Annotated in this window: 99 protein-coding genes, 6 tRNA genes, 3 pseudogenes and 1 riboswitch (1 of these 109 cut by a window edge); of the genes and pseudogenes, 65 read left to right on the top strand and 43 right to left on the bottom strand. The window is 51.0% G+C overall.

Features of this window, described 5'->3' with window-relative positions; translation table 11 throughout:
- From C0K55_RS07340 to phrB, 4 genes and pseudogenes are all read left to right on the top strand, one after another.
- Positions 1-190, top strand: a pseudogene (locus tag C0K55_RS07340) (ISAs1 family transposase); the annotation flags it as partial.
- 123 nt (positions 191-313) lie between these two features.
- Positions 314-607, top strand: a complete 294-nt coding sequence (locus C0K55_RS07335) for a hypothetical protein (RefSeq protein ID WP_105266785.1) — start codon at positions 314-316, stop codon at positions 605-607.
- A gap of 158 nt (positions 608-765) precedes the next feature.
- A complete protein-coding gene (locus tag C0K55_RS07330; protein ID WP_000350026.1) occupies positions 766-1275 on the top strand; it encodes a YbgA family protein in 510 nt (169 codons plus the stop codon).
- Positions 1272-2690, top strand: a complete 1419-nt coding sequence (phrB, locus tag C0K55_RS07325; protein WP_105266784.1) for a deoxyribodipyrimidine photo-lyase — start codon at positions 1272-1274, stop codon at positions 2688-2690. The genes C0K55_RS07330 and phrB overlap by 4 nt, the downstream gene beginning before the upstream one ends.
- Before the next feature lie 217 nt (positions 2691-2907).
- Here the strand turns inward: phrB and dtpD are convergent, their stop codons facing one another.
- Entirely contained in the window at positions 2908-4389 is a 1482-nt protein-coding gene (gene dtpD / locus C0K55_RS07320) for a dipeptide permease DtpD (RefSeq protein ID WP_001032669.1), read from the bottom strand.
- 270 nt (positions 4390-4659) lie between these two features.
- Between dtpD and ybgI the strand changes: the two genes are divergently transcribed.
- Genes ybgI through nei form a run of 5 tightly spaced genes read left to right on the top strand, consistent with a single transcriptional unit; the run spans position 4660 to position 8559 of the window.
- On the top strand, positions 4660-5403 hold the full coding sequence (gene ybgI, locus C0K55_RS07315; RefSeq protein WP_000798885.1) for a radiation resistance protein YbgI: 744 nt from the start codon (positions 4660-4662) through the stop codon (positions 5401-5403).
- Positions 5404-5425: 22 nt separating this feature from the next.
- Positions 5426-6082 carry a 5-oxoprolinase subunit PxpB gene (gene pxpB, locus C0K55_RS07310; RefSeq protein WP_001188383.1) on the top strand — a complete coding sequence of 219 codons (657 nt, stop codon included), beginning with the start codon at positions 5426-5428 and terminating at the stop codon, positions 6080-6082.
- Positions 6076-7008: a 5-oxoprolinase subunit PxpC gene (gene pxpC, locus C0K55_RS07305; protein WP_001515990.1), complete on the top strand. Its 933-nt coding sequence runs from the start codon at positions 6076-6078 to the stop codon at positions 7006-7008. Before pxpB ends, pxpC begins: the two co-directional genes overlap by 7 nt.
- Positions 6998-7732 (top strand): 5-oxoprolinase subunit PxpA, encoded by a 735-nt coding sequence (gene pxpA / locus C0K55_RS07300; RefSeq protein ID WP_016242609.1) that lies wholly within the window; start codon positions 6998-7000, stop codon positions 7730-7732. The genes pxpC and pxpA overlap by 11 nt, the downstream gene beginning before the upstream one ends.
- A 35-nt stretch (positions 7733-7767) precedes the next feature.
- Positions 7768-8559 (top strand): endonuclease VIII, encoded by a 792-nt coding sequence (gene nei, locus C0K55_RS07295; protein WP_016248477.1) that lies wholly within the window; start codon positions 7768-7770, stop codon positions 8557-8559.
- Here the strand turns inward: nei and C0K55_RS07290 are convergent.
- The 7 genes from C0K55_RS07290 to C0K55_RS25890 form a co-directional block, all read right to left on the bottom strand.
- Positions 8556-9602 (bottom strand): AbrB family transcriptional regulator, encoded by a 1047-nt coding sequence (locus tag C0K55_RS07290; RefSeq protein WP_016248478.1) that lies wholly within the window; start codon positions 9600-9602, stop codon positions 8556-8558. The genes nei and C0K55_RS07290 overlap by 4 nt on opposite strands.
- A 148-nt stretch (positions 9603-9750) precedes the next feature.
- Positions 9751-10812: a fimbrial protein gene (locus C0K55_RS07285; RefSeq protein WP_105266783.1), complete on the bottom strand. Its 1062-nt coding sequence runs from the start codon at positions 10810-10812 to the stop codon at positions 9751-9753.
- On the bottom strand, positions 10809-11540 hold the full coding sequence (locus tag C0K55_RS07280; RefSeq protein WP_105266782.1) for a fimbrial biogenesis chaperone: 732 nt from the start codon (positions 11538-11540) through the stop codon (positions 10809-10811). The genes C0K55_RS07285 and C0K55_RS07280 overlap by 4 nt, the downstream gene beginning before the upstream one ends.
- Before the next feature lie 14 nt (positions 11541-11554).
- Positions 11555-14014 (bottom strand): fimbria/pilus outer membrane usher protein, encoded by a 2460-nt coding sequence (locus C0K55_RS07275; protein ID WP_172955682.1) that lies wholly within the window; start codon positions 14012-14014, stop codon positions 11555-11557.
- Between the two features lie 50 nt (positions 14015-14064).
- The gene (locus C0K55_RS07270) at positions 14065-14631 is read right to left on the bottom strand and encodes a fimbrial protein (RefSeq protein WP_000472404.1); all 567 of its coding nucleotides are present in this window, start codon (positions 14629-14631) and stop codon (positions 14065-14067) included.
- A 389-nt stretch (positions 14632-15020) separates the two neighbouring features.
- Positions 15021-16304 (bottom strand): citrate synthase, encoded by a 1284-nt coding sequence (gene gltA / locus C0K55_RS07265; protein ID WP_000785838.1) that lies wholly within the window; start codon positions 16302-16304, stop codon positions 15021-15023.
- Between the two features lie 205 nt (positions 16305-16509).
- On the bottom strand, positions 16510-16617 hold the full coding sequence (locus C0K55_RS25890) for a hypothetical protein (RefSeq protein WP_122983127.1): 108 nt from the start codon (positions 16615-16617) through the stop codon (positions 16510-16512).
- A gap of 380 nt (positions 16618-16997) precedes the next feature.
- Here C0K55_RS25890 and sdhC point away from each other — a divergent pair, with 380 nt between their 5' ends.
- From sdhC to C0K55_RS07195, 11 genes and pseudogenes are all read left to right on the top strand, one after another.
- Complete coding sequence (sdhC, locus tag C0K55_RS07250) at positions 16998-17402, top strand: succinate dehydrogenase cytochrome b556 subunit (protein ID WP_000263344.1); 405 nt, start codon at positions 16998-17000, stop codon at positions 17400-17402.
- Positions 17396-17743: a succinate dehydrogenase membrane anchor subunit gene (gene sdhD, locus C0K55_RS07245; protein ID WP_016248480.1), complete on the top strand. Its 348-nt coding sequence runs from the start codon at positions 17396-17398 to the stop codon at positions 17741-17743. Before sdhC ends, sdhD begins: the two co-directional genes overlap by 7 nt.
- Positions 17743-19509 carry a succinate dehydrogenase flavoprotein subunit gene (gene sdhA / locus C0K55_RS07240; protein ID WP_105266780.1) on the top strand — a complete coding sequence of 589 codons (1767 nt, stop codon included), beginning with the start codon at positions 17743-17745 and terminating at the stop codon, positions 19507-19509. The genes sdhD and sdhA overlap by 1 nt, the downstream gene beginning before the upstream one ends.
- A 15-nt stretch (positions 19510-19524) precedes the next feature.
- Complete coding sequence (sdhB, locus tag C0K55_RS07235; RefSeq protein WP_001235258.1) at positions 19525-20241, top strand: succinate dehydrogenase iron-sulfur subunit SdhB; 717 nt, start codon at positions 19525-19527, stop codon at positions 20239-20241.
- A 388-nt stretch (positions 20242-20629) separates the two neighbouring features.
- Complete coding sequence (sucA, locus tag C0K55_RS07230) at positions 20630-23431, top strand: 2-oxoglutarate dehydrogenase E1 component (RefSeq protein ID WP_001181470.1); 2802 nt, start codon at positions 20630-20632, stop codon at positions 23429-23431.
- A 14-nt stretch (positions 23432-23445) separates the two neighbouring features.
- The gene (odhB, locus tag C0K55_RS07225) at positions 23446-24663 is read left to right on the top strand and encodes a 2-oxoglutarate dehydrogenase complex dihydrolipoyllysine-residue succinyltransferase (RefSeq protein ID WP_000099819.1); all 1218 of its coding nucleotides are present in this window, start codon (positions 23446-23448) and stop codon (positions 24661-24663) included.
- Positions 24664-25428: 765 nt separating this feature from the next.
- The gene (gene sucC, locus C0K55_RS07220) at positions 25429-26595 is read left to right on the top strand and encodes an ADP-forming succinate--CoA ligase subunit beta (RefSeq protein ID WP_001048605.1); all 1167 of its coding nucleotides are present in this window, start codon (positions 25429-25431) and stop codon (positions 26593-26595) included.
- The gene (sucD, locus tag C0K55_RS07215; protein WP_001515996.1) at positions 26595-27464 is read left to right on the top strand and encodes a succinate--CoA ligase subunit alpha; all 870 of its coding nucleotides are present in this window, start codon (positions 26595-26597) and stop codon (positions 27462-27464) included. Before sucC ends, sucD begins: the two co-directional genes overlap by 1 nt.
- 683 nt (positions 27465-28147) lie before the next feature.
- Positions 28148-28854 (top strand): annotated as a pseudogene (locus C0K55_RS07205) (urocanate hydratase); the annotation flags it as partial.
- 8 nt (positions 28855-28862) lie between these two features.
- Positions 28863-30335 carry an HAL/PAL/TAL family ammonia-lyase gene (locus tag C0K55_RS07200; RefSeq protein WP_077874275.1) on the top strand — a complete coding sequence of 491 codons (1473 nt, stop codon included), beginning with the start codon at positions 28863-28865 and terminating at the stop codon, positions 30333-30335.
- A gap of 266 nt (positions 30336-30601) precedes the next feature.
- A complete protein-coding gene (locus C0K55_RS07195; protein ID WP_061090943.1) occupies positions 30602-31507 on the top strand; it encodes a LysR family transcriptional regulator in 906 nt (301 codons plus the stop codon).
- 167 nt (positions 31508-31674) lie between these two features.
- On the opposite strand, the gene C0K55_RS07190 is transcribed toward C0K55_RS07195, so the two are convergent.
- The 7 genes from C0K55_RS07190 to glmS form a co-directional block, all read right to left on the bottom strand.
- Positions 31675-33327: a class I fumarate hydratase gene (locus tag C0K55_RS07190; RefSeq protein ID WP_105266899.1), complete on the bottom strand. Its 1653-nt coding sequence runs from the start codon at positions 33325-33327 to the stop codon at positions 31675-31677.
- A gap of 284 nt (positions 33328-33611) precedes the next feature.
- A complete protein-coding gene (locus C0K55_RS07185) occupies positions 33612-33929 on the bottom strand; it encodes a DUF4387 domain-containing protein (protein WP_000813902.1) in 318 nt (105 codons plus the stop codon).
- A complete protein-coding gene (locus tag C0K55_RS07180; protein ID WP_061090942.1) occupies positions 33926-35296 on the bottom strand; it encodes an acyclic terpene utilization AtuA family protein in 1371 nt (456 codons plus the stop codon). The genes C0K55_RS07185 and C0K55_RS07180 overlap by 4 nt, the downstream gene beginning before the upstream one ends.
- 3 nt (positions 35297-35299) lie before the next feature.
- Positions 35300-36541: a methylaspartate ammonia-lyase gene (locus tag C0K55_RS07175; protein ID WP_105266898.1), complete on the bottom strand. Its 1242-nt coding sequence runs from the start codon at positions 36539-36541 to the stop codon at positions 35300-35302.
- A complete protein-coding gene (locus C0K55_RS07170; protein ID WP_001516004.1) occupies positions 36541-37986 on the bottom strand; it encodes a methylaspartate mutase subunit E in 1446 nt (481 codons plus the stop codon). The genes C0K55_RS07175 and C0K55_RS07170 overlap by 1 nt, the downstream gene beginning before the upstream one ends.
- Positions 37987-38004: 18 nt before the next feature.
- Complete coding sequence (gene glmL, locus C0K55_RS07165; protein ID WP_061090941.1) at positions 38005-39393, bottom strand: methylaspartate mutase accessory protein GlmL; 1389 nt, start codon at positions 39391-39393, stop codon at positions 38005-38007.
- Positions 39393-39842, bottom strand: a complete 450-nt coding sequence (gene glmS / locus C0K55_RS07160; RefSeq protein ID WP_000710399.1) for a methylaspartate mutase subunit S — start codon at positions 39840-39842, stop codon at positions 39393-39395. Before glmS ends, glmL begins: the two co-directional genes overlap by 1 nt.
- 1387 nt (positions 39843-41229) lie before the next feature.
- On the opposite strand from glmS, the gene cydA reads away from it, so the two are divergent.
- From cydA to pnuC, 19 genes are all read left to right on the top strand, one after another.
- Positions 41230-42798, top strand: a complete 1569-nt coding sequence (gene cydA / locus C0K55_RS07155; RefSeq protein ID WP_001516006.1) for a cytochrome ubiquinol oxidase subunit I — start codon at positions 41230-41232, stop codon at positions 42796-42798.
- 15 nt (positions 42799-42813) lie between these two features.
- Entirely contained in the window at positions 42814-43953 is a 1140-nt protein-coding gene (cydB, locus tag C0K55_RS07150) for a cytochrome d ubiquinol oxidase subunit II (RefSeq protein WP_000568264.1), read from the top strand.
- Positions 43954-43967: 14 nt separating this feature from the next.
- Complete coding sequence (cydX, locus tag C0K55_RS07145) at positions 43968-44081, top strand: cytochrome bd-I oxidase subunit CydX (RefSeq protein ID WP_000270283.1); 114 nt, start codon at positions 43968-43970, stop codon at positions 44079-44081.
- The gene (gene ybgE / locus C0K55_RS07140) at positions 44081-44374 is read left to right on the top strand and encodes a cyd operon protein YbgE (RefSeq protein ID WP_000034596.1); all 294 of its coding nucleotides are present in this window, start codon (positions 44081-44083) and stop codon (positions 44372-44374) included. The genes cydX and ybgE overlap by 1 nt, the downstream gene beginning before the upstream one ends.
- 149 nt (positions 44375-44523) lie before the next feature.
- A complete protein-coding gene (ybgC, locus tag C0K55_RS07135) occupies positions 44524-44928 on the top strand; it encodes a tol-pal system-associated acyl-CoA thioesterase (protein ID WP_001098372.1) in 405 nt (134 codons plus the stop codon).
- Positions 44925-45617 (top strand): Tol-Pal system protein TolQ, encoded by a 693-nt coding sequence (tolQ, locus tag C0K55_RS07130; RefSeq protein WP_000131311.1) that lies wholly within the window; start codon positions 44925-44927, stop codon positions 45615-45617. Before ybgC ends, tolQ begins: the two co-directional genes overlap by 4 nt.
- 3 nt (positions 45618-45620) lie before the next feature.
- The gene (gene tolR, locus C0K55_RS07125; RefSeq protein WP_000090096.1) at positions 45621-46049 is read left to right on the top strand and encodes a colicin uptake protein TolR; all 429 of its coding nucleotides are present in this window, start codon (positions 45621-45623) and stop codon (positions 46047-46049) included.
- Between the two features lie 64 nt (positions 46050-46113).
- A complete protein-coding gene (tolA, locus tag C0K55_RS07120; RefSeq protein ID WP_105266970.1) occupies positions 46114-47346 on the top strand; it encodes a cell envelope integrity protein TolA in 1233 nt (410 codons plus the stop codon).
- A gap of 132 nt (positions 47347-47478) precedes the next feature.
- Positions 47479-48771, top strand: a complete 1293-nt coding sequence (gene tolB, locus C0K55_RS07115; protein ID WP_010352214.1) for a Tol-Pal system beta propeller repeat protein TolB — start codon at positions 47479-47481, stop codon at positions 48769-48771.
- A 34-nt stretch (positions 48772-48805) separates the two neighbouring features.
- Positions 48806-49327 (top strand): peptidoglycan-associated lipoprotein Pal, encoded by a 522-nt coding sequence (gene pal / locus C0K55_RS07110; RefSeq protein ID WP_001295306.1) that lies wholly within the window; start codon positions 48806-48808, stop codon positions 49325-49327.
- Positions 49328-49336: 9 nt separating this feature from the next.
- The gene (gene cpoB, locus C0K55_RS07105) at positions 49337-50125 is read left to right on the top strand and encodes a cell division protein CpoB (protein ID WP_000097584.1); all 789 of its coding nucleotides are present in this window, start codon (positions 49337-49339) and stop codon (positions 50123-50125) included.
- 164 nt (positions 50126-50289) lie between these two features.
- A tRNA-Lys gene (locus tag C0K55_RS07100) sits at positions 50290-50365 on the top strand.
- 35 nt (positions 50366-50400) lie between these two features.
- Positions 50401-50476 (top strand) — tRNA-Val (locus tag C0K55_RS07095).
- Between the two features lie 2 nt (positions 50477-50478).
- A tRNA-Lys gene (locus tag C0K55_RS07090) sits at positions 50479-50554 on the top strand.
- Between the two features lie 51 nt (positions 50555-50605).
- Positions 50606-50681, top strand: a tRNA-Val gene (locus C0K55_RS07085).
- 3 nt (positions 50682-50684) lie between these two features.
- Positions 50685-50760, top strand: a tRNA-Lys gene (locus tag C0K55_RS07080).
- Between the two features lie 33 nt (positions 50761-50793).
- A tRNA-Lys gene (locus C0K55_RS07075) sits at positions 50794-50869 on the top strand.
- Between the two features lie 265 nt (positions 50870-51134).
- Positions 51135-52178, top strand: coding sequence for a quinolinate synthase NadA (gene nadA, locus C0K55_RS07070; protein ID WP_016248492.1), 1044 nt, complete (start codon positions 51135-51137; stop codon positions 52176-52178).
- Between the two features lie 37 nt (positions 52179-52215).
- The gene (gene pnuC / locus C0K55_RS07065; protein WP_061090939.1) at positions 52216-52935 is read left to right on the top strand and encodes a nicotinamide riboside transporter PnuC; all 720 of its coding nucleotides are present in this window, start codon (positions 52216-52218) and stop codon (positions 52933-52935) included.
- On the opposite strand, the gene zitB is transcribed toward pnuC, so the two are convergent.
- Together zitB and C0K55_RS07055 are read right to left on the bottom strand one after the other, a co-directional pair.
- Positions 52932-53867, bottom strand: coding sequence for a CDF family zinc transporter ZitB (gene zitB / locus C0K55_RS07060; protein WP_000951311.1), 936 nt, complete (start codon positions 53865-53867; stop codon positions 52932-52934). The genes pnuC and zitB overlap by 4 nt on opposite strands.
- Positions 53868-53980: 113 nt before the next feature.
- Positions 53981-54361 carry a YbgS-like family protein gene (locus C0K55_RS07055; protein WP_105266805.1) on the bottom strand — a complete coding sequence of 127 codons (381 nt, stop codon included), beginning with the start codon at positions 54359-54361 and terminating at the stop codon, positions 53981-53983.
- A 315-nt stretch (positions 54362-54676) separates the two neighbouring features.
- Here C0K55_RS07055 and aroG point away from each other — a divergent pair, with 315 nt between their 5' ends.
- Complete coding sequence (gene aroG, locus C0K55_RS07045) at positions 54677-55729, top strand: 3-deoxy-7-phosphoheptulonate synthase AroG (protein WP_001109190.1); 1053 nt, start codon at positions 54677-54679, stop codon at positions 55727-55729.
- A 172-nt stretch (positions 55730-55901) separates the two neighbouring features.
- Here the strand turns inward: aroG and gpmA are convergent, their stop codons facing one another.
- From gpmA to modE, 7 genes are all read right to left on the bottom strand, one after another.
- Positions 55902-56654 carry a 2,3-diphosphoglycerate-dependent phosphoglycerate mutase gene (gpmA, locus tag C0K55_RS07040; protein ID WP_001295305.1) on the bottom strand — a complete coding sequence of 251 codons (753 nt, stop codon included), beginning with the start codon at positions 56652-56654 and terminating at the stop codon, positions 55902-55904.
- 202 nt (positions 56655-56856) lie between these two features.
- Entirely contained in the window at positions 56857-57897 is a 1041-nt protein-coding gene (gene galM, locus C0K55_RS07035) for a galactose-1-epimerase (protein WP_000931379.1), read from the bottom strand.
- A complete protein-coding gene (galK, locus tag C0K55_RS07030) occupies positions 57891-59039 on the bottom strand; it encodes a galactokinase (protein ID WP_061090937.1) in 1149 nt (382 codons plus the stop codon). The genes galM and galK overlap by 7 nt, the downstream gene beginning before the upstream one ends.
- A gap of 3 nt (positions 59040-59042) precedes the next feature.
- A complete protein-coding gene (gene galT, locus C0K55_RS07025) occupies positions 59043-60089 on the bottom strand; it encodes a galactose-1-phosphate uridylyltransferase (RefSeq protein WP_000191515.1) in 1047 nt (348 codons plus the stop codon).
- Between the two features lie 9 nt (positions 60090-60098).
- Positions 60099-61115, bottom strand: coding sequence for a UDP-glucose 4-epimerase GalE (gene galE, locus C0K55_RS07020; RefSeq protein ID WP_001265440.1), 1017 nt, complete (start codon positions 61113-61115; stop codon positions 60099-60101).
- 260 nt (positions 61116-61375) lie between these two features.
- Positions 61376-62848: a molybdate ABC transporter ATP-binding protein ModF gene (gene modF, locus C0K55_RS07015; RefSeq protein ID WP_105266804.1), complete on the bottom strand. Its 1473-nt coding sequence runs from the start codon at positions 62846-62848 to the stop codon at positions 61376-61378.
- A gap of 67 nt (positions 62849-62915) precedes the next feature.
- Positions 62916-63704: a molybdenum-dependent transcriptional regulator gene (modE, locus tag C0K55_RS07010; protein ID WP_001147452.1), complete on the bottom strand. Its 789-nt coding sequence runs from the start codon at positions 63702-63704 to the stop codon at positions 62916-62918.
- Between the two features lie 128 nt (positions 63705-63832).
- On the opposite strand from modE, the gene acrZ reads away from it, so the two are divergent.
- The 4 genes from acrZ (at position 63833) to modC (ending at position 66672) form a co-directional block, all read left to right on the top strand.
- Positions 63833-63982, top strand: a complete 150-nt coding sequence (acrZ, locus tag C0K55_RS07005) for a multidrug efflux pump accessory protein AcrZ (protein WP_000891515.1) — start codon at positions 63833-63835, stop codon at positions 63980-63982.
- 166 nt (positions 63983-64148) lie between these two features.
- Complete coding sequence (gene modA / locus C0K55_RS06995; RefSeq protein ID WP_001516017.1) at positions 64149-64922, top strand: molybdate ABC transporter substrate-binding protein; 774 nt, start codon at positions 64149-64151, stop codon at positions 64920-64922.
- Positions 64922-65611 carry a molybdate ABC transporter permease subunit gene (gene modB, locus C0K55_RS06990; RefSeq protein WP_000604034.1) on the top strand — a complete coding sequence of 230 codons (690 nt, stop codon included), beginning with the start codon at positions 64922-64924 and terminating at the stop codon, positions 65609-65611. Before modA ends, modB begins: the two co-directional genes overlap by 1 nt.
- 2 nt (positions 65612-65613) lie before the next feature.
- The gene (gene modC, locus C0K55_RS06985; RefSeq protein WP_000891658.1) at positions 65614-66672 is read left to right on the top strand and encodes a molybdenum ABC transporter ATP-binding protein ModC; all 1059 of its coding nucleotides are present in this window, start codon (positions 65614-65616) and stop codon (positions 66670-66672) included.
- Here modC and ybhA read toward each other — a convergent pair whose 3' ends face one another.
- The gene (gene ybhA / locus C0K55_RS06980) at positions 66673-67491 is read right to left on the bottom strand and encodes a bifunctional pyridoxal phosphate/fructose-1,6-bisphosphate phosphatase (RefSeq protein WP_000213424.1); all 819 of its coding nucleotides are present in this window, start codon (positions 67489-67491) and stop codon (positions 66673-66675) included.
- Positions 67492-67645: 154 nt separating this feature from the next.
- Between ybhA and pgl the strand changes: the two genes are divergently transcribed.
- A complete protein-coding gene (gene pgl / locus C0K55_RS06975; protein WP_016248496.1) occupies positions 67646-68641 on the top strand; it encodes a 6-phosphogluconolactonase in 996 nt (331 codons plus the stop codon).
- A 41-nt stretch (positions 68642-68682) separates the two neighbouring features.
- On the opposite strand, the gene C0K55_RS06970 is transcribed toward pgl, so the two are convergent.
- Entirely contained in the window at positions 68683-69636 is a 954-nt protein-coding gene (locus tag C0K55_RS06970; RefSeq protein WP_105266803.1) for a LysR family transcriptional regulator, read from the bottom strand.
- 183 nt (positions 69637-69819) lie between these two features.
- Here C0K55_RS06970 and C0K55_RS06965 point away from each other — a divergent pair, with 183 nt between their 5' ends.
- The 3 genes from C0K55_RS06965 (at position 69820) to C0K55_RS06955 (ending at position 74710) form a co-directional block, all read left to right on the top strand.
- Positions 69820-70872, top strand: coding sequence for a 4-oxalomesaconate tautomerase (locus C0K55_RS06965; protein ID WP_001516020.1), 1053 nt, complete (start codon positions 69820-69822; stop codon positions 70870-70872).
- Between the two features lie 75 nt (positions 70873-70947).
- Positions 70948-72381, top strand: a complete 1434-nt coding sequence (locus C0K55_RS06960; protein ID WP_001036492.1) for an anion permease — start codon at positions 70948-70950, stop codon at positions 72379-72381.
- A gap of 67 nt (positions 72382-72448) precedes the next feature.
- Positions 72449-74710 (top strand): hydratase, encoded by a 2262-nt coding sequence (locus C0K55_RS06955; RefSeq protein ID WP_016248497.1) that lies wholly within the window; start codon positions 72449-72451, stop codon positions 74708-74710.
- A 1152-nt stretch (positions 74711-75862) separates the two neighbouring features.
- On the opposite strand, the gene C0K55_RS06950 is transcribed toward C0K55_RS06955, so the two are convergent.
- From C0K55_RS06950 to bioA, 3 genes are all read right to left on the bottom strand, one after another.
- Positions 75863-77146, bottom strand: a complete 1284-nt coding sequence (locus C0K55_RS06950) for a putative acyl-CoA thioester hydrolase (RefSeq protein ID WP_105266168.1) — start codon at positions 77144-77146, stop codon at positions 75863-75865.
- A gap of 151 nt (positions 77147-77297) precedes the next feature.
- Positions 77298-77774: a kinase inhibitor gene (locus tag C0K55_RS06945; protein ID WP_001516024.1), complete on the bottom strand. Its 477-nt coding sequence runs from the start codon at positions 77772-77774 to the stop codon at positions 77298-77300.
- Between the two features lie 58 nt (positions 77775-77832).
- Positions 77833-79122, bottom strand: a complete 1290-nt coding sequence (gene bioA / locus C0K55_RS06940; RefSeq protein ID WP_105266169.1) for an adenosylmethionine--8-amino-7-oxononanoate transaminase — start codon at positions 79120-79122, stop codon at positions 77833-77835.
- Between the two features lie 86 nt (positions 79123-79208).
- On the opposite strand from bioA, the gene bioB reads away from it, so the two are divergent.
- The 5 genes from bioB to uvrB all read left to right on the top strand — a co-directional run bounded on the left by bioB (position 79209) and on the right by uvrB (position 85410).
- Positions 79209-80249, top strand: coding sequence for a biotin synthase BioB (gene bioB, locus C0K55_RS06935; RefSeq protein ID WP_000951218.1), 1041 nt, complete (start codon positions 79209-79211; stop codon positions 80247-80249).
- Entirely contained in the window at positions 80246-81400 is a 1155-nt protein-coding gene (bioF, locus tag C0K55_RS06930; RefSeq protein WP_105266170.1) for an 8-amino-7-oxononanoate synthase, read from the top strand. The genes bioB and bioF overlap by 4 nt, the downstream gene beginning before the upstream one ends.
- Positions 81387-82142 carry a malonyl-ACP O-methyltransferase BioC gene (gene bioC, locus C0K55_RS06925; protein ID WP_001516028.1) on the top strand — a complete coding sequence of 252 codons (756 nt, stop codon included), beginning with the start codon at positions 81387-81389 and terminating at the stop codon, positions 82140-82142. The genes bioF and bioC overlap by 14 nt, the downstream gene beginning before the upstream one ends.
- Positions 82135-82815 carry a dethiobiotin synthase gene (gene bioD, locus C0K55_RS06920; protein ID WP_000043999.1) on the top strand — a complete coding sequence of 227 codons (681 nt, stop codon included), beginning with the start codon at positions 82135-82137 and terminating at the stop codon, positions 82813-82815. The genes bioC and bioD overlap by 8 nt, the downstream gene beginning before the upstream one ends.
- Before the next feature lie 573 nt (positions 82816-83388).
- A complete protein-coding gene (uvrB, locus tag C0K55_RS06915; protein ID WP_105266171.1) occupies positions 83389-85410 on the top strand; it encodes an excinuclease ABC subunit UvrB in 2022 nt (673 codons plus the stop codon).
- A gap of 192 nt (positions 85411-85602) precedes the next feature.
- Here uvrB and yvcK read toward each other — a convergent pair whose 3' ends face one another.
- Positions 85603-86511, bottom strand: a complete 909-nt coding sequence (gene yvcK, locus C0K55_RS06910; RefSeq protein WP_105266172.1) for a uridine diphosphate-N-acetylglucosamine-binding protein YvcK — start codon at positions 86509-86511, stop codon at positions 85603-85605.
- 264 nt (positions 86512-86775) lie between these two features.
- A riboswitch (molybdenum cofactor riboswitch) is annotated at positions 86776-86920 on the top strand.
- Between yvcK and moaA the strand changes: the two genes are divergently transcribed.
- From moaA to C0K55_RS27110, 7 genes and pseudogenes are all read left to right on the top strand, one after another.
- Positions 86908-87897 (top strand): GTP 3',8-cyclase MoaA, encoded by a 990-nt coding sequence (gene moaA, locus C0K55_RS06905; protein ID WP_001516029.1) that lies wholly within the window; start codon positions 86908-86910, stop codon positions 87895-87897. Its footprint overlaps the riboswitch before it by 13 nt.
- A gap of 21 nt (positions 87898-87918) precedes the next feature.
- On the top strand, positions 87919-88431 hold the full coding sequence (gene moaB, locus C0K55_RS06900; protein WP_001516030.1) for a molybdenum cofactor biosynthesis protein B: 513 nt from the start codon (positions 87919-87921) through the stop codon (positions 88429-88431).
- A gap of 2 nt (positions 88432-88433) precedes the next feature.
- A complete protein-coding gene (gene moaC, locus C0K55_RS06895; RefSeq protein ID WP_000080885.1) occupies positions 88434-88919 on the top strand; it encodes a cyclic pyranopterin monophosphate synthase MoaC in 486 nt (161 codons plus the stop codon).
- Entirely contained in the window at positions 88912-89157 is a 246-nt protein-coding gene (gene moaD, locus C0K55_RS06890) for a molybdopterin synthase sulfur carrier subunit (RefSeq protein ID WP_001516032.1), read from the top strand. Before moaC ends, moaD begins: the two co-directional genes overlap by 8 nt.
- A 1-nt stretch (position 89158) precedes the next feature.
- The gene (gene moaE, locus C0K55_RS06885; RefSeq protein ID WP_000852287.1) at positions 89159-89611 is read left to right on the top strand and encodes a molybdopterin synthase catalytic subunit MoaE; all 453 of its coding nucleotides are present in this window, start codon (positions 89159-89161) and stop codon (positions 89609-89611) included.
- A 137-nt stretch (positions 89612-89748) separates the two neighbouring features.
- On the top strand, positions 89749-90453 hold the full coding sequence (locus tag C0K55_RS06880) for a Bax inhibitor-1/YccA family protein (RefSeq protein WP_105266173.1): 705 nt from the start codon (positions 89749-89751) through the stop codon (positions 90451-90453).
- Between the two features lie 214 nt (positions 90454-90667).
- A pseudogene (locus tag C0K55_RS27110) lies at positions 90668-90784 on the top strand (Bax inhibitor-1/YccA family protein); the annotation flags it as partial.
- Between the two features lie 211 nt (positions 90785-90995).
- Here C0K55_RS27110 and C0K55_RS06870 read toward each other — a convergent pair.
- Genes C0K55_RS06870 through C0K55_RS06860 form a run of 3 tightly spaced genes read right to left on the bottom strand, consistent with a single transcriptional unit; the run spans position 90996 to position 93951 of the window.
- The gene (locus C0K55_RS06870; protein WP_016261832.1) at positions 90996-91952 is read right to left on the bottom strand and encodes a lysylphosphatidylglycerol synthase domain-containing protein; all 957 of its coding nucleotides are present in this window, start codon (positions 91950-91952) and stop codon (positions 90996-90998) included.
- Complete coding sequence (gene clsB, locus C0K55_RS06865; protein ID WP_105266174.1) at positions 91952-93193, bottom strand: cardiolipin synthase ClsB; 1242 nt, start codon at positions 93191-93193, stop codon at positions 91952-91954. The genes C0K55_RS06870 and clsB overlap by 1 nt, the downstream gene beginning before the upstream one ends.
- Positions 93190-93951, bottom strand: coding sequence for an endonuclease/exonuclease/phosphatase family protein (locus tag C0K55_RS06860; protein WP_001113330.1), 762 nt, complete (start codon positions 93949-93951; stop codon positions 93190-93192). Before C0K55_RS06860 ends, clsB begins: the two co-directional genes overlap by 4 nt.
- Positions 93952-94083: 132 nt before the next feature.
- On the opposite strand from C0K55_RS06860, the gene C0K55_RS06855 reads away from it, so the two are divergent.
- Positions 94084-94494, top strand: a complete 411-nt coding sequence (locus C0K55_RS06855) for a YbhQ family protein (RefSeq protein ID WP_000871975.1) — start codon at positions 94084-94086, stop codon at positions 94492-94494.
- Here the strand turns inward: C0K55_RS06855 and C0K55_RS06850 are convergent.
- The 5 genes from C0K55_RS06850 to cecR are packed head-to-tail and all read right to left on the bottom strand — an operon-like array spanning position 94456 to position 100097.
- Positions 94456-95562: an ABC transporter permease gene (locus tag C0K55_RS06850; RefSeq protein WP_000469021.1), complete on the bottom strand. Its 1107-nt coding sequence runs from the start codon at positions 95560-95562 to the stop codon at positions 94456-94458. The genes C0K55_RS06855 and C0K55_RS06850 overlap by 39 nt on opposite strands.
- A 10-nt stretch (positions 95563-95572) precedes the next feature.
- On the bottom strand, positions 95573-96706 hold the full coding sequence (locus C0K55_RS06845; protein ID WP_016248501.1) for an ABC transporter permease: 1134 nt from the start codon (positions 96704-96706) through the stop codon (positions 95573-95575).
- Complete coding sequence (locus C0K55_RS06840; RefSeq protein WP_000997115.1) at positions 96699-98435, bottom strand: ATP-binding cassette domain-containing protein; 1737 nt, start codon at positions 98433-98435, stop codon at positions 96699-96701. Before C0K55_RS06840 ends, C0K55_RS06845 begins: the two co-directional genes overlap by 8 nt.
- The gene (gene hlyD, locus C0K55_RS06835; RefSeq protein ID WP_123058138.1) at positions 98428-99423 is read right to left on the bottom strand and encodes a secretion protein HlyD; all 996 of its coding nucleotides are present in this window, start codon (positions 99421-99423) and stop codon (positions 98428-98430) included. Before hlyD ends, C0K55_RS06840 begins: the two co-directional genes overlap by 8 nt.
- A gap of 2 nt (positions 99424-99425) precedes the next feature.
- A complete protein-coding gene (cecR, locus tag C0K55_RS06830; RefSeq protein ID WP_024191852.1) occupies positions 99426-100097 on the bottom strand; it encodes a DNA-binding transcriptional regulator CecR in 672 nt (223 codons plus the stop codon).
- A 228-nt stretch (positions 100098-100325) separates the two neighbouring features.
- Here cecR and rhlE point away from each other — a divergent pair, with 228 nt between their 5' ends.
- On the top strand, positions 100326-101690 hold the full coding sequence (gene rhlE, locus C0K55_RS06825) for an ATP-dependent RNA helicase RhlE (protein WP_000007078.1): 1365 nt from the start codon (positions 100326-100328) through the stop codon (positions 101688-101690).
- Between the two features lie 233 nt (positions 101691-101923).
- Here rhlE and C0K55_RS06820 read toward each other — a convergent pair whose 3' ends face one another.
- Positions 101924-102406 (bottom strand): NADAR family protein, encoded by a 483-nt coding sequence (locus tag C0K55_RS06820; protein WP_072274915.1) that lies wholly within the window; start codon positions 102404-102406, stop codon positions 101924-101926.
- Positions 102407-102525: 119 nt separating this feature from the next.
- Here C0K55_RS06820 and dinG point away from each other — a divergent pair, with 119 nt between their 5' ends.
- From dinG to C0K55_RS06800, 3 genes are all read left to right on the top strand, one after another.
- Positions 102526-104676, top strand: coding sequence for an ATP-dependent DNA helicase DinG (gene dinG / locus C0K55_RS06810; protein ID WP_001218667.1), 2151 nt, complete (start codon positions 102526-102528; stop codon positions 104674-104676).
- A 27-nt stretch (positions 104677-104703) separates the two neighbouring features.
- Positions 104704-105672 (top strand): DNA-binding protein YbiB, encoded by a 969-nt coding sequence (ybiB, locus tag C0K55_RS06805; protein WP_105266176.1) that lies wholly within the window; start codon positions 104704-104706, stop codon positions 105670-105672.
- A gap of 140 nt (positions 105673-105812) precedes the next feature.
- Complete coding sequence (locus tag C0K55_RS06800) at positions 105813-106886, top strand: malate/lactate/ureidoglycolate dehydrogenase (RefSeq protein ID WP_105266177.1); 1074 nt, start codon at positions 105813-105815, stop codon at positions 106884-106886.
- 222 nt (positions 106887-107108) lie between these two features.
- Here C0K55_RS06800 and ybiJ read toward each other — a convergent pair whose 3' ends face one another.
- The 4 genes from ybiJ to C0K55_RS06780 all read right to left on the bottom strand — a co-directional run.
- Positions 107109-107369: a DUF1471 family protein YbiJ gene (gene ybiJ / locus C0K55_RS06795; RefSeq protein WP_000849310.1), complete on the bottom strand. Its 261-nt coding sequence runs from the start codon at positions 107367-107369 to the stop codon at positions 107109-107111.
- Between the two features lie 263 nt (positions 107370-107632).
- Positions 107633-107899, bottom strand: coding sequence for a C4-type zinc finger protein YbiI (gene ybiI / locus C0K55_RS06790; RefSeq protein WP_105266178.1), 267 nt, complete (start codon positions 107897-107899; stop codon positions 107633-107635).
- Between the two features lie 73 nt (positions 107900-107972).
- A complete protein-coding gene (gene ybiX, locus C0K55_RS06785) occupies positions 107973-108650 on the bottom strand; it encodes a PKHD-type hydroxylase YbiX (RefSeq protein ID WP_105266179.1) in 678 nt (225 codons plus the stop codon).
- A 211-nt stretch (positions 108651-108861) separates the two neighbouring features.
- Positions 108862-109893: the final stretch of a catecholate siderophore receptor Fiu gene (locus tag C0K55_RS06780; RefSeq protein WP_105266180.1), read on the bottom strand. Its footprint extends 1251 nt past the window's final position; only the last 1032 of its 2283 coding nucleotides appear in the window; its start codon lies beyond the right edge, outside the window; it ends in the stop codon at positions 108862-108864.

Below are 109893 nucleotides of genomic sequence, written 5' to 3'. Positions count from 1 at the left end.
AATGAATGAAGACGACTGCAAAATAAGAAGAGGAAATGCAGCAGAATTATTTTCAGGGATACGGCACATCGCTATTAATATTTTGACGAATGATAAGGTATTCAAGGCAGGGTTAAGACGTAAGATGCGAAAAGCAGCTATGGACAGAAACTACCTGGCGTCAGTCCTTGCGGGGAGCGGGCTTTCGTAATCTTGCCCTGGTTATTGGGGCCAGTGAGGGTAAAGAATCTCAATGGGTTCGAGTTGAACTTAGCGATGGGAAAATACATGGGCATCCCATATCACTCGATGAATTCCGAAGGCTAACAACACCATGAACATTGATTTCTTAGGAAAAAAAGGGAATGTTGTTTTTAATGACGTTTCCCTGAAGCAAAGTATCCCTCTTAATGAACAGCGAGATGAACTTAAGGAAGATATGCTCCAGGTTGAATATCCAGGTGGGTATCTTTTGGATGTTGGGTGGCGACCATCTTTTGATATAAATGGGAAGTTTTATATTTGTTTAATAAAAGATTTTGATTGGGATATTCCCATTTATAATGGCTCTGCGAAAGATATTGTCTCATTATTATTTGAAATTAACCAAGCTATAAATAAACTTTAAAAAAGCTGGGAGGAAAATTAAATCTTCCCGGCTTTTTATTATTTAATTCTCGTTTAGCACACTAAACGCCCCATCACACATTCCTACAACAGGATTAACTCCACAAATCTCATTTCCCATCGTCTACACTTACTCCTGTAAACCGTTCAGGAGCAGTAATGGATCACCAACTATTAGATGACAGCCCCCTTATCCGCATTTTTGCTTTGCATGCGTTACACAATCTCAAAGAGCGAGGCTTAACGCGCGGGGCGCTTCTCGATTATCACAGCCGCTATAAACTCGTCTTTCTGGCTCATTCCCAGCCTGAGTACCGCAAACTTGGCCCGTTTGTGGCTGATATTCACCGGTGGCAAAATCTGGATGACTATTACAACGAATATCGCCAACGCGTAATTGTTTTGCTTTCTCACCCCGCCAACCCGCGCGATCACACCAACGTTTTGATGCACGTTCAGGGTTATTTTCGCCCGTACCTTGATTCTACAGAACGCCAGCAACTGGCTGCGCTTATCGACAGTTATCGCCGTGGCGAGCAGCCTCTTCTTGCGCCGCTGATGCGTATCAAACACTATATGGCGCTTTATCCTAACGCCTGGCTTTCAGGGCAGCGTTATTTCGAACTTTGGCCGCGTATTTTTAACTTGCGCTATGCAGGAGTTTTATGACCACCCATCTGGTCTGGTTCCGCCAGGATTTACGTCTGCACGATAATCTGGCGCTGGCGGCCGCCTGTCGCAATCCGTCTGCACGCGTGCTGGCGCTGTATATTGCTACACCTCGTCAGTGGGCGACGCATAATATGTCGCCGCGTCAGGCTGAATTTATCAATGCTCAACTTAATACACTGCAAATCATGCTGGCGGAAAAAGGCATTCCCTTGTTGTTTCATGAAGTGGATGATTTTGCCGCCAGCGTTGAAATGGTTAAACAGGTGTGTGAGGAGAACCGCGTAACCCATCTGTTTTATAACTATCAGTACGAGGTGAACGAGCGAGCGCGGGATGCCCTGGTTGAGAAAACGTTGCATAACGTGGTGTGTGAAGGATTTGACGGCAGCGTGATCCTGCCACCGGGCGCGGTGATGACCGGCAATCATGAGATGTACAAAGTTTTTACTCCGTTTAAAAATGCCTGGCTGAAACGGCTGCGGGAAGGGATACCGGAGTGCGTCGCTGCACCAAAAGTTCGTAGTAGCGGATCGATAGCGCCCCCGTCATCCATTACGTTGAATTATCCCCGTCAGTCTTTCGACACAGCGCATTTTCCGGTGGAAGAAAAAACGGCGATTGCACAATTACGCCAGTTTTGCCAGAGCGGTGCCGGAGAGTATGAGCAACAAAGAAATTTTCCGGCAGTGGAAGGCACCAGCCGTTTGTCCGCCAGCCTGGCCACGGGAGGATTATCGCCTCGTCAGTGTTTGCATCGCCTGCTGGCAGAGCAACCGCAGGCACTGGAGGGCGGGGCGGGTAGCATCTGGCTTAATGAGCTGATCTGGCGCGAGTTCTACCGCCATCTGATGACGTATCACCCCTCGCTGTGTAAACATCGCCCGTTTATTGCCTGGACCGATCGCGTCCAGTGGCAGAGTAACCCCGCGCATTTAAAGGCCTGGCAGGAAGGCAAGACCGGCTATCCGATTGTTGATGCTGCCATGCGCCAGCTTAATGGCACTGGCTGGATGCATAACCGTCTGCGGATGATTACTGCCAGTTTTCTGGTGAAAGATTTGTTGATCGACTGGCGCGAAGGCGAGCGATATTTTATGTCGCAACTGATTGATGGTGATTTGGCTGCCAATAACGGCGGCTGGCAATGGGCGGCTTCTACCGGAACTGATGCCGCGCCGTATTTCCGTATCTTTAACCCGACAACTCAGGGCGAGAAATTTGACCGCGAAGGTGAGTTTATCCGCCAGTGGTTACCGGAACTGCGCGATGTGCCGGGGAAATTGGTGCATGAGCCGTGGAAATGGGCGGAGAAAGCAGGCGTGAGGCTGGATTATCCGCAACCGATTGTTGATCACAAAGAAGCGAGAGTACGAACGTTGGCAGCGTATGAGGCTGCGAGGAAGTGGAAATAACTGACGCGTCAGGCAATCGTGCCCGGATGCCGGATGCCGGATGCCGGATGCCGGATGCCGGATGCCGGATGCCGGATGCCGGATGCCGGATGCCGGATGCCGGATGCGGCGTGAACGCCTTATCCGGCCTACTAAATAGTGCAAAATCAATATATTGCAGGGGACTCCAGGCCTGATAAGACGCGTCAGCGTCGCATCAGGCACCGGTGTTGACTTATTAAGACTCCAGCGCCAGCGCACGGTTTCTGAACTTAAGCGCCTGGTACAGCCAAATCATCAGTACCAGCCCCACACAAGCCAGCGCACCCCAGGTGATTTGATCGAACACTTCAATATATGCATTGATGGAGTAGTTGATCGCCCCGGAAGCATCAAACGAAGCTTGCGATGTCTGATCGGCAATGACCCCCGCCAGATAGTTGGCAATCGCACCAGAAAGCAGCATATAAATGCCGGTTAATACACCGGTCACGCCGGGGATTTCAATGCGTGTAATTTGCGACATGGCAACCGGGTCGATAAACAGTTCGGCAAAGCCCATCACCGCCAGCCCCAGCACCATCAGTGGCAGAGAAGAGTGACCATACATTGCAGACCAGCGGGCACTTAAGGCCAGAATGCAGAATCCGGCACTCATCAGGCCGAGGCCAAGTGCAAATTTCCCCCAGATGCGCACGGTACGATTACCCGCGACACTCTCTTTTACGACCCACGCCAGGAACACACCGCACAGCATCACGGCAAAGGCATTAATCGACTGGAACATGGCGGTCGGAACGGTGTAACCAAAAATATCGCGGTTAACGAAACGGTCGATATAAAGGCTGATTGAACTGCCGCCCTGCTGTGCAAAGGCCCAGAACAACATGCTGAAGAAGGTAAGAGTGACAATCAGCCCCAGCTCTTTACGCTGTTTCTGGTTTTCTGCTTTGCGATAAATTTTTGCCAGCACGCCAAGACCAATGATAGTGGCGACAATTAAGGCGTAAACCGACCACTCTTTCCAGAACAATACGGTAATCAGTGCAGGCGTTGCGACCAGCAGAACCAGCAGCCATCCCCAGTTTGGCAGGAGAACGTTTTTCGCACACAGTACCTCTTTGTTAACGCCGCGGGTATGAGCGAAATGACGATTGCCACATAAGAAGATAACCAGCCCGGCGATCATCCCAACCGCAGCCAGGCCAAAGCCCATTGCCCAACTGTACTCTTGCTGGGCATAACCGCAGGCGATAGGTGCGATAATAGAACCCACGTTACCCGCCGCATACATCAGCGAGAAACCGCCATCACGACGTGGATCGGTTGGCTCGTAGAGTTCACCTAGCAGGCAACTGACGTTAGATTTAAACAGACCATAGCCGCAGACGATAATCGCCAGCGAGAGATAAAGGAATGTCGGGTGGATTTCGCTGGCACCCAGCACCAGATGCCCGATCGCCATCAACAACGCCCCCAACATCACTGCCATGCGGTTGCCGAGAACCTTATCCGCGAGGAAACCGCCAAGGATCGGCGTGACATACACCAGCGAACAGTAGGCGCTGAATAACGCGTAAGCGTGAGTATCGTTGTATTTCAGTTGGTTGGTGAGATAGAGAATCAGCAGGGCACGCATGCCGTAGAAGCTAAAATATTCCCAGATTTGTAGCGCGACAACGTAGTAGATAGCGCGCGGCTGTGATGCGTGTTTATTCATAATAATTCCGCGGTTGGATGCGACACCACGTAATAGTTGCGTGGCGTGCGTGTGTTTCTTTAAAGTTAAAACCTTGAAACAGATCTGATTATTTATGCAATATGCTGTCTGTTTGCATAAATATACATGAACTATGGCGTGGCGAGATAAACAATTTGCGTCTTTTGGCGGTGTGTTTGTTTCTTAATATGTCAAAAGATTGGCTATCGACGAACAGGCGAGGTAACGCTATGTTAACGGTGGAGCTATCAGAATACAGAAGGCGCGAAGATGAAAAACACCGAACTGGAACAACTGATTAACGAGAAACTGAACAGCGCGGCGATAAGTGATTACGCGCCGAATGGCTTGCAAGTGGAAGGCCAGGAGACGGTGCAAAAAATTGTTACCGGCGTCACCGCCAGCCAGGCGCTGCTCGATGAAGCTGTGCGTCTTGAGGCTGATGCGGTGATCGTGCATCACGGCTACTTCTGGAAAGGCGAATCGCCGGTGATTCGCGGCATGAAGCGTAACCGTTTGAAAACCTTGCTGGCGAATGACATCAACCTGTATGGCTGGCATCTGCCGTTGGATGCGCATCCGGAACTGGGCAATAACGCGCAGTTAGCGGCATTGTTGGGGATTACGGTAATGGGTGAGATCGAACCACTTGTGCCGTGGGGTGAACTGACGATGCCGGTGCCGGGGCTGGAACTTGCCTCGTGGATTGAAGCGCGTCTGGGACGCAAGCCGTTGTGGTGTGGCGACAACGGCCCGGAGGTGGTACAGCGCGTCGCCTGGTGCACGGGGGGCGGGCAAAGTTTTATCGATAGCGCCGCGCGTTTTGGCGTGGATGCTTTTATTACTGGCGAAGTTTCTGAACAAACCATTCATTCTGCCCGCGAGCAGGGATTGCATTTTTATGCTGCGGGGCACCATGCTACTGAACGCGGTGGTATTCGCGCGTTAAGCGAGTGGTTGAATGAAAATACCGATCTTGATGTGACCTTTATTGATATTCCTAATCCTGCATAACGAATAATCAGAGGGATCGAAAGTGCAACGAGCGCGTTGTTATCTGTTAGGCGAAACGGCGGTAGTGCTGGAGCTGGAGCCGCCAGTGACGTTGGCAAGCCAGAAACGTATCTGGCGACTGGCCCAGCGTCTGGTGGATATGCCGAATGTGGTTGAAGCCATTCCCGGCATGAACAATATCACGGTGATTTTACGTAATCCGGAGTCGCTGGCGCTGGATGCTATAGAGCGTTTGCAACGCTGGTGGGAGGAGAGTGAGGCACTGGAGCCAGAGTCACGCTTTATCGAAATCCCGGTGGTTTATGGTGGCGCAGGCGGGCCGGATTTGTCGGTGGTTGCGGCGCATTGTGGGTTGAGCGAAAAACAGGTTGTTGAATTGCACTCCTCCGTGGAATACGTGGTCTGGTTTTTAGGTTTTCAACCGGGCTTCCCGTATCTCGGGAGTTTACCGGAACAACTAAACACGCCACGACGCGCAGAACCGCGCTTGCTTGTTCCGGCGGGGTCTGTCGGGATCGGTGGATCGCAAACGGGTGTTTATCCGGTGGCAACGCCGGGCGGTTGGCAGTTGATTGGTCATACCTCGCTCAGTTTGTTTGACCCGACCCGTGACGAGCCTATCTTATTACGTCCTGGAGACAGCGTGCGCTTTGTGCCGCAGAAGGAGGGAGTATGCTGAAGATTATTCGCGCGGGGATGTACACCACTGTTCAGGATGGCGGTCGTCACGGCTTTCGCCAGTCGGGTATCAGCCACTGTGGAGCGCTGGATTTGCCTGCGCTGCGCATTGCTAACCTGCTGGTGGGTAATGATGCTAACGCTCCGGCACTGGAAATCACGCTCGGTCAGTTAACGGTTGAATTTGAACGCGACGGCTGGTTTGCCCTGACAGGCGCGGGTTGCGAAGCTCGGTTGGATGATAACGCCGTCTGGACGGGCTGGCGTTTGCCGATGAAAGCAGGTCAGCGTTTAACGCTTAAACGCCCACAACATGGTGTACGCAGCTATCTGGCCGTGGCGGGCGGTATTGATGTTCCGCCAGTGATGGGATCATGCAGTACCGATCTCAAAGTAGGGATTGGCGGGCTGGAAGGGCGCTTACTGAAGGATGGAGACCGACTCCCCATCGGCAAAGCGAAGCGTGATTTTATGGAAGCGCAAGGCGTTAAACAGTTGCTGTGGGGTAACCGGATTCGCGCCTTACCGGGGCCGGAATACCATGAGTTCGATCGCGCCTCGCAGGATGCATTCTGGCGTTCGCCCTGGCAGCTTAGCCCGCAAAGTAACCGGATGGGCTATCGCTTACAGGGGCAAATCTTAAAGCGTAATACATCCCGCGAGTTGTTATCTCACGGCTTGCTGCCGGGCGTGGTGCAGGTGCCGCATAACGGTCAGCCGATTGTGTTGATGAATGATGCACAGACGACCGGCGGTTATCCGCGCATTGCCTGTATCATTGAGGCCGATATGTACCATCTGGCGCAAATTCCACTCGGACAGCCGATTCATTTTGTCCAGTGTTCACTGGAAGAGGCACTAAAAGCGCGGCAGGATCAGCAACGTTATTTCGAACAATTAGCGTGGCGGCTGCACAATGAAAATTGACCTGAACGCCGATCTGGGTGAAGGCTGCGCCAGTGACGCTGAGCTATTAACGCTGGTTTCCTCAGTCAATATTGCCTGTGGATTTCATGCAGGCGACGCGCAAACTATGCAGGCTTGCGTGCGTGAAGCAATAAAAAATAGTGTAGCGATTGGCGCGCACCCGAGTTTCCCCGACAGGGAAAACTTTGGACGCAGCGCCATGCAACTGCCGCCGGAAACGGTTTACGCCCAGACGTTGTATCAGATTGGCGCGCTGGCGGCGATTGCCCGTGGTGAAGGTGGTGTGATGCGTCACGTCAAACCCCATGGCATGCTGTACAACCAGGCGGCGAGAGACGCACAACTGGCAGACGCCATCGCCAGAGCGGTTTACGCTTGCGATCCGGCATTGATTCTCGTTGGACTGGCAGGAAGCGAACTGATTCGTGCAGGCAAGCGATATGGCCTGACAACGCGTGAGGAAGTGTTTGCCGATCGTGGATATCAGGCTGACGGCTCGCTGGTGTCGCGAAGCCAGCCAGGCGCGTTGATTGAAGATGAAGAACAGGCGTTGGGGCAAACGCTGGAGATGGTGCAACACGGCAGAGTGAAGAGTATCACTGGCGAATGGGCGACGGTAACAGTACAGACAGTCTGTTTGCATGGCGACGGTGAGCATGCACTGGCATTCGCCCGCCGACTACGATCTGCATTTGCCGAAAAAGGGATTATGGTTGCAGCATAATCCCGTTGAATAAAGAACGAAAAAAGGAAATCACCATGCCTGAAGGCCCGGAGATCCGCCGTGCAGCGGATAACCTGGAGGCGGCGATCAAAGGCAAACCACTGACCGATGTCTGGTTTGCCTTCCCGCAGTTAAAAACTTATCAATCACAACTTATTGGTCAACACGTCACCCATGTGGAAACGCGCGGAAAAGCGTTGCTGACCCATTTTTCCGGCGGGTTAACGCTTTATAGCCATAACCAACTCTACGGTGTCTGGCGAGTGGTTGATACCGGCGAAGAGCCGCAGACCACGCGGGTGTTGCGGGTAAAACTGCAAACGGCCGACAAAACCATTCTGCTTTATAGCGCCTCGGATATTGAGATGTTGACGCCGGGACAATTGACTACGCATCCGTTCTTACAACGGGTCGGCCCCGATGTGCTCGACCCGAATCTGACGCCGGAAGGGGTGAAAGAACGGTTATTGTCGCTGCGCTTTCGTAACCGTCAGTTTGCCGGATTACTGCTCGATCAGGCGTTTCTGGCGGGGCTGGGCAACTATCTGCGGGTGGAGATCCTTTGGCAGGTTGGGTTGACCGGAAATCATAAAGCGAAAGAACTTAACGCGACACAACTGGATGCGCTGTCGCACGCGCTACTGGATATCCCGCGCCTCTCGTACAAAACGCGTGGTCAGGTTGATGAGAATAAACATCACGGGGCGCTGTTCAGCTTTAAGGTTTTTCATCGTGATGGTGAGAAGTGCGAACGGTGTGGCAGCATCATTGAGAAAACCACGCTATCTTCGCGCCCGTTTTACTGGTGCCCTGGCTGCCAGCACTAGGCAGAACGTTTCGGCGCATAGGTTGAAATAAACCGCGCAATGGCTGGCCCCGTCAGCAAAATACTGAACAGGCGCAGGGTTTGCATCGCCATGATGAGTGCCATATCGGCATTGCTCCCTGCGGCGATGACCGCTACCGTATCAAGCCCGCCAGGGCTGGTGGCGAGGTAGGCGGTCATAAAATCAATATGCATAAACCAGGTCAGCCCCCACGCCATACCGGCACAAATAGCCAGCAGTGCAAAAATCGACAACAGGATTTGCGGCAGTGGGCGTAATGCCCGCAGTAAGATTTGCTTATCGAAACCCAGCCCAATCCGCCAGCCAATCGCCATATATGCTATCGCCAGCAGCCATTCCGGTAACTCAATCGTGATGAACTCGCCAGACTGGAGCACCGCACCCGCCAGCATCGGGATGAGCATCGTGCCGGAAGGAAGACGCAACAGGCATCCCGCCGTGCCAGCAATGACCGCGAGCAAGACGGTAAACAGGAGATTTATGCTGACGGGCGGGAACCAGACTATTTGCTGATTCATCGCTTCAGCGTTATCGCCCAGCATCATTCGCGCTACCAGAACCGCCGCGCCCGCGACAAACAGAACTCGCAGATACTGCATAAACGCCACCAGGCGAATATCTGCGCCGTAATCTTGTGCCATAGCAACCATTGCCGCCGCACCGCCAGGGGAAGAACCCCAGGCACCGGTATTTCCGGGCAGTGAGCTATAGCGCACCAATAACCAGCCCACGATGGCGCTGGAAAGCAACGTTACCAGCAAAATAGTTAACACAATCGGCCAGTTAACGGCCAGAGTGGTGAGAATAGAACCGGTGAGGTTTTGCGCAATCATGCAGCCAAGAATGGCTTGCGCGGCGAGAAAAGCGGAGCGGGGGAGTTGCAGGGTCACTCCGCGCATACTGAAGATGATCCCGGCGAGCATCGGTCCGAGCAATAGCGCCGCCGGGAGATGTACCGCGAGGAAGCCAATAGAAAGGAGAAGTGACAACACACATAACATTCCCCACTGCAAGACTGGCATCCTTCGTATCCTCGTTATTTTATCTTTGGTGTATCGATACAGCATAAAGAAAGCCGGACCTGGAAAAAATAACGGCAATCAAGGAAAAGGGGAAAATCAGCAATTATCTGAATAAGATGCCCTGTACTGGCAAAGGGCATTAGTCTCATCAGTTGTAGTTAATTTTAAAAAGCACCACCGTGTCGAATAGCCCAGCCTCGATGGGAGTGCCTGGCGTGGACGAAAGTTCAGCCGTATAGTTTTTTTCGTAGATCAACATGTCGCTGGTGAAATCGGCATACTCGCTGTATTTGTTGAAGGTGTAGGGCGAGTCGTTTTCATCCAGTAACCGCAGCTTAAGTCCGTTGCCAATGAGTAATGCTTTATCGTCTTCAACTAACGTTTCTTCTGTATAAAACGAGGAGCTAACCTTAAATCCGTCGGTGCATTGATCATTTTGTGATTTGGTCGTTTTAATACCGAACGTTTTTGTCATGTTATGCCGCCGGATATCCAGCACATTAAATTTACCGAAATCAATCACCTGATTGGCTGGGGTAATAGAAAAATTCACGCTGCAATCCAGCACGCGAATGTTTTCCAGACCGATAATATGATATTTCAGGTTTCTGGCGGTGGGATCTTCGTTAACACTGCCCGCGCCATCAAATTGCACCACGATGTAGTCGCTGAGAGTACTTTGATAATCATGAGGCGGCATGGTGCGGACTTTGACGTAAAGTCGCATACGTGCAATAAAAGTCCGTGATTTATGAATATTTGTCGGCTCACCGGAGCAAAGTTTGTTTTGCCAGCCCATCGCAATGATCTGTTCCGGGGTGTAAATATCAATTTTCTTACTATCGATACACTGATTCGTGTCGATGCGGCTTTGCCCCAGACTGGCGTCATAGTCCACACCTTCATAGGTTACGCCTAATTGATAATAGGGATCCTGCACGCCTGGGTACGGGTTTACCCAAGCAAAAACATGCTCACTCTCAAAGTTGCCGTTAGTATTGTTGTCGCAATAGACGGGAATTCTAATATCATCAGACTCCCAGATTTTATCGCCGGGTTTGGCATTACCCGGTACAGCAAACGGCTGAATATTTTCTGATTTTTCTACCTGACCACCCGATGCACCAAAATAACAGTCCAGCGCCAGCGCAGACCTCAGCGGCAGAAATAGCAGACAAATAACAAGTAATAATCCTTTGCCAGCACTCATTTCTTCGCCTCCACTGGCTGTAAACGGCACGGCCCGTTACAGTCCAGGGTGGTCATTCGCAATGCGTCGTAATCATCCATGTAGCCGAGGTAAAATTGACTGCCGTTATAGCTTCCCGTATGAGTGGTTACCGAGCCGAAAGGTGCGACCATAGTGGTTTTGAAACCGGGGAGTACCCCTTTTTCATTTTGCCCCAGGTAGGCGATAGTCAGATAATAGGCGGTAGGATTTTTCAGTGTCAGTTGGTTGCTCTGTTGGCTAACCTGTAACTGCAGCTCTACATGTTCACCTGTTTTCTTGCGTAACGTTGCAGGTCGCCAGAACAATTTGATACGACTTTGGATAGCGATCTGAAGTACCGCATGATCGCTGCTTTTATCCGGGGCTGGAGGAATTTCGCGCATGTTATAGTAGAACAGCGTTTCGCGATCGCCGGGCAATTTTGGAGTTGATGCTTGTTTTACAATCCGCACTTGCGATGTTGCTTTCGGTTCCAGACGTTGAATCGGTGGCAGGGCGACCAGAAGATCGTCGCTTTTCTCCCCTTTTTCATTTTCTATCCAGGAATAAGCAAGATAAGGCAGTTTGTCACTCTGGTTTTCTATTCGCAGGCTGGTGGCTTTATCATTGGCGTTAAACACAATGCGTGTGCGATCAGGTTGCACTGCAGCGTAGCTACCCAGGCTGACGGTTAACAGAATCAGTGGCAGTCCTTTAATAAATGTCATTCGCTTTTCCTTAATTAATGACAAGGTAAAATCAGGCGTTTTGTTGTGTCTTCCAGACGTTCTGGTAGATGAATAATGCAACTTTGTTTGTCACCCCAGATCACGGTAAATTGTTGATTTTCAGCAACACCGCTTAACCAGGCATGACCTTCTTCGCCAACCATACCCACGCTGATACCGCTGTCATCCTGCCGGATATCGGCACCGAGAGGTGGGAAATGGCCGTTGGCGGTGCGAATGATGGTGTTAACGTCTTTACCGGAACGGGATGCCAGCGATTTGTAACCAATCGCGCCTTCAATCCACGTTTCTTTGATGACATTTTCTGCTACCGTCACGCCGTCAGGTAAATCATTCATGTTGACTGCCACGGTGGACGGCTGGTAACTGGAAATTAGCGGTATCACGGCGATACCAAAATGATTGGTATAATCGAGTTGGCCCTGAACCGGGATATCTGCCACACCATCGGTGCTGATCATCAACCGTGGTTCATTGGTGGAGCTGCGGCGATGGAACGCTGCACCATATTGGGTTGCGGTGAAAGAACCGCTCCAGCTAGTGCTGACAGAGCTGTAATCATTGGCGGCATAGGTGCCAGAAAGATCCCATTCGCCCGCCGAACTCAGATGTTGATAGTTGCCGCTCAACTGTGCGCCATCATCCGGGCGATCGGATTGCATTCCTGCAGACATGCCCCAGCTATTACGTTCATCCAGCGTATCATTCAATGACATGCGGTGTGTGGTGCTGCTGCTACTGTTTTGCATGTCATAACCGATTCGACCACCGTTACCAATGGGTAATGAAATCGACAAGTAAATCTGGTTGTCGCGATCTTTGTCTTCGTAGTGGGTCGTATTGAACGACGTTGAGATTGAGATATCTTTCCAGTCACCAATATCAACATTAAAGCCCGCCGTGATGTTGGCAGTCGTGGAGGCATCTGCGTTCCACCAGGTCTGATGTAAGAGGTTGGCGTACAGGTTGAGATTCAGCGGGATAATCGGTTGGCCTACGGATAAGCTGATTGTCTGTTTTTCATCTTGTGCATCGTTGTCGTTGTATTTGTGATCCAGATAGTTGGCGTAGCTGTGAAAATGACGATCTGAGAAGCGATAAGCGGCGAGCGAAATCGTGCTGTTTGTGGCATCTACTTGTTTGCTGTAATTAAAGCGATAGCTTAAGCCCCGCTCGTCCTGCTGGTTATCAAAATGGCTACTGGCCCAGGTGACATCAAACGATAGCGCGCCAAGCCAGAGCATATTTTGCCCGATACCCAATGCGGCAGAATGGTAGTCATCACCAGAAATCAGCAGGCCGCCGTACAGCGAGGTGTTTGAGAGCATACCCCAGGAAACTTCATTGCTAAAAAAGGTTTCATTTTCAGTTTGATGTGACATGGAGGGTCGTGGCTGGCCTGCGGCCAGTTTATAGCGAGCCTGCCCCTGGCGCGTCAGGAAGGGCGTTGATGCTGCCGACACCTGGAAATTATTCACACGACCATCTTCCTCTGTCACTTTAACATCTAACGTACCCTGGACGGACTGATTAAGGTCATCAATGATAAACGGGCCTGGCGGGACTTTTTTCTGGTAAATAACGCGGCCTGATTGACTGATAGTCACCGTGGCATTGGTTTGTGCTATACCGCTAATTTGTGGGGCGTAGCCGCGCAGTTCCCACGGTAACATCCGATCGTCACTCGCCAGTGCCGCGCCGGTATAAGAAAAGCCATCGAAAATATTGGAACTGAAATCCGTTTCACCGAGGGTTAATTTTGAACCTAATTGCGGTAATGGGCGAAAAAGATAAGTGCGTGATATTTCGCCTGACTGTTCATGGTTATCATCGCTATCGGTCTGATTCAACTGGTAATCACTGCGTAAGCGCCATGCCCCTGCGTTAATTCCGACTGTTCCGTAGGCGTTCAGGTTAGTGCTGCTGCTGCCATCCTGTGGGCGGTAGCTGCTGGCAAACAGGTTGTAATCCATCAGGATCCCGGCGACACCTTCTTTCCATGTGGAGGGGGGCATCCAGTTTTCTGAATGCCACGCCAGCCAGGCTTGCGGAATAGTGATATTCAGTTGCTGATTGGTCTGATCAAAATTGAAGAGCATTTCAGGTCGGGAGCTAAAATCGACGCACTGATTTATCAGTGGTAACGACTGACGGACTTCAGGTTTTAAGCCAAATTTATCGACCAGTAATTCATTGATGCACGGAATGGTTTTATCACCATTTTTTTGCCAGTTAATTTTTTGCCCATTACTGATTTGGTTATTATTTGCTACAATGCTAACAAAATATTCACCGGGAACAATGACACCTTTTTCCTTTAATAATGAAATATCAATGCGGTCGCGCATTGATTTATCGAGGACATTCAGGTTGAATTCGACCGCCACTGCGGAAGGCATCGCCATGACCAGACAGGATACAAAAGAGAGTCGATAAATATTCACGGTGTCCATACCTGATAAATATTTGAAGAAAGGCGGCGATGACGCCGCCAAAATAATACTTATTTATAATCCAGCACGTAGGTCGCGTTAGCCGTAACTGCGCCTGGAGTTACTGGTGTAACCTGATCAATTTGTTCCATCCAGGCAAAGAAATTCAGCGTTTGCTCGCTGGACGTCGGTGCCAGGTCGATGTCCGGAGAAGCTGTGCCTAAAATGATATTACTTTGATCCTTATTCATTAAACGCACACCGACACCGGTGGCTTCTCCAGTGCTGGTATTGTTGAGTATCGGGTCTGCACCGGTGGTTTTCGCTGAGCTGTCAAAGGTGACCGCGACTTTAGAAATCTTGCCACCGGAACCGTTATTAGAGTTTTCCAGATCGCAATTGACTAAGCGTAGGTCGACAGCAACGACATCGCTGTGATGTGACTGATTAATGTGGCTGGTGGTCACCTGGCCGAGTTCAACTTCTTTATCGATATCATCCTGATGGATTTCACATGGTGCTTCAATAACTTCACCTTTAAAGTGAATTTCACCGGAACCTTCATCAGCAGCATGAACAGGTGCTGTGAACAACAGAGATACAGCCAGTGCAGCTAATGTTTTTTGTCCTTTAAACATAACTGAGTCCTTTAAATAAAGAGATAGAGTATTGCGTGACAAGAATATCTGAGCTGGCAATTGAATATGTTTTGTTTTATTTAACAATATTAAAAATCTTGTTATGTAATAGGACCATTAATTGATTATGTAAATTTATTGTTTTATGTGATGAAGGTAGGGCGCATTTGGATATGCATAATTTTCATTGGGTTAATGATGCTACCGACGGGGAAGTATAAAGTTAAACTTATCATTCTGCTCAGAATATGAGTTATCACATTTTTTAACCCTATTTATGGATATTTGTACTCGATTTAATTTTTACAGTTTTTTGTGTTTAGGCATATAAAAATTAACCCGCCATATAGAGGACGGGTTAAAAGAATTTACTGCGCAGTAATCAAAGACTAGCGTTTGATATCGCTTTTAAAATCGCGTTTTTCGTAACCAGTATACAGTTGGCGTGGACGGGCGATTTTCATGCCTTCGTTATGCATTTCGCTCCAGTGAGCAATCCAGCCGACAGTACGCGCCATGGCGAAGATCACGGTGAACATAGAAGACGGAATACCCATCGCTTTCAGAATGATACCGGAGTAGAAATCTACGTTCGGGTACAGTTTCTTCTCGATAAAGTACGGGTCATTCAGCGCGATGTTTTCCAGCTCCATAGCCACTTCCAGCAGCTCATCTTTGCTGCCCAGCTCTTTCAGCACTTCGTGGCAGGTTTCACGCATTACTGTGGCGCGTGGGTCGTAGTTTTTATACACGCGGTGACCGAAGCCCATCAGGCGGAAAGAGTCATTTTTATCTTTCGCACGACGCATAAATTCCGGAATGTGTTTCACCGAGCTGATTTCTTCCAGCATTTTCAGCGCAGCTTCGTTAGCACCACCGTGAGCCGGTCCCCACAGAGAGGCGATACCTGCTGCGATACAGGCGAACGGGTTCGCACCCGAAGAGCCAGCGGTACGCACGGTAGAGGTCGACGCGTTCTGTTCATGGTCTGCGTGCAGGATCAGAATACGATCCATCGCGCGTTCCAGAATCGGATTGACTTCATACGGTTCGCACGGTGTGGAGAACATCATGTGCAGGAAGTTACCGGCGTAGGAGAGGTCATTGCGTGGGTAAACAAATGGCTGACCAATGGAATACTTGTAGCACATTGCTGCCATGGTCGGCATTTTCGACAGCAGACGGAACGCCGCGATTTCACGATGACGCGGATTGTTAACATCCAGTGAGTCGTGATAAAACGCCGCCAGTGCGCCGGTAATACCGCACATGACCGCCATCGGATGAGAGTCGCGGCGGAAGGCGTGGAACAGACGAGTAATCTGTTCGTGGATCATGGTATGGCGGGTAACCGTAGTTTTAAATTCGTCATACTGTTTCTGGGTCGGTTTTTCACCATTCAGCAGAATGTAACAGACTTCCAGGTAGTTAGAATCGGTCGCCAGTTGATCGATCGGGAAACCGCGGTGCAACAAAATACCTTCATCACCATCAATAAAAGTAATTTTAGATTCGCAGGATGCGGTTGAAGTGAAGCCTGGGTCAAAGGTGAATACACCTTTTGAGCCGAGAGTACGGATATCAATAACATCTTGACCCAGTGTGCCTTTCAGCACATCCAGTTCAACAGCTGTATCCCCGTTGAGGGTGAGTTTTGCTTTTGTATCAGCCATTTAAGGTCTCCTTAGCGCCTTATTGCGTAAGACTGCCGGAACTTAAATTTGCCTTCGCACATCAACCTGGCTTTACCCGATTGTTATTTGGCTCGCCGCTCTGCGAAAGAGGGGAAAACCTGGGTACAGAGCTCTGGGCGCTTGCAGGTAAAGTATTCATTGATGACGAATAAACGGCGAATCAAGCACTTAGCAATCCGAATTATTAAACCTGTCTATCACTAATAACTGTCCTGGATGGATTGGTCAATACTTCCACACTGTTACATAAGTTAATCTTAGGTGAAATAGTGACCCCATAACTTTTACGCATTATATGCTTTTCCTGATGATGTTTGTAACAACTTTGTTGAATGATTGTCAAACTAGATGATTAAAAATTAAATAAATGTTTTTATCGTGACTCAGATCACTGTTCTGGATAAAACCAGACAAACCATATGTAGGTTAATTGTAATGATTTTGTGAACGACCTATACTGCCGCCAGGTCTCCGGAACACCCTGCAATCCCGAGCCACCCAGCGTTGTAACGTGTCGTTTTCGCATCTGGAAGCAGTGTTTTGCATGACGCGCAGTTATAGAAAGGACGCTGTCTGACCCGCAAGCAGACCGGAGGAAGGAAATCCCGACGTCTCCAGGTAACAGAAAGTTATCCTCTGTACCCGTAGTCCCCAGGGAATAATAAGAACAGCATGTGGGCGTTATTCATGATAAGAAATGTGAAAAAACAAAGACCTGTTAATCTGGACCTACAGACCATCCGGTTCCCCATCACGGCGATAGCGTCCATTCTTCATCGCGTTTCCGGTGTGATCACGTTTGTTGCAGTGGGCATCCTGCTGTGGCTTCTGGGTTCCAGTCTCTCTTCTCCCGAAGGTTTCGAACAAGCTTCCGCCATTATGGGCAGCTTCTTCGTCAAATTTATCATGTGGGGCATCCTTACCGCTCTGGCATATCACGTCGTCGTAGGTATTCGCCACATGATGATGGATTTTGGCTATCTGGAAGAAACATTCGAAGCGGGTAAACGCTCCGCCAAAATCTCCTTTGTTATCACTGTCGTGCTTTCACTTCTCGCAGGAGTCCTCGTATGGTAAGCAACGCCTCCGCATTAGGACGCAATGGCGTACATGATTTCATCCTCGTTCGCGCCACCGCTATCGTCCTGACGCTCTACATCATTTATATGGTTGGTTTTTTCGCTACCAGTAGCGAGCTGACATATGAAGTCTGGAGCGGTTTCTTTGCCTCTGCGTTCACCAAAGTGTTTACCCTGCTGGCGCTGTTTTCCATCTTGATTCATGCCTGGATCGGCATGTGGCAGGTGTTGACCGACTACGTTAAACCGCTGGCCTTGCGTCTGATGCTGCAACTGGTAATTGTTGTTGCGCTGGTGGTTTACGTGATTTATGGATTCGTTGTGGTGTGGGGTGTGTGATGAAATTGCCAGTCAGAGAATTTGATGCAGTTGTGATTGGTGCCGGTGGCGCAGGTATGCGCGCGGCGCTGCAAATTTCCCAGAGCGGCCAGACCTGTGCGCTGCTTTCCAAAGTCTTCCCGACCCGTTCCCATACTGTTTCTGCGCAAGGCGGCATTACCGTTGCGCTGGGTAATACCCATGAAGATAACTGGGAATGGCATATGTACGACACCGTCAAAGGGTCGGACTATATCGGTGACCAGGACGCGATTGAATATATGTGTAAAACCGGGCCGGAAGCGATTCTGGAACTGGAACATATGGGCCTGCCGTTCTCGCGCCTTGATGATGGTCGTATTTATCAGCGTCCATTTGGCGGCCAGTCGAAAAACTTCGGCGGTGAGCAGGCGGCACGTACTGCGGCGGCGGCTGACCGTACCGGTCATGCACTGTTGCACACCCTTTATCAGCAGAACCTGAAAAACCACACCACCATTTTCTCCGAATGGTATGCGCTGGATCTGGTGAAAAATCAGGATGGCGCGGTGGTTGGTTGTACCGCACTGTGCATCGAAACCGGTGAAGTGGTTTACTTCAAAGCCCGCGCAACGGTGCTGGCGACTGGCGGGGCTGGGCGTATTTATCAGTCCACCACTAACGCCCACATTAATACCGGCGACGGCGTTGGCATGGCTATCCGTGCTGGCGTACCAGTGCAGGATATGGAAATGTGGCAGTTCCACCCGACCGGCATTGCGGGTGCGGGTGTGCTGGTGACTGAAGGTTGTCGTGGTGAAGGCGGTTATCTGCTGAACAAACATGGCGAACGCTTTATGGAGCGTTATGCACCGAACGCCAAAGACCTGGCGGGGCGTGATGTGGTGGCGCGTTCCATCATGATCGAAATCCGTGAAGGTCGCGGTTGTGATGGTCCGTGGGGGCCACACGCAAAACTGAAACTTGACCATCTGGGTAAAGAAGTTCTTGACTCCCGTCTGCCGGGTATCCTTGAACTCTCCCGAACCTTTGCTCACGTCGATCCGGTGAAAGAACCGATTCCGGTTATCCCTACTTGCCACTATATGATGGGCGGTATTCCGACCAAAGTGACCGGTCAGGCGCTGACTGTGAATGAGAAAGGCGAAGATGTGGTGATTCCAGGGCTGTTTGCGGTGGGCGAAATTGCCTGTGTATCGGTACACGGCGCTAACCGTCTTGGCGGTAACTCTCTGCTGGATCTGGTGGTATTTGGACGAGCGGCGGGTCTGCATCTGCAAGAATCTATCAGTGAACAGGGTGCACTGCGCGATGCCAGCGAGTCTGATGTTGAAGCCTCTCTGGAACGCATGAATCGCTGGAACAACAACCGTAACGGTGAAGATCCGGTGGCGATTCGCAAAGCACTGCAAGAATGTATGCAGCATAACTTCTCGGTATTCCGGGAAGGTGATGCGATGGCGAAAGGCCTTGAGCAGTTGAAAGTGATCCGCGAGCGGCTGAAAAATGCTCGTCTGGATGACACCTCCAGTGAGTTCAACACTCAGCGCGTTGAGTGCCTGGAACTGGATAACCTGATGGAAACGGCTTATGCAACGGCTGTTTCTGCTAATTTCCGTACCGAAAGCCGTGGCGCGCATAGCCGCTTCGACTTCCCGGATCGTGATGATGAAAACTGGCTGTGCCACTCCCTGTATCTGCCAGAGTCGGAATCCATGACGCGACGTAGCGTCAACATGGAACCGAAACTGCGCCCGGCATTCCCGCCGAAGATTCGTACTTACTAATGCGGAGACAGGAAAATGAGACTCGAGTTTTCAATTTATCGCTATAACCCGGATGTTGATGATGCTCCGCGTATGCAGGATTACACCCTGGAAGCGGAAGAAGGTCGCGACATGATGCTGCTGGATGCGCTTATTCAGCTCAAAGAGAAAGATCCCAGCCTGTCGTTCCGCCGCTCCTGCCGTGAAGGAGTGTGCGGTTCTGACGGTCTGAACATGAACGGCAAAAATGGTCTGGCTTGTATAACCCCAATTTCGGCACTCAACCAGCCGGGCAAGAAGATTGTGATTCGCCCGCTGCCTGGTTTACCGGTGATCCGCGATTTGGTGGTAGACATGGGACAATTCTATGCCCAATATGAGAAAATTAAGCCTTACTTGTTGAATAATGGACAAAATCTACCAGCTCGTGAGCATTTACAAATGCCAGAGCAACGTGAAAAACTCGACGGGCTGTATGAATGTATTCTCTGCGCATGTTGTTCAACCTCTTGTCCGTCTTTCTGGTGGAACCCCGATAAGTTTATCGGTCCGGCAGGCTTGTTAGCGGCGTATCGTTTCCTTATCGATAGCCGTGATACCGAGACTGACAGCCGCCTCGACGGTTTGAGCGATGCATTCAGTGTATTCCGCTGTCACAGCATCATGAACTGCGTCAGTGTCTGTCCAAAAGGGCTGAACCCGACGCGCGCCATCGGCCATATCAAGTCGATGTTGTTGCAACGCAATGCGTAAACCTCAGGCCTGATAAGATGCGCAAGCGTCGCATCAGGCAACCAGAGCCGGATGCGGCGTGAACGCCTTATCCGGCCTACAAAAGAAATGCAGGAAATCTTTAAAAACTGCCCCTGACACTAAGACAGTTTTTAAAGGTTCCTTAGCGGACGCAGAAAATACGACAAGTCCGCAACAAGTGAACCCCGGCACGCACATCATTGTGCGTGGTAGTATCCACGGCGAAAATACTCGTCATATTTCACGTTGCATGTGCGTTGGTTGCGCTTGCTTACCCCGGTCACTTACTGAGTGTAAGCTCCCGGGGATTCACAAGCTGACCAACTTCCTGAAACGTGAACTATTTAGAGTATTAAGTAAGCATAAAAAAGATGCTTAAGGGATCACGATGCAGAACAGCGCTTTGAAAGCCTGGTTGGACTCTTCTTACCTCTCTGGCGCAAACCAGAGCTGGATAGAACAGCTCTATGAAGACTTCTTAACCGATCCTGACTCGGTTGACGCTAACTGGCGTTCGACGTTCCAGCAGTTACCTGGTACGGGAGTCAAACCGGATCAATTCCACTCTCAAACGCGTGAATATTTCCGCCGCCTGGCGAAAGATGCTTCACGTTACTCTTCAACGATCTCCGACCCTGACACCAATGTGAAGCAGGTTAAAGTCCTGCAGCTCATTAACGCATACCGCTTCCGTGGTCACCAGCATGCGAATCTCGATCCGCTGGGACTGTGGCAGCAAGATAAAGTGGCCGATCTGGATCCGTCTTTCCACGATCTGACCGAAGCAGACTTCCAGGAGACCTTCAACGTCGGTTCATTTGCCAGCGGCAAAGAAACCATGAAACTCGGCGAGCTGCTGGAAGCCCTCAAGCAAACCTACTGCGGCCCGATTGGTGCCGAGTATATGCACATTACCAGCACCGAAGAAAAACGCTGGATCCAACAGCGTATCGAGTCTGGTCGCGCGACGTTCAATAGCGAAGAGAAAAAACGCTTCTTAAGCGAACTGACCGCCGCTGAAGGCCTTGAACGTTACCTCGGCGCAAAATTCCCTGGCGCAAAACGCTTCTCGCTGGAAGGTGGTGACGCGTTAATCCCGATGCTTAAAGAGATGATCCGCCACGCTGGCAACAGCGGCACCCGTGAAGTGGTTCTCGGGATGGCGCACCGTGGTCGTCTGAACGTGCTGGTGAACGTGCTGGGTAAAAAACCGCAAGACTTGTTCGACGAGTTTGCCGGTAAGCATAAAGAACACCTCGGCACGGGCGACGTGAAATACCACATGGGCTTCTCGTCTGACTTCCAGACCGATGGCGGCCTGGTACACCTGGCGCTGGCGTTTAACCCGTCTCACCTTGAGATTGTAAGCCCGGTGGTTATCGGTTCTGTTCGTGCCCGTCTGGACAGACTTGATGAGCCGAGCAGCAACAAAGTGCTGCCAATCACCATCCACGGTGATGCCGCAGTGACCGGACAGGGCGTAGTTCAGGAAACCCTGAACATGTCAAAAGCGCGTGGTTATGAAGTTGGCGGTACGGTGCGTATCGTTATCAACAACCAGGTGGGCTTCACTACCTCTAACCCGCTGGATGCCCGTTCTACGCCGTACTGTACTGATATTGGTAAGATGGTACAGGCACCGATTTTCCACGTTAATGCGGATGATCCGGAAGCGGTTGCCTTTGTTACCCGTCTGGCGCTCGATTTCCGTAACACCTTCAAACGTGATGTTTTCATCGACCTGGTATGCTACCGCCGTCACGGCCACAACGAAGCCGACGAGCCGAGTGCAACCCAGCCGCTGATGTATCAGAAAATCAAAAAACATCCGACGCCGCGCAAAATCTACGCGGACAAGCTGGAGCAGGAAAAAGTGGCGACGCTGGAAGATGCCACCGAGATGGTTAACCTGTACCGCGATGCGCTGGATGCGGGCGATTGCGTAGTGGCTGAGTGGCGTCCGATGAACATGCACTCTTTCACCTGGTCGCCGTATCTCAACCACGAATGGGATGAAGAATACCCGAACAAGGTTGAGATGAAGCGTTTGCAGGAACTGGCAAAACGTATCAGCACGGTGCCAGAAGCCATTGAGATGCAGTCTCGCGTTGCCAAGATTTATGGTGATCGCCAGGCGATGGCGGCCGGTGAAAAACTGTTTGACTGGGGCGGCGCGGAAAACCTTGCTTACGCCACGCTGGTTGATGAAGGTATTCCGGTTCGTCTGTCTGGTGAAGACTCCGGTCGCGGAACCTTCTTCCACCGTCACGCAGTGATTCACAACCAGTCCAACGGCTCCACTTATACGCCGCTGCAACATATTCATAACGGTCAGGGCGCGTTCCGCGTCTGGGACTCCGTACTGTCTGAAGAAGCAGTGCTGGCATTTGAATACGGTTATGCCACCGCAGAACCGCGGACGTTGACCATCTGGGAAGCACAGTTCGGTGACTTTGCCAACGGTGCCCAGGTCGTTATTGACCAGTTCATCTCCTCCGGCGAACAGAAATGGGGCCGTATGTGTGGTCTGGTGATGCTGCTGCCGCACGGTTACGAAGGGCAGGGGCCGGAGCACTCCTCCGCGCGTCTGGAGCGTTATCTGCAACTTTGCGCCGAGCAAAACATGCAGGTTTGCGTACCGTCTACTCCGGCACAGGTTTACCACATGCTGCGTCGCCAGGCGCTGCGCGGGATGCGTCGTCCGCTGGTGGTCATGTCACCGAAATCGCTGCTGCGTCATCCGCTGGCGGTTTCCAGCCTCGAAGAACTGGCGAACGGCACCTTCCTGCCAGCCATCGGTGAAATCGACGAGCTTGATCCGAAGGGCGTGAAGCGCGTAGTGATGTGTTCTGGTAAGGTTTATTACGACCTGCTTGAACAACGCCGTAAGAACAATCAACAAGATGTCGCCATCGTGCGTATCGAGCAACTCTACCCGTTCCCGCATAAAGCGATGCAGGAAGTGTTGCAGCAGTTTGCTCACGTCAAGGATTTTGTCTGGTGCCAGGAAGAGCCGCTCAACCAGGGCGCATGGTACTGCAGCCAGCATCATTTCCGTGAAGTGATTCCGTTTGGGGCTTCTCTGCGTTATGCAGGCCGCCCGGCCTCCGCCTCTCCGGCGGTAGGATATATGTCCGTTCACCAGAAACAGCAACAAGATCTGGTTAATGACGCGCTGAACGTCGAATAAATAAAGGATACAAAATGAGTAGCGTAGATATTCTGGTCCCTGACCTGCCTGAATCCGTAGCTGATGCCACCGTCGCAACCTGGCATAAAAAACCCGGCGACGCAGTCGTACGTGATGAAGTGCTGGTGGAAATCGAAACTGACAAAGTGGTACTGGAAGTACCGGCATCAGCAGACGGCATTCTGGATGCGGTTCTGGAAGATGAAGGTACAACCGTAACGTCTCGTCAGATCCTCGGCCGCCTGCGTGAAGGCAATAGCGCGGGTAAAGAAACCAGCGCTAAATCTGAAGAGAAAGCGTCCACGCCTGCGCAACGTCAGCAGGCGTCTCTGGAAGAGCAAAACAACGACGCGTTAAGCCCGGCGATCCGTCGCCTGCTGGCTGAACACAACCTCGATGCCAGCGCTATTAAAGGCACCGGTGTTGGCGGTCGTCTGACCCGTGAAGATGTGGAAAAACATCTGGCGAAAGCCCCAGCGAAAGATGCAACTCCGGCAGCAACTGCTCCGGCGGCTCAACCAGCACTGGCTGCTCGTAGCGAAAAACGTGTACCGATGACTCGTCTGCGTAAGCGCGTGGCAGAGCGTCTGTTAGAAGCGAAAAACTCCACCGCTATGCTGACCACGTTCAACGAAGTCAACATGAAGCCGATTATGGATCTGCGTAAGCAGTACGGTGAAGCGTTTGAAAAACGCCACGGCATCCGTCTGGGCTTTATGTCCTTCTATGTGAAAGCGGTTGTTGAAGCGCTGAAACGTTACCCGGAAGTGAACGCATCTATTGATGGCGATGATGTGGTTTACCACAACTATTTCGACGTTAGCATGGCAGTTTCTACGCCGCGCGGTCTGGTAACGCCGGTTCTGCGTGATGTCGATACCCTCGGCATGGCTGACATTGAGAAGAAAATCAAAGAGCTGGCTGTGAAAGGCCGTGACGGCAAGCTGACGGTTGAAGATCTGACCGGTGGTAACTTTACCATCACCAACGGTGGTGTGTTCGGTTCCCTGATGTCTACGCCTATCATCAACCCGCCGCAGAGCGCAATTCTGGGCATGCACGCTATTAAAGATCGTCCGATGGCGGTGAATGGTCAGGTTGAGATCCTGCCGATGATGTACCTGGCGCTGTCCTACGATCACCGCCTGATCGATGGTCGCGAATCCGTGGGTTTCCTGGTGACAATCAAAGAGTTGCTGGAAGATCCGACGCGTCTGCTGCTGGACGTGTAGTAGTTTAAGCCTCACCTGCACTGTAGACTGGATAAGGCGTTATCGCCGCATCCGATGAATGATGCCTGATGCGACGCTTAACGCGTCTTATCAGGCCTACGGGTGACTCCGATGCAGGTCGGATAAGGCGCTCGCGCCGCATCCGACAAGCGATGCCTGATGCGACGCTTAACGCGTCTTATCAGGCCTACGGGTGACTCCGATGCAGGTCGGATAAGGCGCTCGCGCCGCATCCGACAAGCGATGCCTGATGCGACGCTTAACGCGTTTTATCAGGCCTATGGGTGACTCTGATGTAGGTCGGATAAGGCGCTCGCGCCGCATCCGACAAGCGATGCCTGATGCGACGCTTAACGCGTCTTATCAGGCCTACGGGTGACTCCGATGTAGGTCGGATAAGGCGCTCGCGCCGCATCCGACAAGCGATGCCTGATGCGACGCTTAACGCGTCTTATCAGGCCTACGGGTGACTCTGATGTAGGTCGGATAAGGCGCTCGCGCTGCATCCGACAAGCGATGCCTGATGCGACGCTGACGCGTCTTATCAGGCCTACGGGTGACTCCGATGTAGGTCGGATAAGGCGCTCGCGCCGCATCCGACAAGCGATGCCTGATGTGACGCTGACGCGTTTTATCAGGCCTATGGGTGACTCTGATGTAGGTCGGATAAGGCGTTATCGCCGCATCCGACAATACCCGGAAGCGATACGTCACATTCGGTCTACGGTTTAAAAGATAACGATTACTAAAGGATGGACAGAATACATGAACTTACATGAATATCAGGCAAAACAACTTTTTGCCCGCTATGGCTTACCAGCACCGGTGGGTTATGCCTGTACTACTCCGCGCGAAGCAGAAGAAGCCGCTTCAAAAATCGGTGCCGGTCCGTGGGTAGTGAAATGTCAGGTTCACGCTGGTGGCCGCGGTAAAGCGGGCGGTGTGAAAGTGGTAAACAGCAAAGAAGACATCCGTGCTTTTGCAGAAAACTGGCTGGGCAAGCGTCTGGTAACGTATCAAACAGACGCCAATGGACAACCGGTTAACCAGATTCTGGTTGAAGCGGCGACCGATATCGCGAAAGAGCTGTATCTTGGTGCCGTTGTTGACCGTAGCTCCCGTCGCGTGGTCTTTATGGCCTCCACTGAAGGTGGCGTGGAAATCGAAAAAGTGGCGGAAGAAACCCCGCACCTGATCCACAAAGTTGCGCTTGATCCGCTGACCGGCCCGATGCCGTATCAGGGACGCGAGCTGGCGTTCAAACTGGGTCTGGAAGGTAAACTGGTTCAACAGTTCACCAAAATTTTCATGGGCCTGGCGACCATTTTCCTGGAACGGGATTTGGCGCTGATCGAAATCAACCCGTTGGTTATCACCAAACAGGGCGATCTTATCTGCCTCGACGGCAAACTGGGCGCTGATGGTAACGCACTGTTCCGCCAGCCTGATCTGCGCGAAATGCGCGACCAGTCGCAGGAAGATCCGCGTGAAGCGCAGGCTGCACAGTGGGAACTGAACTACGTAGCGCTGGACGGCAACATCGGTTGTATGGTTAACGGCGCAGGCCTGGCGATGGGCACGATGGACATCGTTAAATTGCACGGCGGTGAACCGGCTAACTTCCTCGATGTTGGCGGTGGTGCAACCAAAGAACGCGTGACCGAAGCATTCAAAATCATCCTCTCTGACGAAAAAGTAAAAGCCGTTCTGGTTAACATCTTTGGCGGTATCGTTCGTTGCGACCTGATTGCTGACGGTATCATCGGCGCGGTAGCAGAAGTGGGTGTTAACGTCCCGGTTGTCGTACGTCTGGAAGGTAACAACGCCGAACTCGGCGCGAAGAAACTGGCTGACAGCGGCCTGAATATTATTGCAGCAAAAGGTCTGACGGATGCAGCTCAGCAGGTTGTTGCCGCAGTGGAGGGGAAATAATGTCCATTTTAATTGATAAAAACACCAAGGTTATCTGCCAGGGCTTTACCGGTAGCCAGGGGACTTTCCACTCTGAACAGGCCATTGCATACGGCACTAAAATGGTGGGCGGCGTAACTCCAGGTAAAGGCGGCACCACCCACCTTGGCCTGCCGGTGTTCAACACCGTGCGTGAAGCAGTAGCTGCCACTGGTGCCACTGCTTCTGTTATCTACGTACCAGCACCGTTCTGCAAAGACTCCATTCTGGAAGCCATCGACGCAGGCATTAAGCTTATCATCACCATCACTGAGGGCATCCCGACGCTGGATATGCTGACCGTGAAAGTGAAACTGGACGAAGCGGGCGTGCGCATGATTGGCCCGAACTGCCCGGGTGTAATCACTCCGGGTGAGTGTAAAATCGGTATCCAGCCGGGCCACATCCATCGCCCTGGTAAAGTGGGTATCGTTTCCCGTTCCGGTACGCTGACTTATGAAGCAGTTAAACAGACCACGGATTACGGTTTCGGTCAGTCTACCTGTGTCGGTATCGGCGGCGATCCGATCCCTGGCTCTAACTTTATCGACATTCTCGAAATGTTCGAAAAAGATCCGCAGACCGAAGCGATCGTGATGATCGGTGAGATCGGCGGTAGCGCCGAAGAAGAAGCGGCTGCGTACATCAAAGAGCACGTCACCAAGCCAGTTGTGGGTTACATTGCCGGTGTGACTGCGCCGAAAGGCAAACGTATGGGTCACGCAGGTGCAATCATTTCCGGTGGTAAAGGGACTGCGGATGAGAAATTTGCTGCCCTGGAAGCCGCAGGCGTGAAAACCGTTCGCAGCCTGGCTGACATCGGTGAAGCACTGAAAACTGTTCTGAAATAAATATCTGTAATAAGAAATAGCCCTCGCCGCGTCCCTCTACAGGAATGGCGAAGGGCTGTCGGTTTCGACATGGTTGGCCATCTTATGATGGCCTTTTTTATGCCTTAAACGTTAACCACGGTCGAAATCTGACTGCTGGTTGAATCAATCCTGTCTCCTGCGGGGCTTCGATAAGTGAATCAATATCGCTTATAAGCGACCACCGCTTCTTCTTGATGCCATTTTGTTGAAAATGAAAAATTATATTCTCCAGGGTTCATATTTTTTAATTTTATATGTTTGCCAGTTTTTTCAGTTAGGGTTTGTTATTTTAAGGATGATAAAAATAGAATATGTATTAATGATAACAAGACATACTCTTATGCTTGAAAATTAATGGTTTTTTAAATGTCGCTATATGTCAATGTATTATGCTCTTGATACAACGCTGGTTTTTCGGCTATTACGTTAATGATTAGCTGTCGTGAATACGTTTTTGCGAATAATTAAATTACAGACATCTTGCAATCTCATCATATTCATATGTTCAAATGAGAAAATATTTTGCCAACAATATCACTTTTTCCAAAAGTTAAATTAAGCATATTGAATTCGCATACAAAACGTTGGCAATTTTTTTGAATTTATATTCACGGTGAATATGCTATAGAAATTAAATTCACTAAATGAATTAATAATACGAAATTATAAACAGGAATTATATAAGCCGTTTCTGTATTCATTCGCTCATCTTTCTGGGCGATTACAGCATTTAATTTTATCCAGTAACAGGAGAAGATTCATGAGTAAGCCTTCAGATCCTCGTATTGATACCAGCCGCGTCATCCATGCGCCACAAGGTACTCAACTGCATTGCAAAAACTGGCAGATCGAAGCTGCCTATCGGATGTTGCAGAACAACCTTGATCCAGACGTGGCTGAAAATCCGCAACATCTGGTGGTGTACGGCGGTATTGGCCGCGCGGCACGTAACTGGGAGTGTTTCGACCAGATTCTGGAATCCCTGAAAAATCTGGAACCCGATGAGTCGCTGCTGGTTCAGTCCGGTAAACCCGTTGGTGTATTTAAAACCCATACTGACGCGCCACGTGTGTTGATCGCCAACTCTAACCTGGTGCCGCAATGGGCCAACTGGGATCACTTCAACGAACTCGATCGCAAAGGTCTGTTCATGTATGGACAGATGACCGCCGGTTCGTGGATCTACATTGGTAGCCAGGGCATTGTGCAGGGAACGTTTGAAACCTTTGTTGAGGCGGGGCGTCAGCACTACAACAATTCGCTAAGCGGAAAGTGGATCCTGACTGCGGGTCTGGGTGGCATGGGGGGAGCACAACCGCTGGCGGCGACTCTGGCAGGGGCATGTTCATTAAATATTGAGTGTCAGCAAATTTGGTGATGACCGCCGCGCATTCTGGAACACCCGTTTACGGTTTAACCGTGGGCGTGGGGCTAAATAAAGATCAGCCCATATTTGATGCCAAAGGAAATTTAACGCCAGAGGTGATTGACGCATCGAAAAAATTTAATGCTGCCGCGCTGCGCGCCCATTCTGCAGGCGTCGGCTCAATGTTACCGGATTATCTTGCTCGTCTCTCAATGGTATTACGTTTAAATACCATGCTGCATGGGCAAACCGGAGCGCAGCCTTATATTGCCGAACTGTATGCTGAATTTATTAATCGCGGCGTTACACCTTTAATTCCGGCGCGTGGAAGCATTGGCGCAGCAGATATTATGCTCGCATCACACGTTGGCCTGGTGATGATGGGGGAATGGAAAGCGCGGGTTAATGGCGTGGAAATGAGTGGTGGCGATGCGCTGGCGAAAGTGGGGCTTAAACCACTGGTGCCGCAGGGTAAAGATATGCTGGCGATTTTGTCGAACAACAGCGTTGGCACGGCGTATGCGATTGAAGCGGTACGGTCGGCACGCCAGTTGCTGAATGTCAGCCCGGTGGTTTTCGCTATGAGTCTGGAAGCGTTGAATGGTAACGTCGCGCCGGTACTGCCGCAGTCGATCGGCGTGCGTCCTTTCCCGCAGTTGGCTGATTCCGCGAAAGAGATCCGCGATGCGTTAATCGGTTCTTATTTATGGCATAAGGATGACAAACGTGCATTGCAGGATCCGTTATCGTTCAGAACAACGGTGTATACCCTTTCTGAGTCGGTACGTGCGCTACATGACGCAGAAGATATCATTACCGTGCAGATCAACAGTTCTGACGATAACCCGGCAACTGTGCTGAATGCTGATAAGGCGTACCAGGATTCCAGCCAGGTCGCGCAATATTTTGTTAAAGATGGCGCAATCAGCGGCGGGATTTTCCCGACGGCAAACTTCGAATCGTTACCTGTTGCGCTTGCCACCCAGCGTCTGACCGTGGCGTTAGTGCATGTTTCGCATAACAGTATGCGTCGCTCGCTGCACCTGGAAGATGATCACTTTACGGGTTTAACGCGCTTCCTGTCGGCACCCGGTAATAAAGGTCACGGCTTCGGTTCGCTGCATATTCCTTTTGTCGCGCTGCATGCAGAAAATGTTGATCTCGCCAATCCTGTTTCTTTCGATATTCAACCGGTTGCCGGAGGCATTGAAGATACCGGTGCCAATAACGACCATGCAGCCAGAAGACTGAAACAGGTGGTTGATAATTTGAACATTATTTATGGCATTGAATTGATGCATTCCGCGCAGGCAATCGATTTGCGGTTGCAAGCCGATCCACAACTGGCATTAGGTAAATCAACAAAAGCGATGTTTACCGCCTACAGAAAAGTCGTGCCATTTGTCGAGCAGGATCGCATCTTTACTCCGGATATTGCAGCATCGCAAAAATTCTTAGAAGGATATGCGATAAATCAAAAATAAAATCGGTGTTGGTTGTTTATCATAATATCCATAGATATGATAATTATCAGTTTAATAGTTTTTCTTAATATTGATTATAATAATCCGAAGGGCGTTTTGCTTTTCGGATTATTATTGCCTCATTAAGGTAATTGCCATACCGAACGTGCTGGGTTATAAATATCAATCATGATACTTATAAATTATTTATTGCTGCTTTGGTTACCATTACTTAGTAATAAGTAATGTATTTTTGATAGTTTAAACTATTTTTAAGGGACGGCATTATGAGAGGAAAAATACCCAAAACGGAATTGCTGGTGACTTTTGAGGTAGTCGCACGTCATGAAAGTTATACCAGAGCAGCAGAGGAGTTGGCGTTAACCCAAAGTGCAGTATTCAGACAAGTTAGCGCACTGGAAGAGTTTTTACATATATCATTATTTGCGCATTCTAAAAAAAGAATATTCCTTAATGATGCCGGTAAATATTATCTGGGAATTGTTAAAGAAACATTGAATAAACTGGAACGTGACACAAATACAATCATGACCTGGCAACCCACGGTTCAGGTTATTGAGCTTGCTGTCAATCCTACCTTCAGCACGCACTGGTTGATCCCCAATTTACGTGAGTTCAATAAATTGTATCCCGATATTATTGTCAATATCCACTCATTAGCCAATAACGGGGATTTTCTTAATCGGGAATACGATGCTGTCATTATGCGCGAAAATTTTTGCGCCCCCTGGTCGAAGGTAGAATATCTCTTTGAGGAAGAGATTCTGCCAGTATGCAGCGGCAGTTTGCTTTCACTGCCCGATCAAAAGCTGTCCGTTGCAGAACTACTTAGTGAGCTACCTCTTCTGCATCAGAGCACCCGTATTACTGGCTGGGAAGAGTGGTTTGCGCTATCGGGCGTTAGCAGTCCGCTGGTCAATAATGGGCCGCGTTTCGATTTGCTTTCGATGCTGATTGCCGCCGTGCGCTCTAATCTCGGCGTGGCATTGCTGCCGCGGTTCGCTATCCAACACGATTTAGATAGTGGTGATATGGTGATCCCGTGCGATGTGCCCATTCTTACCGGTAATCGCTTCATTATGACGTGGCGGGAAGAGAAGGCTGAATATCCGCACTTGCAGCTCTTTCGTGAGTGGTTGCTGGCAAAATCGGTGGTGCCGGAGGATATGTAAACCTACGCCTGGCGAAATGCCAGGCGCAGATATTAACCGTCGAGACCTGGTTGTGCCTGACGGGGCAATTTTGCAGTGAGGCGTTCACCTCTTCAGTATCCAGAAAATGGTAAGCCAGCATAAAGATCAGCTCACCCTGCACGACTAAAGCGTAACATTCACTTTCATTAATGCCCCGCAGGGCAACTGGCACAGCGGTGTTGCTGCTCAAACTGGCTAAAGAAATTATTGCCTTTATCATCCACCAGAATGAATGCGGGCAGATTTTCAACTTCCATCATCCACACGGCTTCCATGCCCAGCTCCGGGTATTCCAGACAGCGAAGGCTTTTGACATATTCTTGCGCCAGTAACGCCGCCGCACCGCCAATACTTCCCAGATTAAAGCCGCCATGTTTGTGACAGGCATCGGTGACCTGCTGGCTGCGGTTGCCTTTCGACAACATGACCAGACTGCCGCCCGCTGCCTGAAAGGTATCGACATAACCGTCCATTCGACCGCCAGTGGTTGGCCCCAATGAACCGCAGGCCATGTTTTCTGGTGTTTTCGCCGGCCCTGCGTAATAGACAACATGATGTTTCAGGTAATCCGGCATCGGTTCACCGTTATCCAGTCGCTCTTTAATTTTTGCGTGGGCGATATCGCGCGCCACCACGATTGGCCCACTTAACGACACGCGGGTGCCGACTGGTAACGTGGCGAGATCTTGCACCACGTCACGCAATGGACGATTCAGATCGAGATGCACATGATGCGTGCGATTTTCTTCCCGCATTGATACAGGAATATATTGCCCCGGATTATGTTCGAGTTTTTCCAGCCAGATACCGTGTTTGTTAATTTTGGCCTTAATATTGCGATCGGCGGAACAGGAGAGCGCCATGGCAATTGGGCAGGAGCCGCCGTGGCGTGGCAGACGAATAACACGAATATCATGAGCGAAATATTTGCCACCAAACTGAGCACCAATACCAAATTGCTGGCTGGCGTCGAGCAATGTTTTTTCCAGTTCAACATCGCGGAATGCTTGTCCCTGCTCGTTTCCGCTGGTGGGCAGATTATCGTAGTATTTCGTTGAAGCCAGTTTGGCGACTTTTAACGCCTGATCGGCAGAAAGTCCTCCGACGACAAAGGCGATATGGTAGGGCGGACAGGCGGCGGTGCCCAGCGATTTCATTTTTTCAATTAAAAATGCGGTCAGTTTTTCCGGTTGCAGGAGAGATTTTGTTTCCTGATAAAGCGCGGCTTTATTGGCGGAGCCTCCCCCTTTATTAACACACAGAAAATGGTATTCGTCGCCGGGTACGGCGCTGATATCAATCTGCGCCGGGAGATTGGTTTGGGTATTCATCTCGGTATACATATCCAGTGGCGCATTTTGCGAAAAACGCAGATTATTTTCCTGGAAAGTGCTGTAAATACCTTTGTTCAGGGCTTCAGCATCATTGCACCCGGTCCAGATATGTTGTCCCTTGCTGGCAACAATCGTTGCTGTGCCTGTGTCCTGACAGTTGGGTAATATTCCCTTTGCCGAGACCTCTGCATTTCGCAGTAACTGCAAGGCCACGTATTTGTCATTACTGCTGGCTTGCGGATCGTTAAGAATGCTGGCGACCTGTTGCAAATGAGCAGAGCGTAAGAAAAAAGAGGCTTCATAAAATGCCTGTCGGGCAAGCAACGTTAACGCGTCAGGGGCGACTTTTATTACGTCTTCACCGTCTAACTTCGTTACCATAATATGTTGATCGCTAATTAATTTATATTCTGTACCGTCTTTATCTTGCAAAAACGGATCCTGCCAGACGAATGGTTTAGACATGATCTCTTCTCACGTTGTGGTTATTTTTACCGAATGCTAAGACAGGCCATTTTTCCAGCAGGAGCTGGATGTTTATATCACGTTGTCATTCGGTATTTACTTAAGCATTTTTTGTTTAATTACGTGTGATTTTTAGAGGGACGTAGTTCACCCGTTATTTAAGATGTGATAATACCAGCATGCTTCGCAATTTATTTTATTGATATATTTAGATAAATGTACCTGTCATGAATAAATCTATGCAGGTACATTTATGAGGTTGATAATCTAAACAATATTAATTATTAAATATCAAAATGAATACTTAATAAAGGTGCGTGTTGCTGTGCACCATAAACATCACTATCACCCACATTTCCGGAGATAATATCTCGTGGCATGACGATTTTTACTGCATTAGAAGGATCAAACCAGACAATACGATGAATAAATTCAGGTTCAACATGATATAAGCCAGCCACCAGTTCTGGGGTTAATTGCCCAGATGATTTAACTCGCTCATAGTTTTCTTTCGTTTTAAATAAAATATCTAAAACCAGTTCATAGGGTCCGGCGTTTTTGGAGCGGATCACCTGCGCCAGTGAACGAATTGACTGTTTCATGCCTGAACTCCTTCCGGCGTCACCTGTTCGATGTGGAAATCAAAACGCAGTGCGTCGTTGGCTTCAATCAGGTGATAGATCGAGAACTCATATACCGGCCCAGCCTGTACATCTGAGGGCGAGAACGGGAAGGCGAGGTTACCTGCGGTAGCGATGCGATTTTCATAGCCATAGTGCAACATGGTTGAACGCACCAGCGAGCAAACGCTATTGGCAATCTCCTGAGTTGGCGCGACGACATCCAGCAGGATCCCCAGTTCGTGCCCGGCAGTTTGCGTGGGTTCATGAACTCCCATGACGCCATTTTTTCCGTACAGGTGGAATGTAATGCGGATGCTGTCATCGTCCAGCGAAAGGTTACTCGCTACGCTTGCTTTCACTTCTTCTATAATTTTGTCGATCCCGGCAATCATAATAGGATCGCGGATCCCGGCAATGGTCAGGCAGCGGAAGCCAACCCGACGGGCGCCTTCCAGTTTCAGGGCATACGGCGTTTCTTCATGTTTTGAACCGCTGACATACACTTCGCCATCATTGACCGCTTTAAATGTACAGCTCTTCAGATTCAGTACGCCGCCAGGTCCAGGCAGGAAGTACGGATCAGATTTCTCATACAACGTATGCGCGGCGGCGGACGTTTCGGTAAATTTACGCTGTGGATTAAATGTCTTCAGCGTAAAGCCGTTGTCGTCAATGATACCCATTGCACAGTCTGAACCGGAGCCAGGCGTTGCGGCAATGGCCGCGCACTCAAGGATTTTCCCGCAGTGCAGCGCCAGCCCTTCGTCAAACCCCTGCATGATAGGCAGTGCGGCAAAGCAGGCCGGGTCGTAAGCGCGCCCACCCAGAACCACCTGAGCGCCTGCTTTCAGCGCCCGCTGGAAAGGCTCGATCCCCATTTGCGCCACAATGTAGGTACTTTCGTCGATTGCTTCATGGGTTAATGCCGGGACAAAATCCAGCGCCGTGATTTTGCCATTATCCAGCGCTTCGTGGACGAGTGCTTTGTCGACGTCAGCAGGAATCAGCGCCATCGAGAACGAGAGTTTTTCTTCTTGCGCAATTTCATGAATAATTTCACGGCACCACTCCAGATGTGGGGCCGCGCCGGAGCCGCCTGCCGTACCGATTACCACCGGAATGTTGTTCTTCACGCCAGCGGTTATCATGTAACGCAGGTCGCGTTTGACGCCCGCCCGGTCGGTAAAGGCTTTACCCGCCCCCAGGTAATGGGGACCTGGGTCAGATGAACCGGCGTCAACGGCGATCAGATCCGGAGATTCTTCCATCGCCTTATTAAAACTTTCTTCCGGGAAACCATAACCAAGAATGGCTGTTGGCGATAACACTTTGAATTTACGAGCCATCTGTTATCCCTTAGCCTGCAACAGTGCGATAGTACGATTCATTTCGTTGAAGACGATGTTGAGGCCTTCGTCGAAACCCATCCCTGGCTTGACCAGCATACGCATTGGGCGTGCGGCCAGCGCAACGTGCACACAGGTGCGGGCGCTGATCTCTGTTTCGTTGCAGGTGCCGCCCTGGTAGGCTTCCATCCCGTGTTTGTTGCAATACAACACTGCGTCAACGAGGTTATGAACACCGCCAAGATCCGGCGTTTTAATTTGCACCATATGACAACTGCCTGCATCGGTGAAATCAACGATATCCTGGTAGGTGTTACACCACTCGTCAGCGACAATTTTCACGCCGGAACCGAGGCGCGTCAGCTCTTTGGTGATGGCGGTTAACAAGCGAATTTGATCAGGTTTATTACCGGCATCGACAGGACCTTCAATGTACAGTGGCAAACCTTGTGCTTCGTCTTCCAGACTGGCGATGTATTGGGCGCAGCGCACCGGATCCATATCGAAGATCAGACCGATAGTGCCGTAAACGTCAATGTGCAGGGTAGGGCGATAGCGTGCGCTGGTGCGTTTGCCCAAAATGCGATCCGCCAGCCAACGGATATATTCGCGTAGTTTTTCACCTTTATAGCCCAGCTTCTCTTCAACGTTATTAATCAATGCATGTGGCAGGACATCGACGCCTTTAAGGATCATTTTATCCACAGCGATGTAACGGTCGTCACCGCTTTGACCAAATAACGGAATGGATTCCGCTACGCAGGGTAATTGCCATTCGGCACAAACGACCTCGGTTTTCAGGCGACCGGTTGCCAGCGCGGTGGCGTCAAGTAATGCCTGCGATAAACCATAACGCACGGCAGTGTGCAGCAGGTTGCCGTCAATACGCAGTTTGTCGAAGAAACGGGCATTCGGCAGGAATGCGTCCACATCGCGGCCTTCCAGCAAAGGTTTGATATGCGTGTTGAGGAACGGAATAAAGTGTTCAGCAAGGAATAGTGGATCGCGGCCACCGGCTCCGGAGTATTGAACAGCAGCACAGTCACCGACGGCGACGGCACCGTTTTCCAGAATCAACTGAACTGAAACGCACTCCCCGGCCTGGCGCACAGCGCTAAAACCGGGCGTTACTGGCTCCCCGGTATAAAAAAAGCCGTCATGACCCGCTCCGTTTTTTATCGCCTGCTGGTCGTCGAAATAGAACGATGAGTAACCAGCGGTGAAAAGGGCCTGTTTTATTTTCATTATGGTCTTCCTATTAATTTGCTGTGGGATACGGCATTGATGTCATCTACAACCATCTGGAATGTCGGTTGGCGTCCTTCAACGCGTGCGCGTTCGGCAACGTAATCGTGGTGGAGGTCAAGAATCTCTTTTGGCAGAGGAACGGCTCCGGCTTCAAGTACGCGGATAGCCCCGGTGTTGTCACGAACCGGAAGAAGTTTGCCCGCGTTGCAGGCGGCTGGCGCAAAGGGTACATCCAGTACACCCGCTTCAAAAGCCAGCACTGTACCGCGCGCGATATCACCATTGCCCAGTTCGAACACTTTATTCAGGACGGCACGAACTTCACTTTTAATCAGCTCAATTTCCAGTTCAACCACAGGGCATGGCGGGAATTTTTGATCGCTGACCATATTGAGCATTTGACGGGAGGCTTTCAGCCCCTGCACGTTGGCGGCGGCGGTAGGTATACCCCATGCTTCATGTGGGCTTTTGGTGATAACTTTAGTTGCGCCCGACATGCCTGCTACCGCCGCGCCCCAGGAGATAATAGCGAACGCTTTCGATTCGTCTTCCGGAAAACCGCCCATCCACTGGTGGAACACCGTACTTAACTCGTAGTCTGTATAACCATTGTTTTGGAAGTATTCGTGCGCGAGTTCACGTAGAGACCGGATCGCCGCAATATCTTGTGTCAGGCAGCCGACCTGGCCATAACCAACAGTGATAGATTTTACGCCTTGTTCCAACGCCAACAGGCCCTCGATAATCGCAACAGAGTGCGAGATAAATGGCGGGATCAGCGTTCCAGTCAGTGGGCCAAATGGTTCGCGGTTGATACGAATGCCATGTTCTTCATACAACCCCATTAAGCGGTCGCAGTACTGCCAGTCGCGGATAGATTTTTCCAGCGTTACACGTTTGGCATACGGAATATTGTAGGAAATGCCGCCGCCTTCATAACTGGTGAAGCCACTGGCCATTGAGATTTCAGCCAGCAGGCGCGCATCTGGCGTGCCGTGGCGGATCTGTAACGGTTTTTGCAGGGTTTCGGTCAGACGGCGGCACGCTGCGACACCGTGGTTAACCACCGGTAAACCGTTCAGTTTAGATGTTCCGGCTTCGATGGACTTCTTAATGCCCACCGCCGCTTCTTCGTAACGATTCAGACGGGTGTAGGCATCAATGGTGCTCGGCAGCAGATCGCACTCTTCTTGTAGTGTTTTCAGTAGTTCAATGTGTTCGTCCATCAGCGCCACGCCAGCGCGCGGCTGGCTAAGTGTTTTACCTTCCAGGTCTGCTTTCAGCAGGGCAAGGGAGAAGCGTTTATGTTCAGGAATGGTTTGTTGGTATTTAACGCCATCTTCGAATTTTTCAACGTCCTTGCCAGTTTCCCAGGTTTTCAGTACCTGTTGCCGCTCGGCCATGAATTCGTCATGGGTTAATTTCTTGTTTCGAAGTTCCATTGGTTGCTGCCTTAATTGTTATAGGGTTAAGCATTGAATACTGGTGAGCGCGGCGGCTTGCGGGTCTACTCTGGCAACGTTTGCCAGCAGTGGAAATAGCCCCTGTGAATCACGGTAATATTCAAATTGAGTCGGTAAGAGAATGCGTTTGCCGTCGTCGTTTAACTCGCGGTACTTCAGCCAGTGATGAATATCAAACTGGCTGGCGCGCGACAGCCATCCACCGGAGCCGATGACTTTGTGCACGGTGGTAAGGTCGCGTCCCATTTGTAAATCAACATTACCGACGCAGGTGCAGACTTCTTTTTTGGTGCCCGCATGACGTTCTGTGGCGTAACCCACGCACAGCCCGGCCAGCACAGCATCGAAATATTTTTCTTCTGTGTTAGCGGGTAAGTATTCGGGATGAGCGGCCAAATGACGAAGGTAATGATAAAAAGCCTCCTGCTGCACGGGTTGCTGAGCAAAGATCATATTGACTAAGTCTTTTGCGTTTTCACCAACCACCGCCGCCGAGACGCGCATCCCCAGATCGCCTTCTACGGTTCGTTTTATGAATGGTTCTGGTACGCCGTGCAAAACGGTATCTGGCGTGAGATGATTAATGCAGGCGGAATAGACGTCGGTGGTTGCGCCGCCCATGTCGAGAAGAATGAACTCTTTCCAGTGACTATTTACATTGCTGATGGCCTTTACCAACTCATAGACCGTCCACGGTGTCGGCATCGGTTCTTCGCCCGTTTCATCAACAATGACATCCAGTCCTTTTCCTTTAACAATACGTTTGAGAAAAATGTCGCAGATGGCCTGACGCGCGGCCAAAGGGGTTGGATGGTCAAGGTCAGGCAGGACGTTATCGACGATAGTCAGCTCTTTATGCCCAAGGATGGCTTGCACTTCATCCTGAATATCCCTGTTTCCGGCATAAATAATGGCGCAGTCGAGTTTTGATTCTGCCAGCACGCGGGCGTTATTCAATCCGTAACTTTCTTCACCGCCGTCGGTGCCGCCGGTGAACAACAGGATGTCTGGCGGTGTCTCTTCCAGCGCCTGAATATCACGGCGGTTCAGCTTATAGGCGTAATATTGCGTGATTTTAGCGCCAGCAGAGTGAGCGGTTACTTTCGCAGTTTCCAGGGTGATAGAAGGCACTAACCCCATTGCAGCGACCGCCAGTCCCCCTTTGGCTGAGGAGGAATACTTCAATGCAACCTCACCGCAGTTTAACAGGGGGAGGGCATTATCTACGTTTAACACCTGGTTCAGGCTGGAGAAAAAACCTTCCGCCAGATGGTGCGTGGTGGTTGGAGTCAGAACGTGGTTAACCAACGTTAACGCGTCCCCCTCCCGAGTGAAGAGGGCTGCTTTGGTCCACGTCGATCCAATATCGACAGAGACAATTTGCATCAGATTGCCTCTTCGAGAATGTGTATTTCTACGCCATGACGTTGGTTGATATCGTTGGTCATCAGTTGGCAGACATCTTCTAAGTCATGGCTGGGTGCGAAGACGCGATCAAAACCCATTTCTTTGAATTTGATTTCCACGTCAGCGAAGTCATGTTTACCCACCACCAGGTTACCGCCCACATAAAGCAGAATGTCACCCAGCCCGCGCTCGATGCAGCGTTCACGCATGCCCAGACAGTCGATATCGCCATGACCATAGATAGAGGAAACCACAATCGCGTTAGCGCCAGTTTCAATGGCAGCATCAATATATTCGTCCTGGCTGACCATAACGCCCAGATTAATGACCCTGAAGTCATGGGTGGTAAAAACACGATCCAGAACTTTATTGCCTACTGCATGGCAGTCAGCGCCAATAACGCCAATCACAAGTGTTGCTTTCTTCATGGGTAATCCTTTGTAAGACAGAGAGTAAAATAAGTTACACACGTTGTATTTATGGCCATACATAACGGCACATGCTTAATATCACTGGAGTTTCTTTGCCCAGTCATTAGGATGCAATTGATCTATTTTCAAAATATCTTTCGTAAAATGCTTGTTTATAATGTGTGTTTAAATAGATGAGAAAATTCAATGCGTTGCGATGCCTTGCGCCATTGATTTTAATTTTTTTTAAATTCTATTGATCTAATATGTTGATATAATTGTGATCAACATCTAATTTGCATTTTGGGCACACTTTTAACCCCTATAAAGGCAATTAAAAAAGTTTGATGTATGTATTCAATACTATTCGCTTCTGGCTTAACGCAGAATTGTAAAAATAATGTTGTAAGTAACAAGTAGTTAATATCCTGCACAGGGTTATGCCATTCGTTGGAGCTAATCAACTTTACGCCATAGGAGTATTTTTTAGAGGCAGGGTAACGTATTGTTCGAAGGAATCTGGAGTTTTATAACACTCACTTACAATCCCACTTCGTTGTTTCGTGTTGCTGTTAAATGAATAACAATATTCTATATATAACAGCCTGCGGTAGACTTACTTGCTGAATTACCTGCTATTTTTCTTAATTGTTAATTGCTGAATTAATCGTAGAGGACAAGAGCGGGAAAATACCTATACCCTATAATTTCGCTTAAAAAATTTTCGTCCCGCCTGACTATACCCAATACATCTATTCCTATAAGTGATTATTACCAGAGAAACAATAAAATAATGGACTCATAGGAATGTGCTCATAAAGACAACAATCGATTAATTTTGATAAAAATATGTTATGTAAAATGGCAACAAATTGGCTACTCTAACTAATTAGTATTATAAAAAGTCGATAAAGCAGCTCTGTTAAATAAAATACTGGTTTTTTATCTATATCTCTCCATTGCGATAATAATTATGCATTTATGATTTACAATATGTTAACAATAAAATTACCAACAATCTCTAATTCACACATAATTAACATATCTGATTGATTTTGATATAAATCAATTTTTAATTCTTGAAAAAAATCTGCAAAACACGATAAATTGTCGTAGATTAAATTGGTGAGATGGTGACAATTTCGCTATAAATTGATCACTGTCGAAAAATGCAAATTTGTTCAATAAAAACCTGTTTATTGTAAGGATTTTGCGGCGTAATATAATTGCGGGATCAATTTGGTTTATTCATTAACATGTTTGTAACTTTTTATCATTGTCTTTTCCTCTTTTGATGAAATGGCAACGATAGGGGCGAGCAAATAATTTTGTATTGGGGCATGCGTGTGACCCTTTCTAACGGGGTTCACTCTCGGAGTCTTCATGCGATGAGCAAGGAGTCATGATGTTAGATATAGTCGAACTGTCGCGCTTACAGTTTGCCTTGACCGCGATGTACCACTTCCTTTTTGTGCCACTGACGCTCGGTATGGCGTTCCTGCTGGCCATCATGGAAACGGTCTACGTCCTTTCCGGCAAACAGATTTATAAAGATATGACAAAGTTCTGGGGCAAGTTGTTTGGTATCAACTTTGCTCTGGGTGTGGCAACCGGTTTAACCATGGAGTTCCAGTTCGGGACTAACTGGTCTTATTATTCTCACTATGTAGGGGATATCTTCGGTGCGCCGCTGGCAATCGAAGGTCTGATGGCCTTCTTCCTCGAATCCACCTTTGTAGGTCTGTTCTTCTTCGGTTGGGATCGTCTGGGTAAAGTTCAGCATATGTGTGTCACCTGGCTGGTGGCGCTCGGTTCAAACCTGTCCGCACTGTGGATTCTGGTTGCGAACGGCTGGATGCAAAACCCAATCGCGTCCGATTTCAATTTCGAAACTATGCGTATGGAGATGGTGAGCTTCTCCGAGCTGGTGCTTAACCCGGTTGCTCAGGTGAAATTCGTTCACACTGTTGCGTCTGGTTATGTGACTGGCGCGATGTTCATCCTCGGTATCAGCGCATGGTATATGCTGAAAGGCCGTGACTTCGCCTTCGCAAAACGCTCCTTTGCTATCGCTGCAAGCTTCGGTATGGCTGCTGTTCTGTCCGTTATTGTTCTGGGTGATGAATCCGGTTACGAAATGGGTGACGTGCAGAAAACCAAACTGGCTGCTATTGAAGCCGAGTGGGAAACTCAACCTGCGCCTGCTGCCTTTACTCTGTTCGGTATTCCTGATCAGGAAGAGCAGACGAACAAATTTGCAATCCAGATCCCTTATGCGCTGGGTATCATCGCTACACGTTCTGTGGATACGCCGGTTATCGGCCTGAAAGAGCTGATGGTGCAGCACGAAGAACGTATCCGTAACGGGATGAAAGCGTACTCTCTGCTTGAGCAACTGCGTTCTGGTTCTACCGACCAGGCTGTACGCGATCAGTTCAATAGCATGAAGAAAGATCTCGGTTATGGTCTGCTGCTGAAACGCTATACGCCGAATGTGGCGGATGCGACTGAAGCGCAGATTCAACAGGCAACCAAAGACTCTATTCCACGTGTAGCACCGCTGTACTTCGCGTTCCGCATCATGGTGGCGTGTGGCTTCCTGCTGTTGGCAATTATCGCGCTCTCCTTCTGGAGCGTAATCCGCAACCGTATCGGTGAGAAAAAATGGCTGCTGCGCGCCGCGCTGTACGGTATTCCGCTGCCGTGGATCGCTGTAGAAGCGGGCTGGTTTGTTGCCGAATATGGTCGTCAACCGTGGGCTATCGGTGAGGTGCTGCCTACCGCAGTGGCGAACTCGTCGCTGACTGCAGGCGATCTCATCTTCTCTATGGTTCTGATTTGCGGCCTGTATACCCTGTTCCTGGTGGCAGAAATGTTCTTAATGTTCAAGTTTGCACGCCTCGGCCCAAGCAGCCTGAAAACCGGTCGCTATCACTTTGAGCAGTCTTCCACGACTACTCAGCCGGCACGCTAAGACAGGAGTCGTCAAATGATCGATTATGAAGTATTGCGTTTTATCTGGTGGCTGCTGGTTGGCATTCTGCTGATTGGTTTTGCAGTCACTGACGGTTTCGACATGGGGGTGGGCATGCTCACCCGTTTCCTCGGTCGTAACGACACCGAGCGTCGAATTATGATTAACTCCATCGCCCCACACTGGGACGGTAACCAGGTTTGGCTGATCACTGCAGGCGGCGCATTATTTGCTGCCTGGCCGATGGTCTATGCCGCTGCGTTTTCCGGCTTCTATGTCGCGATGATCCTCGTGCTGGCATCTTTGTTCTTCCGTCCGGTCGGTTTTGATTACCGTTCCAAGATTGAAGAAACCCGCTGGCGTAACATGTGGGACTGGGGCATCTTCATTGGTAGCTTCGTTCCGCCGCTGGTGATTGGCGTGGCGTTCGGTAACCTGTTGCAGGGTGTACCGTTCAATGTTGATGAATATCTCCGTCTGTACTACACCGGTAACTTCTTCCAACTGCTCAATCCGTTCGGCCTGCTGGCTGGTGTGGTAAGCGTCGGGATGATCATCACTCAGGGTGCAACCTATCTGCAAATGCGCACCGTTGGTGAACTGCACCTGCGTACCCGTGCAACGGCTCAGGTGGCGGCGCTGGTAACGCTGGTGTGCTTCGCACTGGCTGGCGTATGGGTGATGTACGGTATCGACGGTTATGTTGTGAAGTCGACAATGGACCATTACGCAGCATCTAACCCGCTGAATAAAGAAGTGGTTCGTGAAGCTGGTGCATGGCTGGTGAACTTCAACAACACGCCAATTCTGTGGGCTATTCCGGCTCTGGGGGTGGTTCTACCACTGCTGACTATCCTGACTGCGCGTATGGATAAAGCCGCGTGGGCGTTTGTGTTCTCTTCTCTGACACTGGCCTGCATCATTCTGACTGCGGGTATTGCAATGTTCCCGTTTGTAATGCCGTCCAGCACCATGATGAATGCAAGTCTGACAATGTGGGATGCAACTTCCAGCCAACTGACGCTTAACGTCATGACCTGGGTTGCGGTGGTTCTGGTGCCGATCATTCTGCTCTACACCGCCTGGTGTTACTGGAAAATGTTCGGACGTATCACCAAAGAAGATATTGAACGTAACACCCACTCTCTGTACTAAGTAAGGAGCTAAAAATGTGGTATTTCGCATGGATTCTGGGAACGCTTCTTGCCTGTTCATTTGGGGTAATTACCGCGCTGGCGCTTGAGCACGTCGAATCAGGCAAAGCCGGTCAAGAAGACAGTTGATGAGTAAGATTATCGCAACCTTGTATGCGGTAATGGACAAGCGCCCTCTGAGGGCGCTTTCCTTCGTGATGGCGCTTCTGTTAGCAGGATGTATGTTTTGGGACCCATCACGTTTTGCCGCGAAGACCAGTGAGCTGGAAATCTGGCATGGATTATTGCTGATGTGGGCCGTCTGCGCAGGCGTTATTCACGGCGTGGGGTTTCGTCCGCAGAAGGTTCTTTGGAAAGGGATTTTTTGCCCATTGCTTGCTGATCTTGTTCTCATTGTAGGGCTGATTTTCTTCTTCTTTTAAATCAGAATTCTCTTTAAAAATTTATGGGCCGTTGAGGGTCCATAAATTTTTACGCTCCCTTAACTTACCCTCATTCCCAAACCTCAATCGCACGCGTATAGTAGCAGCGTTTAAAAGTTCTAACTTTTGTTGCATTACCGGGATGTAAAGTGAATACAACGCTGTTTCGATGGCCGGTTCGTGTCTATTATGAAGATACTGATGCCGGTGGTGTGGTGTACCATGCCAGTTACATCGCTTTTTATGAAAGAGCACGCACAGAGATGCTGCGCCACCATCACTTTAGCCAACAGGCACTGATGGCTGAACGTGTTGCCTTCGTGGTGCGTAAAATGACGGTGGAATATTACGCACCTGCACGGCTCGACGATATGCTCGAAATACAGACTGAAATAACATCAATGCGTGGCACCTCTTTGGTTTTCACGCAACGTATTGTCAACGCCGAGAATACTCTGCTGAATGAAGCTGAGGTTCTGATTGTTTGCGTTGACCCACTCAAAATGAAGCCTCGTGCGCTTCCTAAGTCTATTGTCGCGGAGTTTAAGCAGTGACTGACATGAATATCCTTGATTTGTTCCTGAAGGCTAGCCTTCTGGTTAAACTTATCATGTTGATTTTGATTGGTTTTTCAATCGCATCCTGGGCCATTATTATCCAGCGGACCCGTATTCTTAACGCTGCAGCGCGTGAAGCCGAAGCGTTTGAAGATAAATTCTGGTCTGGAATCGAACTTTCTCGCCTCTATCAGGAGAGCCAGGGAAAACGGGATAATCTCACTGGGTCGGAACAAATCTTTTACAGCGGGTTCAAAGAATTTGTGCGCCTGCATCGTGCCAACAGCCATGCGCCGGAAGCAGTGGTGGAAGGGGCTGCACGTGCGATGCGTATCTCTATGAATCGTGAGCTGGAAAATCTGGAAACACACATTCCGTTTCTCGGTACGGTGGGTTCTATCAGCCCGTATATCGGTTTGTTTGGTACAGTCTGGGGGATCATGCACGCTTTTATTGCCCTTGGTGCGGTGAAGCAGGCAACACTGCAAATGGTGGCTCCCGGTATCGCAGAAGCGTTGATTGCCACGGCAATCGGTCTGTTCGCCGCTATTCCGGCGGTTATGGCTTACAACCGTCTTAACCAACGCGTAAACAAACTGGAACTGAATTACGATAACTTTATGGAAGAGTTTACTGCGATTCTGCACCGCCAGGCGTTTACCGTTAGCGAGAGCAACAAGGGGTAAGCCATGGCCAGAGCGCGTGGACGAGGTCGTCGCGATCTCAAGTCCGAAATCAACATCGTACCGTTGCTGGATGTACTGCTGGTGCTGTTGCTGATCTTTATGGCGACAGCACCCATCATTACCCAGAGTGTGGAGGTCGATCTGCCAGACGCTACTGAATCGCAGGCAGTGAGTAGTAACGATAATCCGCCAGTGATAGTTGAAGTATCTGGTATTGGTCAGTACACCGTGGTGGTTGAGAAAGATCGCCTGGAGCGTTTACCTCCAGAGCAGGTGGTGGCAGAAATCTCCAGCCGTTTCAAGGCTAATCCGAAAACGGTCTTTCTGATCGGTGGCGCAAAAGATGTGCCTTACGATGAAATAATTAAAGCGCTGAACTTGTTACACAGTGCGGGTGTGAAATCGGTTGGTTTAATGACGCAGCCTATCTAAGCATCTGCGTTTCCCTTGCTTGAAAGAGAGCGGGTAACAGGCGAACAGTTTTTGGGAACCGAGAGTGTCAAAGGCAACCGAACAAAACGACAAGCTCAAACGGGCGATAATTATTTCAGCAGTGCTGCATGTCATCTTATTTGCGGCGCTGATCTGGAGTTCGTTCGATGAGAATATAGAAGCTTCAGCCGGAGGTGGCGGTGGTTCGTCTATCGACGCCGTAATGGTTGATTCAGGTGCGGTAGTTGAGCAGTACAAACGCATGCAAAGCCAGGAGTCAAGCGCGAAGCGTTCCGAAGAGCAGCGCAAGATTAAGGAACAGCAGGCAGCCGAAGAACTCCGTGAAAAGCAAGCGGCTGAACAGGAACGCCTGAAGCAACTTGAGAAAGAGCGGTTAGCTGCTCAGGAACAGAAAAAGCAGGCTGAAGACGCTGCCAAACAGGCTGAGTTAAAGCAGAAGCAAGCGGAAGAAGCGGCAGCGAAAGCTGCGGCAGATGCTAAAGCGAAGGCCGAAGCGGATGCCAAAGCAGCAGCCGAAGCGGCGAAGAAAGCGGCTGCGGATGCGAAGAAAAAAGCGGAAGCAGAAGCTGCCAAAGCCGCAGCCGAAGCGCAGAAGAAAGCTGAGGCTGAAGCCGCCAAAGCGGCTGCGGCACTGAAGAAGAAAGCCGAAGCTGCAGAAGCCGCCGCTGCTGAAGCAAGAAAGAAAGCAGCGGCTGAAGCTGCTGAAAAAGCGAAGGCTGAAGCTGAGAAGAAAGCGGCTACTGAAAAGGCTGCGGCTGATAAGAAAGCAGCGGCAGAGAAAGCTGCGGCTGATAAGAAAGCAGCAGCAGAGAAAGCAGCAGCAGAGAAGAAAGCAGCAGCGGCAAAAGCGGCTGCTGAAAAAGCCGCTGCAGCTAAAGCGGCCGCAGAGGCAGATGATATCTTCGGTGAGCTAAGCTCTGGTAAGAATGCACCGAAAACCGGTGGTGGGGCGAAAGGGAACAATGCTTCGCCTGCCGGGAGTGGTAATACTAAAAACAATGGCGCATCAGGTGCAGATATCAATAACTATGCCGGGCAGATTAAATCTGCTATCGAAAGTAAGTTTTATGACGCATCGTCTTATGCAGGCAAAACCTGTACGCTGCGCATAAAACTGGCACCAGATGGCATGTTACTGGATATCAAACCTGAAGGTGGCGATCCCGCACTTTGTCAGGCTGCATTGGCAGCAGCTAAACTTGCGAAGATCCCGAAACCACCAAGCCAGGCAGTATATGAAGTGTTCAAAAACGCACCATTGGACTTCAAGCCGTAATCGCGATGTTGGCCGTCACGGCGGTTAATATCAGACATCGGTTGTCGCGGGGTTCTGGTAGTTTTGTGTATTTGAGTTTGTTAACATTCTGCTAAATTATCGTGGACTATCTGTCCGGATAAGGGAGATATGATGAAGCAGGCATTACGAGTAGCATTTGGTTTTCTCATACTGTGGGCGTCGGTTCTGCACGCTGAAGTCCGCATTGTGATCGACAGTGGTGTAGATTCCGGTCGTCCTATTGGTGTCGTTCCTTTCCAGTGGGCAGGGCCTGGTGCGGCACCTGAAGATATTGGCGGCATCGTTGCTGCTGACTTGCGTAACAGCGGTAAATTTAACCCGTTAGATCGCGCTCGTCTGCCACAGCAGCCGGGTAGCGCGCAGGAAGTTCAACCCGCAGCATGGTCTGCACTGGGTATTGACGCTGTGGTTGTAGGTCAGGTCACTCCGAACCCGGACGGCTCTTACAATGTTGCTTATCAGCTAGTTGATACCGGTGGTGCTCCGGGTACTGTACTTGCTCAGAACTCATATAAAGTTAACAAGCAATGGCTGCGTTATGCTGGCCATACCGCCAGTGACGAAGTGTTTGAAAAACTGACCGGCATTAAGGGTGCGTTCCGTACTCGTATTGCCTACGTTGTTCAGACCAACGGTGGTCAGTTCCCGTACGAATTGCGCGTATCTGACTACGATGGCTACAACCAGTTTGTGGTTCACCGTTCTCCGCAGCCGCTGATGTCTCCGGCGTGGTCACCAGACGGTTCTAAACTGGCATATGTCACCTTCGAAAGCGGTCGTTCCGCGCTGGTTATCCAGACGCTGGCAAATGGCGCTGTGCGTCAGGTGGCTTCATTCCCGCGTCACAACGGTGCGCCAGCGTTCTCACCGGATGGCAGCAAACTGGCGTTTGCCCTGTCTAAAACGGGTAGCCTGAACCTGTACGTAATGGATTTAGCTTCTGGTCAGATTCGTCAGGTGACTGATGGCCGTAGCAACAACACTGAACCGACCTGGTTCCCGGACAGCCAGAACCTGGCATTTACTTCTGACCAGGCAGGTCGTCCGCAGGTTTATAAAGTGAATATCAACGGCGGTGCGCCACAACGTATTACCTGGGAAGGTTCGCAGAACCAGGATGCGGATGTCAGCAGCGACGGTAAATTTATGGTAATGGTCAGCTCCAATGGTGGGCAGCAGCACATTGCCAAACAAGATCTGGTAACGGGAGGCGTACAAGTTCTGTCGTCAACGTTCCTGGATGAAACGCCAAGTCTGGCACCTAACGGCACTATGGTAATCTACAGCTCTTCTCAGGGGATGGGATCCGTGCTGAATTTGGTTTCTACAGATGGGCGTTTCAAAGCGCGTCTTCCGGCAACTGATGGACAGGTCAAATTCCCTGCCTGGTCGCCGTATCTGTGATAATAATTAATTGAATAGTAAAGGAATCATTGAAATGCAACTGAACAAAGTGCTGAAAGGGCTGATGATTGCTCTGCCTGTTATGGCAATTGCGGCATGTTCTTCCAACAAGAACGCCAGCAATGACGGCAGCGAAGGCATGCTGGGTGCCGGCACTGGTATGGATGCGAACGGCGGTAACGGCAACATGTCTTCCGAAGAGCAGGCTCGTCTGCAAATGCAACAGCTACAGCAGAATAATATCGTTTACTTCGATCTGGACAAATACGATATCCGTTCTGATTTCGCTCAAATGCTGGATGCACACGCAAACTTCCTGCGTAGCAACCCGTCTTACAAAGTCACCGTAGAAGGTCACGCGGACGAACGTGGTACTCCGGAATACAACATCTCCCTGGGTGAACGTCGTGCGAACGCCGTTAAGATGTACCTGCAGGGTAAAGGTGTTTCTGCTGACCAGATCTCCATCGTTTCTTACGGTAAAGAAAAACCTGCAGTACTGGGCCATGACGAAGCGGCATACTCCAAAAACCGTCGTGCGGTACTGGTTTACTAAGAGAATTGCATGAGCAGTAACTTCAGACATCAACTATTGAGTCTGTCGTTACTGGTTGGTATAGCGGCCCCCTGGGCCGCTTTTGCTCAGGCACCAATCAGTAGTGTCGGCTCAGGCTCGGTCGAAGACCGCGTCACTCAACTTGAGCGTATTTCTAATGCTCACAGTCAGCTTTTAACTCAACTTCAGCAGCAACTCTCCGATAATCAGTCCGATATTGATTCCCTGCGTGGTCAAATTCAGGAAAATCAGTATCAACTAAATCAGGTCGTGGAGCGGCAAAAGCAGATCCTGTTGCAGATCGATAGCCTCAGCAGCGGTGGTGCAGCGACGCAATCTGCCAGCGTTGAGCAAAGCGGGGCGGCGGCAACAACGCCAACGGCTGATGCTGGTACTGCGAGTGCTGGCGCGCCGGTGAAAAGCGGTGATGCAAACACTGATTACAATGCAGCTATTGCACTGGTGCAGGATAAATCCCGCCAGGATGATGCGATGGTGGCATTTCAGAATTTCATCAAAAATTATCCTGATTCAACTTACCTGCCAAACGCCAATTATTGGCTGGGTCAGTTAAACTACAACAAGGGTAAGAAAGATGATGCGGCGTACTATTTTGCTTCGGTAGTGAAAAACTATCCGAAGTCACCGAAGGCTGCAGATGCGATGTTTAAGGTCGGCGTCATCATGCAGGACAAAGGTGACACTGCGAAAGCGAAAGCCGTGTACCAACAGGTTATCAGTAAGTACCCTGGTACTGATGGCGCCAAACAGGCACAAAAACGTCTGAACGCTATGTAATGCATAACACGCGACCAGAAGTCGCATTATTTCTGGTCGTGTCGTGCGAATCATAAGCAGTTGAGTGATCTACATCGAAATTTTTGTTGCGCTCAAATCTGAAATCAGTAATATATGCCGCCGTTGCCACGGGATATCAAACAAACCGAAAGCAACACTAAAGTGGGTCGTTAGCTCAGTTGGTAGAGCAGTTGACTTTTAATCAATTGGTCGCAGGTTCGAATCCTGCACGACCCACCACTAGCATAGTTAGTTGTAGTATCCAGCGTAGTATCGGGTGATTAGCTCAGCTGGGAGAGCACCTCCCTTACAAGGAGGGGGTCGGCGGTTCGATCCCGTCATCACCCACCACCGGGTCGTTAGCTCAGTTGGTAGAGCAGTTGACTTTTAATCAATTGGTCGCAGGTTCGAATCCTGCACGACCCACCACTAATTATGGTGGGTTAGGTGGAAACAGTTAGTAGTATCCAGCGCAGTATCGGGTGATTAGCTCAGCTGGGAGAGCACCTCCCTTACAAGGAGGGGGTCGGCGGTTCGATCCCGTCATCACCCACCACTCGGGTCGTTAGCTCAGTTGGTAGAGCAGTTGACTTTTAATCAATTGGTCGCAGGTTCGAATCCTGCACGACCCACCATCCTGAATGATTAAAGCAGTATAATCCCGCAAGGGGTCGTTAGCTCAGTTGGTAGAGCAGTTGACTTTTAATCAATTGGTCGCAGGTTCGAATCCTGCACGACCCACCAATGTGAAAAGGCACCCTAAAGGTGCCTTTTTGCTATCTTAACATCCCTCGATTTTAATTCGTAAGTTCCCACGCTTGATGAGTGAATAACCTTATGTAGGTCGGATAAGCGCAAAGCGTTGCATCCAATATCACGTACGTAATTCTTGTGACTTTTCCCTGCCATTCGGTTATCTTGTTTAGCATATAAAACAAATGAAATCGGTAATAGCGATATCACGCTTCATATCGGTTTAAATGTTAAGTCTGCAAAACGAGATAGCAAGATGAGCGTGATGTTTGATCCTGAAGCAGCGATTTATCCTTTCCCAGCAAAGCCGACGCCGTTAAGCATTGATGAAAAAGCGTATTACCGCGAGAAAATAAAACACCTGCTGAAAGAACATAATGCGGTTATGGTCGCCCACTACTACACCGACCCTGAAATCCAACAACTGGCGGAGGAAACCGGCGGCTGCATTTCCGATTCGCTGGAAATGGCGCGCTTTGGTGCAAAGCATCCTGCTTCTACGCTGTTAGTTGCTGGGGTGAGATTTATGGGAGAAACCGCCAAAATCCTCAGCCCGGAAAAAACAATTCTGATGCCCACACTTAAGGCCGAATGTTCACTGGATCTCGGGTGCCCCATTGAAGAATTTAACGCATTTTGTGATGCCCATCCCGATCGTACTGTCGTCGTCTACGCTAACACGTCTGCTGCGGTAAAAGCGCGTGCAGATTGGGTGGTGACTTCAAGCATTGCCGTCGAACTTATTGATCATCTGGATAGTTTGGGGGAAAAAATCATCTGGGCACCAGACAAACATTTGGGGCGTTACGTGCAAAAACAGACGGGCGCAGACATCTTATGCTGGCAAGGTGCCTGCATCGTTCATGATGAGTTTAAGACTCAGGCGTTAACCCGCTTACAAAAACAATACCCTGACGCTGCCATACTGGTACATCCGGAGTCACCCCAGGCCATTGTCGATATGGCCGATGCGGTCGGTTCCACAAGTCAGTTGATCAATGCTGCGAAAACATTGCCGCATCAACGGCTTATTGTGGCGACGGATCGGGGGATCTTCTACAAAATGCAGCAAGCGGTGCCTGACAAGGAGCTACTGGAAGCGCCAACCGCTGGCGAGGGTGCAACCTGCCGTAGCTGTGCGCATTGCCCGTGGATGGCCATGAATGGCCTCCAGGCCATCGCAGAGGCATTAGAACAGGGAGGAAGCAAACACGAGGTTCATGTTGATGAAAAGCTGCGAGAGAGGGCGCTGGTGCCGCTCAACCGTATGCTGGATTTTGCGGCTACACTACGTGGATAGCTGACAATAAGGCATCATGCTACGCATTGGAGGAAAGATGGATTTTTTTAGCACACAGAACATTCTGGTTCATATACCGATCGGTACTGGCGGTTACGATCTCTCATGGATCGAAGCGGTAGGGACGATCGCTGGGTTACTGTGTATTGGCCTTGCCAGCCTGGAGAAGAGCAGCAACTACTTTTTTGGTCTGATCAACGTTACCTTGTTTGGCATTATTTTCTTTCAGATTCAATTGTATGCCAGCTTACTGCTGCAGGTATTTTTCTTTGCCGCTAACATTTATGGTTGGTATGCCTGGTCGCGACAAACCAGTCAGCATGAAGCCGAGTTGAAAATTCGCTGGCTGCCACTGCCGAAGGCATTAACCTGGTTGGCTGTTTGCGTCGTTGCCATTGGTCTGATGACGGTATTTATCAACCCGGTATTTGCGTTCCTGACCCGCGTGGCGGTAATGATTATGCAAGCGTTGGGTCTACAAGTGGCTATGCCAGAATTGCAACCAGACGCCTTCCCATTCTGGGATTCCTGCATGATGGTACTCTCCATCGTGGCAATGATCCTGATGACACGTAAATACGTCGAAAACTGGTTACTGTGGGTCATTATTAACGTGATCAGCGTGGTGATTTTCGCCTTGCAGGGGGTTTATGCCATGTCGCTGGAGTATCTGATCCTGACCTTTATTGCCCTGAACGGCAGCCGGATGTGGATAAACAGCGCACGCGAAAGAGGTTCACGCGCGCTGTCTCATTAATGGTGATGATGTGAATGGCCGGAAACCCCTTGATTAAGGTGGCAATCCGGCCCATGACAAGGCTGATATTCCATCTGAATCGTGGCGTGCTCAATCTGATAGTTGTCCATCAGATAGTGTTGGATCTTGTCCAACAATGCGTCGTGATCGTGTGGCGGGATCACCTGCACATGCAGCGTCATTACTGGCTTCTCGCCCACCATCCACACGTGTACATGATGCACATTGCGCACTTCCGGGATTTCCCGGCACATGCGGCGCTTCAGTTCAGCGATATCCAGCGAAACCGGCGCACCTTCAAGTAATTCATTCACGCTGTCTTTCAATAATCGCCAGGCACTGCGCAGAACCAGAAGTGAAACGAGAATGGAAAGAATAGGGTCAGCAGGCGTCCAGCCGGTCCAGATAATAATCAACGCCGCGATGATAGCGCCGACAGAACCCAGCAGATCCCCCAGGACATGCAACGCTGCCGCGCGTACATTGAGATTTTTCTCTTCACTGCCACGATGCAGCAACCAGAAAGAAAGCACATTCGCCAGCAATCCAGCCACGGCAATAGTCATCATCATACCGCCTTCAACCGGACGTGGCGTGCGGAAGCGTTCTATCGCCTCCCAGACAATCAAAATAGTAATCACCACCAGGGCGATGGCATTTACAAACGCCGCGAGGGTGGTCAATCGAAGCCAGCCGAAAGTATGGCGAATGGTGGGGGGACGACGGGAAAATTGAACGGCAAGTAGGGCGAAAAGCAGGGCGGCAGTATCGGTCAGCATATGACCCGCATCGGCCAGCAATGCCAGAGAACCGGAAAGAAAGCCGCCAATAACTTCAACCAGCATAAAACCGGCGGTAACGCTGAAAGCATATAACAAGCGACGAGCATTATTATCTTCTGGCAGATGTGCGGAAGTGTGTGAGTGCGCCATGACGAGTCATCCCTTAATTAATCTCACTTAACTTTATGACATCATACTGCTTTTAGAAGGGAAAAATTAAAAGGGAGAGACTCCGCTCTCCCTGTATTGGCTTTATTGCAGGATTACTGTGTTGTACCGTCGGTTTTGGTATCGACATCATTGTTGATGCCATCACCGGTTTGGACTTTTTTATTGATGTCCGGACAGCGACCATCTTTGCACATCGTATTTTTGTGCTCTTCATCTTTGGTCATGCCATCATTATCCATTGATGAACCGTTCGGGTGCAGCATGGTGCCGCCCGAGTTGCTATTAACCCTGCTATTATCGACGTTATTTGGCGCGACATTTTCACGGGCATCTGGGGCAACCTGGCCCGCATCAGCCGCAGCGTTTGCCTGGCCGTTATTAGTTTGTGCGCCGCTATCGGCAGCCAGTGCAGCTCCGCTGGCAAGACTAAGAGTGGCAGTCAGAAATAGAGTGGCCAGTTTTGTCATTTTCATACGATGCTCCTGTTATGGTCGTTATGTCGGATAACCTCTTCCAACAGTGCATTTGCAGGTGATTGTCAGGCAATGGTTTAAGATTTCAGCCAGAAGAATAAATCCAGCAGAGAATCTTGAAAAAATTAATAAACAAAGAAGTTACAGTTAGAAATTGTAGGTGAGATCTCGTTTTTCGCGACAATCTGGCGTTTTTCTTGCTAATTCCAGGATTATTCCGTTCATAGTGTAAAACCCCGTTTACACATTCTGACGGAAGATATAGATTGGAACTATTGCATTCACTAAATTAAGTATGGCAACACTGGAACAGACATGAATTATCAGAACGACGATTTACGCATCAAAGAAATCAAAGAGTTACTTCCGCCTGTCGCATTGCTGGAAAAATTCCCCGCTACCGAAAATGCCGCGAATACGGTTGCCCATGCCCGTAAAGCGATCCACAAGATCCTGAAAGGTAATGATGATCGCCTGTTAGTGGTGATTGGCCCTTGTTCAATTCATGATCCTGTAGCCGCTAAAGAGTATGCAACCCGCTTGCTGGCGCTGCGTGAAGAGCTGAAAGACGAGCTGGAAATCGTCATGCGTGTCTATTTTGAAAAGCCGCGTACGACAGTGGGTTGGAAAGGGTTGATCAACGATCCGCATATGGATAACAGTTTCCAGATCAACGACGGTTTGCGCATTGCTCGTAAATTGCTGCTCGACATTAACGATAGTGGCCTGCCAGCAGCAGGTGAGTTTCTCGATATGATCACCCCGCAGTATCTGGCCGACCTGATGAGTTGGGGCGCAATTGGCGCACGTACAACCGAATCGCAGGTTCACCGTGAACTGGCGTCTGGTCTTTCTTGCCCGGTAGGATTCAAAAATGGCACCGATGGCACGATTAAAGTGGCTATTGATGCCATTAATGCTGCTGGTGCGCCGCACTGCTTCCTGTCAGTGACCAAATGGGGTCATTCGGCAATTGTGAATACCAGCGGTAACGGCGATTGCCATATCATTCTGCGCGGCGGTAAAGAGCCTAACTACAGTGCGAAACACGTTGCTGAAGTGAAAGAAGGGCTGAAAAAAGCGGGTTTACCGGCGCAGGTGATGATTGATTTCAGCCATGCAAATTCGTCCAAACAATTCAAAAAGCAGATGGAAGTTTGCGCTGACGTTTGCCAGCAGATTGCCGGTGGTGAAAATGCCATTATTGGCGTGATGGTGGAAAGTCACCTGGTTGAAGGGAACCAGAGTCTGGAAAGCGGTGAGCCGCTGGCCTATGGCAAGAGCATCACCGATGCCTGCATTGGCTGGGAAGATACCGACTCTCTGTTACGTCAACTGGCGAACGCCGTAAAAGCACGTCGCGGATAAGGTTTATAGTCCCGACCTGCGAATCGCCATGACTGTACGTTTGTAGGCCTGATAAGACGCGTAGCGTCGCATCAGGCAATGTGCTCCGTTGTCAGTTACGTACGCCTTGTGCAAAAACAAAAAAAGCCGACTCACTTGCAGTCGGCTTTCTCATTTTTTCAACGGATTACGCTTACTTTGCTTTACCCTGGTTCGCAACGGCCGCTGCTTTCGCCGCGATCTCGTCAGCATTACCCAGGTAATAACGTTTCAGAGGTTTGAAGTTTTCGTCAAACTCATACACCAGCGGTACGCCAGTCGGGATATTCAGCTCAAGGATCTCTTCTTCACTCATGTTATCGAGATATTTCACCAGCGCACGCAGGGAGTTACCATGTGCCGCGATGATCACGCGCTCACCGCTCTTCATGCGTGGCAGAATGGTTTCATTCCAGTAAGGGATCACGCGGTCAATGGTCAGCGCCAGGCTTTCCGTCAGCGGCAGCTCTTTTTCGCTCAGTTTAGCGTAACGCGGATCGTGGCCCGGATAACGCTCATCATCTTTAGTCAGTTCCGGCGGAGTTACCGCAAAACCACGACGCCACTGTTTCACCTGCTCGTCGCCATATTTTTCAGCGGTTTCCGCTTTGTTCAGACCCTGCAACGCACCGTAGTGACGTTCGTTCAGTTTCCAGGATTTCTCAACGGGCAGCCATGCCTGATCCAGTTCGTCCAGCACATTCCACAGAGTATGGATAGCGCGCTTCAGCACAGAGGTGTAAGCAAAGTCAAAGCTGTAACCTTCCTCTTTCAGCAGCTTGCCTGCTGCTTTTGCTTCGCTTACGCCTTTCTCAGACAGATCCACGTCGTACCAACCGGTGAAACGGTTTTCTTTATTCCACTGGCTTTCGCCATGACGAACCAGAACCAGCTTAGTTACAGCCATATACTTACTCCTCAAATCATTATTTAATGATAATAATTCTCATTATATTGCCGTGGGATAACAACAGCAATGCTTACGCATAACCATAGCGAAAATAGTGTCGCAGTGTAAGGTTGTTGTGAATATTGAGTTGCAAATATGTATTCATTTGCTGGCAAGATGAACGATACGATGAGAAAGCCCTCATATTGAGGGCTTGAAGTCACTGTGCAATAAACTGATATTCCGTCTGGCTGGAATACTCTTCGCCTGGGCGTAAGAAACAGTCCGGCTGCGGCCATTCAGGATGGTTCGGGCTGTCCGGCAAAAACTCGCTTTCCAGCGCCAGACCTTGCCAGTCGGCGTAAGGTTCAGTTCCCCGCGAGGGTGTGCCGCCAAGGAAGTTGCCGGAGTAAAATTGCAAAGCCGGAGCGGTGGTGTAGACCTTAAGCTGCAATTTCTCATCTGCTGACCAGACATGCGCTGCCACTTTCTTGCCATCGCCTTTGGCCTGCAACAAGAACGCGTGATCGTAACCTTTCACTTTGCGCTGATCTTCGTCGGCAAGAAACTCACTGGCGATGATTTTGGCGCTGCGGAAATCAAAAGACGTACCGGCAACAGATTTCAGTCCGTCGTGCGGAATACCGCTTTCATCTACCGGCAGATATTCGTCAGCCAGAATCTGCAGCTTGTGATTACGCACGTCAGACTGTTCACCGTCGAGGTTGAAATAGACGTGGTTAGTCATATTCACCGGGCAAGGTTTATCAACCGTGGCGCGATAGGTGATAGAGATACGGTTATCATCGGTCAGACGATACTGCACCGTCGCGCCGAGATTACCCGGAAAGCCCTGATCGCCATCTTCTGAAGTCAGGGCAAACAGCACCTGACGATCGTTCTGATTTACAATCTGCCAGCGACGTTTATCGAATCCTTCCGGGCCGCCGTGTAGCTGGTTGACACCCTGACTTGGCAACAGCGTGACAGTTTCGTCGTCAAAGGTATAACGGCTATTGGCGATACGGTTGGCATAGCGACCAATAGAGGCCCCCAGAAATGCGGCCTGATCCTGATAGCATTCCGGGCTGGCACAGCCGAGCAGCGCCTCGCGGACGCTGCCATCGGAAAGCGGAATACGGGCGGAAAGTAAAGTTGCACCCCAGTCCATCAGCGTGACTACCATCCCTGCGTTGTTACGCAAAGTTAACAGTCGGTACGGCTGACCATCGGGTGCCAGTGCGGGAGTTTCATTCAGCACTGTCCTGCTCCTTGTGATGGTTTACACACGTAAAAAGTCTCTTTAATGCCTGTTTTTGCTTCATATTGTTCAGCAACAGCGTGCTGTACTGCAGGCACCAGTTCTTCCGGGATCAGCGCAACAATACAGCCGCCAAACCCACCACCGGTCATGCGCACGCCCCCTTTGTCGCCAATCACTGCTTTTACGATTTCTACCAGGGTGTCAATTTGCGGTACGGTGATTTCGAAGTCATCGCGCATAGAGGCATGAGACTCCGCCATCAACTCACCCATACGTTTCAGGTCGCCTTGCTCCAGCGCGCTGGCAGCTTCAACGGTACGGACGTTTTCGGTCAGAACGTGACGCACGCGTTTTGCGACGATCGGATCCAGTTCATGCGCTACGGCGTTGAACTCTTCAATGGTGACATCGCGCAGGGCTGGCTGCTGGAAGAAACGCGCACCGGTTTCACACTGTTCACGGCGGGTGTTGTATTCGCTGCCGACCAGAGTGCGTTTGAAGTTACTGTTGATAATCACCACCGCCACACCTTTCGGCATGGAAACAGCTTTAGTCCCCAGTGAGCGGCAGTCGAGCAATAATGCATGATCTTTCTTGCCCAGAGCGGAAATCAACTGATCCATGATCCCGCAGTTACAGCCCACAAACTGGTTTTCAGCTTCCTGACCGTTAAGCGCGATTTGTGCGCCGTCCAGCGGCAGATGGTAAAGCTGTTGCAATACAGTACCGACTGCGACTTCCAGCGAAGCGGAAGAACTTAACCCGGCACCCTGCGGCACGTTGCCGCTGATCACCATGTCCACGCCACCAAAGCTGTTATTGCGCAGTTGCAGATGTTTCACCACGCCACGGACATAGTTGGCCCATTGGTAGCTGTCATGCGCGACAATGGGCGCATCAAGGGAAAACTCGTCAATCTGATTTTCATAATCGGCAGCCATAACGCGTACTTTGCGATCATCACGCGGCGCACAGCTAATCACCGTTTGATAATCAATCGCGCAGGGCAGAACAAAACCATCGTTGTAGTCGGTGTGTTCACCAATTAGATTCACGCGGCCAGGCGCCTGAATGGTATGAGTGGCAGGGTAGCCAAATGCGTTGGCAAACAGAGATTGTGTTTTTTCTTTCAGACTCATTTCTTACACTCCGGATTCGCGAAAATGGATATCGCTGACTGCACGCAAACGCTCTGCTGCCTGTTCTGCTGTCAGGTCTCGCTGGGTTTCTGCCAGCATTTCATAACCGACCATAAATTTACGCACGGTGGCAGAGCGTAACAGAGGTGGATAAAAGTGCGCGTGCAACTGCCAGTGTTGGTTCTCTTCGCCATTAAACGGCGCACCGTGCCAGCCCATCGAGTAAGGGAAGGAGCACTGGAAAAGATTGTCATAACGACTGGTCAGCTTTTTCAACGCCAGTGCCAGATCGCTGCGCTGGGCGTCGGTCAAATCGGTGATCCGCAGAACATGGGCTTTGGGCAGCAGCAACGTTTCGAACGGCCAGGCAGCCCAGTAAGGCACCACGGCTAACCAGTGTTCGGTTTCAACAACGGTACGGCTACCATCAGCCAGTTCACGCTGGACATAATCCACCAGCATGGGGGATTTCTGTTGGGCGAAATATTCTTTTTGCAGGCGGTCTTCGCGCTCAGCTTCGTTAGGCAGGAAGCTATTTGCCCAAATCTGTCCGTGCGGATGCGGGTTCGAGCAGCCCATTGCCGCCCCTTTGTTTTCAAACACCTGCACCCACGGGTACGTTTTTCCCAGCTCTGCGGTTTGTTCCTGCCAGGTTTTGACGATTTCCGTCAACGCGGCAACGCTTAACTCTGGCAGCGTTTTACTGTGATCCGGTGAAAAGCAGATCACCCGGCTGGTGCCACGTGCGCTCTGGCAACGCATCAGCGGATCGTTGCTTTCTGGTGCATCTGGCGTGTCAGACATCAATGCCGCAAAGTCATTGGTGAAAACGTAAGTCCCGGTGTAATCGGGGTTTTTATCGCCTGTAACCCGCACATTACCTGCGCAGAGGAAGCAATCAGGATCGTGCGCAGGCAACACCTGTTTAGCTGGCGTTTCCTGCGCCCCCTGCCAGGGGCGCTTTGCGCGATGCGGTGAAACCAGAATCCATTGCCCGGTGAGCGGGTTATAGCGGCGATGTGGATGATCAACGGGATTAAATTGCGTCATGGTCGTTCCTTAATCGGGATATCCCTGTGGATGGCGTGACTGCCAGTGCCAGGTGTCCTGCGCCATTTCATCGAGTGTGCGCGTTACGCGCCAGTTCAGTTCGCGGTCGGCTTTGCTGGCATCCGCCCAGTAGGCCGGGAGGTCGCCCGCACGGCGCGGTGCAAAATGATAGTTAACCGGCTTGCCGCAGGCTTTACTGAAGGCATTAACCACGTCCAGCACGCTGCTGCCTACGCCTGCACCGAGGTTGTAGATGTGTACGCCTGGCTTGTTCGCCAGTTTTTCCATCGCCACGACGTGACCGTCCGCCAGATCCATTACGTGGATGTAATCGCGAACACCAGTGCCATCTTCGGTCGGATAATCGTTACCAAAAATAGCCAGAGAGTCGCGACGGCCTACAGCAACCTGGGCGATATATGGCATCAGGTTATTCGGAATACCTTGCGGATCTTCGCCCATATCGCCCGACGGATGCGCACCAACCGGGTTGAAGTAGCGCAGCAGGGCAATGCTCCAGTCCGGCTGGGCTTTTTGCAGGTCGGTAAGGATCTGTTCCACCATCAGCTTGCTTTTGCCGTAAGGGCTTTGCGGTGTGCCGGTCGGGAAGCTCTCAACGTAAGGAATTTTGGGTTGATCGCCATAGACGGTGGCGGAGGAGCTGAAGATAAAGTTTTTGACGTTCGCGGCGCGCATGGCGCTAATCAGACGCAGGGTGCCATTGACGTTGTTATCGTAATATTCCAGCGGTTTTTGTACCGACTCGCCAACGGCTTTCAGCCCGGCGAAGTGGATCACGGTATCGATAGCGTGATCGTGCAGGATCTCGGTCATCAACGCTTCGTTGCGAATATCGCCTTCAACAAATGTCGGATGTTTGCCGCCTAAACGCTCGATAACAGGCAGTACGCTGCGCTTACTGTTACAGAGGTTATCAAGAATGATGACATCATGACCGTTTTGCAGTAATTGCACACAGGTATGACTTCCAATGTAACCGCTACCACCGGTAACCAGAACTCTCATAATTCGCTCCATCAGGCTTATGGTATGAAATAACCATAGCATAACAAAGATGCGAAAAGTGTGACATGGAATAAATTAGTGGAATCGTTTACACAAGAATTTAGCCATCTTTTATGTGCGATTAAGCGATTATAAAACAGAGAGTTGGTGAATGATTGCGTCTTTTATCTGAAAAAAGAGGTGTTTTCATGCCTGGATGTGTCTAACCGTAGACCGGATTAGGCGTTTACGCCGCATCCGGCACAGTCAGCATTACAGACTTAGCTTATTTTTGTCAGCGCATAGCGATAGAGGTCGCCATCCGGCACGAACTCCAGCCGATGGGTAATACAGGCTGGTGCATCTTCAGCGTGGTGCGAAACAAACAACAACTGCGTTTCACCTTCGCTAATCAGTATATCCACAAAACGGCGGATAAGCTGGCGATTCAGCGGGTCAAGCCCTTGTAAAGGTTCATCGAGAATAAGCAATGTAGGATGCTTCACCAACGCCCGCACGATTAACGCCAGACGCTGCTGTCCCCAGGAAAGACTATGGAAGGGCGCGTCAGCGGTGCGTTTATCAATGCCGAGAATATCCAGCCACTGTTGCACCAGTTTTTTCTGGCGATCTGAAACGGCCTGATAAATGCCAATGGAATCAAAATAACCAGAAAGGATCACGTTGCGCACGGTAGTACTGACGCGGTAATCCAGATGCAAACTACTGCTGACGTAACCGATATGCTTTTTGATATCCCAGATGGTTTCACCGCTGCCGCGACGCCGTCCGAAAAGCGTCAAATCGTTGCTGTAACCTTGCGGATGATCGCCAGTAATCAGGCTTAATAACGTCGATTTTCCCGCGCCATTTGGCCCGACAATTTGCCAGTGTTCACCAGGATTCACCTGCCAGCTAAGGTTGTTAAGAATAGGGCGATCGTTATAAGAAACCACGCCGTTGTTTAGTACAATTCGTGGTTCGCTGGCGGGTAAGGTGTGACGTGCTGAAGGCTCATCCGGCTCTGGTAGATGCACGCCATCAAGCCGCTCACTGTGTGCCAGTTGGGCGACGAGAGCCTGCCGGAGCAGTTCCTCTTTAGCGCCAGTTTCCGTTAATGTGCAATCCGCCAGCACACCGGCAAACTGGACAAATTCCGGGATCTCATCGAAGCGATTGAGTACCAATACCAGAGTAATCCCTGACTGATGTAACGAAGCGAGTAGTTCTGCCAGTTGCTGACGTGAGGCAACATCAAGACCATCGAACGGTTCATCTAAAATCAGCAAGTCAGGCTCCGACATCAGCGCCTGACACAAAAGGGTTTTGCGCGTTTCGCCAGTAGAAAGATATTTAAAACGTCGGTCGAGGAGAGCGGTAATGCTGAACTGTTGCGCCAGTTGAGCGCAACGCTGAGTATCCTTAACTTCATCCAGAATGATCTCTGCCGTGGTGCGCCCGGTGTCATCTTCGCCAGGGCTGAGCATATCGGTGTTATTACGCAGCCATTCATCGCTGACGAGCTTTTGCAATTGCTCGAAGGAGAGACGAGTGATGTGGGAAAACTGGCTTTGCCGTTCGCCTTTCAATAGCGGAAGTTCACCTGCCAGCGCGCGAGCCAGCGCCGACTTCCCGCTACCGTTAGAACCGACAAACGCCCAACTATCACCCGCGTTTAAATTTAGCTGATGCAATTGCAGCGTTTTTGTGTCGCTAAGACGAAACGTGCCTTGCAAAATTTGCAACGATGACATTTTGTATCCCATTTTGTGCAGCGATTACTGACAGGGATACGTGTTTCATAACAAATTGTCAACACGCTTAACACAGCGTGGCGATAATCACACTGTCGGCGTTAAAGTAAGCCGTGACATTTTGCCCTTGCTTAAGAGATGCGGCTTCATTTACCGGCACCGTGGCGCACAGGGTTTGCCCGTCTGGTAACGCCATTAATACTTCGCACTGTTCCGCGCCGCGCTCAATATGACTAATAATACCCGGTAATTGGTTGTCGGCACCCTGGGCCACCGTGTCATCCTGGGTAATGTTCACCCACGGCGCTTTCAGCAGAATCAACACTTCTTTGCCTTCATCCAGCCCCAGACGCGCGCCACTTTGCGCGGTAATTGCGACTTTTAACCGTGTTTTGCCGTCGGCCAGTAAGACATCAACATGTTGTTGAACGTCATCATGATCGCGTGCGGTGATGGTGCCGAACCATTGGTTACGGGCGCTGGTTTGCAGTGAGAAACGTGAGATAGCTGCCAGCAGGCTGTTCAGCGGCAGGGCGTCATCGTCACTTAACACATCAAAGGCTTTTTGCTGGATCTGGGCGAGAAGATCGTAAAGCTGAATCAGCCGCTGACCATAGCGGGTCAGTACCGCACCGCCGCCGCCTTTTCCACCCGTTGCACGCTCAACCAGCGTATGCTCACTTAACTGATTCATCTCGTTAATGGCATCCCAGGCGCTTTTATAGCTGATACCGGCATCTTTTGCCCCCTGGCTGATGGAACCGGAAAGCGCGATGTGCTTTAGTAGCGAAATGCGGCGTGGGTCGGCAAAGAGCTTTTGTTGAAGCTTAAGAGTGAGAAGGATTTCGGCCTGCATAACAATGTCCTGGCAAAAGTCTTATTGTGACGGAAAATGAGCGCCACGCAAAGCTGACCGCACAAAAGGGGAGTGCTTTTCTGTGCTTAGCGGTTAGAATAATGACAGGACTATATCTGGAGTTGACCATGTTAGAGTTATTAAAAAGTCTGGTATTCGCCGTAATCATGGTACCTGTCGTGATGGCCATCATCCTGGGTCTGATTTACGGTCTTGGTGAAGTATTCAACATCTTTTCTGGTGTTGGTAAAAAAGACCAGCCCGGACAAAATCATTGATTCCATGAATGCCCGCTCAGTCGGGCATTTTCTTTTTCCTCAACTTCCTGCTTTTCCTGCCGATATTTTTTCTAACTACCTCTCAAAGGTTAACAATAACTGCTGGGAAAATTCTGAACTTGCCGTTATATTGACGCCTACATAACGTTAAATAAAGGGGTTACAAATGGCTCGTAAATGGTTAAACCTGTTTGCCGGGGCGGCGCTCTCTTTCACCGTTGCTGGCAACGCGTTGGCGGATGAAGGGAAAATCACGGTTTTTGCTGCAGCATCACTGACCAACGCGATGCAGGATATCGCCACACAGTATAAAAAAGAGAAGGGCGTGGATGTCGTTTCTTCTTTTGCCTCTTCTTCTACCTTAGCTCGTCAGATTGAAGCGGGCGCACCAGCGGATCTGTTTATTTCTGCCGATCAGAAATGGATGGATTATGCAATTGATAAAAAAGGGATTGATACCGCCACGCGTCAGACATTGCTCGGCAATAGCCTGGTCGTTGTAGCACCGAAAACCAGCGAGCAGAAAGAGTTCACCATCGATAGCAAAACTAACTGGACCACTTTACTGAATGGCGGTCGCCTGGCTGTTGGTGATCCGGAACATGTTCCGGCTGGCATTTATGCGAAAGAAGCTCTGCAAAAACTGGGCGCATGGGATACCCTCTCCCCGAAACTGGCTCCGGCAGAAGATGTTCGCGGGGCACTGGCGCTGGTTGAACGCAATGAAGCACCGCTGGGCATTGTTTACGGTTCTGACGCGGTTGCCAGCAAAGGGGTAAAAGTGGTTGCTACCTTCCCGGAAGATTCGCATAAAAAAGTGGAATATCCGGTTGCTGTCGTGGAAGGGCATAACAATGCGACAGTGAAAGCATTTTACGATTATCTGAAGGGACCGCAGGCAGCGGAAATCTTTAAACGTTACGGATTTACAACTAAGTAATGATACTGACCGATCCAGAATGGCAGGCAGTTTTATTAAGCCTGAAAGTTTCTTCCCTGGCTGTGCTGTTTAGCCTGCCGTTTGGGATCTTTTTTGCCTGGTTACTGGTGCGCTGCACGTTTCCGGGCAAAGCTCTGCTCGACAGTGTACTGCATCTACCTCTGGTGTTACCGCCAGTGGTCGTCGGTTACTTGCTGTTAGTTTCGATGGGGCGGCGCGGATTTATCGGTGAACGTCTGTATGACTGGTTTGGCATTACCTTCGCGTTTAGCTGGCGTGGCGCAGTCCTCGCTGCCGCAGTCATGTCTTTTCCACTGATGGTGCGGGCGATTCGTCTGGCGCTGGAAGGGGTTGATGTCAAACTGGAACAAGCCGCAAGAACGCTGGGGGCCGGGCGTTGGCGCGTTTTCTTTACTATTACCTTACCGCTGACGTTGCCGGGAATTATCGTCGGTACGGTACTGGCTTTCGCACGTTCGCTCGGTGAATTTGGCGCCACCATCACCTTTGTTTCGAACATTCCTGGCGAAACGCGGACCATTCCTTCTGCCATGTATACCCTGATCCAGACTCCTGGCGGCGAAAGCGGCGCGGCAAGACTTTGTATTATCTCTATTGCGCTGGCGATGATCTCCCTGCTGATCTCGGAATGGCTGGCCAGAATCAGTCGTGAACGGGCGGGGCGTTAATCATGCTGGAATTGAATTTTTCCCAGACTTTGGGCAACCATTGCCTGACCATTAATGAAAAGCTGCCAGCTAATGGCATCACCGCTATCTTTGGTGTTTCCGGTGCGGGAAAAACCTCGCTAATTAACGCTATCAGTGGGCTGACTCGTCCGCAAAAAGGGCGAATTGTCCTCAATGGTCGGGTATTAAATGATGCCGAAAAAGGTATCTGCCTGACGCCGGAAAAGCGTCGCGTTGGCTATGTTTTTCAGGATGCGCGGCTGTTTCCGCATTACAAAGTGCGTGGCAATCTGCGCTATGGCATGGCGAAAAGCATGGTCGATCAGTTCGACAAACTGGTGGCGCTTTTAGGTATTGAACCCTTGCTTGACCGCTTACCGGGCAGTCTTTCCGGGGGCGAAAAACAGCGCGTGGCGATTGGTCGGGCCTTGCTGACGGCTCCGGAATTACTGTTACTGGATGAACCGCTGGCGTCGCTGGATATTCCGCGTAAACGCGAACTGTTGCCTTATTTGCAACGTTTGACGCGGGAAATCAACATTCCAATGCTCTATGTTAGCCATTCACTGGATGAGATCCTCCATCTGGCAGACCGGGTTATGGTGCTGGAAAACGGTCAGGTGAAAGCCTTTGGTGCACTGGAAGACGTCTGGGGCAGTAGCGTGATGAATCCGTGGCTGCCGAAAGAGCAACAAAGCAGCATTCTGAAAGTGACGGTACTGGAGCATCACCCGCATTATGCGATGACCGCGCTGGCGCTGGGCGATCAGCATTTGTGGGTTAATAAGCTGGACGAACCACTGCAAGCCGCGCTACGGATTCGCATTCAGGCATCCGATGTCTCTCTGGTTTTACAACCACCGCAGCAAACCAGCATCCGCAACGTGTTGCGCGCAAAAGTGGTCAACAGTTATGACGATAACGGTCAGGTGGAAGTCGAACTGGAAGTCGGCGGTAAAACGCTGTGGGCGCGTATTAGCCCGTGGGCCAGGGACGAACTGGCAATCAGACCGGGTCTGTGGCTGTACGCGCAAATTAAAAGTGTGTCGATAACTGCCTGATTAAATCAGGTGGCTATAAATGAACTGGGCAATGCTGTCAGTGGTATTGTCACCAATCACAATGTTGGCGCGAGCTTTTACCGCGTCATCAGCATTGCCCATTGCCACACCTGTGCCAGCAGCTTCCAGCATACTGATATCATTAAAGTTATCGCCAAATGCAATCACGTTTTCCATTGACCAGCCTTGTGCTTCAATCCATTTCGTCAGACGTTTGCCTTTACTATTACCGCCGCGCGCAATATCAACCTGATCGTGCCAGGACCATTCACACTCCAACCCCAACTCGTGTTCAACATGTTTACCAAAATGCTGCAATTGCGGCAGATCATCGTGCGTCAGAGCGAATTTCCACACCGCATTAACTTCTTGTGCCGTCTCGGCCAGTGAGGCGACCTGGGTAAAAGTCGGACGTTGTTCCGGTGGCAGTGTCTGTGCCCAGTTAGAGGTACGAATAACATGCCCGGTCGGGTGCTCATAAACCATCGCATCATCCACATACATCAGACCGTGAATGTGGTGTTCATTCAACATCTCAATGAGTTGCAAGGCCTTGTTGACGGGCATTGGGTCAGCTTCCAACACAGTTTTTGCATGATAATCATACAAATAGGTGCCATTACAGCAAATAGCAGGTGTATCCAGCGCCAGTGCCTGATAAAAAGGGTGGATAGCGACGTGATGGCGACCCGTGACGATAATCAATTGATAGCCAGCTTCGCGAGCGCGGGCAAGTGCTTCTATTGATGAAGGAAGTAGGGTCTTTTTCGGGGTCAATAAGGTGCCGTCTAAGTCGAGAGCAATCACGCGTGTGGTCATGGCGTTTTCCAGATTAAGGTTAAGAATTTTCGTCTAAGTGAATGGTACACCGATACCACTATCGGACAAAATTCTGCGCTTTAATTCAGCATTCACCGCCAAAAGCGACTAATTTTAGCTGTTACAGTCAGTTGCTAAATGCAAAGGAGCATTCATGAAGCAAACCGTTTATATCGCCAGCCCTGAGAGTCAGCAAATTCACGTCTGGAACCTGGATCATGAAGGCGCACTGACGCTGACACAGGTTGTTGATGTCCCGGGACAGGTGCAGCCGATGGTGGTCAGCCCGGATAAGCGTTATCTCTATGTTGGCGTTCGTCCGGAGTTTCGCGTACTGGCGTATCGCATTGCACCAGACGATGGCGCACTGACATTCGCCGCAGAGTCGGCGTTGCCGGGTAGCCCGACCCATATTTCCACCGATCATCAGGGACAATTTGTTTTTGTCGGCTCTTACAACGCGGGCAATGTAAGCGTAACGCGTCTGGAAGATGGCCTGCCAGTGGGCGTGGTCGATGTGGTTGAGGGACTGGACGGCTGCCATTCCGCCAATATTTCGCCGGATAACCGCACGCTGTGGGTTCCGGCATTAAAGCAGGATCGTATTTGCCTGTTTACGGTCAGCGATGACGGTCATCTGGTGGCGCAGGATCCGGCAGAAGTGACTACCGTCGAAGGTGCCGGCCCACGTCATATGGTGTTCCATCCAAACGAACAATATGCTTATTGTGTCAATGAGTTAAACAGCTCAGTTGATGTCTGGGAACTGAAAGATCCGCACGGCAATATCGAATGTGTACAGACCCTGGATATGATGCCGGAAAACTTTTCCGACACCCGTTGGGCGGCTGATATTCATATCACTCCGGATGGTCGACATTTATATGCTTGTGACCGTACCGCCAGCCTGATTACCGTCTTCAGCGTCTCGGAAGATGGCAGTGTGTTAAGTAAAGAGGGCTTCCAGCCAACTGAAACCCAGCCGCGCGGCTTTAACGTCGATCACAGCGGCAAGTACCTGATTGCTGCCGGACAAAAATCTCACCACATCTCAGTGTACGAAATTGTCGGTGAGCAGGGGCTGCTGCATGAAAAAGGTCGCTATGCGGTCGGACAGGGGCCAATGTGGGTAGTGGTGAACGCACACTAACCGTTGACTTACCCGGCGCTGAATCTATTGCGCCGGGTGTATTAACTCATCTCCTGTAACGCATGTCTCTGGCGTTCGACGATATTGGTCCACAAATTGTCTTTATCGTCAGTCCACAAATTAATCAGTAAGGCAAAAAAGCGTTCTGCCGCTGGAGAAAGTACGGCATCTTTGCGGCGAATAATCCCCAATGTCCGACGAATAACCGGTTCCACCAGCGGAATACCGATGATAGAAGAATAGGGCGCATGGGGCATTGCCAGACCAGGAAGCGCCGAAATCCCCAACCCCGCCTCAACCAGTCCTAATGACGTCGAAAGATGACGCACTTCGTAAAACCAGTCCAGCTTCCAGGGCTTGTCGGCCAGTTTTTGCTCAATCAGCAGTCGGTTGCCGCTGGAGGAGCGTACACCAATCATTTTGTAACCCGCCAGTTCCTGCCATTCCACTAGCTGCTTTTTGGCTAATGGATGGTCACGCCGACAGGCCAGCACGAACGGCTCGTTGACCAGTGGGGTAAAATCAATGGATGAATTTGTGATGTTGTTCATGTTTATGCCAAAGTCAGACTCGTTACATAGCACCGACTCCATGCAATTATTCGTGCCTTGTTCCAGAATCCGCACTTTAATATTGGGATATAGCTCATTAAATTTGCCGATCGCCAGCGGTAAAAAATAGAACACCGCGGTTGGAATACACGCTAATGTCACCATACCTCGATGATGAGCATTCATGCCGCGAATATTAAAAATAGTTTCATCAAATTTATTTATTAATCCCCGAGCCTCTGGTAGCAGCATTTTCCCCGCTTTTGTTAAAGTAACCTTGCGAGTTGTACGCTCAAAGAGCTGGATATGTAAATCCTCTTCCATCTTTTTTATTCTGCGTGTTAATGCAGGTTGCGTAATATTAAGTAATTTAGCGGCGTTGTTAAATGAACTGGACTCTGCCAGCGTGACAAACGCCTTCATACTTGATAATTCATGCTTCATTACTACTCCGAAAAATGGAACCTGTGCTTTTTAGTAATTTACAGTTAAACAGTTTAACTGCAATTTAATTACTTAAATTAATGAAAAAATGTTATTAATCGTTGAGCTAAAGTCATTAGAGATGCTTTGCCCTTAATGTGACCATATCGCAATAAGTTATGTTTTTAAATTGAGGGCATTATTATGAAAAAAATACCCTGCGTGATGATGCGAGGTGGAACCTCGAGGGGGGCGTTCCTGTTAGCGGAACATTTACCCGAAGATCAAACGCAGCGCGATAAAATATTGATGGCAATTATGGGTTCCGGGAATGATCTGGAAATTGACGGTATCGGCGGCGGTAATCCGCTGACCAGTAAAGTCGCCATTATTAGCCGTTCCAGCGATTCGCGTGCTGATGTCGATTATTTGTTTGCACAGGTAATCGTCCATGAGCAGCGTGTCGATACTACGCCTAACTGCGGCAATATGTTGTCTGGCGTTGGGGCATTCGCGATTGAAAATGGGTTGATCACTGCAACGTCACCGGTTACTCGCGTGCGTATCCGCAACGTCAATACTGACACACTCATCGAAGCTGATGTGCAAACGCCAAATGGTGTCGTCGAGTACGAAGGTAGCGCCAGAATTGACGGCGTGCCAGGAACTGCCGCACCGGTCGCGCTCACTTTCCTGAATGCCGCAGGGACGAAAACTGGAAAAGTTTTCCCGACGGATAAACCGATTGATTATTTTGACGATGTTCCGGTGACCTGTATCGATATGGCCATGCCGGTGGTCATTATTCCTGCTGAATATCTTGGAAAAACAGGCTATGAATTGCCTGTGGAATTAGATGCTGATAAAGCATTATTAGCCCGTGTTGAATCTATCCGTCTGCAAGCCGGTAAAGCAATGGGGTTAGGAGATGTCAGTAATATGGTAATTCCTAAACCCGTGCTTATTTCCCCAGCGCAGAAAGGCGGTGCGATTAATGTACGTTATTTTATGCCGCATTCTTGTCATCGCGCGCTGGCGATAACCGGAGCTATTGCCATATCCAGTAGCTGTGCGCTGGAAGGCACGGTCACCCGGCAAATTGTTCCTTCAGTGGGTTACGGCAATATCAATATTGAACACCCCAGTGGTGCGCTTGACGTTCATTTAAGTAATGAAGGTCAGGATGCCACAACGTTACGTGCATCTGTTATTCGGACGACCAGAAAAATATTTTCCGGTGAAGTTTATCTTCCCTGAAAAATTTCTTTGTCGTGATAAGGACAATCAATAAAGGAATTCTGTATTAATAATACAGAAAGTGCAGGATATTAAATGAATAAAAAATCATTATGGAAGCTAATTCTGATATTAGCGATCCCGTGTATTATTGGCTTTATGCCAGCCCCGGCAGGATTAAGTGAACTGGCGTGGGTGCTTTTTGGTATTTATCTGGCAGCAATTGTAGGGCTGGTCATCAAGCCTTTCCCGGAACCTGTCGTGCTGTTAATTGCGGTTGCTGCCTCGATGGTGGTGGTGGGTAACTTATCTGGTGGAGAGTTCAAAACCACCGCCGTACTAAGTGGATACTCTTCCGGTACAACCTGGCTGGTATTCTCTGCGTTCACCTTAAGCGCCGCGTTTGTTACCACCGGCTTAGGTAAACGTATCGCTTATCTGCTGATTGGTAAAATTGGTAGCACTACCCTGGGACTGGGTTACGTTACCGTATTCCTCGATCTGGTACTGGCTCCGGCAACACCGTCTAACACCGCGCGTGCTGGCGGTATCGTATTGCCGATTATCAACAGCGTGGCGGTGGCTCTGGGTTCTGAACCGGAAAAAAGCCCGCGTCGTGTTGGGCATTACCTGATGATGTCCATTTACATGGTCACCAAAACCACCAGCTATATGTTCTTTACCGCAATGGCGGGGAACATCCTGGCGCTGAAAATGATCAACGACATTCTGCACCTGCAAATTAGCTGGGGTGGGTGGGCGCTGGCTGCCGGTTTGCCTGGCATCATTATGCTGCTGGTCACTCCACTGGTGATTTACACCATGTATCCACCAGAAATCAAAAAAGTGGATAACAAAACCATCGCCAAAGCGGGTCTTTCTGAACTGGGGCCGATGAAAATTCGCGAAAAAATGCTGCTCGGTGTATTTGTGCTGGCGCTGCTGGGGTGGATTTTCAGTAAGACTCTTGGGGTTGATGAATCTACCGTGGCTATTGTTGTTATGGCGACCATGCTGCTGCTGGGTATTGTGACCTGGGAAGACGTGGTTAAAAATAAAGGCGGCTGGAATACCTTAATCTGGTATGGCGGTATTATCGGCTTAAGCTCACTATTATCGAAAGTAAAATTCTTTGAATGGTTAGCCGAAGTCTTTAAAAATAATCTGGCATTTGATGGTCACGGTAACGTTGCCTTCTTCGTGATTATTTTCCTTAGCATCATTGTGCGTTATTTCTTCGCTTCCGGTAGTGCCTATATCGTAGCTATGTTACCGGTATTTGCCATGCTGGCGAATGTCTCCGGTGCACCGTTAATGTTAACCGCGTTGGCTCTGCTGTTCTCCAACTCCTACGGCGGCATGGTCACTCACTATGGCGGCGCGGCAGGTCCGGTCATCTTCGGCGTGGGTTACAACGATATTAAATCCTGGTGGTTGGTCGGTGCGGTACTGACGATATTAACTTTCCTGGTACATATCACCCTCGGTGTATGGTGGTGGAATATGCTGATCGGCTGGAACATGCTGTAAATATTCTCAAATATCCCTTCATTATCTTTCTGCGCACTTTACGGTGCGCAGATATCTGGAGTCTCTGATGATCAAGTTGTCTGAAAAAGGCGTGTTTCTCGCCAGTAATAACGAAATAATTGCCGAAGAATATTTCACTGGCGAAATAAAAAAAGAAGAAGCCAAAAAAGGCACGATTTCCTGGTCTATTCTCTCTTCCCATAATACGTCAGGAAATATGGACAAACTTAAAATTAAGTTTGATTCATTGGCCTCACACGATATTACCTTTGTCGGGATTATTCAGACCGCCAAAGCCTCCGGGATGGAGCGTTTTCCGCTGCCGTATGTGCTGACCAATTGCCATAACTCATTGTGTGCAGTGGGTGGCACTATTAATGGCGATGACCATATTTTTGGTTTATCGGCAGCTCAGCGTTATGGCGGTATTTTTGTGCCTCCGCACATTGCGGTAATCCATCAATATATGCGTGAGATGATGGCAGGCGGCGGAAAAATGATCCTCGGGTCAGACAGCCATACCCGCTACGGTGCGTTAGGTACGATGGCGGTTGGTGAAGGCGGCGGCGAGCTGGTTAAGCAACTGCTGAACGACACCTGGGATATCGACTATCCGGGCGTAGTAGCGGTACATCTGACCGGCAAACCAGCCCCCTATGTCGGGCCGCAGGATGTGGCGCTGGCGATTATCGGCGCGGTGTTCAAAAACGGTTATGTCAAAAACAAAGTGATGGAGTTCGTGGGGCCGGGTGTTGCGGCTCTCTCTACCGATTTCCGTAACAGCGTTGACGTGATGACCACTGAAACCACCTGTTTAAGCTCCGTCTGGCAAACTGATGACGAAGTGCATAACTGGCTGGCGCTGCACGGTCGCGGTGAGGATTACAGCCAGCTTAATCCACAGCCAATGGCTTATTACGACGGCTGTATTAGCGTTGATTTAAGCGCCATCAAGCCAATGATTGCGCTGCCATTCCATCCGAGCAACGTCTATGAAATTGACACGCTGAACCAGAATCTGACTGACATTCTGCGTGAGATTGAAATTGAGTCCGAACGCGTAGCGCATGGTAAAGCCAAACTCTCGCTGCTGGATAAAGTGGAAAATGGTCGCCTGAAAGTGCAGCAGGGGATTATTGCGGGTTGCTCTGGCGGTAACTATGAAAACGTCATCGCCGCAGCAAATGCGCTGCGCGGTCAATCTTGTGGCAACGACACTTTCTCGCTGGCGGTTTACCCGTCATCACAGCCGGTGTTTATGGATTTAGCCAAAAAAGGCGTAGTGGCGGATTTGATTGGCGCAGGCGCAATCATCAGAACCGCATTCTGCGGCCCATGTTTTGGCGCGGGTGATACGCCAATCAACAACGGTTTGAGTATTCGCCACACCACGCGTAACTTCCCGAACCGTGAAGGCTCTAAGCCAGCCAATGGCCAAATGTCAGCGGTGGCGTTGATGGACGCTCGTTCTATCGCCGCAACTGCCGCAAACGGTGGGTACTTAACTTCTGCCAGCGAACTCGACTGCTGGGGCAACGTGCCGGAGTACGCCTTCGATGTAACTCCGTATAAAAACCGTGTTTATCAGGGCTTTGTGAAAGGGGCGACTCAGCAACCGCTGATCTACGGGCCGAACATCAAAGACTGGCCAGAATTAGGTGCGCTGACTGACAATATCGTCCTTAAAGTGTGTTCGAAGATCCTCGACGAAGTGACCACTACCGACGAATTGATTCCTTCCGGTGAAACCTCTTCGTATCGTTCAAATCCGATTGGTCTGGCGGAGTTTACTTTGTCACGCCGCGATCCGGGTTATGTCGGCAGAAGTAAAGCCACTGCCGAGCTGGAAAATAAACGTCTGGCGGGGAACATCAGCGAGCTGGCAGAGGTGTTTGCGCGTATTAAGCAGATTGCTGGTCAGGAAAATATTGATCCGCTGCAAACTGAAATTGGCAGCATGGTCTATGCGGTCAAACCAGGCGATGGTTCTGCGCGTGAACAGGCGGCAAGCTGCCAGCGTGTAATTGGCGGTCTGGCGAATATTGCTGAGGAATATGCGACTAAACGTTACCGTTCTAACGTCATCAACTGGGGGATGTTACCGCTGCAAATGGTGGAAGTGCCGAGCTTTGACGTGGGGGATTACATTTATATTCCAGGCATTAAATCGGCGCTGGATAATCCCGGTACGACGTTCAAAGGTTACGTGATCCATGAAGATGTGCCGGTAACAGAAATTACACTCTATATGGAGAACCTGACTGCCGAAGAGCGCGAAATTATCAAGGCGGGGAGTTTGATTAACTTCAATAAAAACCGTCAGATGTAAAAAGCGTCATGTGAATGTAGGCCGCATCCGGCACTTATTGTCGGATGCGATGCTTGCGCATCTTATCCGACCTACGAATCGCATCGAACCTGTAGGGCGGATAAGGCGTTTACGCCGCATCCGGCACTTATTGTCGGATGCGATGCTTGCGCATCTTATCCGACCTACGAATCGCATCGAACCTGTAGGGCGGATAAGGCGTTTACGCCGCATCCGGCACTTATTGTCGGATGCGATGCTTGTGCATCTTATCCGACCTACAAATCGCATTGAACCGTAGGCCGGATAAGGCGTTTACGCCGCATCCGGCACTTATTGTCGGATGCTTGCGCATCTTATCCGACCTACGAATCGCATTGAACCGTAGGCCGGATAAGGCGTTTACGCCGCATCCGGCACTTATTGTCGGATGCGATGCTTGCGCATCTTATCCGACCTACGAATCGCATTGAACCGTAGGCCGGATAAGGCGTTTACGCTGCATCCGGCACTTATTGTCGGATGCGATGCTTGCGCATCTTATCCGACCTACGAATCGCATTGAACCGTAGGCCGGATAAGGCGTTTACGCCGCATCCGGCACTTATTGTCGGATGCGATGCTTGTGCATCTTATCCGACCTACGAATCGCATCGAACCTGTAGGCCGGATAAGGCGTTTACGCCGCATCCGGCACTTATTGTCGGATGCGATGCTTGTGCATCTTATCCGACCTACAAATCACATTGAACCGTAGGCCGGATAAGGCTTTTACGCCGCATCCGGCACTTATTGTCGGATGCGATGCTTGTGCATCTTATCCGACCTACGAATCGCATTGAACCGTAGGCCGGATAAGGCGTTTACGCCGCATCCGGCACTTATTGTCGGATGCGATGCTTGCGCATCTTATCCGACCTACAAATCGCATCGAACCGTAGGCCGGATAAGGCGTTTACGCCGCATCCGGCACTTATTGTCGGATGCGATGCTTGCGCATCTTATCCGACCTACGAATCGCATCGAACCTGTAGGCCGGATAAGGCGTTTACGCCGCATCCGGCACTTATTGTCGGATGCGATGCTGGTGCATCTTATCCGACCTACAAATCGCATCGAACCTGTAGGCCGGATAAGGCGTTTACGCCGCATCCGGCCAATAGTTAACAGCGCTTACTTCTTCGCCTCTGCAACCACTTTGCTACCCACGCCGCGGTTATTGTATTCCCACATACGGTTGTAGTTTGTGTCATTCAGATTGCGCTGCACTTCGTCATCATCATCAACGCTGCCGGTGTTACCCGCAAACGGACGATTAGAGATCACCGCATCGGCCCACGGTTTGACAGTGTTGAAGCCTTCGTTGATCACACTGTCACGGATTACCACCTGACCGTTGGTATTGGCATCAACATCCAGCGAGCGGCCTAATTGCGCGACACCATCACCAGAAGCATTGAAACGGCTGTTTACCGCGAGGAAACCGTAATAGATGTTAGACAGCGTCGCCGGTGCAAAAACATACGCTTCCTGCTGGGTACGAGAGTTCACCACGCGGAATTCGGTGTTATCGAACACCACTGCGCCGCGACCAGAAACGATATCCACATCCCCTTCAATATAGCTGTTGGTCACCAGCGTACGCGGCTGACGATTCGTTTCCAGACGGTTCTGCACACCGCTGTTGGTGACAAAGAAGGTGTTCTGACGACCGAGAATGTTGACGTTATTGATCTGCACTTTGTCGCCATCAGTACGCAGTGCCACCGCCGGATGGTTACCCGCATCTACGCTATCGCCCAGCGTGTTTTCGATGGTCAGGTTTTGCAGTTGCAGGCCATTATTTTGTGACCAGAAGACCGCAGAGCAGAGAACACCGATACTGTCGCTGCGTTTGCTCTGGCAGCTATCGTACATATACCACGCTGGTTTACCTGGCATATATTTGCCGCGCGGGTTGACGTCGTGACGCCAGTCGGCAGGGCTCATGCTCCCATCAAGGGAAAGCCCAATCTTCACATCAATCGGTTTTTCACCTGTACCGTACAAAGTGATTCCACCCGGAGCTGCAGGAACGTAAACCGTGCCTTCATACTCACCTGGCAGCACGGCAATATACTGGCGCTTATTGGTGCGCTTGATAATTGCCGCATCCACCGCAGCCTGAATGGTCGTGTGCGTCACACCTTGTGTACCCGCTGGTCCAACAACAAAGTCAGGTTGCGCGGGCAGGGTAATCGGTGAAGGGTTCCACGCTGCAGCACCTGGCGTCAGTGAGGAGAAATAGTGCTGCGCATCGAAATTCTGCGCTTCTTTTGCCGACAGAATCGGGCGAGAAGACGTACCAGGCGCGGTTTGATCAGAAGGACGTTGATCGGGCGGTGTTGAGCTACAGGCGGTCAGCGTCACGCCAAAAGCCAGTGCCAGCGCCAGACGGGAAACTGAAAATGTGTTCACAGGTTGCTCCGGGCTTTGAAATGGAAAAATGAATCCGTTGAAGCCTGCTTTTTTATACTAACTTTAGCGAAACGGGAAGGTAAAAAGACAAAAAGTTGTTTTTAATACCTTTAAGTGATGCCAGATGGTATCGCGCCATCTGGCAGAGTATTTAACTGAACATCGCGGTAATCGAGGCACTTGCCAGAGAGTGGAAATGGACGTTAAAGCCGACCATCGCGCCGCTGGCACCTTCATCGACATCAATACGTTCTACATCCAGTGCGTGAACGGTAAAAATGTAGCGATGGGTTTCGCCTTTCGGTGGCGCAGCGCCATCGTATCCGGTTTTACCAAAATCGGTACGCGTCTGCAAAACACCGTCTGGTATAGCCACCAGATCAGAGCCAAACCCTTGCGGCAATACGCGGGTATCGGCAGGCAAGTTAACAACTACCCAGTGCCACCAGCCAGAACCCGTTGGCGCATCCGGATCGTAACAGGTGACAACAAAACTTTTGGTTCCCGCAGGAACGTCGTCCCACGCCAGGTGCGGCGAAATATTATCGCCATCATAGCCCATGCCATTAAAGACATGACGATGCGGTAACTTATCGCCATCGCGCAGATCATTACTGATGAGTTTCATGAACCCTCCTTTCTTGTTTGCAGAAAGTGTAGCCAGAAACACTCACGCTGACTTCTCGTTATTGGCAAAAAAATGTTTCATCCTGCACCGCTCGGTTAACGGCTGCCGTCAGGCGCTGTAACTGTTCCGGGCGAATAATATAGGGTGGCATCAGGTAGATAAGTTTGCCAAATGGCCGGATCCATACCCCCTGTTCGACGAAGAATTTTTGCAGAGCCGCCATATTTACCGGGCGTGTGGTTTCGACCACACCAATAGCCCCCAGCACGCGGACATCGGCAACCATTTCGGCGTCACGGGCGGGTGTGAGTTGCTCGCGTAGTTGTGCTTCAATAGCCGCTACCTGCTGCTGCCAGTCGCCAGATTCGATAATCGTCAGGCTGGCATTTGCTGCTGCGCAGGCCAGCGGATTACCCATAAAAGTTGGCCCATGCATAAAGCAGGCAGCTTCGCCGTTACTGATGGTTTCCGCAACCAGGCGCGTAGTGAGTGTGGCGGAAAGCGTCATTGTACCGCCCGTTAAGGCTTTGCCGAGACATAAAATATCCGGTGCGATACCCGCATGTTCGCAGGCAAAAAGTTTGCCGGTACGGCCAAAACCGGTGGCAATCTCGTCAGCAATCAGCAAGATACCTTCGCGATCGCACATTTTGCGGATTCGTTTTAACCACTCCGGATGGTACATACGCATCCCGCCTGCGCCCTGAACAATAGGTTCAATGATTACGGCAGCGATTTCATGACGATGCGCCGCCATTAGCCGCGCGAAGCCCACCATATCGAGCTCATCCCATTCGCCGTCCATACGGCTTTGCGGGGCGGGAGCAAACAAGTTTTCCGGCAGGTAGCCTTTCCACAGGCTGTGCATTGAGTTGTCCGGATCGCACACCGACATCGCGCCAAAAGTATCGCCATGATAACCATTGCGGAAGGTCAGAAAACGCTGGCGCGTTTCGCCTTTGGCCTGCCAGTACTGCAACGCCATCTTCATCGCCACTTCTACCGCCACGGAACCGGAGTCCGCGAGAAAAACGCACTCCAGCGATTCCGGCGTCATTGCCACCAGTTTGCGGCACAGCTCAATGGCTGGCGCATGGGTAATACCGCCAAACATCACGTGTGACATGGCATCAATTTGCGATTTCATCGCGGCATTGAGCTGTGGGTGATTGTAGCCGTGGATCGCCGCCCACCAGGAAGACATACCGTCAACCAGGCGTCTGGCGTCAGACAAAATCAGTTCGCAACCTTCTGCGCTCGCCACTGGATAAACCGGTAGTGGGGAGGTCATGGATGTGTACGGGTGCCAGATATGGCGTTGGTCAAAGGCAAGATCATCCGTTGTCATAATCGACTTGTAAACCAAATTGAAAAGTTTTAGGTTTACAAGTCTACACCGAATTAACAACAAAAAACACGTTTTGGAGAAGCCCCATGGCTCACCGCCCACGCTGGACATTGTCGCAAGTCACAGAATTATTTGAAAAACCATTACTGGATCTGCTGTTCGAAGCGCAGCAGGTTCACCGTCAGCATTTCGATCCTCGCCAGGTACAGGTCAGTACTTTGCTGTCGATTAAAACCGGCGCTTGTCCGGAAGATTGCAAATACTGCCCGCAAAGCTCTCGCTATAAAACCGGTCTGGAAGCTGAGCGGTTGATGGAAGTCGAACAGGTACTGGAATCAGCGCGCAAAGCGAAAGCGGCTGGCTCGACGCGCTTCTGCATGGGCGCGGCGTGGAAAAATCCGCACGAGCGCGATATGCCGTACCTGGAACAAATGGTGCAGGGGGTAAAAGCGATGGGCCTGGAAGCGTGTATGACGCTGGGCACGTTGAGCGAATCCCAGGCGCAGCGCCTCGCGAATGCCGGGCTGGATTACTACAACCACAACCTTGATACCTCGCCGGAGTTTTACGGCAACATCATCACTACACGCACTTATCAGGAGCGTCTTGATACGCTGGAAAAAGTGCGCGAAGCCGGGATCAAAGTCTGTTCTGGCGGCATTGTTGGTTTAGGTGAAACGGTGAAAGATCGCGCCGGATTATTGCTACAACTGGCGAATCTGCCGACGCCACCGGAAAGTGTGCCGATCAACATGCTGGTGAAGGTGAAAGGCACGCCGCTGGCAGATAACGATGATGTCGATGCCTTTGATTTTATTCGTACCATTGCAGTGGCGCGGATCATGATGCCGACCTCATATGTGCGTCTTTCTGCCGGACGCGAGCAGATGAATGAACAGACTCAGGCGATGTGCTTTATGGCTGGGGCTAACTCGATTTTCTACGGCTGCAAATTGCTGACCACGCCGAATCCGGAAGAAGATAAAGACCTGCAACTGTTCCGCAAACTGGGGCTGAATCCGCAACAAACCGCCGTTCTGGCGGGCGATAACGAACAACAGCAGCGTCTGGAGCAGGCGCTGATGACCCCGGACACTGACGAATACTACAACGCGGCAGCCCTATGACCTGGCAGGAGAAAATCGACGCGGCGCTTGATGCGCGGCGCGAAGCTGATGCCCTGCGTCGTCGCTATCCGGTGGCGCAGGGAGCCGGACGCTGGCTGGTGGCAGATGGTCGCCAGTATCTGAACTTTTCCAGTAACGATTACCTCGGTTTAAGCCATCATCCGCACATCATCCGCGCCTGGCAGCAGGGCGCGGAACAATTTGGTGTCGGTAGCGGCGGTTCCGGGCATGTCAGCGGTTATAGCGTGGTGCATCAGGCGCTGGAAGAAGAACTGGCGGAGTGGCTGGGCTATTCGCGGGCGCTACTGTTTATCTCCGGTTTCGCTGCCAATCAGGCGGTCATTGCCGCGATGATGACGAAAGAGGATCGCATCGTTGCCGACCGTCTTAGTCATGCTTCGTTGCTGGAGGCTGCCAGTTTAAGTCCGGCGCAGCTTCGCCGTTTTAGCCATAACGATGTCACTCATCTGACGCGTCTGCTTACAGCCTCCTGTCCGGGGCAGCAACTGGTGGTGACAGAAGGCGTGTTTAGCATGGACGGTGATAGCGCGCCGTTGGCAGAAATCCAGCAAGTAGCGCAACAGCACAACGCCTGGTTAATGGTCGACGATGCCCACGGGACGGGCGTTATCGGTGAGCAGGGGCGCGGCAGTTGCTGGCAGCAAAAGATGAAACCAGAATTGTTGGTGGTGACTTTTGGCAAAGGATTTGGCGTCAGTGGGGCGGCGGTACTTTGCTCCGATAGCGTGGCAGATTATCTGTTGCAGTTTGCCCGCCATCTTATCTACAGCACCAGTATGCCGCCCGCTCAGGCGCAGGCATTACGTGCATCGCTGGCGGTGATTCGTAGCGAAGAGGGTGACGCACGGCGGGAAAAACTGGCGGATCTGATTGCACGTTTTCGTAGTGGAGTACAGGGTTCGCCATTTACTCTCGCGGACTCATGCAGTGCCATCCAGCCATTAATCGTTGGTGATAACGCTCGCGCGCTACGCCTGGCAGAAAACCTGCGTCAGCAAGGTTGCTGGGTGACGGCGATTCGCCCGCCAACCGTACCCGCTGGCGCCGCGCGGCTGCGCCTGACTTTAACCGCAGGGCATGAAATACCGGATATCGACCGTTTGCTGGAGGTGCTGCATGGCAACGGTTAATAAGCAGGCCATTGCGGCGGCATTTGGTCGGGCAGCCTCACAGTATGAGCAACACGCAGAGTTGCAGCGCCAGAGTGCCGACGCCTTACTGGCAATGCTCCCGCAACGCCAGTACGCCCGGGTGCTGGACGCTGGTTGCGGGCCTGGCTGGATGAGCCGCCGCTGGCGTGAACGTAGCGCACAGGTGACGGCACTGGATCTCTCTCCGCTTATGCTTGTACAGGCACGTCAGCAGGATGCCGCACATCATTACCTGACGGGGGATATCGAATCCTTACCGCTGGCGAACACGACGTTTGATCTCGCGTGGAGCAACCTTGCCGTGCAATGGTGCGCTGAATTATCTACGGCATTACGCGAGCTTTATCGGGTAGTGTGTCCTGGCGGAATTGTGGCGTTTACCACCCTGGCACAAGGCTCATTACCAGAGCTACATCAGGCATGGCAGGCTGTAGACGCACGCCCCCACGCTAATCACTTTTTACCGCCAGCAGAAATTGAACGGGCGTTGAAAGGTTTTCGTCATCAATACAATATTCAACCCATTACGCTGTGGTTTGATGACGCACTCAGCGCCATGCGTTCACTGAAAGGTATTGGTGCAACGCATCTTCACGAAGGGCGCGACCAGCGAGTATTAACGCGTTCACAGTTACAGCGATTGCAACTGGCCTGGCCGCAACAACAGGGGCGATACCCTCTGACTTATCATCTTTTTTTGGGAGTGATTACTCGTGAGTAAACGCTTTTTTGTTACCGGGACGGACACCGAAGTGGGGAAAACTGTTGCCAGTTGTGCGCTTTTACAGGCCGCTAAGGCTGCAGGCTACCGGACAGCAGGTTATAAACCGGTGGCCTCCGGCAGCGAAATGACTGCAGAAGGTTTACGTAACAGCGACGCGCTGGCGTTACAGCGCAACAGCAGCTTGCACCTGGATTACGCTACGGTAAATCCTTACACCTTCGCTGAACCTACTTCGCCACATATCATCAGCGCGGAAGAGGGTAGACCGATTGAGCCGAAGGTAATGAGCGCCGGATTACGCGCGCTGGAGCAACAGGCTGACTGGGTGTTAGTGGAAGGCGCTGGTGGCTGGTTTACGCCGCTTTCTGCTACTTTTACTTTTGCCGATTGGGTGAAGAGCGAACAACTGCCGGTGATTCTGGTCGTTGGGATAAAACTGGGCTGCATTAATCACGCGATGCTGACAGCACAGGCAGTACAGCAGGCTGGACTCACTCTCGCAGGCTGGGTGGCAAACGATGTCACGCCGCCAGGCAAACGGCATGGCGAATATATGGCCACTCTCACACGAATGATTCCTGCACCGCTGCTGGGGGAAATCCCCTGGCTTGAGGAAAATCCAGAAAGTGCGTTAACCGGAAGATATATCACTCTCACTTCACTGAAGTAGCAAAAAATTGGTTGAATTGCGAGCGAGCTGGCGTTTTCAGTCGTCCGTAATTTAACCAATCAAAGGCTAAAAAAATCGCGAAAAAATTTTTACCCCTGCATTATACGATTAGTATGGGAATTGCCCAGGCGGCTGGACATAGGGGCTGCAGGCAGTTATCCACTATTCCTGTGGATAACCATGTGCATTAGAGTTAGAAAACGTAATGTAAGCGAGAGAATACGCGGCCTGCACGCAAATTGGCGCTAAAGACGGCTTAAAGAAATATATGTTATTTTTTAATTGGTTAGATAAATGCAATGGCTGTCAGGAAAGTGTCATCTCCTGCAATAAATCCGTCATCAGCCATCTTGACAAATGTTAAAAAAGCCATTGCTCTGGGGATAACCCTGCAACACTGGCGTTTTATCTCGTCACTGCGTCAATTTTGCCTACGGTTGACACCTTAGTTTACGGCGTAACAGAGATATTGTGGTGTGAGCCTGTTTTTTTATCCAGTGTTATTTGTTGGCATTATTAATCATGACGAGTAAAATTACACACCTGCCCGCCCACTCCTTCAGGTAGCGACTCATGAGTAAACCATTCAAACTGAATTCCGCGTTCAAACCTTCTGGCGATCAGCCGGAGGCGATTCGCCGCCTCAAAGAGGGGCTGGAGGATGGCCTCGCGCACCAGACTCTGCTCGGTGTGACGGGGTCGGGGAAAACCTTCACCATTGCTAATGTCATTGCTGATCTGCAACGCCCAACGATGGTGCTGGCACCCAACAAAACGCTGGCAGCGCAACTTTATGGTGAGATGAAAGAATTCTTCCCGGAAAACGCGGTGGAATACTTCGTCTCCTACTACGACTACTATCAGCCGGAAGCCTACGTACCAAGCTCTGATACGTTTATTGAGAAAGATGCCTCGGTAAACGAACATATTGAACAGATGCGTCTTTCAGCAACCAAAGCGTTGCTGGAGCGGCGGGATGTTATTGTTGTTGCGTCAGTTTCCGCTATTTATGGTCTGGGTGATCCTGATTTATATCTCAAAATGATGCTGCACCTCACGGTCGGCATGATTATCGACCAACGTGCGATCCTGCGTCGCCTGGCGGAGTTGCAATATACCCGCAATGACCAGGCATTCCAGCGCGGGACCTTCCGCGTGCGTGGTGAAGTGATCGACATTTTCCCGGCGGAGTCCGACGACATTGCGCTACGCGTGGAGCTGTTTGATGAAGAAGTTGAACGATTGTCGTTGTTTGATCCATTAACCGGGCAAATCGTTTCAACAGTCCCACGTTTTACCATCTACCCGAAAACGCACTATGTTACGCCGCGTGAACGCATTGTGCAGGCGATGGAAGAGATCAAAACAGAACTGGCGGACCGACGCAAAGTGCTGCTGGAAAACAATAAACTTTTGGAAGAGCAGCGTCTGACTCAACGAACCCAGTTTGATCTGGAGATGATGAATGAGCTGGGTTACTGTTCGGGGATTGAAAACTATTCGCGCTTTCTCTCCGGGCGTGGACCTGGCGAACCACCGCCGACGTTATTTGATTACCTGCCTGCCGATGGTCTGCTGGTGGTCGATGAATCTCACGTCACCATTCCACAAATTGGCGGAATGTATCGCGGTGACAGGGCGCGTAAAGAGACTCTGGTGGAGTATGGTTTCCGATTGCCATCGGCGCTGGATAACCGTCCGCTGAAATTTGAGGAGTTTGAAGCGCTGGCTCCGCAAACGATTTATGTTTCTGCGACGCCAGGTAACTACGAACTGGAGAAATCCGGTGGTGACGTGGTGGATCAGGTGGTGCGCCCGACTGGCTTGCTCGATCCGATTATCGAAGTGCGTCCGGTAGCGACCCAGGTCGATGATCTTCTTTCGGAGATTCGCCTGCGTGCGGCAATTAACGAACGCGTTCTGGTGACGACGTTGACCAAGCGAATGGCGGAAGATCTAACGGAATATCTGGAAGAACACGGTGAGCGCGTGCGTTATCTTCACTCCGACATTGATACCGTTGAGCGTATGGAGATTATCCGCGACTTGCGTCTGGGCGAGTTCGACGTACTGGTGGGGATCAACTTACTGCGTGAAGGTCTGGATATGCCGGAGGTCTCATTGGTGGCGATCCTCGATGCTGACAAAGAAGGGTTCCTGCGTTCAGAACGTTCGCTGATCCAGACCATTGGCCGTGCGGCGCGTAACATCAACGGCAAAGCGATTCTCTACGGTGATAAGATAACCCCGTCGATGGCGAAAGCGATTGGCGAAACGGAACGTCGTCGTGAGAAACAGCAGCGGTACAACGAAGAGCATGGTATTACGCCACAAGGTCTTAATAAAAAAGTGGTCGATATCTTGGCGCTGGGGCAGAACATTGCCAAAACCAAAGCGAAGGGCAGAGGGAAATCGCGCCCGATTGTTGAGCCGGATAATGTGCCGATGGATATGTCGCCAAAAGCGTTGCAGCAGAAAATCCATGAGCTGGAAGGGCAGATGGTGAAACATGCGCAAAACCTCGAATTCGAAGAGGCGGCGCAAATCCGTGACCAGTTGCATCAGTTGCGTGAGCTGTTTATTGCCGCGTCGTGACGAGATGAAGAAGCAGGAATGTTCTTCTGGTTTGAGGCTAATGAGAACGCAAAATTGCCTGATGCGCTACGCTTATCAGGCCTACATGATCTCTGCAATATATTGAATTTGCGCGGCTTGTAGGCCGCATCCGGCATGGATAACGTGCACTTTGTCAGCAATATGAATCCGGAATTCTCTTCCGGCTTCCCGTTAACCCAATGCCTGTACCGCCTTTTCCAGTGCGTTATGTAACAACTGGCGGTCATGACGATAGGGGATATCGCTGGCCTCCAGTACGTCCTGAATCACTATTCTGTCGCTGACCGCAGAAACATCCACTTTCGGCCCAACGACTACGGCATCAATCACTTTCTTCCCGACATACTGTTCCATAATCGCCAGCTTATTTTCCAGCTTCAGATTCGCCGCAGGCAGGCTCAATTCACGCCCCAGATTGCCGATATAAACCATCGGCGCTGGCGTGCGGCGTAATGCCTGTGCCATTTCCTTAAGCAGCAGAATTGGCATCAGGCTGGTATAAAAACTGCCAGGTCCGATAAGGATCAGATCTGCGTCATTGATAGCATGAACCGCTTCACGCGTTGCGGGCACATTCGGGGTTAAGAGCAATTCCTGAATTGGCGTAGTTAACTGGTCGATATTGACCTCGCCATAAACTTCATGCCCCTGATCGTCAATGGCCATCAGATCAACGGGATGCTCTGACATCGGAATTAATTGCGCGTCCACTTTCAACAGATTACGAATTAAATTGATGGCTTCCAGAGGCCGCACGCTAAGGTGATCCAGCGCCTTTAACATCAAGTTTCCGAGATTATGACCGGAAAGCTCGCCATTGCCGCCAAAACGGTATTCAAACATCGCGGAGGCGACGCTCGGTTCCGTTATCAGTTGGTTGAGGCAGTTGCGCATGTCGCCCCAGGCAATGCCGCCTTCTGAGCGGCGAATACGGCCTGTTGAACCGCCATTATCGGTGGTGGTGACAATGCCCGTTAAACGAGAGCCTAAAGATGAAAGTGATGAAAGAACGCGTCCTAATCCATGCCCTCCGCCGAGTGCAACAACACGATCAAGGTCAGCCAGCGTACGATTGCGCATATAGATTCCTGAAGTCAGATTATCCGCGCTACAGTAGCGCAACTGACAGGGAAACGGCAATTAACCTGCCAATATTGAGGATACAAATATTTTCTTCTACCTCTAAAGGACGAGGTTCGCTGTGCATCCCTGATGATGTATATCAAAGTAAAACCGCCATATTCCCTTATTCTGTAGCGAAATAGCACGATCATGACGCTATATATATGATTACATAGCGGAAAGTGTGAATGGTAAAAATCTCATTTACACGCTAGTATCGACATAACCACTAAACACTCTAGCCTCTGCACCTGGGTCAACTGATATGGTGCTTTGGCCGTGACAATGCTCATAAAGATTGCCACCAGGGCGAAGGAAGAAATGACTTCGCCTCCCGTATCTGGAAAGGTGTACATGGCTTCACAACTGACTGATGCATTTGCGCGTAAGTTTTATTACTTGCGCCTGTCGATTACCGATGTGTGTAACTTTCGTTGCACCTACTGCCTGCCGGATGGCTATAAGCCGAGCGGCGTCACCAATAAAGGCTTTCTGACCGTCGATGAAATTCGCCGGGTTACTCGCGCCTTCGCCAGTTTGGGCACCGAAAAAGTACGTCTGACAGGCGGTGAACCGTCTTTACGCCGCGACTTTACCGATATCATCGCAGCCGTGCGGGAAAACGACGCTATTCGTCAGATTGCGGTCACCACCAATGGTTACCGCCTGGAACGCGACGTGGCGAACTGGCGCGATGCCGGACTGACGGGGATTAACGTCAGTGTCGATAGCCTCGACGCTCGCCAGTTTTATGCTATTACCGGTCAGGATAAATTCAACCAGGTGATGGCGGGGATTGATGCCGCATTTGAAGCCGGGTTTGAGAAGGTCAAAGTCAATACCGTGCTGATGCGCGATGTCAATCATCACCAGCTCGACACCTTTCTGAACTGGATCCAGCATCGCCCCATCCAGTTACGTTTCATCGAACTGATGGAAACGGGCGAGGGTAGCGAACTTTTCCGTAAGCACCATATCTCTGGTCAGATTCTGCGTGACGAACTGCTGCGTCGCGGCTGGATCCATCAACTTCGTCAACGCAGCGACGGCCCCGCGCAAGTCTTTTGTCATCCGGATTACGCCGGAGAAATCGGCCTTATCATGCCGTATGAAAAAGATTTCTGCGCCACCTGCAACCGTCTGCGCGTCTCCTCCATTGGTAAACTCCATCTCTGCCTGTTTGGTGAAGGCGGCGTTAACCTGCGCGATCTGCTGGAAGATGATGCCCAGCAACAGGCGCTGGAAGCGCGTATTTCAGCGGCGCTGCGGGAGAAAAAACAGACCCATTTCCTGCATCAAAATAACACCGGTATTACGCAAAACTTATCGTACATTGGCGGCTAAAACGTCAAAAGGAGAGATCAGATGAGTCAGGTAAGCACTGAATTTATCCCGACCCGTATTGCTATTCTTACGGTTTCTAATCGTCGCGGTGAAGAAGACGATACCTCCGGTCATTATCTGCGCGATTCGGCGCAGGAAGCGGGCCATCACATTGTCGATAAAGCGATTGTTAAAGAAAACCGCTACGCCATCCGCGCGCAGGTATCTGCGTGGATCGCCAGCGACGATGTGCAAGTGGTGCTGATTACTGGCGGCACCGGACTGACGGAAGGCGATCAGGCACCAGAAGCGTTGCTGCCGCTGTTCGATCGTGAAGTCGAAGGCTTCGGTGAAGTATTCCGTATGTTGTCATTCGAAGAGATTGGCACCGCAACGTTGCAATCTCGTGCGATAGCGGGCGTTGCTAACAAGACACTGATTTTCGCTATGCCGGGTTCGACCAAAGCGTGCCGCACAGCATGGGAAAATATCATCGCGCCGCAACTGGATGCCCGTACACGTCCATGCAATTTCCATCCACATTTGAAGAAATAAGTATGTCGCAACTGACTCATATCAACGCCGCTGGCGAAGCGCACATGGTGGATGTCTCCGCCAAAGCGGAAACTGTACGTGAAGCACGGGCGGAAGCCTTTGTCACCATGCGCAGCGAGACGCTGGCGATGATCATCGATGGTCGTCACCACAAAGGCGACGTATTTGCCACCGCGCGGATTGCCGGTATTCAGGCGGCAAAACGTACATGGGATCTGATCCCACTGTGTCACCCGCTAATGCTCAGTAAAGTTGAAGTCAATTTGCAGGCAGAGCCGGAACACAATCGGGTACGTATAGAAACCTTATGCCGCCTGACCGGGAAAACCGGCGTCGAAATGGAAGCGTTAACCGCGGCCTCCGTGGCGGCGCTGACCATTTACGATATGTGTAAAGCCGTGCAAAAAGATATGGTGATTGGTCCGGTACGCCTGCTGGCGAAGAGCGGCGGCAAGTCGGGTGACTTTAAGGTGGAAGCGGATGATTAAAGTTCTTTTTTTTGCCCAGGTGCGCGAGCTGGTGGGGACCGATGCAACCGACGTTGCCGCGGATTTTCCAACCGTTGAAGCGTTACGCCAGCACCTGGCAGCGCAGAGCGATCGTTGGGCGCTGGCGCTGGAAGATGGCAAATTACTGGCTGCCGTCAACCAGACGCTGGTGAGTTTCGACCATCCGCTAACTGACGGCGACGAAGTGGCTTTCTTCCCGCCGGTAACCGGAGGCTAAGATGGCTGAAACCAAAATTGTTGTCGGACCGCAGCCGTTCAGCGTAGGGGAAGAGTATCCGTGGCTGGCTGAGCGTGATGAAGACGGTGCGGTGGTCACCTTTACCGGTAAGGTGCGTAACCATAACCTGGGTGACAGCGTAAAAGCATTAACCCTCGAACACTATCCGGGAATGACTGAAAAAGCACTGGCGGAAATCGTTGATGAAGCGCGTAACCGCTGGCCGCTGGGGCGAGTCACGGTGATTCATCGTATTGGCGAATTATGGCCGGGTGATGAAATCGTTTTTGTCGGCGTTACCAGTGCGCATCGCAGTAGTGCGTTTGAGGCCGGGCAGTTTATTATGGATTATCTCAAAACCCGCGCACCGTTCTGGAAGCGCGAAGCTACGCCGGAAGGTGACCGCTGGGTCGAAGCGCGGGAGAGCGATCAGCAGGCAGCAAAACGCTGGTAGTTGTTTGTTGGCCGGATAAGGCATAGAGCTGCATCCGGCAATTTCACCGTACCGGACATACGTTTACGCTGCGGCGATGCACACCCTCATCATTTGCAGTATCCTTTAGATATTCCTTATATCTTCAGGAGATCTTCATGGACAGATTCCCAAGTTCTGATTCAATCGTACAAGCCAGGACTGGCCTGCAAACCTATATGGCACAGGTCTATGGCTGGATGACCGTTGGCCTGTTGTTGACCGCGTTTGTTGCCTGGTATGCTGCTAACTCCGCCGCCGTGATGGAGCTGCTTTTCACCAACCGCATCTTTTTAATTGGTCTGGTAATAGCGCAATTAGCTCTGGTAATTGTGTTATCAGCGATGATTCAAAAGCTCAGCGCGGGTGTGACAACCATGCTCTTTATGCTTTATTCGGCGCTGACAGGTCTGACGCTTTCCAGCATTTTCATTGTCTACACCGCCGCCTCTATCGCCAGTACTTTCGTTGTTACCGCCGGAATGTTCGGTGCGATGAGTCTGTACGGCTACACCACGAAGCGCGATTTAAGCGGCTTCGGCAATATGCTGTTTATGGCGTTAATCGGCATTGTCATCGCCTCGCTGGTGAACTTCTGGCTGAAAAGCGAGGCGTTGATGTGGGTGGTGACCTATATCGGAGTGATTGTCTTTGTCGGCCTGACCGCCTATGACACCCAGAAACTGAAAAATATGGGTGAGCAGATTGATACCCGCGACACGTCGAACCTGCGCAAATATTCAATTCTTGGCGCATTAACGTTGTATCTCGACTTCATCAACCTGTTCCTGATGTTGCTGCGGATTTTTGGCAACCGCCGTTAATTCCGTTTCCCCTCCAAATCCCGGCCTGGCGTCGGGATTTTTTCTAATTAAAACGACAATGAATAAAAGCCTGTTATAAAATGCGCCCATGACATGGAGGCGCATCCATAAATATAATTTTTTGTATATATGGCTTAAGTAAAGATATCAATAAGATAAATTCTGCCATTGCAGGTGTAATGTATCTTTTTTTAATCTCTTTGGTGGTGATTGTCGTTGCGCTTTTATAGGTGCGTTAACTCTCTATTATTATTTTATCGGCTTCTTCGGGATTCTTGCAGCAATAGCTATAACACTTGTTTGGCAAAGGCATACGCGGTTTTTTCATTAGTCATAGAAAAATAGGTAAATTTCTTTCTTGGGTAAAATTGTGAGGAAACGCAATGAGCCCGATGCGCTACGCTTAGCAGGCACAGAGTGGAATTGTAATCTATTAATTTAGCCCGGTTTTGTAGGGCGGATAAGGCGTTTACGCCGCATCCGCCATGAACAAATAGCACGTTGCTAACAATCTGCACAAACCAAAAGAACTTAACCGAACTTCACATCGCCGCTTCATTTTTCGCCCGTAGCTTCTTCGCCTGACTTTCCAGCAACAGGTAACAGATCAGCGCCAGCAGCAGCGGGATAAAGTAATACAGCACACGGTAAGCGAGTAGGGCGGCGATAATTGTGCCTTTGGATGTATTCTCTCCTGCCAGTAGCGCGATAAACACCGCTTCCAGCACGCCAATCCCCGCCGGAATATGCACGATGACACCAGCAATACTACTAACCAGTAACACGCCTAAGACAAAGAAATAATTCACGCTTTGGTCAAGTAACAGCCAGATAATTGCCCCCATCACCATCCAGTTAACGCTGGAAATCAGCATCTGAGCGAGGGCGAATTTCCATGAAGGCAGCACCAGCTTTTGCCCTTTGATGGTCATATGGCGGTGCTTCGCGAAAGCGCAAAACCATAAATAAACCGCGATAATCATCAGTAAGCCAATGCCGAGAATACGCAGCGTGGTTTGATCGACATACCAGTGATCCGGTAACTCCACCACGCCTGCGGTAAAAATAATCCCGGCTAATAAAATATAGCCCAGCCAGTTGGTGGTAATACTCAGCGAGAAAATGCGTGTGATGGTGCCGCCCGGTAATCCCAGACGCGAATAAAGGCGATAACGCATCCCAATCCCGCCGACCCAGGTACTGAGCGTCAGGTTGAAGGCATAGCAGATAAATGACACCAGCATCACCTGGCGCTTCGCCAGTTTGTGACCGCAGTAGAAACGGGCGAGCAGGTCATAGCAGCCGTAAATCAGATAACTGACGACCACCAGCCCGACCGCACTCAATAGCACAACGCGGTTATAGTCGCGGATGACTTTCCAGACCTCTTCCCAGTCCACTTTTTTGGCGTAGACCACCAGCAACACAATCACCGCGATAAAAAATAGCCAGGTAAGGATCTTCTTTGCTAAGCGCCAGCGAGGATGGGATTTACTCATCAGGGCTTTACCCCCGTATTTTCTGTTTCTACCCGATCCTGCGTTTCCATTGCCGGTTGCGCGGGCGGCTCAACCTGTGCCAGACGCGGCGTATGCGCCGGAAGCCAGCCCACCAGCGCCGGGAAGTGGCGCAAAAAGTGGAATGTCAGCACGCTTTTAGTCAGATTCCACCAGGTGCGTTTGGGCAGCATACTTTCATCTACCTGCCGACAATCGGCGGCGATGATGCCATTAAGATTGTCGCGTAGCGTCTGGTTAAAATTACGATCGTAGATGATGACGTTAGCTTCGAGATTCAGCGACAAACTGAGCGGATCGAGATTACTGGAGCCTACCGTCGCCCAGTGATCATCCATTAACGCCACTTTGCCGTGGAGCGGGCGGCGGCGATACTCAAACACTTGAACGCCGCCTTTAACCAGATAGTTATAGAGCAAACGCGCGCCAACCCTGACAATCGGCATATCCGGTTCACCCTGAATAATCAGTTTGATCCGCACCCCGCGCCGTGCCGCTTTACGTAAGGCGTGTAAAAATCGATAGCCGGGAAAGAAGTAGGCGTTGGCGATAATCACTTCCCGCCGCGCCTGAGTGAGCATTTTCAAATAGTGGCGCTCGATATCGCTGCGATGTTCTTCGTTATCGCGCCAGACCAGTAATACTTGCGCTTCCCCCGGTTGGCGGTTTTCTTCCGCTTTATGGTGACGTCGCCACCAGCGGCGTGCCGCGCTCTGCCCAGGCAAGTTTTCCAGCTCAAACTGCAGAATATCTTCAACAATCGGCCCTTCCAGCCGCACCGCGTAATCCTGTTTGGCCTGTGGGCCGTAGCTGGACATATGCTCGGCGGAGTAATTTATCCCGCCGATAAAGGCGATTCGTGTATCGATGACCACAATTTTGCGATGCATCCGGCGGAACACATTCGTGCGCATACCGAACAGGCGAGGACGAGGATCGTAATAACGAAATACCACGCCAGCCGCAGTCAGTTCGCTGACAAATTCATCGCTGAGATCTGGCGAACCATAGCCATCCAGCAAGACTTCCGCTTTAACCCCACGTTGCGCCGCTGCCAGCAGCGCCGCATGTAGCTGTTTGCCGACGTCATCTTCAAACCAGATAAATGTCTCAAGGATGATGCGTTGCTCTGCTTCGTTAATCGCTTTAAACACAGCAGGGTAATATTGCTCGCCGTTTTCCAGTAACTGAATCTTGTTCCCTTCGCGCCAACCACATTTCATAGATGGATCTCCACACTCAAAGGGGCATGGTCAGAAAGATGTCGCCAGGTCCGCAGCGGCAGCGCTGTGGGCGCACTGGCACTGGCGTTTTTGACGTAAATCCTGTCCAGACGAAGAACGGGAAATTGCACCGGAAATGTTCGCGCCGGGCGTCCGTGGGCGCGGGTAAATATCTCATCCAGCCCAGCCTGTACTTTTAAGGGATGATTGGCTTTTTGCCGCCAGTCGTTGAAATCTCCCGCGACTAATACTGGTTCGCCGTTCGGTAGTTGATTCACCCATTCAGCAAGCATCGCAAGCTGCGCCTGACGGTGCGCCTCCCGCAAGCCGAGATGCACGCACATCACATGAATCGCTTTCCCCGTGACTGGCGGAACAATGCGGCAATAAAGCACGCCGCGCTTTTCCGCGCCATCGACCGAAACATCGCGATTCTCATAATGTTCAATGGGATAGCGTGACAGCACCGCGTTCCCGTGATGCCCTTCCGGGTATACAGCATTACGTCCGTAGGCAAAATCACTCCACATGGTGTCGGCAAGAAACTCGTAGTGCGAAGTATCGGGCCAGTTCTTCACATGCAGTGGATGGACTTCGTGCGCCCCCATCACTTCCTGCAGGCAGACGATATCGGCGCTGACGGCACGCACGGCGTCGCGAAGTTCCGGCAAAATGAAGCGTCGGTTAAATGCTGTAAAGCCTTTGTGAATATTGATGGTGAGCACCTTGAACGAAAAATGTTGTGTTTGGTCGGGCATAATTTTCCTGTTTTTGCCTCTTATCTCATTGAAATAGTGTAGTCGGCGTCACAAAAAGGTGCGGTCTTACGGAATTTTCCGTAAAGTTCGGTACTCTGAATTAGTAGAGATAAATTCTTCAGGAGAGAAGCCATGAAGTGGCAACAACGCGTTCGTGTCGCAACTGGCCTAAGTTGCTGGCAGATTATGTTGCATTTACTGGTAGTGGCGCTGCTGGTTATGGGCTGGATGAGTAAGACGCTGGTTCATGTCGGCGTAGGGTTATGCGTGCTGTATTGTGTAACAGTAGTGATGATGCTGGTGTTACAGCGTCATCCTGAGCAACGCTGGCGCGAGGTAGCAGATGTGCTGGAAGAGTTGACCACCACCTGGTATTTTGGCGCGGCGCTGATTGTGCTGTGGCTGTTGTCCCGCGTGCTGGAAAATAACTATTTGCTGGCAATTGCAGGGCTGGCGATCCTTGCCGGCCCGGCGGTAGTGTCGCTACTGGCGAAAGATAAAAAGTTACATCACCTTGCGTCTAAACATCGCGTACGCCGCTGATCCTGTTGTGGCCGTTATCACCAGTAACGGCCACAAACTATTCCACACAATATCCAGACTCGCATCCTTCAAATAGATCTGCTTGGTAATGTCTGTAAAGTGGCGGATAGGGTTAATCCACGTCAGGTTTTGCAGCCATACTGGCATGTTCTCCACCGGCGAAACGTAACCGGAAAGCAGGATTGCAGGCATCATAAAGACAAATACGCCGATAAACGCCTGCTGTTGCGTTGAACAAAGTGATGAAATCAACAGACCGAAGCCCACCAGCGATAAACCGTAAATCACCATCGTAAAGTAGAACAGCGCCAGCGAACCGGCGAAGGGGATTTGATACGCCCAGATACCAATCGCCAGCACAATGGTGGCCTGGAACGTGGCGACAATTAACGCAGGGACGGCTTTACCAATAAATATCTGCCAGGTGGTGAGGGGTGAAACCAGCAACTGATCGAGCGTTCCCTGTTCACGTTCGCGGGCAACAGAAAGCGAAGTGACGATCATTACGCCGATAGTGGTGATCATGGCGATCAGTGATGGCACCACGAACCATTTGTAGTCGAGGTTCGGGTTATACCAGTTGCGCACCACCAGCTCGCTGTTGTTTGGCTTCGGCTTTCCTTCCAGCAGCTCCTGCTGATAGTTTTTGACGATTTGTTGCAGGTAGTTGGCGGCGATTTGCGCACTGTTGGAGTTACGTCCGTCGAGAATTAATTGCAACGGCGCGGTCTGGAAGGTATCCAGCTTGCGCGAGAAATCAGGCGGGAAGCGCACCAGCAATAACGCCTTTTGCGTGTCGATGGTCGGGCGGATCTCCTGTGGACTTTTCAGCAGCAACACATGGGTAAAGGCGCTGGCGCGGGCAAAACGTTGGGTCAGTTCTACCGAATGTGCGCCGTTATCTTCGTCGTAAATGGCGATGGTGGCGTTGGTTACTTCCAGCGTGGCGGCGAACGGGAACAGGATCACCTGAATCAGCACGGGTAAAATCAGAATCGCGCGCGTCTGCGGTTCGCGCAGCAGCGACTGCAACTCTTTGCGAATTAACGTCCATAAGCGATGAAACATGCTCTTCTCCCTAATCCAGTCGACGTTTGGTTTTCAGCCACGTCAGACCGATAAACATCACCGCCGAAGCGATCAAAAACAGCACATTCACGACCAGCACTACCGGAATATTCCCGGCGAGAAACAGGCTTTGCAGGGTGCTGACGAAATAACGTGCGGGAATAATGTACGTCACCGCGCGGATCACCGCAGGCATACTGTCGATCTGAAAAATAAAGCCAGAGAGCATAATCGACGGCAAGAACGCGGCGTTCAGTGCGACTTGTGCGGCGTTGAACTGGTTGCGGGTAATCGTTGAAATCAGCAGCCCCATCCCCAGCGTACTGAGTAAAAACAGGCTGGAGATAAAAAACAGAATCAGCAGCGAACCGCGATATGGCACACCGAGAATAAATACCGACACCAGCATACACAGCAGCATTGCCAGCATGCCGAGGACGTAATAGGGGAGCAGCTTACACAGCAGCAGTTCCGTGCGGGTAATCTCCGTAGAGAGCAAAGCCTCCATAGTGCCGCGTTCCCACTCCCGCGCCACCACCAGCGAGGTGAGGATCGCGCCGATCACCGTCATGATAATGGTTACAGCACCGGGAATAATAAAGTGCTGGCTAATCGCCGCCGGGTTAAACCAGTAGCGAGTCTGGACGTCAATAAGCGGCTCAAAAGTCTGCCCGTTGTCTTCCGCTCGCTGCATTTGCCAGATCTGCCAGATCCCTTCGACATAACCCTGCACAAAGTTGGCGGTATTTGGCTCGCTGCCGTCGGTAATCACCTGAATTGGCGCGGTGGCGTTGGCACGCTCCATCTGTTCCGCGAAATCCACCGGAATCACCACCAGACCACGAATTTTCCCCGCCTGCATTTTGGCGATTAATTCCTGGCGATTATCGCTGATAGTGGCGTCGATATAAGGTGAGCCTGTCATGGTGTGGGTGAAATCCAGCGCCGCTTCGCTACGCTGTTCAAGCAATATTCCGACCCTCAGCTTGCTGGAGTCGAGGTTAATGCCGTAGCCAAAAATAAACAGTAGCAACAGCGGGATCACCACCGCAATCAGCCAGCTACTCGGATCGCGAATGATCTGCCGCGTCTCTTTAACGCACAGCGCTCGCACGCGACGCCAGGACAGGATCGGATTACTCATTGCCATGCTCCTTATCCCAGTCGTGGATCAACTGAATAAAGGCTTGCTCCATCGTGGGGTCGGGTTGCTCATCGTTGGCCGATTGCGCTTTCAAATCGTCCGGCGTGCCGCTGGCAATCAGTTTCCCGCGATACACCAGTCCGATGCGGTCGCAATATTCCGCTTCATCCATAAAGTGGGTGGTGACCATCACCGTGACACCTTTCTCTACCATGCTGTTGATATGTAGCCAAAACTCGCGGCGGGTGAGGGGATCGACGCCGGAAGTGGGTTCATCGAGAAACAGAATATCCGGTTCATGCATCAACGAGCAGGCCAGCGCCAGCCGCTGTTTAAAACCTAATGGCAGTTCATCGGTAGCATGTGAGGCAATGCTTTTCAGGCCGAACGCTTCGCTCATACGGGTGATTTTTTCAGTCTGCGCCCGACCGCGTAAGCCATACACGCCGGAGAAAAAGCGTAAATTCTGTTCGACTGTCAGGTTGCCATACAGCGAAAATTTTTGCGCCATATAGCCGAGATGCTGGCGCGCTTTACCGGAACTCTCTTTCAGATCCATTCCCAGCACCAGCGCCTGACCGGAGGTCGGCACCAGCAAGCCGCACATCATCTTAAAGGTGGTGGATTTCCCCGCACCGTTTGGCCCCAGCAAACCAAAGATTTCACCGCGTTTGACGGCAAAATTGACGTGATCGGTGGCGGCAAAATCGCCAAACTTCTTGGTCAGCTCTTTCGCTTCGATCACTGTCTCGTCCGGTGAGCCTTCTACCGTATGCAATATTGCGCCCAGCGGTGATTCTGAGGTTCCGGCACCGCCCAGCAAATCAATAAACGCATCTTCAAAGCGAGGTGTGGTTTCGTTGATGTTGATTTCCGGCATTCCGTCGGCGCGGCGAATATCGTCTGGTGTGGCCTCTTTTTTGAGGATCAGACGTACTGATTTCCCCTGAATCATCCCGTCGCTGACCTGCGGCAGTTTCAGCGTTCGTTGCAGCAGTTTGCGGTTGCTTTCGTGCGGGCTGGTCATCAGAAAGCTACGTCCGGCCATGGTTTGCGTCAGAGCCTTCGGTTCTCCCTGATACAGCAACTCACCTTCGTTCATCAGCAATACGTCACGGCACTGTTCGGCTTCATCGAGATATGAGGTACTCCAGAGGATCAGCATCCCTTCGCCTGCCAGTTCGTGCACCATCTGCCACAGCTCGCGCCGTGAGATGGGGTCTACGCCGACGCCGGGTTCATCGAGCAGTAACACTTTCGGCTCACCCACCAGGGTACAGGCCAGCCCGAGTTTTTGTTTCATCCCGCCAGAGAGCTTACCCGCCAGGCGTCCGGTAAATGGGCCAAGAGAAGTAAACTCCAGCAGGCGAGCAAACGTCTGTTTTCGCGCTTCACCGGTTACGCTGCGCAAATCCGCGTACAGATTAAGATTCTCCATCACCGTGAGATCTTCATACAGACCGAATTTCTGCGGCATATAGCCGAGCACCGCGTGTAACGCCGCGTCGTTTTTGATGGGATCAAAGCCAATGACCGTAGCACTGCCGTTGTCGGGTTTCAGTAACCCGGCCAGCATCCGCATCAACGTGGTTTTACCTGCGCCATCCGGCCCCACCAGCCCCGTAACATAACCGGCATGAATGGTACAGTTGAGCGGTGCGACGGCGGGCTTGTCCATACCCGGAAAGCGTTTTTCCAGGCCGTTTAGCGTGATAACGGCATCATTCATGTCCTGCCTCGTCACCGAATTGCACCGTTACTGGCATTCCCTGGCGTAACGCATCATCGGCGTCGGTCACCACAATCCGCAGGCGATAGACAAGGTCGGTGCGCAGATCCGGCGTTTCGACGGTTTTCGGGGTAAATTCAGCGGTTGGCGAAACGAAACCAATCTGCCCGTGATACGGCTTGTCCGGGCGACCATCGGTATAGAGCAGCACTTTGCGGCCCGGTTGGGTCTGGTCGAGATTGCGCTCATCGACATAGGCACGCACCCACACCGGACGCGTTAGTGAAACGGTAAACACCGTGCCACCTTCATTGAGCACTGTGCCAGGCTCTACCGCGCGGGTTAACAGCGTGCCATCAGAGGGGGCTACCAACGTTGAGTCCTGTAAATTCAGCTCCGCCTGCGCCAGTTGCGCCTGCGCCTGTTCGAGGCTGGCTTTCGCCTGGGCGATGTCCTGTTCACGGTTACCGGAACGGTACTGACGCAATTTATCCTGTGCTGATTTCAGCGTTGCCTGAGCCTGGTCGCGCGAGGAGCGGGCATTTTCCAGGTCGTTTGCCGAAATAGTGCGGCTTTTCCACAATCCTTGCTGACGAGCATAGAAATTCTGCGCATAGTCGTAAGCGGCCTGCGCCTGTTTTACGGCAGCGGCAGCCTGGGCGATTTCTTCATCGCGATAACCGGCAAGCATCAGATCATATTGTGCCTGCGCCACCGAAACGCCTGCTTTCGCCTGCATCAGCGCAATCTCATACGGCTTGTGATCCAGTTCGCCCAGCACCTGACCCGCTTTGATGGCATCACCTTCGTCTACCGCCAGAGATTCAACGCGACCACCGACACGGAAGCTAAGATTAACAGTGCGAATATCCACGTTGCCATACAGCGTCAGGCCGTTATCCTGGCGGCTTTGATACCACCAGTAGCCTCCGGCAACCACGGCGGCAAGTACCACTACCGCCAGTCCAATCACGACAGGTTTTTTCATCACTACAAACTCCTTTGCGATAATCCTTGCAAAATCAGGTCGATATGACAGGTTACCGTCTGGTTAATCAGTTCGGTCTTTTCTTCATCGAACGCGGTCCAGCCGGTACGTAACAGAATCGTTTCTTTGCCGAGACGAAACGCCAGAATCTCGCCAATCAGCGCATGAGTATGGAGGATCATGCGGGTATCGTTGGCGTCACAGCCGGTCCAGGCGGCAATCAGGCGTGTAAGGTGGCTGTGTAGCGGACTAATCACCTGTTCATGCACCAGATGGTAGGCCGCCGTGGGAGAGAGCTGCTCACGGGAGATAAACTTGCTGAGGTTGACGGTATCATCCTGGGTGAGCAGTTGAATCATGTTCCTGCAAGCGCGAAGGATCAGTTCGCGGATAGCGGCGCGATCCGGCTGTGGTTGTGCGAACAAGCGTTCGGCTTCCTCGGCGTGCGGACGGAACTGCTCGCCAATAAAATCGGCAATCCACTGGGCGCAGGCGAGGTATAAATCTTCTTTCGAACCGAAGTAATAGGTGATGGCTGCGATATTCTGCCCGGCCTGGGCGGCGATATCGCGGGTGGTGGCGTTCATTCCATACTCACCAAACTGTGCCAGTGCCGCAGCAATTAGCTGTTTTTTGGCCTGTTCACCTTTGGTTGTCATGGCAGGACTATTCATCGCACAGCCCATTCTTAATCAAATGATTGATTAAGATTATGACTCATTTTTAGCGTTGTCCAGTATGGCTAAGAATTTTAGCAACGCCTGTCACAGGGATAATTTATGCGCTGCGTCACAAAAACTGCTACACTCCGCTCCCTCATGACATTGTGGTTTTTGTCATTTTCCTTTTCAGTATCTCCCTGAAAACTACACCGGTAACGGTCGGGGCGGTTCGGAGTAGTTATGTCTTTCGATTCTTTGGGTTTAAGCCCTGATATCCTGCGCGCCGTTGCCGAGCAAGGTTACCGTGAACCCACCCCTATTCAGCAGCAGGCGATCCCCGCAGTACTGGAAGGCCGTGATCTGATGGCCAGTGCCCAGACCGGCACGGGTAAAACAGCGGGCTTTACGCTGCCGCTACTGCAACACCTGATTTCCCGTGAGCCGCACGCCAAAGGGCGTCGTCCGGTTCGTGCGTTGATCCTCACCCCGACCCGTGAACTGGCGGCGCAGATTGGCGAAAACGTCCGTGATTACAGCAAATACCTGAACATTCGTTCGCTGGTGGTGTTTGGCGGCGTCAGCATTAACCCGCAGATGATGAAACTGCGCGGCGGTGTTGATGTGCTGGTGGCAACGCCCGGGCGTCTGCTGGACCTGGAACACCAGAATGCGGTGAAACTGGATCAGATAGAAATCCTCGTCCTTGATGAAGCTGACCGTATGCTCGATATGGGCTTTATCCACGATATTCGCCGTGTGTTAACAAAGCTGCCCGCGAAACGCCAGAACCTGCTGTTCTCCGCGACTTTCTCTGACGAGATTAAAGCGCTGGCAGAAAAACTGCTGCATAACCCGCTAGAAATCGAAGTGGCGCGCCGTAATACCGCCTCTGAGCAAGTGACCCAGCACGTTCATTTTGTTGATAAGAAACGCAAACGGGAATTACTGTCGCACATGATTGGTAAAGGTAACTGGCAGCAGGTGCTGGTGTTTACACGTACCAAACATGGTGCCAACCATCTGGCAGAACAGCTAAATAAAGATGGCATCCGCAGTGCGGCGATCCACGGTAATAAATCGCAAGGTGCGCGTACTCGTGCGTTGGCCGATTTTAAATCGGGTGATATTCGTGTGCTGGTGGCGACCGATATCGCCGCGCGTGGCCTGGATATCGAAGAGTTGCCACACGTCGTCAACTATGAGCTGCCAAACGTACCGGAAGATTACGTGCACCGCATCGGGCGTACCGGTCGTGCCGCAGCCACCGGCGAAGCGTTATCGCTGGTGTGTGTTGATGAGCACAAACTGTTGCGCGATATCGAAAAACTGCTGAAAAAAGAGATCCCGCGTATCGCTGTTCCGGGCTATGAGCCGGATCCGTCAATTAAAGCCGAACCGATCCAGAACGGTCGCCAGCAACGCAGCGGCGGTGGTCGTGGGCAGAGCGGTGGTCGTAGTCAACAGCAACCGCGTCGCGCAGAAAGCGGTGCGAAGGCTGGTAACGCGAAGCCTGCAGCAAAACCGTCTCGTCGTCTTGGTGATGCCAAACCGGCAGGCGAGCAACAACGTCGCCGCCGTCCGCGTAAACCTGCCGCAGCTCAGTAATCTTTTATGCCGGGTAATGCCCGGCATCTGAGACTGATGACAAACGCAAAACTGCCTGATGCGCTACTCTTATCAGGCCTACGTGGTTCCTACAATATATTGAATTTTAACAACTTGTAGGCCGGATAAGGCGTTCGCGCCGCATCCGGCATATCACTACAAGCGCTAGTCAGCAATTTGCAAGCGCGGCAAAAAGATTTCTCTGTTTTACCGCCCACAAGCCACCCGATGCGTTACTTCTCCGCAGCCAATTGTTCGCGCAGCTCCATTAAAAGGTAGCCCAGGCGATTCTTACCCTGACCATTACCGCCATCTCCCCAGTAAGCATCATTTTTCGTATGCTCAACCAGTTTCGCTGACGCGGTTGCCAGCAGGAGCGCGCGCAGTTCTGCGTGTTGTTCGAATTTAGCGCGAAGCGCTTTGCGCATCACCTCTTCTTTTATCGACTCCCAGTTTTTACGCAGGGGCTTAGAACGGTCACGCCCCATACGCGCGGCGATCATGGGTGAGGAAATCCGGCGGATCTCTTCGTGGTATTTTTCATCAAGGAACTTTTGTGCCTGAAAATAGTGTTCTGAGGTGGGCCAGGTTTTGCCGTCAATCTTGATGGCCCAGGCGGCAAAGTTAGAAAAATCCCCGTAGTCGTCACTGGTGCTGTAGAAATTTATGATGGTGTCTTGCATGACGTGTTGAATCCTTTGTTGTCGAACAGGAATTAGACCGTATTATCCTGGCGGTTATTGCGAGCCACTTTCCAGAAACAGAAAAATCATTACCCCTGAAAACTGAAAAATGCCACAATATTGGCTGTTTATACAGTATTTCAGGTTTTCTCATGGCATTAACCGCCGCGCTTAAAGCGCAAATTGCCGCCTGGTATAAGGCGCTTCAGGAACAGATCCCCGACTTTATTCCCCGTGCGCCGCAGCGGCAGATGATTGCGGATGTCGCCAAAACACTGGCCGGAGAAGAAGGGCGGCATCTGGCGATTGAAGCCCCCACCGGCGTTGGGAAAACGCTCTCCTATTTGATCCCCGGCATCGCCATTGCCCGCGAAGAGCAAAAAACGCTGGTGGTGAGTACCGCTAACGTGGCGTTGCAGGATCAGATCTACAGCAAAGATTTGCCGCTGCTGAAAAAGATCATTCCCGATCTAAAATTCACCGCCGCTTTCGGGCGTGGGCGCTACGTTTGCCCGCGTAACCTGACGGCGCTTGCCAGTACCGAACCCACACAACAGGATCTGCTCGCGTTTCTCGACGATGAACTGACACCGAACAATCAGGAAGAACAAAAACGTTGTGCAAAGCTGAAGGGCGATCTCGATACTTATAAATGGGATGGCCTGCGCGATCACACTGATATCGCCATTGATGACGATCTCTGGCGTCGTCTGAGTACCGACAAAGCCAGTTGCCTCAACCGTAACTGTTATTACTACCGCGAATGTCCGTTTTTTGTTGCCCGCCGGGAAATTCAGGAAGCGGAAGTGGTAGTGGCAAACCATGCGCTGGTGATGGCGGCGATGGAAAGCGAAGCGGTATTGCCAGAACCGAAAAATTTGCTGCTGGTGCTGGATGAAGGTCATCACCTGCCGGACGTGGCGCGGGATGCGCTGGAAATGAGCGCGGAAATTACTGCACCCTGGTATCGGCTACAACTGGATCTGTTCACAAAACTGGTCGCCACCTGCATGGAGCAGTTTCGCCCGAAGACCATTCCACCGCTGGCGATCCCTGAACGGTTGAATGCGCATTGTGAAGAGTTATATGAGCTTATCGCCTCTTTAAACAACATCCTCAATCTCTATATGCCTGCCGGGCAAGAGGCAGAGCACCGTTTTGCTATGGGCGAATTGCCGGATGAAGTACTGGAGATCTGCCAGCGGCTGGCAAAACTGACCGAGATGCTGCGTGGTCTGGCTGAGTTATTCCTCAATGATTTAAGTGAGAAAACCGGTAGCCATGACATTGTGCGTTTGCATCGACTGATTTTGCAGATGAACCGCGCGCTGGGGATGTTTGAGGCGCAGAGCAAACTCTGGCGGCTGGCGTCTCTGGCGCAATCTTCTGGTGCGCCGGTAACCAAATGGGCGACGCGGGAAGAACGCGACGGGCAGCTACATCTCTGGTTTCACTGTGTGGGGATCCGCGTCAGCGATCAACTCGAAAGGCTGCTGTGGCGCAGTATTCCGCACATTATTATCACTTCTGCAACCTTGCGTTCGCTGAACAGTTTTTCGCGTTTGCAGGAGATGAGTGGGTTGAAAGAGAAAGCGGGCGATCGCTTTGTGGCGCTGGATTCCCCCTTCAACCACTGCGAACAGGGCAAAATTGTCATTCCGCAGATGCGTTATGAACCGTCCATTGACAACGAAGAGCAGCATATTGCCGAAATGGCGGCCTTTTTCCGTGAGCAGGTAGAGAGCAAAAAACATCTCGGCATGTTGGTGTTGTTTGCCAGCGGGCGGGCGATGCAGCGATTTCTCGACTATGTGACGGATTTACGTCTGATGTTGCTGGTGCAGGGCGATCAGCCTCGCTACCGCTTAGTTGAACTGCATCGTAAACGCGTTGCTAACGGTGAGCGCAGTGTATTGGTAGGTTTACAGTCTTTTGCCGAAGGCCTTGATCTGAAAGGTGACCTGCTAAGTCAGGTGCATATTCATAAAATCGCCTTTCCCCCCATCGACAGCCCGGTGGTGATCACCGAAGGCGAATGGCTAAAAAGTCTTAATCGTTATCCCTTTGAGGTACAAAGCCTGCCGAGCGCCTCGTTTAACCTGATTCAGCAAGTTGGGCGTCTGATTCGAAGCCACAGTTGCTGGGGTGAAGTGGTGATTTATGATAAACGCTTGTTAACCAAAAACTACGGCAAGCGGTTACTTGATGCCTTACCGGTGTTTCCGATTGAGCAACCAGAAGTCCCTGAAGGTATAGTTAAAAAGAAAGAAAAAGCAAAATCCCCACGCCGTCGGCGGCGTTAATGATGTGAGTCAGGTAAGGAGTCATAAATGGACTATCGCAAAATCATCAAAGAGATCGGGCGCGGCAAAAACCATGCGCGCGATTTAGACCAGGATACGGCGCGCGGCCTGTATGCCCATATGCTCAACGGTGAAGTACCTGACCTTGAGTTGGGCGGCGTATTGATGGCGCTGCGTATCAAAGGGGAAGGGGAAGCAGAGATGCTCGGCTTTTACGAAGCCATGCAAAATCACACCATCAAGTTGACGCCCCCTGTTGGCAAGCCGATTCCTGTTGTTATTCCCAGTTACAACGGTGCACGGAAACAGGCCAACCTGACGCCATTGCTGGCGATCCTGCTGCACAAACTCGGTTTTCCAGTAGTGGTTCACGGTGTTAGCGAAGATCCGACCCGCGTGCTGAGCGAAACCATTTTCGAACTGATGGGGATTACGCCAACGCTGCACGGCGGCCAGGCGCAGGCGAAGCTCGACGAACATCAACCTGTGTTTATGCCTGTAGGCGCGTTTTGCCCGTCGCTGGAAAAACAACTGGCGATGCGCTGGCGGATGGGCGTGCGTAACAGTGCGCATACGCTGGCGAAACTGGCGACGCCATTTGCTGAAGGTGATGCGCTGCGTCTTTCCAGTGTTTCGCATCCGGAATATGTCGGGCGGGTGGCGAAATTCTTTAACGACATCGGTGGGAGGGCGCTGTTAATGCACGGCACCGAAGGCGAAGTGTATGCAAATCCGCAACGCTGTCCGCAAATCAATCTGATTGATCGCGAAGGAACGCGGGTGCTGTATGAAAAACAGGACGATGCAGGCAGTGAGCTACTGATACTGCCAGAAGCAAAAGACCCGGAAACCACCGCGAAGTGGATTGAGCGTTGTCTGGCAGGCAGCGAACCGATTCCCAAATCACTAAAAATCCAGATGGCTTGCTGCCTGGTGGCGGCGGGCGAAGTGGCATCCGTTAGCGATGGCCTGGCGCGCGTTAAGCAATCATTTTAATTTCTCCCCCTGCCGGATGATGAGCGTCATCCGGCCTTTACTCCACAGCAACATGAAATTGCAGCATATTTATTGACCTTCCCGCGTGCGGCGCGCAGCATAAAAAAGCAACAGGCATATAACATAAACAGGAGTTAACTATGGCAAGTGGTCATCGCTTTCATGCCCGGACGCTGCACAACTTTATTCTGACTGTGTTTCGTCAGATGGGTAGCGAGGAACAGGAAGCAAAACTAGTAGCAGATCATTTAATTGCGGCAAATCTGGCAGGGCATGATTCACATGGGGTTGGCATGATCCCGAGCTATGTGCATTCCTGGCGACTGGGTTCTTTGCAAATCAACCATCACGCTAAAATTGTCAAAGATGCGGGGGCAGTGGTCACGCTTGATGGCGATCGTGCATTCGGTCAGGTGGCGGCGTACGAGGCCATGACACTTGGCATTGAAAAAGCGCGTCAGCACGGAATTGCTGCTGTGGCACTGCGTAACTCTCATCATATCGGGCGTATCGGTTACTGGGCGGAACAGTGCGCAGCGGCGGGGTTTGTCTCTGTTCACTTTGTGAGCGTAGTGGGGATTCCGATGGTGGCACCGTTCCATGGTCACGATCGTCGCTTCGGCACCAATCCGTTCTGCGTGGTCTTTCCACGAAAGGATAACTTCCCGCTGTTGCTTGATTATGCCACCAGCGCCATTGCATTTGGCAAAACCCGTGTCGCCTGGCATAAAGGTGTGCCCGTACCGCCAGGCTGCCTGATTGATGTTAACGGCGTGCCGACGACCAATCCGGCAGTGATGCAGGAGTCACCGTTGGGGTCACTGCTGACCTTTGCCGAACATAAAGGTTATGCCCTGGCGGCGATGTGCGAAATTCTTGGTGGTGCGCTTTCCGGCGGCAAAACGACCCATCAGGAAACGTTACAAACCAGCCCCGATACCATTCTTAACTGTATGACCACCATCATCGTTAACCCGGAATTGTTCGGCGCGCCAGATTGTGCAGAGCAGACCGAAGCCTTTGCCGAGTGGGTGAAAGCTTCGCCGCATGATGAAGATAAGCCGATTTTGCTGCCAGGCGAATGGGAAGTGAATATGCGCCGTGAACGGCAGGAGCTGGGGATCCCGTTAGATGCCGGGAGCTGGCAGGCGATTTGTGACGCGGCGCGGCAAATTGGTGTACCAGAAGCGACGTTGCAGACTTTCTGCCAATAGTCAGCCAGCGAAAAAAAGCCCGTCCAGTGACGGACGGGCAAACAAGGGTAACATAGGATCAATGAGGGTTAGAGCACATGCGTCTGTCGGTAAACAGACAGGGAAATTCTTTTGCCGGATGCCGGTCAACGGTTCGGATTTTGTAGGCCTGATAAGACGCGGTAGCGTCGCATCAGGCACTTGTTGCCGGATGCGACGTAAACACCTTATACGACCTGTGAATTACTTATAGATAACCGCAGTTCCGCTTAATTTATTGTTGTTGGTGGCAGAAGTAATGCTGTATCCACTGGCACCAGCCGCCGCAGCTTTTTCTGCCAGTTTTGCTTCCAGCGCGTCGAGGGTGGATGCGCCATCGGCAGAAACTACGCCGATTTTATTCATGCTTTGTGCCTGGGATGCCGTTACCGGTTGTGCCGCGAACACGCCAAATGACAGAGTTGAAAGAGCCATAGCAGCAACAACAGTATTGATAGTTTTCATAATTAATCTCTCGCAGGTGATTTTGTTTAAGTGACGTTGTTTCGTCGATGTGATGAGTATCACGTTTTTTCACGAGAGATAAAATCGAAGAGAATTGACCGCCTTGTTCAAATAAATTGATTGATATCTAAGATGCTGATAATTCATCTATTTGTCGTGCTTATGATTCAATTTTGTACCGCGTGTCAGTTACGGCTGCGTTAAAGGCACGGAATGCCACGCAAAATGCAAATTATACTTGCTGTACTCCATGCCAGTTGTAGTTAACGTAACTGGCTGTCCTTCGAGCCTCTGCGATTATATCCTGTATAAGAAGGTTTTTGTAAATCTTTCTCCTGCTGGCAGTGGATGCATAAACGTACGCCAGGAATGGCTTCCCGACGGGCCTGCGGGATGGGAGCACCGCACTCTTCACATTCATACTGGCTTTCACCACGCGGGATTTCACCCCGAGCGCGGGCAACCGCATCTTCAATTGTACTGTTGATCTGTTCGTTGACGGCGTCATCATTAGCCCAACCGGATGCCATATCGTCCTCCCCATATCAATGCTTGTACAATTAAGTGTAGCTAATATAGGGACAAACTCTGGCAGTTCAATTGTCATATCTCCGACCATTCTCGCAGCAGATTGTGATAAAGATTGAGTAGCGACAGGATTTCTTCACCTTCACCAAAGCGGTTTTTCAGCGACTGAATGTTGTTGTCCAAATCGAACAGCATGGCGCGCTTTTTATCATCGCGGATCATCGACTGGATCCACATAAACGAGGCCATCCGCACGCCGCGCGTGACGGGCGTTACGCTGTGCAGGCTACTCGAAGGATACAACACCAGATCGCCTGCCGGGAGTTTTACCCGATGCTGCCCGAAGGTGTCATTGACGACCAGTTCGCCGCCTTCATAGCTTTGTGGATCGCTCAAAAACAGCGTCGCAGAAAGGTCTGTGCGCATCCAGCCGTTTTGCGGATGACTGCGTACTGCGCCATCCACATGAAAACCATAGGTTTCATTGTGCTGGTAGCGATTAAACAGCGGCGTGGATAGGGTACGCGGCAAGGCAGCGGCAAAGAACAGAGCATGTTGGTTAACCGCGTTAAACACCTCAGTTTGCAATGCGGCATATAACGCGCTGCGGGTGTCCACTTGCTGATTGCTCTTAACTTGTGCGCCCTGCGCGCCAGTGGTGACACGACCATCAATCCATTCGGCTTGTTCCAGTTGTTCACGAAGACGCGCGACGTCCTGTGGCGATAACACGCCGGGAATGTGGTACATCATACAAGTTCTCCAAAAAGTGGGGCTTCACCCCACACCGATTTTTAACAGCAGGTGCTTTGTTCATGCCGGATGCGGCGTGAATGCCTTATCCGGCCTACCAAATGATGTGAACTCAACGTGTTGCACAACCTTGTAGGCCTGATAAGCGCAGCGCATCAGGCAGTCCTGTTCTCGCCATCAATCTTAGTAAGCCCTGCGCCCCATATCTGAATCAGAAATGCATATTGGCGGTGAGCAGGAAGGTTCTTGGCTCGCCCGGATGATAGCGGTAGCCGCTCTTGTTAATCGAGGCCACGTAATTGGTATCAAACAGGTTGTAGACGTTTAACTGGAAATCGAGGTTGCGATTGACGCGATAGCCCAATTTGGCATCGGCAACCCAATAACCTTCAGTAAACGCCGGAGTTCCCACCGCGCCGTCAGAACCTTTATGCATACTGCCGATATAGCGTGCGCCTGCACCAATGGAGATATCATCCGTTGCCTGATACTGGCTCCATAAGGTAAAGGCGTGTTCTGGCGTATACGGCAGTGATGACGAACCATCCTGAGCCACGTCCGCACCATTTTTAATGGTCGCTTTTTGCTGGGTATATCCGCCAATCACCTGCCATGCGGGAGTGATATTTCCAGCCACGGAAATCTCATAGCCTTCGACGCGCTTTTTACCGTACTGCGAGTAAGTCCCGTCGTCGTTTTGCTCAACTTCATTTTCGATATCGGTACGGAACAGCGCGGCAGTTAGTAGCAGGCGTTTATCCAGCACTTGCCATTTGGTGCCAATTTCGCTGGTCTTCGCTTTTTGCGGTTTAAAGTCGGTGCGGTTGGCGCTGTTACCGCTGCCAGACTGTGCAAGAGCGAAGTTGCTGCCGCCAGGCGGTTGTTGGGAAACAGCATAGTTGACGTAGACATTGCCATTTTCCGTCAGATGATACAGCGCCCCGGCTTTCCAGTTGACCAGATTGCCTGACCTGGCGGTGTCGACGGTGGTGACCGGAGAACCGTTTGCCGCGCCAGTTGGGCAGGTGACGGCACCGCGACCACTGCCGCCGCAGGCGGTAGCACTGTCATATTCAGTATGATAATTGTCCAGACGGATCCCGCCGTTCAGCTCAAAATCACGGGTGATTTGCAGCGTATCGAAGGCATAAATCGCGAAGGTATCTGTCTGACCGTTAGCATTGGCACCGTTGCGCGTCAGACTGCCAGGATGAATGCTGCTGTCAGGATGGTAAATGTTCAC

The organism is Escherichia sp. MOD1-EC6098 (assembly GCF_002965865.1).
GTDB lineage: Bacteria > Pseudomonadota > Gammaproteobacteria > Enterobacterales > Enterobacteriaceae > Escherichia > Escherichia marmotae.
The sequence above is the reverse complement of the archived record's forward strand: the minus strand, read 5'-3'. Positions and strand labels throughout refer to the sequence as shown.

Coding starts and splice junctions, on each gene's coding strand:
- galE (WP_001265440.1), bottom strand. CDS start 61,115: ATGAGAGTTCTGGTTACCGGTGGTAGCGGTTACATTGGAAGTCATACC.
- bioA (WP_105266169.1), bottom strand. CDS start 79,122: ATGACAACGGATGATCTTGCCTTTGACCAACGCCATATCTGGCACCCG.
- moaE (WP_000852287.1), top strand. CDS start 89,159: ATGGCTGAAACCAAAATTGTTGTCGGACCGCAGCCGTTCAGCGTAGGG.
- cydA (WP_001516006.1), top strand. CDS start 41,230: ATGTTAGATATAGTCGAACTGTCGCGCTTACAGTTTGCCTTGACCGCG.
- C0K55_RS06850 (WP_000469021.1), bottom strand. CDS start 95,562: ATGTTTCATCGCTTATGGACGTTAATTCGCAAAGAGTTGCAGTCGCTG.
- C0K55_RS06970 (WP_105266803.1), bottom strand. CDS start 69,636: ATGAAGCATGAATTATCAAGTATGAAGGCGTTTGTCACGCTGGCAGAG.
- C0K55_RS07280 (WP_105266782.1), bottom strand. CDS start 11,540: ATGACATTTATTAAAGGACTGCCACTGATTCTGTTAACCGTCAGCCTG.
- phrB (WP_105266784.1), top strand. CDS start 1,272: ATGACCACCCATCTGGTCTGGTTCCGCCAGGATTTACGTCTGCACGAT.
- sdhA (WP_105266780.1), top strand. CDS start 17,743: ATGAAATTGCCAGTCAGAGAATTTGATGCAGTTGTGATTGGTGCCGGT.
- galT (WP_000191515.1), bottom strand. CDS start 60,089: ATGACGCAATTTAATCCCGTTGATCATCCACATCGCCGCTATAACCCG.
- C0K55_RS07190 (WP_105266899.1), bottom strand. CDS start 33,327: ATGTCTAAACCATTCGTCTGGCAGGATCCGTTTTTGCAAGATAAAGAC.
- pgl (WP_016248496.1), top strand. CDS start 67,646: ATGAAGCAAACCGTTTATATCGCCAGCCCTGAGAGTCAGCAAATTCAC.
- C0K55_RS06955 (WP_016248497.1), top strand. CDS start 72,449: ATGATCAAGTTGTCTGAAAAAGGCGTGTTTCTCGCCAGTAATAACGAA.
- pnuC (WP_061090939.1), top strand. CDS start 52,216: ATGGATTTTTTTAGCACACAGAACATTCTGGTTCATATACCGATCGGT.
- clsB (WP_105266174.1), bottom strand. CDS start 93,193: ATGAAATGTGGTTGGCGCGAAGGGAACAAGATTCAGTTACTGGAAAAC.
- cydX (WP_000270283.1), top strand. CDS start 43,968: ATGTGGTATTTCGCATGGATTCTGGGAACGCTTCTTGCCTGTTCATTT.
- cydB (WP_000568264.1), top strand. CDS start 42,814: ATGATCGATTATGAAGTATTGCGTTTTATCTGGTGGCTGCTGGTTGGC.
- pal (WP_001295306.1), top strand. CDS start 48,806: ATGCAACTGAACAAAGTGCTGAAAGGGCTGATGATTGCTCTGCCTGTT.
- ybiX (WP_105266179.1), bottom strand. CDS start 108,650: ATGATGTACCACATTCCCGGCGTGTTATCGCCACAGGACGTCGCGCGT.
- modE (WP_001147452.1), bottom strand. CDS start 63,704: ATGCAGGCCGAAATCCTTCTCACTCTTAAGCTTCAACAAAAGCTCTTT.
- sucA (WP_001181470.1), top strand. CDS start 20,630: ATGCAGAACAGCGCTTTGAAAGCCTGGTTGGACTCTTCTTACCTCTCT.
- sdhD (WP_016248480.1), top strand. CDS start 17,396: ATGGTAAGCAACGCCTCCGCATTAGGACGCAATGGCGTACATGATTTC.
- ybhA (WP_000213424.1), bottom strand. CDS start 67,491: ATGACCACACGCGTGATTGCTCTCGACTTAGACGGCACCTTATTGACC.
- sdhB (WP_001235258.1), top strand. CDS start 19,525: ATGAGACTCGAGTTTTCAATTTATCGCTATAACCCGGATGTTGATGAT.
- C0K55_RS07200 (WP_077874275.1), top strand. CDS start 28,863: ATGACCGCCGCGCATTCTGGAACACCCGTTTACGGTTTAACCGTGGGC.
- C0K55_RS06800 (WP_105266177.1), top strand. CDS start 105,813: ATGGCAAGTGGTCATCGCTTTCATGCCCGGACGCTGCACAACTTTATT.
- tolR (WP_000090096.1), top strand. CDS start 45,621: ATGGCCAGAGCGCGTGGACGAGGTCGTCGCGATCTCAAGTCCGAAATC.
- ybgI (WP_000798885.1), top strand. CDS start 4,660: ATGAAAAACACCGAACTGGAACAACTGATTAACGAGAAACTGAACAGC.
- yvcK (WP_105266172.1), bottom strand. CDS start 86,511: ATGCGCAATCGTACGCTGGCTGACCTTGATCGTGTTGTTGCACTCGGC.
- gpmA (WP_001295305.1), bottom strand. CDS start 56,654: ATGGCTGTAACTAAGCTGGTTCTGGTTCGTCATGGCGAAAGCCAGTGG.
- C0K55_RS07335 (WP_105266785.1), top strand. CDS start 314: ATGAACATTGATTTCTTAGGAAAAAAAGGGAATGTTGTTTTTAATGAC.
- C0K55_RS07175 (WP_105266898.1), bottom strand. CDS start 36,541: ATGAAAATAAAACAGGCCCTTTTCACCGCTGGTTACTCATCGTTCTAT.
- sucD (WP_001515996.1), top strand. CDS start 26,595: ATGTCCATTTTAATTGATAAAAACACCAAGGTTATCTGCCAGGGCTTT.
- C0K55_RS07185 (WP_000813902.1), bottom strand. CDS start 33,929: ATGAAACAGTCAATTCGTTCACTGGCGCAGGTGATCCGCTCCAAAAAC.
- odhB (WP_000099819.1), top strand. CDS start 23,446: ATGAGTAGCGTAGATATTCTGGTCCCTGACCTGCCTGAATCCGTAGCT.
- C0K55_RS07275 (WP_172955682.1), bottom strand. CDS start 14,014: ATGGACACCGTGAATATTTATCGACTCTCTTTTGTATCCTGTCTGGTC.
- glmL (WP_061090941.1), bottom strand. CDS start 39,393: ATGCAAATTGTCTCTGTCGATATTGGATCGACGTGGACCAAAGCAGCC.
- C0K55_RS25890 (WP_122983127.1), bottom strand. CDS start 16,617: ATGCGTAAAAGTTATGGGGTCACTATTTCACCTAAGATTAACTTATGT.
- C0K55_RS06965 (WP_001516020.1), top strand. CDS start 69,820: ATGAAAAAAATACCCTGCGTGATGATGCGAGGTGGAACCTCGAGGGGG.
- C0K55_RS07055 (WP_105266805.1), bottom strand. CDS start 54,361: ATGAAAATGACAAAACTGGCCACTCTATTTCTGACTGCCACTCTTAGT.
- glmS (WP_000710399.1), bottom strand. CDS start 39,842: ATGAAGAAAGCAACACTTGTGATTGGCGTTATTGGCGCTGACTGCCAT.
- bioB (WP_000951218.1), top strand. CDS start 79,209: ATGGCTCACCGCCCACGCTGGACATTGTCGCAAGTCACAGAATTATTT.
- moaA (WP_001516029.1), top strand. CDS start 86,908: ATGGCTTCACAACTGACTGATGCATTTGCGCGTAAGTTTTATTACTTG.
- ybiJ (WP_000849310.1), bottom strand. CDS start 107,369: ATGAAAACTATCAATACTGTTGTTGCTGCTATGGCTCTTTCAACTCTG.
- uvrB (WP_105266171.1), top strand. CDS start 83,389: ATGAGTAAACCATTCAAACTGAATTCCGCGTTCAAACCTTCTGGCGAT.
- zitB (WP_000951311.1), bottom strand. CDS start 53,867: ATGGCGCACTCACACACTTCCGCACATCTGCCAGAAGATAATAATGCT.
- nadA (WP_016248492.1), top strand. CDS start 51,135: ATGAGCGTGATGTTTGATCCTGAAGCAGCGATTTATCCTTTCCCAGCA.
- C0K55_RS07195 (WP_061090943.1), top strand. CDS start 30,602: ATGAGAGGAAAAATACCCAAAACGGAATTGCTGGTGACTTTTGAGGTA.
- C0K55_RS07180 (WP_061090942.1), bottom strand. CDS start 35,296: ATGGCTCGTAAATTCAAAGTGTTATCGCCAACAGCCATTCTTGGTTAT.
- rhlE (WP_000007078.1), top strand. CDS start 100,326: ATGTCTTTCGATTCTTTGGGTTTAAGCCCTGATATCCTGCGCGCCGTT.
- C0K55_RS06855 (WP_000871975.1), top strand. CDS start 94,084: ATGAAGTGGCAACAACGCGTTCGTGTCGCAACTGGCCTAAGTTGCTGG.
- C0K55_RS06960 (WP_001036492.1), top strand. CDS start 70,948: ATGAATAAAAAATCATTATGGAAGCTAATTCTGATATTAGCGATCCCG.
- cecR (WP_024191852.1), bottom strand. CDS start 100,097: ATGAATAGTCCTGCCATGACAACCAAAGGTGAACAGGCCAAAAAACAG.
- bioF (WP_105266170.1), top strand. CDS start 80,246: ATGACCTGGCAGGAGAAAATCGACGCGGCGCTTGATGCGCGGCGCGAA.
- tolB (WP_010352214.1), top strand. CDS start 47,479: ATGAAGCAGGCATTACGAGTAGCATTTGGTTTTCTCATACTGTGGGCG.
- bioC (WP_001516028.1), top strand. CDS start 81,387: ATGGCAACGGTTAATAAGCAGGCCATTGCGGCGGCATTTGGTCGGGCA.
- C0K55_RS07290 (WP_016248478.1), bottom strand. CDS start 9,602: ATGCCAGTCTTGCAGTGGGGAATGTTATGTGTGTTGTCACTTCTCCTT.
- C0K55_RS06870 (WP_016261832.1), bottom strand. CDS start 91,952: ATGAGTAAATCCCATCCTCGCTGGCGCTTAGCAAAGAAGATCCTTACC.
- pxpA (WP_016242609.1), top strand. CDS start 6,998: ATGAAAATTGACCTGAACGCCGATCTGGGTGAAGGCTGCGCCAGTGAC.
- modA (WP_001516017.1), top strand. CDS start 64,149: ATGGCTCGTAAATGGTTAAACCTGTTTGCCGGGGCGGCGCTCTCTTTC.
- ybiI (WP_105266178.1), bottom strand. CDS start 107,899: ATGGCATCCGGTTGGGCTAATGATGACGCCGTCAACGAACAGATCAAC.
- ybgE (WP_000034596.1), top strand. CDS start 44,081: ATGAGTAAGATTATCGCAACCTTGTATGCGGTAATGGACAAGCGCCCT.
- modC (WP_000891658.1), top strand. CDS start 65,614: ATGCTGGAATTGAATTTTTCCCAGACTTTGGGCAACCATTGCCTGACC.
- hlyD (WP_123058138.1), bottom strand. CDS start 99,423: ATGAAAAAACCTGTCGTGATTGGACTGGCGGTAGTGGTACTTGCCGCC.
- modF (WP_105266804.1), bottom strand. CDS start 62,848: ATGTCATCGTTGCAAATTTTGCAAGGCACGTTTCGTCTTAGCGACACA.
- moaC (WP_000080885.1), top strand. CDS start 88,434: ATGTCGCAACTGACTCATATCAACGCCGCTGGCGAAGCGCACATGGTG.
- pxpC (WP_001515990.1), top strand. CDS start 6,076: ATGCTGAAGATTATTCGCGCGGGGATGTACACCACTGTTCAGGATGGC.
- cpoB (WP_000097584.1), top strand. CDS start 49,337: ATGAGCAGTAACTTCAGACATCAACTATTGAGTCTGTCGTTACTGGTT.
- C0K55_RS07330 (WP_000350026.1), top strand. CDS start 766: ATGGATCACCAACTATTAGATGACAGCCCCCTTATCCGCATTTTTGCT.
- sucC (WP_001048605.1), top strand. CDS start 25,429: ATGAACTTACATGAATATCAGGCAAAACAACTTTTTGCCCGCTATGGC.
- C0K55_RS07270 (WP_000472404.1), bottom strand. CDS start 14,631: ATGTTTAAAGGACAAAAAACATTAGCTGCACTGGCTGTATCTCTGTTG.
- dtpD (WP_001032669.1), bottom strand. CDS start 4,389: ATGAATAAACACGCATCACAGCCGCGCGCTATCTACTACGTTGTCGCG.
- C0K55_RS07285 (WP_105266783.1), bottom strand. CDS start 10,812: ATGAGTGCTGGCAAAGGATTATTACTTGTTATTTGTCTGCTATTTCTG.
- C0K55_RS06845 (WP_016248501.1), bottom strand. CDS start 96,706: ATGAGTAATCCGATCCTGTCCTGGCGTCGCGTGCGAGCGCTGTGCGTT.
- nei (WP_016248477.1), top strand. CDS start 7,768: ATGCCTGAAGGCCCGGAGATCCGCCGTGCAGCGGATAACCTGGAGGCG.
- dinG (WP_001218667.1), top strand. CDS start 102,526: ATGGCATTAACCGCCGCGCTTAAAGCGCAAATTGCCGCCTGGTATAAG.
- C0K55_RS06880 (WP_105266173.1), top strand. CDS start 89,749: ATGGACAGATTCCCAAGTTCTGATTCAATCGTACAAGCCAGGACTGGC.
- moaD (WP_001516032.1), top strand. CDS start 88,912: ATGATTAAAGTTCTTTTTTTTGCCCAGGTGCGCGAGCTGGTGGGGACC.
- C0K55_RS07170 (WP_001516004.1), bottom strand. CDS start 37,986: ATGGAACTTCGAAACAAGAAATTAACCCATGACGAATTCATGGCCGAG.
- C0K55_RS06840 (WP_000997115.1), bottom strand. CDS start 98,435: ATGAATGATGCCGTTATCACGCTAAACGGCCTGGAAAAACGCTTTCCG.
- moaB (WP_001516030.1), top strand. CDS start 87,919: ATGAGTCAGGTAAGCACTGAATTTATCCCGACCCGTATTGCTATTCTT.
- galK (WP_061090937.1), bottom strand. CDS start 59,039: ATGAGTCTGAAAGAAAAAACACAATCTCTGTTTGCCAACGCATTTGGC.
- gltA (WP_000785838.1), bottom strand. CDS start 16,304: ATGGCTGATACAAAAGCAAAACTCACCCTCAACGGGGATACAGCTGTT.
- modB (WP_000604034.1), top strand. CDS start 64,922: ATGATACTGACCGATCCAGAATGGCAGGCAGTTTTATTAAGCCTGAAA.
- sdhC (WP_000263344.1), top strand. CDS start 16,998: ATGTGGGCGTTATTCATGATAAGAAATGTGAAAAAACAAAGACCTGTT.
- C0K55_RS06860 (WP_001113330.1), bottom strand. CDS start 93,951: ATGCCCGACCAAACACAACATTTTTCGTTCAAGGTGCTCACCATCAAT.
- aroG (WP_001109190.1), top strand. CDS start 54,677: ATGAATTATCAGAACGACGATTTACGCATCAAAGAAATCAAAGAGTTA.
- ybiB (WP_105266176.1), top strand. CDS start 104,704: ATGGACTATCGCAAAATCATCAAAGAGATCGGGCGCGGCAAAAACCAT.
- acrZ (WP_000891515.1), top strand. CDS start 63,833: ATGTTAGAGTTATTAAAAAGTCTGGTATTCGCCGTAATCATGGTACCT.
- C0K55_RS06945 (WP_001516024.1), bottom strand. CDS start 77,774: ATGAAACTCATCAGTAATGATCTGCGCGATGGCGATAAGTTACCGCAT.